The organism is Pseudomonas sp. PvP089 (assembly GCF_017875165.1).
Classification (GTDB): Bacteria; Pseudomonadota; Gammaproteobacteria; order Pseudomonadales; family Pseudomonadaceae; genus Aquipseudomonas; species Aquipseudomonas fortuita.
Map to the genome: position 1 here is coordinate 5988098 of NZ_JAGGME010000001.1, position 109413 is coordinate 6097510.

Genomic DNA, 109413 nt, shown 5'->3' on the forward strand with positions numbered 1-109413 from the left:
GGTCCTGGATGGCGTCCACGCTGGCAGCGGTACCCAGGCGCAGGTCCACTTTCAGGCGCGCCAGTTCCAGCTGGTACCAGCGGGTAATACCGGCGATCTGGTCACGCTGCGGTGCCTTGGCGGCAATGGTGATCTGCCCGCCGATCTGGTCTTTTTTCTCGAACAGGGTCACGTCGTGGCCACGTTCGGCGGCCACGCGGGCCGCTTCCATGCCGGCCGGGCCTGCGCCAACCACCACCACCTTGCGCTTGACGCCGGTGGTCTTCTCGATGATGTGCGGCACCCCCATGTATTCACGGGAGGTGGCGGCGTTCTGGATGCACAGTACATCCAGGCCCTGGTACTGGCGGTCGATGCAGTAGTTGGCGCCGACGCACTGTTTGATCTGGTCAATCTGGCCCATCTTGATCTTGGCGATCAGGTGCGGGTCAGCCATGTGAGCACGGGTCATGCCGACCATGTCCACGTAGCCGCCTTCAAGAATGCGCGTGGCCTGGTTCGGGTCCTTGATGTTCTGCGCGTGCAGTACCGGGACCTTGACCACTTCCTTGATGCCGGCCGCCAGGTGCAGGAACGGCTCTGGCGGGTAGCTCATGTTCGGGATGACGTTGGCCAGGGTGTTGTGGGTGTCGCAACCCGAGCCAACCACGCCAATGAAGTCGAGCATGCCGGTGCCGTCGTAATACGCGGCGATCTGTTTCATGTCCTCGTGGCTGAGGCCATCAGGGTGGAACTCGTCGCCACAGATACGCATGCCCACACAGAAGTCGTCACCCACTTCGGCGCGCACCGCTTTCAGTACTTCCAGGCCGAACTTCATGCGGCCTTCAAACGTGCCGCCCCATTCGTCGGTACGTTTGTTGACCCGCGGGCTCCAGAACTGGTCGATCATGTGCTGGTGCACGGCCGACAGTTCCACGCCGTCCAGGCCGCCCTCTTTGGCACGCCGCGCGGCCTGCGCGTAGTTGCCGATGACGCGCCAGATCTCTTCCACCTCGATGGTCTTGCAGGTGGCGCGGTGCACAGGTTCACGGATACCCGACGGCGACATCAGGGTCGGCCAGTTGAAGCCGTCCCAGCGCGAGCGACGGCCCATGTGGGTAATCTGGATCATGATCTTGGCGCCATGCTTGTGCATGGCGTCAGCCAGGTTCTGGAAGTGCGGGATGATACGGTCGGTGGACAGGTTGACCGACGCCCACCATTCCTGCGGGCTGTCGATGGCAACAACGGACGACCCGCCGCAGATCGCCAGGCCGATGCCGCCCTTGGCCTTCTCTTCGTAGTACTTCACATAGCGGTCGGTGGTCATGCCGCCGTCAGTGGCGTAAACCTCGGCGTGCGCGGTGCTGAGCACGCGGTTGCGGATGGTCAGTTTGCCGATCTGGATCGGCTGGAACATTGCTTCGAATGCCATGACGCTATCTCCGGCTTACAACGGCTTTGTAACGAACAGGCCATCTTCGCGGCCTTCTTCCGACCCGCCGTAGACCTGTTCGGCCACGGTGCGGATCGAGCTGCCGCGGGCAGCGAGAATCTGGTCCATTGCGCCGGCGAACCAGCCGGTGAACATGTAGTCGACCTTGCGGCCACACTTGCCGTACACGTACACGAACGCCGAGTGCTTGAGCTTGACGCTGCAGGTGCCTTTGTCCAGGTCGATGTCCTGGATCTCGAACAGGCCCCAGCCACGCTGGCTCAGGCGCTTCATGTAGTGCTCGAACACCGCTACGCCTTCAAGGCCATGGCACTCGGCTTCTTTTTCACACCAGTGCCAGGCGGACTTGTAGCCGGCCTTGTAGAGGATCTCGGCATAGGCGTCGGCGCCCAGCACTTCCTCGATGCCCATGTGGTTGTTGACGAAGAAGTGGCGCGGCACGTACAGCATCGGCAAGGCGTCGCTGGTCCAGACACCGGTTTCGCTGTCGACTTCGATTGGCAATTGCGGGGCGATCTTGGCCATGGAAACTCAACTCCATAAAATTTTTATGTGGGTGCCCCGGCGTTGCTGGCAGGGGCTTTCAGGCTTGGAGAGCGGCTTACTCGCCCCAGACGTCCTTGAGGACGTTGACCCAGTTCTCGCCCATGATCTTGCGCACCACACGCTCGGAATGGCCGCGCTTGAGCAAGGTTTCGGTGAGGTTGGGGAATTCGCCCACGGTGCGGATGCCCAGCGGGTTGATGATCTTGCCGAAGTTGGTGAGGCGGCGGGCGTAGCCCTTGTCGTGGGTCAGGTACTCGAAGAAGTCCTGGCCGTGGCCCTGGGTGAAGTCGGTACCGATACCGATGGCGTCTTCACCGACAATGTTCATGGTGTACTCAATGGCTTCGGCGTAGTCGTCGATGGTGGAGTCGATGCCTTTGGCCAGGAACGGCGCGAACATGGTCACGCCGACGAAGCCGCCGTGGTCGGCGATGAACTTCAGCTCTTCATCCGACTTGTTGCGCGGGTGCTCTTTCAGGCCCGATGGCAGGCAGTGCGAGTAGCACACCGGCTTTTTCGATTCGAGGATGACCTCTTCGGAAGTCTTGGAGCCGACGTGGGACAGGTCGCACATGATGCCGACGCGGTTCATTTCCGCGACGATCTCGCGGCCGAAGCCCGACAGCCCGCCGTCACGCTCGTAGCAGCCGGTGCCCACCAGGTTCTGGGTGTTGTAGCACATCTGCACGATGCCTACGCCCAGCTGCTTGAACACGTCAACGTAAGCGATCTGGTCTTCGAACGCATGGGCGTTCTGGAAGCCGAACAGGATGCCAGTCTTGCCCAGCTCCTTGGCCTTGCGGATGTCGGCGGTGGTGCGCACCGGCATTACCAGGTCGCTGTTGTCACGGATCAGCTTCTGGCTGGAGGCAATGTTGTCGACGGTAGCCTTGAATCCTTCCCAGACCGACACCGTGCAGTTGGCCGCAGTCAGCCCGCCTTTGCGCATGTCCTCGAACAGCTCGCGGTTCCATTTGGCAATGATCAGGCCGTCGATGACGATGCTGTCGGCGTGAAGTTCGGCTGGGCTCATCAGGCTGTCCCCTTTTATTGAATGGTTGGCGCCAAACCTTGTGCCGGCGCTTTGGGGCCAGCATATGCCTGTGCCCAAAGGCGCCCCGATGCAAAAACGACAGGGGGTTTGCCGAAAGCGTCAATGCGCGACAACACGCCCTCTGGCACGCCGTCTGGCGATGAGAGACAGTCTCGATAACGACCTTTCTGGCGGCTTTATGAACATTTGGACAGGTGGCTACCACAGCGCCGTCGTCTGAGCGAGAATCCTGCGATTCGTCAGCCTGTTGAGGAGAAAAGGGATGAAATCATTGGCATGGCTGGTATTGCTGGCCGTCGTATCGGGCGCCCACGCCGGGGAGGAAGAAAGCACCCCGTGCGACAACGTCGAGACCGACCAGCAGACCTACGCCTGCGCGGCGTTCAACAAGCAGACGGCAGAGCGGGAGCTGAAGTCGGCTTACGATGACTTGATCCAGCGCATTCGCGATCAATATGCCGACGAAGGCGACCAGGCCACTGCCCTGATCGGGCGCATGGACGCGGCAGAGAAGCTGTGGATGCAACTGCGCGATGCTGATTGCAAGGTCGAGACTTATGCCGAAAAGGCGGGGAGCAAGGCATTCCAGGCGGCCTGGGATACCTGCGTGGCCCAGCGCAGTGATGACCGGTCGGAGTATTTGCAGTCCATTGGCCAGCAGTAAACCTGCACCGGCCTCTTCGCGGGACAAGCCCGCTCCCACAGGATCACCTCAGCCACTGAGGACTGCCATGGTCCTGTGGCCCAGGACTCAACAGAGCCTGAGAGATGTGGGGTCCCTGTGGGAGCGGGCTTGTCCCGCGAAGAGGCCAGCACTGACAAACCTCAAACCGCCCTGGCCAACCTGTCCTCCCGCGGGCAACGATGATACCGGGCCCTATAACAGCGGGTAAAATACGAAGCCGACTCAAACCCACACGCCACGCCCACCTCCAGCACACTCATGTCGGTCTGGCGCAACAACTGCCTGGCCTTATCCAGCCGCAGTCGCAAATAGAAACCACTGGGCGTGTCGTCCAGGTGCACACGAAACAGCCGTTCCAGCTGCCGCCGGGTCACCTGCACCGCTTCTGCCAGCACCTGGGTATTGAGCGGCTGCTCGGTGTTGCGCTCCATTTCGCCAATCACCTTCACCAGCTTCTTGTTGCTGATGCCATAGCGGCTGGCGATCTGCATGCGCTGATGGTCTTGTCGCTGGCGGATACGCCCGAGCACGAATTGCTCCGACACCTGCACCGCCAACTCGCTGCCATGGGCCTGTGCAATAAGGTCGAGCATCAGGTCGATCGACGCCGTGCCGCCAGCGCAGGTGATGCGCCGTCGGTCGATCTCGAACAGCTCCTGGGTCGCCTGCAGGCCCGGGTAGTTCTCCTTGAACGCCTCGAGTGCCTCCCAGTGAACGGTGGCGCGGTGGCCATCGAGCAGGCCGGCCTCGGCCAGTACAACGGCGCCGGTATCGATACCGCCCAGGATCACGCCATCGTGGTCCAGGCGGCGTAGCGCCTGCTGCAGCGCCGGGCCATAACAGGCCAGGGGATCGAAACCGGCCACGATCAGCAGAATGCCCGCAGGCTCGCCCGCGGCCAACGCCGCATCGGCGTTCACCGACATGCCGTTGCTGGCCTGCACCGCCCCGCCATGCAGGCTCAGCACCTGCCAGCGGTACGACGGGCCCTTGAACCGGTTGGCTACCCGCAGCGGCTCCAGGGCACTGATGAAGCCCATGGCCGAGAACCCGGGCAACAGCAGAAAATGAATGGTTTGCAGCATTGCATGCTCCACGGCAAAGGTGGTCGCCTCCGTGCAAGTGTTGGTCGCCAGGGTGCGATTTTTCACCCTGCCAGCAGCGTAGCGTGTTCACACGGTCCAGAGAGACCGAACCCCATAACAATATGCACTGCCGATGGAGAGCCACCATGCACAGCTTGATCCGCCGCAGCCTGTTGACCCTTGCCCTGAGTAGCATCGCCACTTCCCCGCTTTACGCCGCAGAGCCTGCGGCCTGCAAGAACGTGCGCCTGGGCGTGGTCAACTGGACCGATGTCATCGCCACCAGCGCCATGGCCCAGGTGCTGCTCGATGGCCTGGGCTACCAGACCAAACAGACCAGCGCTTCGCAGCAGATCATTTTCGCCGGCATCCGCGACAAGCGCCTGGACATGTTCCTGGGTTACTGGAACCCGATCATGACCCAGACCATCACACCGTTCATCGATGCCCAGCAGGTAAAGGTGCTGGAAAAGCCCAGCCTGGAAGATGCGCGGGCGACCCTGGCAGTGCCGAAGTACCTGTATGACAAAGGCCTGAAGACCTTCGCCGACATTCACAAGTTCGAGAAAGAGCTGGGCGGCAAGATCTATGGCATCGAGCCAGGCTCGGGCGCCAACACCCAGATCAAGGCCATGATCACCAAGAACCAGTTCGGCCTTGGCAAGTTCCAGCTGGTCGAGTCCAGCGAGGCCGGCATGCTCGCTGCCGTCGACCGCGCCGTGCGCCGCAAGGAGGCCGTGGTGTTCTTCGGCTGGGCGCCGCACCCGATGAACGTGAACATCGACATGGCCTACCTGGGCGAGAGCCAGGATGCCTTGGGCCCTGACGAAGGCCGCGCCACGGTATGGACGGTAACTGCGCCGGACTACGCCGAACGCTGCCCCAACGCCCACCGCCTGCTGGCCAACCTGAACTTCAGCGCCGAGGACGAGAGCCGCATGATGCAGCCGCTGCTCGACCACAAGGATGCGCTGGAATCAGCCCGCCAGTGGCTCAACGACCACCCCGACGACAAGGCCCGCTGGCTCGAAGGGGTCACCACCTTTGACGGCAAGCCTGCGGCCGAGAACCTCAAGCTCACCGCCAACTGATCCGGCCTCTTCGCGGGGCAAGCCCGCTCCCACAGGTACAGCGTAAAACTCAGGATCTCGCTGATCCTGTGGGAGCGGGCTCGCCCCGCGAAAGGGCCATCACAGACACTACAAGGAACCGCCATGAACCACGACGTCATCATCACCTGCGCCCTCACCGGCGCCGGTGACACCGCCTCGAAAAGCCACTTGGTCCCGGTCACCCCCAAGCAGATCGCCGAATCCGCCGTCGAAGCCGCCAAAGCCGGCGCCACCGTGGTCCACTGCCATGTCCGCGACCCGCAAACCGGCCGTTTCAGCCGCGACGTAAACCTTTACCGCGAAGTCATGGAACGCATCCGCGAGGCCGATGTGGACATCATCGTCAACCTCACCGCCGGCATGGGTGGCGACCTGGAAATCGGCCCAGGCGAAACGCCCCTGGAGTTCGGCCCGGGCACCGACCTGATCGGCCCGCTGGAGCGCCTGGCCCATGTCGAGGCGCTGCTGCCGGAAATCTGCACCCTCGACTGCGGCACCCTCAACTTCGGTGACGGCAATTCGATCTACGTCTCCACCCCGGCGCAACTGCGCGCCGGCGCCAAACGCATCACCGAACTGGGCGTGAAAGCTGAACTGGAAATTTTCGACACCGGCCACCTGTGGTTCGCCAAGCAGATGATCAAGGAAGGGCTGCTCGAAGACCCGCTGTTCCAGCTGTGCCTGGGCATTCCCTGGGGCGCACCGGCCGACACCACCACCATGAAGGCGATGGTCGACAACCTGCCCGCCAATGTCACCTGGGCCGGCTTCGGCATCGGACGCATGCAGATGCCGATGGCCGCGCAAGCTGTGTTACTCGGCGGCAATGTGCGGGTAGGCCTGGAAGACAACCTGTACCTGGACCGCGGCGTGCTGGCCAGCAACGGCCAGTTGGTCGAGCGGGCGGTGGAGATCATTTCCCGCCTCGGTGCCCGCGTGCTGACCCCGGCCGAAGGCCGGGAAAAGATGAACCTCAAACGCCGCTGATCACTTCAGGAGACTGATATGCCCTTCATCACCGAGATCAAGACCTTCGCCGCGCTGGGTAGCGGCGTAATCGGCAGCGGCTGGGTTGCCCGCGCCCTTGCCCACGGCCTGGACGTGGTCGCCTGGGACCCGGCGCCCGGTGCCGAGCAAACACTGCGCAAGCGCATCGCCAACGCGTGGCCGGCGCTTGAAAAACAGGGCCTGGCCCAAGGTGCATCACAGGGTCGGCTGAAAGTCGTCAGCACCCTCGAAGAATGCGTACGCGACGCCGATTTCATCCAGGAAAGCGCACCCGAGCGGCTGGACCTCAAGCTCGACCTGCACGCAAAAATCAGCGCCGCCGCCAAGCCCGAGGCCATCATCGGTTCCAGCACTTCAGGCCTGCTGCCCAGCGAGTTCTACGAGTCGGCTACCCACCCCGAACGCTGCGTGGTCGGCCACCCGTTCAACCCGGTTTACCTGCTACCGTTGGTCGAAATCGTCGGCGGCAAGCGTACCGCGCCTGAAGCCATCGAGGCGGCAAAGACCATCTACACCGCGCTGGGCATGCGCCCGTTGCATGTACGCAAGGAAGTGCCCGGTTTCATTGCCGACCGCCTGCTCGAAGCGCTGTGGCGCGAGGCGCTGCACCTGGTCAACGATGGCGTGGCGACCACCGGTGAGATCGACGATGCCATCCGCTTTGGCGCAGGCCTGCGGTGGTCGTTCATGGGCACTTTCCTCACCTACACCCTGGCCGGTGGCGATGCCGGCATGCGCCACTTCATGTCGCAGTTCGGCCCGGCCCTCAAGCTGCCCTGGACGTACCTGCCGGCACCAGAGCTGACCGACAAGCTGATCGACGATGTGGTGGACGGCACCTCGGAGCAACTGGGCGAGCGCAGCATCGCCGCGCTGGAGCGCTATCGTGATGACACCCTGCTGGCGGTGCTGGAGGCTGTGAAGACCAGCAAGGCCACACACGGCATGGCCTTTGGCGATTGAGGAGTAAGCAATGCCCGCACTTGTGACCTACCGCACCCCAGTCCAGGAGGACTGGGTCGATTACAACGGGCATCTGCGCGATGCCTTCTACCTGCTGATTTTCAGCTACGCCACCGATGCGCTGATGGAGCGCATCGGCCTGGACGCCGACAGCCGTGGGCAAAGCGGAAATTCCCTGTTTACCCTGGAGGCGCACATCAACTACCTGCATGAGGTGAAGCTGGGGGCCGAGGTGTGGGTGCAGACGCAGATCATCGGGTTCGACCGCAAGCGCCTGCACGTCTACCACAGCCTGCACCGGGCCGGGTTCGACGAGGTGCTGGCTGCAAGTGAGCAGATGCTGTTGCATGTAGACCTGGCGGGGCCGAAGTCAGCACCTTTTAATGAACAGAGTGCGCAATTGCTGCAAAACCTGGCAGATAGCCAGCGCGACTTGCCTGCCGCGCAATTCATCGGCCGCGTCCTGCAATTACCCCACTGAGCGCTCAAAAAAATAACCCCGGAAAGCCGTGAGCATCCGGGGTCAAGAGCGAGCAACATCCACTGTGCATGAGTGAGGGTGACCAAACCCTCGTGGACCGTGAATGACTGCAGTCTGCTGGCTTCCCGGAAGCGGCAATTAGCCGGGAACGACCTGTTCTTAGCCAAACCAGCCATTGCGACATTCAGCCCTTGCGGGCCTGTCGCTGCAGACACAGAATCGGTCGTAAATCACAGCAGCACTCTCTTCGCGATAAAAGGGACAACAGCCATGATGCATGCGGATTTGATTGATCAGGACGACCTGGCAGGCCACCTGCGCGCGCGCGGTTTCGACATCCCCGCCGGGGCCACTGCCGAGCAGGCCTGCGAGGCGGTGGTATGCGGGCTGACCGAGCCCAATGCGCGGGCACTGAAAGGGATGGTCGAGCAGATGTATACCGGCAGCGCGACGATTTTGCCGGCAGTGCGCCAGGCGATCGACAAGCAGTTGTTGCCGGCATTGGCGGCGTTCAACAAACGCGCGTAACTCATTCATCCAGGACCGGCCCCTTCGCGGAACAAGCCCGCTCCCACAGGCTCAACGCCGGTTCACACTCAGCGGATGGCCTGTGGGAGCAGGCCACCGCTGGTTCAGCTTCAGCGGTCGACTCGTGGGGGCGGGCTTGCCCCGCATAAGAGTCGACTCGATATCAGAGCCTTACACTGGCAAAGGTCGACTCGTTGCGCGCCTGGCTCAGGGCCGCCATTGGCCCACTGTGCGGCGACAGGGTCATGGCCTGCGGAATCGGCATCATGGCCACCTGCTGCGCAGTGTTGGACCCCACGCGCTCGTCACGCGGCGGAATGCCGAAGTACTCGCGGTAGCACTTGGAGAAATGCGGTGTGGACACAAAGCCGCACACCGACGCCACTTCGATGATCGACATCGGCGTCTGCTTGAGCAACTGCCGCGCACGAATCAGGCGCAGTTTCAGGTAGTAACGCGATGGCGAGCAGTGCAGGTACTTCTGGAACAGCCGCTCAAGCTGGCGACGCGACACCGACACGTACACCGCCAGTTCGTCGAGGTCGATCGGCTCTTCGAGGTTGGCCTCCATCAGCGCCACGATTTCCTGCAGCTTTGGCTGGTTGGTACCCAGCATGTGCTTGAGCGGCACGCGCTGGTGGTCCTGCTCGTTGCGGATGCGCTCGTACACGAACATCTCGGAAATGGCCGCCGACAGCTCGCGGCCATGGTCGCGGCTGATCAGGTGCAACATCATGTCCAGCGGTGCAGTGCCGCCAGAGCTGGTGAAGCGATTGCGGTCGAGGGTGAACAGCCGGGTGCTCATGTTCACCCGCGGGTAGGCCTCCTGCATGGCCGCCAGACACTCCCAGTGCACACTGCAATCGAAACCGTCGAGCAGCCCGGCACAGGCCAGGGCCCAGCTGCCAGTGCACACCGCGCCCAGGCGGCGCGACTGGCGGGCCTGGGCTTGCAGCCAGGTGACATGCTCACGGGTAACGGTGCGCTGGATACCTACCCCACCGCAGACGATCACGGTATCGATGGGCGGCGCGCTGTGCATGGCGGCATCCGGGGTGATCTGCAGGCCGTCGCTGGCCCAGACCTGGCCGCCGTCGACCGTCAGGGTGTGCCAGCGATACAGCTCGCGGCCGGACAGCTGGTTGGCCATACGCAGCGGCTCGACAGCCGATGCCAGGGAAATCAGGGTGAAATTGTCCAGTAGAAGAAACCCGATGGACTGGGGTGCTGTGCGGTTCTGGGTTGGGGTCCCGGAGGTGTACGACGTCATCGCGATTTCTCCTCACACAAATGCAGGGTGTGCCTCAGGCGGACACTGATTTCTTGTTATGACCCCTCGGTCATTTTCCGGGGGCATGTTTGCCAATATCAACGCAAAGGCCGTGCCTGAAATTGAACGGCTATCCAAAAAAACCTGAAAACGACACCTTCATCAGGCAAATCAGGGGCTTCGGCCGAGTTGGCAGACAGTCGTAAAACAGGCGTGCTAGGCGCCGTGCGTGGAACGGCTGAGCAATTTGGTGACACGTGCACTGCAAGTTGCCCAGAAACGACACTCTTGAGTGTCACCGACAATGCCCACACTGATAGCGACACCCGACGATCGGTAGGCGCCGGGCGCACCATAAGGAGGCATTGGTGGTTATGTTGCACCTGCATCAACCTTCAAAGGCCGCTTCGCGGGTGAACCCGCTCCCACAGGTACTGCACAATTCCTGTGGAAGCGGGTTCACCCGCGAAGGGGCCAGCAAACCTGGTAGTGATCAGCACTCGATAACGCTGACCGCCAGGCCACCGCGCGAGGTCTCTTTGTACTTGTCGTGCATGTCGGCCCCGGTGTCACGCATGGTACGGATCACCTGATCGAGGGAGATGAAGTGTTCGCCGTCACCGCGCAGCGCCATTTGCACCGCGTTGATGGCTTTTACCGCAGCAATCGCGTTGCGCTCGATGCACGGCACCTGCACCAAACCGCCGACCGGGTCGCAAGTCAGGCCGAGGTTGTGTTCCAAGGCGATTTCGGCCGCGTTCTCCAACTGTGGCGGGGTAGCGCCCAGCACTTCGGCAAGCCCTGCCGCCGCCATGGCGCAGGCTGAGCCGACTTCACCCTGGCAGCCCACTTCGGCACCGGAAATCGACGCGTTCTTCTTGCACAGGATGCCAACGGCAGCCGCAGCCAGGAAGTAATCGACAACGCTGCACTCGTTCACCTCATCGCTAAAGCGCATGTAGTAGTGCAGCACTGCCGGGATGATGCCAGCCGCGCCATTGGTAGGCGCGGTAACCATGCGGCCACCGGCGGCGTTCTCTTCGTTGACTGCCAGGGCGAACAGGTTGACCCACTCCATGGCACTCATCGTCGAGCCGATCACGTTGGGCTTGCCGATCTCCTGCAGGCTGCGGTGCAGCTTGGCGGCACGGCGGCGCACGTTCAGCCCGCCGGGCAGCGTACCCTCGGCTTTAAGCCCATTGTTGACGCATTCCTGCATGGCTTCCCAGAGCTTGTGCAGGCCGGCGCGGATCTCTTCCTCGCTGCGCCAGACCTTCTCGTTGGCCATCATCAATTGCGACACGCTGAGGTCGTTTTGCTTGCAGAGGCGCAGCAGTTCGGCAGCGCTGTTGAAATCGTACGGCAACACCGTCTGGTCGGCATCCAGCACACCGCTGGCGGCCTGGGCGGCATCGACCACAAAGCCGCCCCCCACCGAGTAGTAAGTGTCGCGGTGCAACTCGCCCTGCTCGCCTTCGGCAACCAGGGTCATGGCGTTGGGGTGGTACGGCAGGTTTTCGTCCAGCAGCAGCATGTCGCGGGCCCAGATGAACTCGATGGGCAGGCGGCTATCCAGCTGCAGGGTGTTGGTTTCGCGCAGGTCGGCGATGCGCGGGACGATGCAGGTGGGATCAATGGCGTCAGGCCACTCGCCCATCAGGCCCATGATGGTGGCGTTGTCGGTGCCGTGACCGATGCCGGTGGCCGACAGCGAGCCATACAGGCGCACTTCGATCCGTTTTACACGGTCCAGCTCGCCGCGTTCGCGCAGGCCCTGAACGAACAGGGCGCCAGCACGCATGGGGCCGACGGTGTGGGAGCTGGAGGGCCCGACACCGATCTTGAACAGGTCGAACACGCTGATGGCCATTGTCGAATCACCTCTTGCTGGGCTTGTCTCTGCGCGCCATGCGCAGGGCGGGGCAGCTGCTAGGCTCAAACAGCGGGCCGCCTTGAATGCCAGCATCATCGGGCTTTTACCGCACCCCTCGCCGTCTGCAACCGACGTACTTTTGTCCAGCCGCGCCGCGCTGTTTTTGCTCAAGGAGCGGCCCTCACCACGCCGCTTTCCGGCGGCCAGGTGACGCAAAAATGCGGCCGAGGGGGTGGATAAACCTATAAGCGACATCGCCCTTACTGGATACGACCCGTTCCGTACTGGATACGACCCTACCAGTAGGCGATTGCCCGGCGCTGGAGGATTATCGAAAGCGACTCGTAAAGCACGGCCACGCATCCTGCCCTCTGCAGGCCTGGTCGACCGGACCCTCAGAAAGCCCGGCGACCCACGCGAACCCGAAGACAATATCTCAGGAGTCCATCCATGAAAGGTTCACCCTCGCTGTTGCTGGTTGCGTTGCTGTCCACGCCCTTGCTGGCCCAGGCCGCCGAACCCGAGCAGTGTCAGACGGTACGTTTCTCCGACGTCGGCTGGACCGACATCACAGTCACCACCGCGACCACCAGCGTTGTGCTCGAAGCCCTGGGTTACAAAACCCACACCACCATGATCTCGGTACCGGTGACCTACAAGTCGCTGGCCACCGGCAAGGACCTGGACGTGTTTCTCGGCAACTGGATGCCGACCATGGAGAACGACATCAAGCAGTACCGCGACGCCGGCACCGTGGAAACGGTGCGCGCCAACCTGGAAAACGCCAAGTACACCTTGGCCGTGCCCCAGGCGCTGTACGACAAGGGCCTGAAAGATTTCGCCGACATTCCCAAGTTCAAGAAGGAACTGGACAGCAAGATCTACGGCATCGAGCCCGGCAACGATGGCAACCGCACCATCCAGAGCATGATCGACAAGAACGCCTTCGGCCTGAAAGACGCCGGTTTCAAGATTGTGCAATCGAGCGAGGCCGGCATGCTGTCGCAGGTCGACCGCGCACAGAAACGCGGCGAGGCGCTGGTATTCCTGGGCTGGGAACCGCACCCGATGAACACCCGTTTCAAGATGCAGTACCTCACCGGCGGGGACGACTTCTTCGGCCCCGATTTCGGCAAGGCAACCGTATTGACCAATACCCGCAAAGGCTACACGCAGGAATGCAGCAACGTTGGCCAACTGCTCAAGAACCTGTCGTTCGAGCTCAAGGATGAAAGCACCATGATGGGCTATGTCCTGGACGACAAGATGAAACCCGAAGCAGCCGCCAAGAAGTGGCTTAAAGACAACCCCGGCAAGCTGGACACCTGGCTTGCCGGCGTTACCACTGTTGATGGCAAACCCGGCCTTGAGGCGGCCAAGGCCAAGCTCGCGCAATAACGAACCACGCAGTAGCGCTACCTCGGGGCAGGACCGTGCCTGCCCCGGGTTGATTTCAATCTATGCAGGTGGAAGCTCGCTATCATGCTTATCGATCAGAAAATACCCCTGGGCCAGTACATCGCGTCGTTCGTCGAGTGGCTGACCCAGAACGGCGCGAATTACTTCGACGCCATCGCGCAAGGCCTGGAATTCATGATCCATGGGGTCACCAGTGCCCTGACCTGGTTCAACCCGTTCGTCCTCATCGCCCTGTTCGCCGGCCTGGCGCACCTGATCCAGCGCAAGTGGGGGCTGACCGCATTCGTTGCCCTTTCATTCCTGCTGATCTTCAACCTGGGTTACTGGCAGGAAACCATGGAAACCCTGGCGCAGGTGACCTTCGCCACGGTGGTATGTGTGGTGATCGGCGTGCCGCTGGGCATCCTTGCCGCCCACAAACCGATGTTCTATACCGCCATGCGCCCGGTGCTCGACCTGATGCAGACGGTGCCCACCTTCGTCTACCTGATCCCTACCCTGACCCTGTTCGGCCTGGGTGTGGTACCGGGGCTGATCTCTACCGTGGTGTTCGCCATCGCAGCGCCAATCCGCCTCACCTACCTGGGCATCTGTGACGTCCCGCAGGAGCTGATGGACGCCGGCAAGGCGTTTGGCTGCTCGCGGCGCCAACTGCTCACCCGTATCGAACTGCCGCATGCGATGCCAAGCATCGCCGCCGGCGTCACCCAGTGCATCATGCTGTCGTTGTCGATGGTGGTGATCGCCGCCCTGGTGGGCGCCGACGGCCTGGGCAAACCTGTGGTCAACGCACTGAACACCGCTGATATCTCCCTGGGCTTCGAAGCGGGCCTGGCGATCGTGCTGCTGGCAATCATGCTCGACCGTATCTGCAAGCAACCGGAACTGCCGGTAAGGGGTGAGGCATGAGCATCATTCGTTTCGAAGACGTCGACGTCATTTTCTCCAACAAGCCGCGTGAAGCACTGTCGCTGCTGGACCAGGGCAAGACCCGCGAACAGATCCTCAAGCAGACCGGCCTGGTGGTCGGCGTTGAAAAGGCCAACCTTGATATCAACAAGGGCGAGATCTGCGTGCTGATGGGCTTGTCCGGCTCGGGCAAATCGAGCCTGCTGCGCTGCATCAACGGCCTCAACACCGTCAGCCGCGGCAAGCTGTTTGTCGAGCACGAAGGCAAGCACATCGACATTGCCCACTGCAGCCCGGCCGAGCTGAAAATGATGCGCACCAAGCGCATTGCCATGGTGTTCCAGAAGTTCGCCCTGATGCCCTGGCTGACGGTGCGCGAGAACATCAGCTTTGGCCTGGAAATGCAGGGCCGCCCTGAAAAGGAACGGCGCAAGCTGGTGGACGAGAAGCTTGAGCTGGTGGGCCTGACCCAGTGGCGCAACAAAAAGCCGGACGAGCTGTCTGGCGGCATGCAGCAACGCGTGGGCCTGGCCCGGGCGCTGGCGATGGATGCCGACATCCTGCTGATGGACGAACCGTTCTCGGCCCTCGACCCGCTGATCCGCCAGGGCCTGCAAGACGAACTGCTGGGCCTGCAGGCCAAGCTCAGCAAGACCATCGTGTTCGTCAGCCACGACCTGGACGAGGCACTGAAGCTGGGTACCCGCATTGCAATCATGAAGGACGGGCGGATCATCCAGTACAGCAAGCCAGAGGAGATCGTGCTCAACCCGGCCGACGAGTACGTGCGTACCTTCGTCGCCCACACCAACCCGCTGAACGTGCTGTGCGGCCGCAGCCTGATGCGTAGCCTGGACAACTGCAAGCGGGTCAATGGCTCGGTATGCCTGGACCCAGGTATCGATTCATGGCTGGACCTGGGCGAAGGTGGCGCGCTCAAGCGTGCACGCCAGGGCCAGAACGGGCTGGACATGCAGAACTGGGCACCGGGGCAGGATGTGGAGCTGCTGCAGCGCAGGCCGACCGTGGTGCACGCCGACATCGGCATGCGCGAGGCGCTGCAGATTCGTTATCAAACCGGCAACAAGCTGGTGCTGCAGGATAACGACAGGGTGGTGGGGATTCTTGGGGATACCGAGCTGTATCACGCGTTGCTCGGCAAGAACCACGGTTGAGGCAATTGGGGCCGCGTTGCGGCCCTTCGCGGGCACGCCCGCTCCCACAGGTTTGGAGAGATCCCTGTGGGAGCGGGCGTGCCCGCGAAGGGCTGCAAAGCAGCCCCAATCAATGGATCAGCGAACGACGATCCCGCGCGAAGCCATGTAGGCCTTGGCCTCCGGCACCGTGTACTCGCCAAAGTGGAAGATACTGGCCGCCAGAACCGCGCTGGCATGCCCTTCCAGAATGCCGTCAGCCAGGTGCTGCAGGTTACCCACACCACCCGAAGCAATGACCGGAATGCCCAGCGCATCACTGATGGCGCGGGTAACACCCAGGTCGAAGCCGTTCTTCATCCCGTCCTGGTCCATGCTGGTCAGCAGGATCTCGCCTGCACCCAGGCCTTCCATCTTCTTCGCCCATTCGACCGCATCCAGCCCGGTCGGCTTGCGCCCACCGTGGGTGAAGATTTCCCAGCGCGGCGTTTCACCTGGCCCGGACACCTTCTTGGCATCGATGGCGACAACGATGCACTGCGAACCGAAACGGTCCGCTGCCTCGCCCACAAACTCCGGGTTGAACACCGCAGCCGTGTTGATCGAAACCTTGTCGGCACCAGCATTGAGCAGGTTGCGGATGTCCTGCACGGTACGCACGCCACCGCCCACGGTCAGCGGGATGAACACCTGGCTGGCCATGCGCTCGACGGTATGCAAAGTGGTATCGCGGCCATCGACGCTGGCGGTGATGTCGAGGAAGGTGATTTCGTCGGCACCCTGCTCGTTGTAGCGACGGGCAATTTCCACCGGGTCGCCGGCATCACGGATGTTCTCGAACTTGACGCCCTTGACCACCCGGCCGTTGTCCACGTCCAGGCAAGGGATGATGCGCTTGGCCAGTGCCATGGTTCAGTCCTCAGCCTTGGTAGTTGTCGCAGAAGGCCTGGGCCTCGGCGACATCGAGGGTGCCTTCGTAGATGGCACGGCCGGTGATGGCGCCGATGATGCCGGGTGCCTTGGCGTCCAGCAGGGCCTTGATGTCGCCCAGGTTGTGGATGCCGCCCGAGGCGATCACCGGAATACGGGTGGCTTCAGCCAGTGCCTTGGTGAAAGGCACGTTGCAGCCCTGCATCATGCCGTCCTTGGCGATGTCGGTGTAGACGATCGCCGAGACGCCATCGGCCTCGAAACGCTTGGCCAGGTCGATGACCTGCACGGTGCTGACTTCGGCCCAGCCGTCGGTGGCGACGAAGCCGTCCTTGGCATCCAGGCCAACGATGACCTTGCCTGGGAAGGCCTTGCACGCTTCGGCCACGAACTCCGGCTGCTTCACCGCCTTGGTGCCGATGATCACGTAGCTGACGCCAGCCTTGACGTAGTGCTCGATGGTTTCCAGCGAGCGGATGCCACCGCCGATCTGGATCGGCAGGGTTGGGTAGCGCTTGGCGATGGCAGTCACCACTTCGCCGTTGACTGGCTGGCCTTCGAAGGCGCCATTGAGGTCGACCAGGTGCAGGCGGCGGCAGCCACCCTCGACCCACTTGGCGGCCATGCTCACCGGGTCGTCGGAAAAGACCGTGGAGTCTTCCATGCGGCCTTGGCGCAGGCGCACGCAGGCACCGTCCTTCAGATCGATAGCGGGGATAATCAGCATCTTGGGAACCTGTCTGTTCTTAGGGTTTCAGGGCTTTTCGAGCGCCCACAGATCGCTTTCGATGCTTTCGAACCGCTCCTTGAGGTGCAGTTGAACATCGGCAATCGCCCTGTTGTAGTAAAGGGGTGCAATTTCTTTGCTGAACAGCTCAAGCACCTCGGCCACCTCGAACGACCCCAGCTCCAGCTCGAAACGGTCTTCGAGAAAGCGCTTGAGCGTGTCGAGCGCATCGCGCTCCTGCTCGGGGGCCAACGTCATGACCGGGGCCTTGGCTTTCGACCTGCTCATTTACCAGCGCCCGTCCCAGGCGACGAAGTTCTGCAGCAACTGCAGGCCATGGGTATGGCTCTTCTCCGGGTGGAACTGCACGGCAAAGCGCGAGCCATCAGCCAGCGCAGCGGCGAAGTCGACACCGTAGTGGCCGCGGCCGACAACCTGACCCGGCTTGCCGGCATTGATGTAGTAGCTGTGTACGAAGTAGAAACGTGCGCGATCAGGGATGTCGTGCCACAGCGGGTGGTCGATGGTCTGGCTGACTTCGTTCCAGCCCATGTGCGGCACCTTCAGGTGCTCACCGTCTTCTTGCAGGTCTTTGCCGAAGAAGCGCACCTGGCCGGGGAACAGGCCAATGCAGTCGACGCCGGTGTTTTCCTCGCTGTGTTCGAGCAGCGCCTGCATGCCTACGCAGATGCCGAGGAACGGGCGGTCCTGGCTGACTTCGCGCACCAGGCTATCGAAGCCCAGGCGACGGATTTCGGCCATGCAGTCGCGAATCGCGCCCACACCCGGGAACACCACACGGTCGGCCTCGCGAATGACCGCGGCATCACTGGTGACCAGCACTTTACCGGCACCTACGTGCTCAAGCGCCTTGGCTACCGAGTGCAGGTTGCCCATGCCATAGTCGATTACGGCTACCGTCTGCATTTACAGGCACCCTTTGGTCGACGGCATCTGCCCGGCCATGCGCTCATCGAGGGTGACAGCCATGCGCAGCGCGCGGCCGAATGCCTTGAACACCGTTTCGATCTGGTGGTGGGTGTTGTGGCCACGCAGGTTGTCGATGTGCAGGGTTACCAGCGCGTGGTTGACGAAGCCTTGGAAGAACTCCTGGAACAGGTCGACATCAAAGCCGCCAACGCTGGCACGGGTATACGGCACATGCATCTGCAGGCCTGGGCGGCCGGAGAAGTCGATGACCACGCGCGACAGCGCTTCGTCCAGCGGCACGTAGGCGTGCCCGTAACGGAAGATACCCTTCTTGTCACCGATGGCCTGGGCAAATGCCATGCCCAGGGTAATACCGACGTCCTCGACGGTATGGTGATCGTCGATATGCAGGTCACCCTTGCACTCGATATCCAGATCGATCAGCCCATGGCGGGCGATCTGGTCCAGCATGTGTTCAAGGAAAGGCACACCGATATCGAATCGGGCCTTGCCGCTGCCATCGAGGTTGATCGAGCACTTGACCTGGGTTTCCAGGGTATTGCGCTCGACGGAAGCCTTACGTTCGACCATCACCAGCTCCGCAAAATCATTGGGCGAAAAGGGCTCCATTATAGGCCCAGAACGCGCCAGCTTGAAACGCGGATGACATATGGCAAAGCAAGCAATTACGGGGGCGGGATGCCGCTACAGGTCTATACAACCGGGTAATCGCGGCATGTGCTCTCTGTGGGAGCGGCCTTGTGCCGCGAATGGGGCGCAAAGCGCCCCTTGGGCCTGCCCAGCATTACATCAATGGAACAGCACCGCGGTCTTCTGCAAGGTAACCCACACCCCCCAGGCCAGCGGCACGACCACCACCGCCCAGGCCAGCAGCACCAGCGCCAGGCTCCCCGGCGCCGCCTTCCACTCCAGCGACCGCGCCCCATCGGCGCCCTTGTCATGGCTCAGCGCGCGTTCGGCCGCCAGTTCGGCGTCGCTCATAAAGTGCTTGTCGGCCACCGGGCGCACCAGCATGTTGCAGATAAAGCCCAGCACCAGCAGGCCAGCGAGTATGTACAAGGTCATGTCGTAAGCCGCTGCCCGCTCCACCCCCGCGGCCAACTGAGACTCGCGCAGGTAAGTGATCAACACCGGCCCCAGCACGCCCGCCGCAGCCCAGGCAGTCAGCAGGCGGCCATGAATGGCGCCGACCATCTGTGTGCCGAACAGGTCCGCCAGGTACGCGGGCACGGTCGCGAAACCGCCGCCATACATCGACAGGATGATGCAGAACGCGGCCACGAACAGCGCCACGTTACCCAGGTGCCCCATGTTCGGCACCAGGCTGTAAAGGCCAACACCCAAGGCAAAGAAGGCGAAGTAGGTGTTCTTGCGGCCGATGTAGTCGGAGAACGACGCCCAGAAGAACCGCCCGCCAATGTTGAACAGGCTCAGCAGGCCGGTGAAGCCGGCGGCGATCGCGGCAATTTGGGCCAGCTGGGCCGCATTCAGCTGGCTGAAGGTCAGTTCGTTGCCCAATAATTTGCCGGCGAATACTTCCTGCAACAGGGGCGACGCCATGCCCAGAATGCCGATGCCCGCCGACACGTTCAGGCACAGCACCAGCCAGATCAGTGCGAACTGCGGGGTTTTCCAGGCGACGCTGACGTGTACATGGCGGTCGGTCACCATGGTGTTACCGGCTTTTTTCGCCGGGGCGGTCCAGCCTTCGGGCTTCCAGCCGGTCGGCGGCACGCGGTAAGCCAGCGCGCCGGCAGTCATGAACACGAAGTAGATTGCCGCCATGGCGACGAAGCTCTGCCATACGCCCACTTCGTGCTCGTTGCCAAAATGCCCCATCAGCGCGGTGGCCAGCGGTGCACCCACCATGGCCCCGCCACCGAAGCCCATGATCGCCATGCCGGTGGCCATGCCGCGCTTGTCCGGGAACCACTTGATCAGCGTGGACACAGGGGAGATATAGCCCAGCCCCAGGCCGATACCGCCGATTACGCCGGAGCCCAGCCACATCAGCCACAGTTGGTGGGTTTTTACACCAATGGCCGAGATCAGCATGCCGCCGCACCAGCACAGTGCCGACACCAGGCCGGCCTTGCGCGGCCCGGCGTGCTCCAGCCAACCGCCCAATACTGCCGCCGAGCAACCGAGGAAGACAAAGAACAGGGTGTAGATCCAGCTCAGCATCGAGATCGGCCAGTCGCATTCGGCGCTGAACATCCGGGCCATGAAGCTCATGTCTGCCGCACAGGCAACGGGGGCGGTAATACCAAGGGCTTGCGACAAAGGCAGCCAGAACACCGAAAAGCCGTAGGCCATACCAATGCACAGGTGGATGGCCAGGGCAGCCGGGGGAACCAGCCAGCGGTTGAAGCCCGGGCGGGCGATGATGCGCTCCTTCGACAGGAAGCCTGGCACACTGGCCGAGGCCCCCGCCGCGACGGTACTGGTCATGGATCTGATCCTTCTTATGGTGGGTGCTCGCAAAGCGGCGCAAGATTAGCAGAGCCAAGTGGCGTGAAAGCAATCTGATATCGTGATTTTTTGCTCGGCTGAAACGGTCATGTCCGCTGCACCGGCCCTATCGCCGGCAAGCCAGCTCCCACAGGGATCTCACCGTCTTCCGGGCCGGTGCCGTACCTGTGGGAGCTGGCTTGCCGGCGATAGGGCCGGTACAGGCGATACATACGGAACTGACAAAATCCTGCCTGTCGAAAGCCGTACCATCTGCTGCAACCGTAGGAAATGGCCTGTATCTCTAGTCGTATAAGCAGGCACAACCACTGCGGCGTTATACTCTGCCGCCTGAATTCACTAACGGACTACAAGGACTCGCCCATGAAAGCGTTCGGCAAAATCCTGGGGCTGGGGCTTCTCGGGTTGCTGCTGATCATCGTGGCGCTGGGCTTCGCCCTGACCCACCTCTTTGATCCCAACGACTACAAAGACGAGATTCGCCAGCTGGCACGGGACAAGGCTCACGTCGAGCTGACCCTCAACGGCGACATCGGCTGGAGCCTGTTCCCGTGGCTGGGCTTGGAGTTGCACGACGCAAGCATCGCCACGCTGGCCAAACCCAAGGAGCCGTTCGCCGACCTGCAGATGCTCGGCCTTTCCGTGCGCGTGCTGCCGTTACTGCGCCGCGAAGTGCAGATGAGCGACGTGCGCGTCGAAGGCCTGAACCTGACCCTGGCGCGCGACGAGCAGGGCCATGGCAACTGGGAAGACATCGGCAAACCGCTGCCTGCGCAGAACGGTGCAAACGCCGAGGCACCTGCCCAGGCATCTGCCGAGCAGAAGCCTGCGACAGCCGACAGCAACGACCGCGCCGTCAAGCTGGACATCGACAGCCTGACCGTGAACAACGCCCGCGTGCAGTACACCGATGCCAAGACCGGCCAGAGCTACAGCGCCGAGAGCATCCAGTTGAGCACTGGCCCGGTTCATGAAGGTGCGAACATTCCACTCAAGGCCAGTGCCTTCCTCAGCGCCAGTCAGCCGAACATCAAGGCCCGCACCGAGCTGGCCGGCGAACTGCGCTTCGACCGCAAGCTCAAGCGCTACAACTTCGAAGACATGCGCCTGTCGGGCGAAACCTCGGGTGAGCCAACCGGCGGCAAGACCGTGACCTTCGCCGCCCAGGGCCAGCTGCTGGTCGACCTGGCCGCCAATGTCGCCTCGTGGAGCGGCCTGAAAGTCTCGGCCAACCAGCTGCGCGCCCTGGGCGAGCTGAACGTGCGTGACCTGGACAAGGCCCCACAGCTAAGCGGTGGCCTGTCCATCGCCCAGTTCAACCTGCGCACGTTCCTCGACAGCATTGGCCGCCCACTGCCGGCCACCAACGACCCGGCAGCCTTCGCCAAGCTGGAGCTGGTCACCCGCCTGCAAGGCACAGCAAACAGCCTGGCCCTGGAAGACCTGGCCGTGAAGCTGGACGACAGCACCTTCAGTGGGCGTGTGGCCGTGGAAGACTTCGCCAAGCAGGCCCTGCGCCTGCAGCTCAAGGGCGATACCTTCGACGCTGACCGCTACCTGCCAGCCAAGAGCGAGGAAGCCAAGGGCGCCACTGCCGCGCGCCAGGCCGAGGTCAAGCAGCAAGAAGCCAGCGCCGTGGCCGGTGCCGGCACCACACCGCTGCCCAACGCCCCGACTCAAGTAGCGTGGAGCGACGACAAGCTGCTGCCGGTCGACCGCCTGCGCGCCCTCGACCTGCAAGCCGACCTGGCCTTTGGCTCACTGACCCTGGACAAGCTGCCGATCAAAGACGCCCAGCTCAAGGCCATCGGCCAGGGCGGCCTGCTGACCCTGCAAACCCTGCGTGGCGAGCTGTACAACGGCACCTTCGAAGCCAAAGGCACAGTCGATGTGCGCCCTGCCGTACCGCAACTGGGTGTGAACACCAACATCCAGCGCGTGCCGGTTGAGCACTTCATCAAGGCCGAAGGCAAGGACCAGGTTCCACCGGTCAAAGGCCTGCTGACCCTGACCAGCGACCTGACCGCCACCGGCAACAGCCAGAAAGCCCTGGTCGACACCCTCAACGGCAGTGCCAACTTCACCATCAATGATGGTGTGCTGGTCAACGCCAACCTGGAACAGCAGCTGTGCCAGGCCATCGCCACGCTCAACCGCAAGACCCTGAGCGGCGAGCCACGCGGTAAAGACACCCCGTTCCAGGAACTGCGCGGCAGCCTGGTGGTGCGCAATGGCGTTGCCAGCAACCCGGACCTCAAGGCGCGAATTCCGGGCCTGACCGTCAACGGCCATGGCGACCTCGACCTGCGCGTGCTGGGCATGGACTACAACGTCGGTGTGATTGTCGAAGGCGATCAGCGCGCCATGCCGGACCCGGCCTGCCAGGTCAACGAACGCTACGTGGGCGTTGAAGTGCCCCTGCGCTGCCGTGGCCCGCTGGAGCTAGGCGCCAAGGCCTGCCGCCTGGACCAGGGCGGCATGGGCAAGGTTGCCGCCAAGCTGGCCGGCAACCGCCTCAAAGACAAAATTGATGAAAAGCTCGAAGAGAAACTTGGAGACAAAGTGAGCCCGGAATTAAAAGACGCACTCAAGGGGCTGTTCAAGCGATGAGCCCCGAGCAGTTCTCCAGCGCTGTGCTGGACTGGTACGACGAGCACGGCCGGCACGACCTGCCCTGGCAACAGGGCATCACCCCGTACCGGGTGTGGGTGTCGGAAATCATGCTGCAGCAGACCCAGGTCAGCACCGTGCTCAACTACTTCGACCGGTTCATGCAGGCCCTGCCGACCGTGCAGGCCCTGGCCGAAGCGCCGGAGGACGAAGTGCTGCACCTGTGGACGGGGCTGGGCTACTACACCCGCGCACGCAACCTGCAAAAAGCGGCAAAGATCGTGGTCGAGCAACATGGCGGCGAATTCCCGCGCAGTGTCGAGCAGCTCACCGAGCTGCCCGGCATCGGCCGCTCCACCGCCGGCGCCATCGCCAGCATCAGCATGGGCATTCGCGCGCCGATCCTGGACGGTAACGTCAAGCGTGTGCTGGCGCGCTACACCGCCCAGGCCGGCTACCCAGGCGAGCCCAAGGTAGCCAACCAGCTGTGGGCCACGGCCGAGCGTTTTACCCCGCTGCAACGCGCCAATCACTATACCCAGGCCATGATGGACATGGGCGCCACGCTGTGTACCCGCAGCAAGCCCAGTTGCCTGATCTGCCCATTGCAGCGCGGCTGCGAGGCACACCTGCATGGCGAAGAAACCCGCTACCCAGAGCCCAAACCGCGCAAGGCGCTGCCGCAACGGCGCACGCTGATGCCACTGCTGGCCAACCACGAAGGCGCCATCCTGCTTTATCGTCGCCCCTCCAGCGGGCTTTGGGGTGGTTTGTGGAGCCTGCCGGAGCTGGACGACCTCGCACAGCTCGACGACCTGGCCTATCAGCACGGCCTGCGCCTGGCAGGCAGCCAGGCCATGGAAGGCCTGACCCATACCTTCAGCCACTTCCAGCTGGCAATCGAGCCCTGGCTGGTGCACGTCGACTTGGTCGGCGAGCACGTGGCCGAGGCCGACTGGCTCTGGTATAACCTCGCCACCCCGCCGCGCCTGGGCCTTGCCGCCCCGGTGAAAAAACTGCTTGAACGCGCGGCCGACGAACTGATTGCAGGAGACGCCCGATGACCCGCACCGTGATGTGCCGCAAATACAAAGAAGAACTGCCAGGCCTGGAGCGCCCGCCCTACCCCGGTGCCAAGGGCCAGGACATCTTCGAACACATCTCGCAGCAAGCCTGGGCCGACTGGCAGAAGCACCAGACCATGCTGATCAACGAAAAACGCCTGAACATGATGAATGCCGAGGACCGCAAATTCCTCCAGGCAGAGATGGACAAGTTTTTCGCCGGCGAAGAATACGCACAGGCGGAAGGCTACGTTCCACCGGCCGAATGACCCTAAAAATCGTAAGCGACGGAATTAATTTAAAATTTTTTCAAAAAGTCGTTGACGAGCGGTCCGGAAATCTATTTAATTCACCTCGTCGCCCAGATAGCTCAGTCGGTAGAGCAGAGGATTGAAAATCCTCGTGTCGGCGGTTCGACTCCGTCTCTGGGCACCACCTTCAAGCTTCTGGTGGTTGCAAAGTTACCCGAAGCGACAACAAGAAACCCGCCTAGTGCGGGTTTTTTGTTGTCTGTAATATTTGCTCATTGACCAGCATCAAATAGCCATCACTCGCTCACCTTCATAATCGAAGACGGATACCCGTATCGACCAGCAAGGACCTCCATGAGCGAAGAATCCCCCCTCCTGCTCCCCGCCCCCAGCGAACCTGCCGTTACCCCAATCCGCACGCGCCGCCCACGCCAGCGCAAGCCGGAACCGGCGATCACCCGTATCAGCCAGCAACCCGCTGCACTGGAAGTTGCCACCGCCCCGAAGGGCAGCAACGAAGACAGCACCTCGGCCCACCTGCCGGCCAGCTACCCCTACCGCACACGCCTGCGACGCCAGGACTACGAAAAGGCCAAGCACGCGCTGCAGATCGAGCTGTTGAAGGTACAAAGCTGGGTGAAGGAAACCGGCCAGCGTGTGGTGATCCTGTTCGAGGGGCGCGATGCCGCAGGCAAGGGCGGCACCATCAAGCGCTTCATGGAGCACCTCAACCCACGTGGCGCACGCATCGTCGCACTGGAGAAGCCGTCCGAGCAGGAACAGGGCCAGTGGTATTTCCAGCGCTACATCCAGCACCTGCCCACAGCGGGTGAAATGGTGTTCTTCGACCGCTCCTGGTACAACCGCGCGGGCGTCGAGAAGGTGATGGAGTTCTGCACACCGCTGCAGTACCTGGAGTTCATGCGCCAGACACCGGACCTGGAGAGAATGCTGTGCAACAGCGGCATCCTGCTGTTCAAGTACTGGTTTTCGGTGAACCGCGAAGAGCAACTGCGACGCTTCATTTCACGCCGGGACGACCCGCTCAAACACTGGAAGCTGTCACCCATCGACATCAAGTCGCTGGACAAGTGGGAAGACTACACCGCGGCCAAGGAAGCGATGTTCTTCCACACCGACACCGCCGATGCGCCGTGGACGGTGATCAAGTCCGATGACAAGAAGCGCGCGCGGATCAACTGCATCCGCCACTTCCTGCATTCGCTGGACTACCCGGGCAAGGACCACAGCGTGGCCCACGCCCCGGATGCGCTGCTGGTCGGCAAGGCCGCTCGCGGCTTCGAAGAAGACGAGCTGGTCGCCCAACCAGCCTGAAGCGCCTAGAAGTTGGCCATGGCACTGCAATAATCAGCTTTGCGCCGGGCCACGTCCTCGGCCTTGTCCAGGCGCTTGAGCGTGCCGCCGCAAGCGCTGTAGCCGTGCACCACCAGCTCGTAGTCGGCGCCTTTTTGCGGCACGAACGAGAACATGCCCAGGCAGTTCTGCACCGTGTCATAGCCGGCCGAGCGCCCCCCATCGAGAAAGTGCAGGGTAAACGGCTTACCGGCAGGCACCAGCACTTCGCTGACTGCGTCACCCGCCCGGGCAGATGCACTGGCAGGCATGCCCAAGGTTTCGCCATTGCGGTCGGCGAAGCCTTTGGTGGGTACCGCAATTACTCCGGCACCGGGGCTGTACCAGTCCACACAGTCCTTTTCCGGTACCGCACGTACCATACCGTCGGCGATTACCCGCAGGCGTGCGGTGTCACCGCCACTGGGCGAGCCGTAGGGGGTATTGAAAGATTTGACTGCGGCAATGTTGCCGCAGCCGGCAAGAGCGGCGGCCAGCAGGCCGAGCATGACGGGTGCTTTCATCCGTGAATGTCCTTTGCGCGAATGCCGAATGTCCGGCAGCCTGAGTCAGACCCGCCAATGCCGCTTGGGTTTCACTGCCATCTGCGATTCAATACGCACTTTTCCAGCACCACCCAAGGACTCAAGCCCCCATGGCCACCCCTACCAAGCAACAGAAACGCGCCAAGCGCGCCGCCAGCAAGGCCAAGCAGAACCGCATGGTGCGTAGCGGCCAGGCGGTCAAGCCCAGTGCCGGCGACAGCGCCAGCGTCGAGCAGGTATACAACAAGGCGATGGAGTCGGGCAGCTACGACGCGATGTTCGAGAAGATGAAGGAAGCCCAGGAAGGCGGCCTGGTGCCGATGATCTCGGTGTTCCTGGTAGACCCACTGCTGGCCCTGGTGCTCAAGGGGCACAAGGAAGAGCACGCCACCGACTACATCGTGCTGGTGTTCAACGCCTACCGCAAATGGCTGGACGGCGCCGACGAAGAGGCCACCATGGCCTGGCTGGAAAGCGACGAGTTCCAGGCTGCCTACATCACCGCATCCGAACTGGTGGCCAAGCAGCAGCAACAGCAGAAGCAGTTTGGCTGACAGGGCCATTTAACCTGCAAGGGCCCTATCGCCGGCAGCCAGCTCCCACAGGGTCATGACAGGCCTGAGTGCAGCAGGATTCCTGTAGCAGCTGGCTTGCCGGCGATAGGCCCGGTACAGGCAACAAAAAAGGCCGCACCCTCTACAGGACGCGGCCTTTTCATTACAGCCAGCGCGGATCAGTTATCCAGCGCCACCCGCCCGGCAGCTTCGCGCTTGCGGTGTACCAGCAATCCAGCCGCTACCACACCAATACTCAGCAACGCAGTCGCGATGATCTCCGCACGGTGATCCTCACGCAGCGCCATGACCACCAGAATGGCGACGATGAAGGCAATGGTCGCCCAGGTCAGGCCCGGGAACAGCCACATCTTGAAGGTGATCTTCTCGCCACGGGCCTCACGCTGGCCGCGCATGCGCAGTTGCGACACGGCAATCACCAGGTATACCAGCAAGGCAATGGCGCCAGAGCTGGCCAGCAGGAATTCGAACACCTGGGCCGGGGCCACGAAGTTGGCGAACACGCAAAGGAAAGCCGCTGCAGTGGACAGCAAAACCGCCACATGCGGGGTTGCCGCCTTGGTGGTGCGCTGGGCGATCGCCGGGGCGTCGCCACGCTTGCTCAGCGAGAACAGCATGCGCGAAGAGGTATACAGCGCCGAGTTCAGGCAGCTGGTCACGGCGATCAGCACGACGATGTCGACGATCAGCTTGGCATTCGGCACGCCGATGCGGCTCAGCACAGTCTGGTAGGAACCGGTTTCGGCCAGGGCCGGGTCGTTCCACGGCACCAGGGCCACGACCAGGAAGATCGACACCAGGTAGAACAGGCAGATACGCCAGATGACCGAGTTGGTGGCGCGGCTGATCTGCTTGCCCGGGTCCTTCGACTCGGCAGCAGCAATGGTGACGATTTCGGTACCCATGAACGAGAACATGGTGGTCAGCATGGCTGCCAGCACTGCGCCCAGGCCGTTAGGCATAAAGCCTTGGGTATCGAACAGGTGGCTGGCACCGCTCACCTGGCTGCTCGGCACAAAGCCGAACATGGCCGCACAGCCCACGGCGATGAAACCGATGATCGCCAGCACCTTGAGCAGGGCGAACCAGAACTCGAACTCACCGTAGTTCTTCACACTGCACAGGTTGGTCAGGGTCAGCGCCAGGGTAATGATGAGGGAGAACGCCCACAGATCCACCGCAGGGAACCAGGCATGCAGAATGGCCGCGGCAGCGTTGGCCTCCAGCGGAATCACCAGCACCCAGAACCACCAGTACAGCCAGCCAATGGTAAAACCGGCCCAGCGCCCGATGGCGCGGTCGGCATAGGTAGAGAACGAACCGGTGTCAGGCGAGGCGACCGCCATTTCACCCAACATGCGCATCACCAGCACGACCAGCGTACCGGCGGCGGCGTAAGCCAGCAGCACGGCCGGGCCGGCAGCTGCGATGGCGTGGCCGGAGCCTACGAACAGGCCGGCACCGATGACACCAGCGATGGACAGCATGGTCACATGCCGTTGTTTGAGCCCCTGAGCGAGGTCATTGGAATTGTTACCGCTCATAAAACTACCTTTGTAAGGAGTGGACCACTCCGACTGCGGGTACGGAGCGCGCCAAGGGTTGACCTAGGCGTCGCTGCAATCGGCGGTTTCCTACTGGCAATAAGCGCGCCATCTGCTGAATGCATTCGTCAGAAAATTTCACGGGCCTTTTAGCACGCGGTTTGGAGGGCTTTCGGCCACGGCTTGACCGAAAGGACGCCAAATCATCGGATTACTGAAATACCCACTTACAAACGCACCAAAGGTGCTCCTCGGTAACACCCGTGCACCACCGCAATGCCAGAAAGTGCAACCTTGAGGTACAACCCTTTAGCCTGTGGCGCGTCCACAGATAAGGCTGCCCCCTGAGAACACCTTTGACCTAAAGGTCGGATTTACCCCTCGAATGGGCCAAAACCGCTTCCATGAGCGGGCTAAAGCTGGCACCATCGCGCCTTTTTTCATCAAGGCTCTGGTGCTGGGCGACACCTTCGCGGACATCTGCGCGACGTTACGCTGTAGCGATGCGACAAACTGCCCCACCAGTGCCCACAGTCCCTGGCAACCCTGTTGGCCGCCATAATGCCGCTATGCTAGCTTGGCGCACGCCAGGAAGGCCGCCAATAGCTGGGAACGCACCCGAACACATGAGGACCGCACATGGCTCAGGCCACGCCCGCGCTGGAAATCCGCAATCTGCACAAACGCTACGGCGAGCAGGAAATTCTCAAGGGCATTTCGCTGACCGCGCGCGACGGTGACGTGATCTCCATCCTGGGGTCGTCAGGCTCCGGCAAGTCCACCCTGCTGCGTTGCATCAACCTGCTCGAGAACCCGCACCAGGGCGAAATCCTGGTTGCTGGCGAAGCCCTCAAGCTCAAGGCAGCCAAAAACGGCGACCTGGTCGCTGCCGACAACCGCCAGATCAACCGCCTGCGCAGCGAAATCGGCTTTGTCTTCCAGAACTTCAACCTGTGGCCGCACATGTCGATCCTCGACAACATCATCGAGGCGCCACGCCGCGTGCTCGGCCAAAGCAAGGCCGAGGCCATCGAAGCCGCCGAAGCGCTGCTGAACAAGGTGGGCATCTACGACAAACGCCACAGCTACCCCGCCCAGCTTTCCGGTGGCCAGCAACAGCGTGCCGCCATTGCCCGTACCCTGGCCATGAAGCCTAAAGTGATCCTGTTCGACGAGCCCACTTCGGCCCTCGATCCGGAAATGGTCCAGGAAGTGCTTAACGTTATCCGCGCATTGGCCGAAGAAGGCCGTACCATGCTGTTGGTAACGCACGAGATGAGCTTTGCCCGCCATGTGTCCAGTGAAGTCGTCTTCCTGCACCAGGGCCTGGTCGAAGAGCAGGGATCGCCGCAGCAGGTCTTCGAGAACCCGAACTCGGCGCGTTGCAAGCAATTCATGTCAAGCCACCGCTAACGGAGCAATACATGCACACATACAAGAAGTTTCTCCTGGCAGCTGCTGCCACGCTGGTGATGTCGGCAAACGCCATGGCCGCAGAAAAACTGCGCATGGGCATCGAAGCCGCCTACCCACCGTTCAACAACAAGGATGCCAGCGGTAACGTGGTTGGTTTCGACAAAGACATCGGCGACGCCCTGTGCGCCAAGATGAAAGTCGAATGCTCGGTCGTCACCTCCGACTGGGACGGCATCATCCCGGCCCTGAACGCCAAGAAGTTCGACTTCCTGGTGTCGTCGCTGTCGATCACCGACGAGCGCAAGCAGGCGGTGGACTTCACCGAGCCGTACTACTCCAACAAGCTGCAGTTCATCGCGCCGAAAAACGTCGACTTCAAGACTGACAAAGAGTCGCTGAAGGGCAAGGTCATCGGCACCCAGCGTGCAACCCTGGCCGGCACTTACCTCGAAGACAACTTCAAGGGCGTGGACGTGAAGCTGTACGACACCCAGGAAAACGCCTACCTGGACCTGGTGTCCGGCCGCATCGACGGCATCCTGGCCGACAAGTACGTGCAGTACGAGTGGCTGAAAAGCAAAGACGGCTCCAACTTCGAGTTCAAGGGCGAGCCGGTGATGGACAGCGACAAGATCGGCATTGCCGTGCGCAAAGGTGACACCAAGCTGCGCGACGAGCTGAACAAAGCCCTGGCAGAAATCAAGGCCGACGGCACGTACAAGAAGATCAACGACAAGTACTTCCCGTTCAGCATTGAATGACCCGCCCTGACCGGCGCGCCCACGTGGCGCGCCAGTCCCTAAAATGACCTGCCCATGAATATCGACCTGCACGGATTCGGTCCGGCCATGATGGCCGGCACCTTGATGACCGTAAAACTGGCGCTTTGCGCCTTGCTGCTGGGGCTGGTGCTGGGCCTGCTCGGCGCCCTGGCCAAAACCTCACCGCTCAAGCCCCTGCAATGGCTTGGCGGCTTCTACTCGACCCTGGTTCGTGGCGTGCCCGAACTGCTGTGGGTACTGCTTATCTATTTCGGTACCGTCGGGCTGATGAACAGCCTCGGCGAAGCCCTGAACATGCCGGGCCTGGAGCTTAGCGCCTTCGCGGCGGGTGTAATCGCCCTGGGCCTGTGCTTTGGCGCCTACGCCACCGAAGTGTTCCGTGGCGCCATCCTGGCGATCCCCAAGGGCCACCGTGAAGCGGGCCTGGCGCTGGGCCTGTCCAAGGGCCGCATCTTGTCGCGGATCATCCTGCCGCAGATGTGGCGTATCGCCCTGCCCGGCCTTGGCAACCTGTTCATGATCCTGATGAAAGACACCGCGCTGGTGTCGGTAATCGGCCTGGAAGAAATCATGCGTCACTCGCAAATTGGCGTGACCGTGACCAAGGAGCCCTTCACCTTCTACATGGTCGCAGCCTGCATCTACCTGGGCCTGACCGTCATTGCCATGACCGGCATGTACTTCATGGAAAAACGCGCCGCTCGCGGCTTTGCGAGGGCTGAATAATGAATTGGGAAGTCATCTTCAAATGGCTGCCGCGCCTGGCCGAGGGTGCGGTCCTTACCCTGGAGCTGGTAGCCATTGCCGTGGTTGCCGGTTTGATCCTGGCCATCCCGCTGGGCATCGCCCGCTCCTCGCGCCACTGGTACGTGCGCGCCGTGCCGTTCAGCTACATCTTCTTCTTCCGCGGTACGCCGCTGCTGGTGCAGCTGTTTCTGGTCTACTACGGCCTGGCGCAGTTCGATGCAGTGCGCTCGAGCTCGCTGTGGCCGTACCTGCGCGATCCGTTCTGGTGCACGGTGCTGACCATGACCCTGCACACCGCCGCGTACATTGCCGAGATCCTGCGTGGCGCGCTGCAATCGATCCCCAAAGGTGAGATCGAAGCGGCGCGGGCGCTGGGCATGTCGCGGGGCAAGGCGCTGTTCTACATCATGCTGCCCCGTGCTGCGCGCATCGGCCTGCCGGCGTACAGCAACGAAGTGATCCTGATGCTCAAGGCCAGTGCCCTGGCCAGCACCGTGACCCTGCTGGAACTGACCGGCATGGCCCGTACCATCATTGCCCGTACCTACCTGCCGGTAGAAATCTTCTTTGCCGCAGGCGTGTTCTACCTGGTGATCTCGTTCTTGCTGGTGCAGGGCTTCAAGCTGCTGGAGCGCTGGCTGCGCGTGGATGCCTGCCAGGGTCGCTGAGACCTTACTGGCCATTTCGCGGGTGAACCCGCTCCCACAGGTACATCACAGGCCTTGAAACCTGTGCTAATCCTGTGGGAGCGGGTTCACCCGCGAAGAGGCCTTCAAACCCAACACACATCTACCCATGCCCAGCCACCTCCATAGCCACCACCTAAGCACCCGCTTCAAGGCCCTCGACCAGTTCCTGATCGAGCACCAACAGCTGTGGAAACCCCGCCCCTTCACCACCCTGCAACTGGCCTGGGAAACCACCCACCCCCAGCTTGCCGCCCACCTGCGCCAATGTTCCCTGGCAGACGCCGAAGCCGACAGCGCCGCTGACCGCTTGCCAGCCCCATTCCCGCAACTGTCCGAGCAGGCCCGACAGCTCGCCGCCCTCGGCAGCCTCCCGCAAACCGACTTGCCACCTGCCGCTCACCGCCTGGACGTCGCCGTCCCCGGCCGCAAATGGCAGCAGATCGAAGCCTTCGCCAGCCACCTGGCCTTCCGCGACCCACCCCACCACTGGCTGGACTGGTGCTCCGGCAAAGGCCACCTCGGCCGTCGCCTGCTACAACCCGGCCAGCAGTTGACCTGCCTGGAATACGACGCCGAACTGGTTGCCGCCGGCCAGGCACTGAGCGCCCACCATCACTTGCCAGCACAGCACGTACACCAGGATGTGATGGCCAGCGACAGCGCCCGCCACCTGGCCGGCGACAAAAGCGTGGTCGCCCTGCATGCCTGTGGCGACCTGCACGTCCGCCTGATGCAACTGGCCAGCCAGCAAGGCTGCCGGCAACTCGCCGTAGCCCCCTGCTGCTACAACCGCATCGCGGCGCCGCACTACCAGGCGTTATCCACAGCCGCGAAAGCATCGAGCCTGCAGCTGTCGCTGGACGACCTGGGCCTGCCCCTGAGCGAAACCGTCACTGCCGGCGCCCGCGTGCGGCGCCAGCGCGACACCTCGATGGCCCGCCGCCTGGGCTTCGACCTGCTGCAACGCCAGCAGCGCCAGACCGGCGAATACCTGCCAACGCCGTCGCTGCCGGTCGCCTGGCTGGAAAAGCCCTACGAGCAGTACTGCCGCGACCTGGCCGACCTCAAACAACTGCCCTTGAACGGCAACCCGGACTGGGCCGCCCTGGAAGCAGCCGGGTGGCAACGACTGGCCGAGGTACGCAACCTGGAGCGCGTACGTAACCTGTTCCGCCGGCCGCTGGAATTGTGGCTGGTGCTTGATCGCGCCCTGTTCCTCGAAGAACAAGGCTATGAGGTACGCCTGGGCCTGTTCTGCGATTACCCGCTGACCCCGCGCAACCTGCTGATACTCGCGGAACGTGACCTTTAGCCGCAGCACAACCTGTGGATAAGTCTGTGAACAAGCTTTTGATTACCTGTTGGATCCAAGCGCTATTTCAAGGGTTTGGCTTATTCCTGGTCGCAGCTGCAGGCCAGTAAAAACAGGCATTTGCGCAAAGACCAGCGGCGTAGCGATGCGGCATGCCTTTCGCGCAAGCCGCCAATGCCACTTGTGCATAAACATTTCTTATGGTTGGCGCAAGCGGCTTTTGTGGAAGCGGCCTTGTGCCGCGAAAGGGCTGCAAAGCAGCCCCTCTCAAAGTCTCAGTGCGCCTTACCTTTGGCGATCTCGATATCGTTCATCAGCGCCTTGGCCATGTCGCACAGGTAATCGGCAGCCCCCAGGAATTTATGGTCGTCCTCCATATCCCCCTCGCGCACTAGGTGCTTGATGTAGCCCATCAGGATCGAGACATGCTCGTAGGCAGCGTCCACCGGAACGCCGGGTTGAACGCGAAGCAGATTTAGGGATGGGTTACCGGCTGCAAGGAAGGTTTCCACGCCTGCGGTGGTGACTGGCTCATCTTGTTTCATGGCAAATCCTCATTCACGAAAAAGGAGGCTGCCAAAAATCTTTCTCACGGATTTGGGGCGGCAGCCGTACGCGGGGTGAGAAACCGAGTGAATAAGGAAGCCCGGCCAGACCGAGGTCTGCCCACGTACGGCCACCATGACAGGTAGCGCTTATTCAAAGTCGGGCTCTCACACCCGGTCGCCTGAGCGACCCGAAAACAGTATCTGTGAGCCACTTCCCCGACAACAGCGATCCTTCGGCAGCGCGCGTAGGATACTTCCGAACCCTCCAAACCCTGAAGCTTTTGGCCTCCTGGTTCAGAATTTTCATACAGCTTACGGCCTCTTCGCGGGCACGCCCGCTCCCACAATTACTGCACCACTTTCAAGGCAGTCACTAAACCTGTGGGAGCGGGCATGCCCGCGAAGAGGCCATGCCAGACAACACAAGGCTAATGCTCACCCGCCGTAACGGTGTATCATCCGCCCCCCAAATCATTAAAAAGTGACGTCGCGCGCTGCCCGCCAGCCCCGCGGCCGTCTGGCGTTGCGCCAGAACCGACAATGGACCAACGGACCCGACCATCGTGACCCGAGCCAAATCCTTCGCTTTGTTGACCCTTGCCCTGGCCATCACCGGCTGCGCCAACGGCCCCTCGCCTCACCACAACAGCAACCTTGGCTGGAACCACCCCGGCATGCAACTGGGCGGCGACAACGGCCTGCCCCTGCGCACCGAAAGCCCCTGCCGCAAGCGCGGCTGCGACAACGACAAGCTGTTCTTCAACCCGGGCAAAAGCGAGCCAAGCGTCAACACCATCCACCGCGGCTGGTAGGAAAATTCTCCTTTTGGGCCGGTGACTTAGGTCTTTTGCGAACATTCGCAAGGAAGTGGTTTACAGGCGCCAAACGATCGTTATAATGACGCCCCATTGCCGGTATAGCTCAGATGGTAGAGCAACTGACTTGTAATCAGTAGGTCCCGGGTTCGATTCCTGGTGCCGGCACCACCAAATCAAGCAGTTACGCGCGTTTCCTCATGTCGTTTAGACAGTACGCGTAACAACGCACGTAACAAGAGGCGTGTGCAGAAGCAGATCTGCGCGTCACCCTCGAGCAGCCTCCCCCTAGGGGCGACCACCGTTTGATGTTGACCCATCGGAAAAAGGTTAGGTCGGTTAGTTTTTTGGCGAACAGGCTGCATCCCTCTCCGTCTCTGGGCTCCAGAAGACCTGTAAAAGTTAGGTTTTGGTTAAGTAATAGTAATTTCCTTACCTTTTCCTATAGTCAGTTTCTGAAAAATAAAACCCTTTAAAATCAGGCACTTGAGAATCCCTAACCTCAAACCTAACCATTCCTAACCATCCAAAGTTAGCTGCCAACCCCAGCAAATCCGGGCACCTCAGCCTCCATCAAGCCCCCTCCACAAAAACTTACCTTTTTCCCATGGGCTCCCCCAGAACGAGACGCCCCAGCTCCCCTTTCGCCACCAGAAACCCCTCCGCTGCAGGGATTCGCAGAACTCGCACACAGCTCATCACCCCACCAAGCCCAGACACGGGGCGGTCTGACCCTGGCTGCAGGGGCGCAGAAATTCCGACACGTTTAGCCCGCAGGCGTGGCGGGGGGACGAGGGCGCGCGCCGGGTGTAGGACGACTTGTCGGCCGTTGCCAGGCTGGGCAAACTATTCAGATCAGAGCTCCACACTGGACGAGACACCGCAAGGAACGCGTCGATGACCATCCCCGTGCTTTTTGAGTTTGATGCGCTGCCGGTACGAGTGATGACAGGAGAAGATGGGGAGCATTGGTTCTGCGCGAAGGACATTTGCACAGTCCTTGGCTACAGCAATGCGAGCAAGACTGTGGGCGACCACTGCCGAGAGAAGGGTATAACGAAACGTTACACCCTCACCGAGAAAGGCCAGCAGGAACTCCAGTTCATCGATGAAGGCAACCTCTACCGCCTGATAATCAAAAGCAGGAAGGAGGAGGCCAGAAGCTTCGAGTCGTGGGTCTGCGATGAAGTACTGCCAGCTCTCCGAAAGACCGGCGGGTATCAGTTGGATAAACGCTCGACGGCAGCCACTCGTATTGCTAACCACCGACTTCGCCTAGCTTTAGGCAAAGAGCTCTATCGCACTCGAGACCCAGCGCTACGTACGTTAATCCACCAGCAACTAACTGACGTGTCTAATGCATTGGGCCTACCTACCCCAGAGATCGACAGCCTGGGTCGCACCGAACCCATCGCGCCGGATATCCTTAAGTCTTTCTGGGAGGCTTTGGCTTATCTCGACGGCAAAGGGGTGGACTATAACCACACCAGCCGCTCAAACGTTCTGGCGGTCAATTTGCCAGAGCTCTCCCGCTTGATCAGAGAACATGGGCAATCGCTTCGATTCGACACAGCCCTGCGTGAGGCCATGTGGAAAAGTCGCTCGCCTAGGTGTCTGCACAAAAACATCGCAGTTCACAGCCGATTAACCGGAGGCACTATCAAATGCTGGGTTTTCGAGCGATTGACAGAATGAGGATGGATGTAACGGTTCGGAACTTTAAGCCTGAGACGCTCGCTTTGATGGGGCGCGAGCTGATTCTTAGATCAAGCAAACACCGTAGTTACGCTCAGCTACCCCCAACCGCAAAGGCAACCTCCGCTCTCAAAAAGGAAAAAGAATGAAGCTTGATACAAATAAGGTTGAGTCTGTTCTAAACGACGCGCGTTCAGCAGTCCAAAAACATGACCTAGGCCTTGGGGCATTTCATGCTGCTGGCTACGCACGTGGGGCGATTGAAACATTAAGGAACCTAGGTCTCATAAGCTCAGTTGAATTCAATCGATTGGAGCGGGAAGTAATGATCAAGGAAGCTGATGCTGACATGGTAGATGCATTAGGTTGCGACGACGAAAACTAGAGGCTGCAATGGTCAAAAAACCAAACAACGCTGAAGAAACAATGATCATCGTCCGGGAGGCTATAAGATATATCCGGGGACACAAAGATACTGCTACATGGCATCATGCGAATGTCCATGGATTGATCAGTGCATTTTCGATCGTAGGCCTTTTAGAGAGAGCGCATATTAAGAGGCTGAACATTGAAGCGGATGATGCGTTGGAGAGGATCACCCTGGCCCATTTCCCCAAACCAGACATCTGATAGAACTCACATCCACCTCACACCTAGCTAAGTCCAGATACGGATCGGCCCGCGCCCTGCTGCAGGGGCACAGAAATTCCGATACGCTTAGCCAAGCGTGGCGAGGGCGCAAGCTGGCTGCGAAGTCAGTTGCTGACAACTATCCCAATGGATGGACATGAAAAATGCTATTAGCCAAAAGGTGCTATGCCAAAGACCATATTAAGTCGAGGAATACGCTGAAGCTAGGAACTCTATTTGAGTATCAGGCGACAGAGATCAAGGAAATCGCTGATGCCGACGAGGGCACCTACGTTTTCTCGCTTAACTTTAGAGGAACAGTCGCAGTTGAGCGTTCCTGGTTTCAGACTTTGATGCAGAATACAATTTGCCTATGGGGAGACGAAGATGGCGTCGAGCCCGTGCAATTCCCAGGGCGTACTGACGCATACTTTATTCATGTTAACCCGAGGGTCATCGACGGGAAGACTGTTGAACTTACTGACTCGACAGCAGTAATAAAGCGAGAAGCGCTGAACAGTTTTATCTTTTGCATGGCGCAGGTGCGGACCCCGGAGGAAGCAGCCGAAATTTTGCCTCACTACGACTCCCAGTGGCTGATGGATCGCCAACGCGCGAATCTTTTTGCCTATGGTTTAGGTCGTCTTCTGCTACGAGAGATATGGAGAAAGAGGAAAAAAGGCGAGCACGTTGTCCCTGAAAGTCTTGATCTCAACAAACTGGACCTGTCAGTCCAACATGGGCTGGTTACGTATGCCCCAAGGGCGCTAACATTCGGTGACGGTTGCGATCTGACACTAGATCGATTGAAGCCACTTTTATGGGGCATGGCTTTTCTAAAAACCCCAGATTACTCACCAGAGAAAGAGTATCGCTTTCAATACACTTTGGTTTACGAAGGCAAGATAATTGAACCGCTAAGTAAAAATCTGATAATTACAGATGTTGAAGCACTAGCAGCTCTTATTATCTAGACCTACCTCAGGCACCAAGCACCAAGCACCAAGCACCAAGATTTAAACTATACCCACCACCAAACCAGCCGCCTCTTTGGCGGCTTTTTTGTTTTTCGTAAATCAGTTTATGTTACCTGGCGGTATCTCATATGGGTTGAATCGGATTACTTCTTCACCCAACCATTCGTTGATCTGACTCAGCCTGGCCTGCTCAGGCTCCAGCTCGTTCATGGCCCAAACCTGAGTTGCGTCGCGGACCGAACCGAAGCCGCCCGCATTCTGTGGCACCACGCCCATCAGCTGGGGTGGTATGCGTAGCATGGCCAACTGGTCGTCGCGGCTGATGTTCTTGATCGCTCCGAAGTCGTCCTTTGCCGCAACCTCGCTGATCGGGATCAGCTGAATGCCGTCCTTCTTCCCGTTGGGCGCGTACATGAACAGGTTGCGGAAATTGCCCGGGCCCTTGCTGCTTTTCATCGCCGTACGCAGGTCGTCGACAAAGTCTTCGTTCTGGGCTGCGTCGGTCATGTACAAAATGAAGCCGGCATGGCTCCCGTTCTGGTAATACTTCCGGCGGAACAGCGTGGCAGACTCATTGAGCAACGCGGCCTGCAGCGCTGGCAGCCACTCCGGTAGGCCATACACCTCCTGGTTTATATCCGCCACACGCAGGTGGCAGATGCTGCCCGCCCTGAACTCATGCTCGTCTCGCCAGCCGCGCACCTGGTAATAGGTCTCCAGGTCCGCACCACGGCGCATGTACTTGGCCAGGCAAGGACGAAGCCCCATCGCCCGGCCAAGCATGTTGTCGCGCTTTTCCAGGTAAAGATTGCCCGACCATCCCAGATCCATGACGATCTGCTCGAACGCTTGGCGCGTCAGCAGCCTGTGGGGGATGAATGTCCGGGCCAAGGCGTTGCGCTTGAAGATCAGCCCAGACTGCAAGTAGACGCTGGCCTTCGACGACCGGGCCAGTCCATCCAGCGAAACCGGTGGCTCATACCATCGGCCGTTGCTGTAGCACTCCAGGTAATCCAGGATCTCGCGCCCGTCCAGGACCGGTACCGGATCGCCAAAGGTGAAAGCCTCGGCCCGGGCATTGGGGGTGGCGAGCAGCTCGCCGGCAGGACCCGGCGCGGCGCCGGCCAGATCGATGTTGCCCATCAGAAGATCTCCATGATGCGAGTATTGGTTGCGGTTTGGCCTTCAAGCGGCTCGTTGTGCAATGCGTGGAATAGCGCCCAGGCCAAGTCGGCGTGGCCAGTGGCTTCGTTTCGGCCCGCGGTGTATGTGAACTGGCGACCACCAGGTGTAATGGTTTTGCGTATGGCCATAAGGGACTGAGCGATGTCTGTTGCACCGGCATCGAACTCCAGTCGGCCTTTGCTGATGACGTCCCACGCCTTCATGACCAAGCGGGTTTTAACCTCGGGGCTGTAGGTGAAAGTGCGAAGCGCCGGGAAGAACTGGCGCACCAGCTGGGCCACGGCGCTGCCCATGCCCGTGGTGTCGATGCCGATATAGGCGACGTTGTAGCGCCTGGTGATCTGGCGGATCGTCTCGGCCTGGGAGTTGAAGTCCATCCCGCGGAACTGATGTTTCTCCAGCAGGAAGAACTTGCCGCCCGGTACCAGCGGTGGAGCGAGCACCACCAGGCCGGCCGAGTCACCGGTTTCTGCCGGGTCATATCCCACCCAGACAGGGCGTTCCCCGTAAGGTCGGGCGGAGAATGGGCTGTAGCCCGGCCAATCCCAGCTTTCCACCATGCAGGGCTGCAGCATACTGAGCGGGAAAATGCTCGCACCGTCGTCCACAAACTGACACATGAGCAAGTTTTGGAACGCTGCTGCGTCGTATTCCAATCGCAGCTCATCCAGATCGAACAGATCACAGCCCCGGGCTTCGGCATCCATGATCGTGACGATCTGCCGCCAGATCTTGTCCTCACACAGCCGGCCCTGCTGCAGCGCTTCGTGAGTAACGTCCAGTTGGATGTGCTGGGCGGTGGGCTTGCCCTTGTTGATACGCTCGCCGGTCCACCAGGTGTAGGCCGGATGGGCCATGCTGCTCGGAGTCGAGAAGTAGGTTTTGCGCCACTTCTTGTGCAAGGCCATGCCCGAGGCCACCTTGTTGATCTCGGCGAAACCATGAACCCAGAAAAATTCGTCGAAATAGAAGTTCCCGGAGCGACCCTGGGCAGTACGGAAGTTGGTACCGAGGAAGTGCAGCTCAGCATTGTTCCATAGCACGATGGGATCACCGGTCAGCTTGATGCCCAGGACCTCATTGAGGAAAGCCTGCATGTACGTCTTGAACTGGTGGGCCTGTGCCTTGCTGGCCGACAGGAAAATCTGGTTCCGGCCGGTGGTGATGGCGTCGATGAGCGCCTCCCGGGCAAAGTAGAAGGTGGCCCCGATCTGCCGGCTCTTGAGGATCATCCTGGTGCGCTGATTACCAGCGCGGTACCAGTCGAGCTGGTAGTCGAAGCAGCTATCTCGGAAGGCATCGACGAGTTTCTCGATCTGCTCTTCGTCCAGCTCGTTACGCTTGGGCTGCTTCTTCGGCCCCTCGTTGCGCTTGGCGATGTTGGGATTGAGGTCGGTTTCAGTGCCGCCGCTCTGGTAACGTTGAACTCGTGCCTGCCGCTCCAACTGCCGGTGCAGGAGATCAATTTCTTTGAAGTCGCCGCTGGTCTTCCCGTCCTTGAGGATCAGCTGAACCAAGCGCGCTTCGAGGGCGCCCCCGATCCGCTCAACATTGTCCGCACGGTCCCACTCGTCGCGGGCTTTCCAGCTATGGACGGTTTTCTCTTTCTCGCCCAGGTGATCGGCGATATCGGTGACGCGCCAACCCGTCCAATACATGAACTTGGCTTGGCGGCGGGGATCGGTCGTAGGTTGGGCGGTAGTATTCATGGCGCCGATGCTGCCGCTCGCGCGCGCGTTCACCCACTGGCGCCCCCTGTAGCCCGCAGGCCTACAAGTGCAGCGCGTTGCCGTATAACAGCCCGCTGCGGACCATGCCCCTCATCGCAAGGCACAACGCCACCGCACTGAGGACAGCCCGCATGGCAGCAAGCAAGAAATTCCGCAGCAAGTTCTTCCGCGTCGCCGTTGAAGGCGCAACCACTGACGGCCGCACCATCGAGCGCCAGTGGTTGGTGGATGCTGCCGAAACCTACAACCCGAATACCTACGGCGCTCGCGTCTGGCTGGAACACTTCCGCAGCGTTCTGCCGGACGGTCCGTTCAAGGCCTATGGCGATGTCGTTGCACTGAAAACCGAAGAAGTTGAGGTCGCCGGCAAGAAGAAGCTGGCCCTGTTCGCCCAGATCGAGCCTACCGCTGACCTGATCGCCCTGAACAAAGCCCGCCAGAAGATCTTCACCAGCATCGAGATCCGCCCAAAGTTCGCCGATACCGGCCGCGCCTACCTGGACGGCATTGCCGTAACCGACACCCCGGCCAGCCTGGGCACCGAGATGCTCACTTTCAGCGCCCAGCATCCCGACGCCAACCCTCTCAAGTCGCGAAAAAATGACCCGGACAACCTGTTCTCCGAGGCCATTGAAATCGCGCTCGAATTCGAGGAAGTCACCGACAACGAGAGCAAGGTCGCCGGCCTGTTCTCGCGGGTGATGGAAGCCCTCGGCAAGAGCAAGGACAAAGCCGTCAAGGATGACGCCCAGTTCTCCGAACTGACTGACGCCATCGAGGCTCTGGCCACGCACGCCAAGGAACAAGGCGAAGCGTTCACTGAAGAAGTGGCCGCCCGTACTGACCTGGTCGAAAAGGTCACCAAGCTGACTACCGACTTCAACGACCTGGTCAAGCGCCTCGGCGAGACCGAAGACCAAAGCCAAAAGCAGCGCCCACCTGCCACTGGTGGCGACGGCAAAGTGCTGACCCAGTTCTGATACCACCCAGCTCGAACACCCGGAGAACACCCAATGCGTAACGCAACCCGCATCGCCTTCACCGCCCTGGCCGCGCAAATTGCGCTGGTCAACGGGGTGGCCAGTGCCACCGAGAAATTCAACGTCGCGCCGACCGTGCAGCAGACCCTGGAAAAGGCCACTCAGGAGTCCTCGGCATTCCTGAAAGCGATCAACATCATCGGGGTCGATGAGCAGCAAGGCGAAGCCCTGCTCGCAGGCGTCAATGGCCCGGTGGCCGGCCGCACCAACACCAGCGCCGGCAACCGCCGCAACCCGGCCAACGTCGCCGAAATGTCCAAAGACAGCTACAACTGCGTGCAAACCAACTTCGACACGTCGTTCCCCTACGCGCTGCTCGATGCCTGGGCAAAATTCCCAGAGTTCCAGGTCCTGCTCACCAATGCCATCGTCGAGCGTCAGGCACTCGACCGCATCATGATTGGCTTCAACGGCAAATTGGTGGCAGTTACCACTGACCGCACCGCCAACCCACTGCTGCAGGACGTCAACAAAGGCTGGCTGCAGAAAATCCGCGAAGGTGCGGCCGATCGTGTTCTGGACGAGGGCGCCGTCGAAGGCAAGATCCGGGTTGGCGCTACTAAGATCGTCAAGGTGGCCGGCGTTGACACTGAGATCAGCGGTGATTACCAGACTCTGGACGGTGTGGTATTCGACGCCATCCAGATGCTGGACCCATGGCACCGCTCTCGCCCGGACCTGGTCGTGCTGGTTAGCCGTGACCTGATGCACGACAAGTTGCTCAAGGCCGTCGAGAAGGGAGCGGCCTCCAACCAGGAAGAGAACGCGGCGCAGGAGATTGTCAGCCGTGCCCGCCTGGGCGGTCTCCCCGTTGTCGATGCACCCTTCCTCCCAGCCGGCACCGTTCTGGTCACCTTCCTGAAGAACCTGTCGATTTACTGGCAGGAAGGCGCACGTCGCCGGCACGTCAAGGATGAACCCGAGTTCGACCGGATCGCCGACTACCAGTCCAGCAACGATGCCTACGTCATCGAAGACTTCGGCGCTGTGGCCCTGGTGGAAAACATCGAGGCCCTCACCTACCCGGCCCCGTCTGAGGCGTAACCCATGGCCCTGACCCTTTCGCAACAAACCCAGCTGCGTAAACGGGCCGCCAAAGAGGCGGCCAGCACTGCGCCGGCCGCCCTTATGGCTGGGCTCAATCAGTACGAGCTGATGCTCGCCAAGATGCAGCAAGATCAGCTGCGGCTGAAGCAAATACAGTCGATTCAGAGCAAATGCCTGCTCAAAGCCGAGCTGATCGGCGAATACAAGCCCTATATCGATGGCGTGTTGGCTGCGGGCCGTGGCGCTCAAGATGATGTGGTTACCACCATCATGCTGTGGCGCTTCGACGCCGGCGACTGGGATGCAGGCCTCGATGTTGCGGCATACGTCTTGGAACATGGTCTGAAAATGGCCAACCGCTTTGATCGCACCAGTGGCTGCTTGATTGCCGAGGAAGTCGCCGAGAACGCCCTCAAGGCGCAGAAAGCGGACAAGCCGTTCCCAATCGAGATCCTGCTGCGAACTACCGAGCTTACCAAGGACCAGGACATGCCGGATGAGGTCAGTGCCAAGCTGAAACTGGCGCTGGCCCGAGCGACCCTTCAAGGCCTGGACGCAAACAACCCGGGCGAGCCGGGCCAGCTGCAGCGCGGTATCGACCTGCTCAAAAGTGCGATCGAGCAGGACAACCACTGCGGCGGCAAGAAAGAACTGGAAAGCGCCGAGCGTCTCCTCAAGAAACTCGCTGGCCCTGCCAGCTAACCGAGCGTCCCACGCAACCCGGCGGCTCGGGGCGGATCAGCGGCCATTGGCTCAGCTGTGAAGCTCCGACCACCGCCGACCTATTCAGAGCACGACCATGAGCGGATTCATTGCAGGCGGCCTGGTACCGAGCGAGTCGGTGCCGGGCACCCACATCAACAGCGACCCCTTCTGGCCGTCCATCGATCTGGACAAGCTGCGGCAAACCCTGCGCATTGATTCCAGCGTCACCCCTGCCCGTCTCGAAACTGCCGTAGTCGCAGCGATCATCAGCGTCAACAGAGACCTGGCCAAGTGGCGGTTCCTCAAGCAGGCCGAGGGCTTTACTACCCTGGCCACCGTCCCAGGTGACGAGTTCCTCAGCAACTTGGAGCGCACACACCTGTACGTCCGCGCCGTCGAGTGTGCCGCCGGCGCCGAGGTCTGCGAGCGGTACCGCGGCTACGACACTACCGCCAGCGGTAGCAAGAACGCCGACGAATCGGCGCCGACCATCGATGACTACCGCCGCGATCAACGCTGGGCCACCCGCGACTTCCTGGGCAAATCGCGCACCACCGTGGAGCTGCTGTGATGGCCGAGCAGCAGCGCACCCAGCAAAACGACACCGTCGATGCACTGTGCTGGCGTCACTACGGTCGCACCGCTGGGGTAGCCGAAGCCGTCCTCAATGCAAATCCTGGCCTTGCCAGTCACGGCCCGGTGTTGCCCGCCGGCCTGCTGGTCACGCTTCCCGAAATCCAGACAACAGCGCCCGAGCGCCTGACGGTGAGCCTATGGGACTGATCGTTCGCCCCACTTCACCAAGGAAGGAAAAAAATGCCTGATCGCCCCGAAAGTTGGGCTTGGCTCGCTGCCTGGCTCGAACACAACTGGCCCGCCGTGTACGCCGGCGGCCTAGCCATCGTCATCGCCGCCCTACGGGTGATCTACGGCGGTGGCGGAATCCGTCGAGTGGCGGTCGAGGCGCCTCTGTGTGGCGCTCTGGCCCTGTCGGCCAGCCATGGCCTGTCCTTGATCGGCATACCGATCAGTGCAGCCCCGTTTTTCGGCGGCGTCATCGGCTTGCTGGGCGTCGAGTTCACCCGTGCCACCGCGAAGAAGTTCTTCACACGCAAAGAGGAAACCGCCACATGATTACACTTCGCTACGGCGATCGCTCTCAAGCAGTCCGCGACCTGCAGCGCAAGCTGAATACCAAGGGCGCCAAGCTTGCGACCGATGGCGACTACGGTGACGCTACCGAAGAGGCTGTACGCGCCTATCAGCTCAAGTCTGGCCTGGTATCGGATGGGGTGGCCGGGCCGAAAACTCAGGCCAGCCTGATGGGTCTGGACGTCCGGAAGCTGCTGAAACACTCGGACCTGGTCAAAGCCTCCCAGCGGCTTGGCGTCCCGGTAGCCGCGGTCTATGCCTTGAACGAGGTTGAATCCCAAGGTTGCGGCTTCTTCGACAACGGCAAGCCAGTCATCCTGTTTGAGCGCCACGTCATGTACGAACGGCTGCAGGTGGCACGGGATCCAGCAGATGACCAGGAGCAATTGAACCTGCGGGCTGCCGAACTGGCCAAGCAGGTGCCTAACCTGGTCAACCCGAAGGCCGGCGGCTACATCGGTGGTACTGCTGAGCATCAGCGCCTTGCCCAAGCGAGCCAGTTCGACGAACAAGCTGCGCTGGAGTCCGCCAGCTGGGGCGGCTTCCAGGTGATGGGCTACCACTGGAAAAGGCTCGGCTACTCCAGCGTGCAAGACTTTGTGACGGCCATGAAACGCAGCGAAGCGGATCAGCTGGACGCCTTCGTGCGATTCATCGAGACCGACCAGGTGCTGCACAAGGCGCTCAAAGCGTTGAAGTGGGCGACGGTGGCCAAGCTCTACAACGGCCCCAACTACCAGCGAAACCTGTACGACGTGAAGCTTCAGCGCTCCTTCGAGCGCCACCAGGACCGTGCACTCGTTCAGGGGGCCGCATGAACACTCCCCTGCTCAACAGCCTCGCTGTACACCGTATCTGCCCGAACGATGTCTTGGTTCTTCCGGAAGATTTTGACCCCGACCAGCTCGAAGAGCTGCGCAAGGCCCTGCTCCAGTTCAAGGCCTCGCCTTGCTTGATAGTTATCGGCGACGTGCAGAAGCTGACTGAATCCGACATGAATGCACTGGGCTGGTACCGCAAATGATTGACCTGCGCCCTGCCCCGCTCCTGCTCGCCGGCGCCATTGCGATACCGCTCATTCTGGGCCTGGCGGTCTGGGGTATCGACCAGTATCTCGATGCCAACAATGCGAAGACCAAGCTCCTCGAGGAGCAAATCGCCGCCGCGCAGACCACGGCAGAGCGCAATCTCGCCAACACCAACGAACTGATAGCCACGCTTACGACCATTCGTGACGGCCAAAAAAAGCTGCTGACGCTCCAGGGCGAGCTGCGCACAGGCCTGGCGAAGCGCGAGCAGCAGATCGAGGACCTCAAGCATGAAATCAAGGAACTACAGGAATGGGCTGACCGGCCTTTGCCTGATGCTGCTCGCCGGCTGCGGCAGCGCCCCGCCATCACCGGCGCCGACGCTTACCGTCAGTGGTTGTCCAGCGGTGGTGCCGTGCATCCTGCAAGCAACATCCCCGACCCGCAACGGCCAGTTGCTGACTGACCAAGAGCGCACCGAACTGGCCTGGGCCGAATGTGCCGCCCAGGTCGATCTTGTTTACCAGCACCAGGTGACCCATGGACAAGCCAGATAGCCTTCGCGAGCATCTGCTCGCCGCAGTACCAGGATTGAAGAACAACCCCGAACGACTGCTCATGTTCATCGATGCCGGCAAGGTCCGATGCACCGCCGCCGCAAGCCTGTCCTTCGAATATGGCTACACGCTGCAGATCATGCTCACCGACTTCGCCGGCGACCCAGACAGCGTCATGCTGCCGATCCTAGGCTGGGCGCGGGTAAACCAGTCCGAGCTGATGACGAACCTGGATAAGTCCGCCGAAGGGATCAAGTTCGAAGCCGACATCCTGGATGGGTCGAAAGTGGACATGAGCATCACCCTGGCGCTGACCGAGCGAGTGGTGGTGAAGCGCCAGGACGATGGGACGTTTCAGGTAACCCACGCTCCCGAGCTGCCGTATGAGCCTTTCGTAGAACACGGCCCAGTGAGCCTGTATGCGGGTGGCGAACTGGTGGCCGAGTGGCAACCACCTGCCCCGGCAGAGACCATGGCTCTTCCAGCAATGCACCCGCGGCGTCCAACTCATGGCTAACCTCAACGACCTGGAGGACTTCGCCGGCCCACTCCTACAGCGACTTGAGCCAGCTGGCCGCATCAAACTGGCCCGCACTCTTGCGCAGCAGCTGCGCCGGCAGCAACAGACGCGGATCGCAAGCCAGCGGAATCCCGACGGCACCCCGTTTGCCCCCCGTCGCCCCCACAAACTGCGTGAGAAGGTCGGCCGCGTAAAGGCCAAAGCCAAGATGTTCCAGAAGCTGCGCCGGGCCAACTATCTGAAGGCCAGCGGTGACGCTAAAGGCATCGGGGTCGGTTTCTCCGGCCGAGTCGGCCGCATTGCCCGCGTGCACCAGTACGGCTTGCGCGACCGAATCGCCCCGCGTGGGCCAACGGTCCAGTACGAAGAACGGCAATTGCTGGGCGTCAGCAGCGCGGATCTGGAAAACCTGAAGGACGCCATTCTCTCCCACCTCAGCCTGTAGGCCGCCGTGTTACAAGCGCAGCGTGCTGCGCTTGCGCGTGCGTGGCGCGACCATCGCGCCATGAACTCGATCGCCGAACTCAACCGCCTGCTCGAAAACCTGGTCCGCCTTGGCACGATCGCCGAGGTGCAACATGCGCCGCCGCGTGTCCAGGTTCGCACTGGCGGCATCCTGACCACCTGGTTGCCCTGGCTCGCCTTGCGAGCCGGTGCCGACCGAGAGTGGGACCCTCCTACAGTGGATGAGCAGGTGATCCTGCTGTCCCCCAGCGGACAACTGGCCAACGGCATCGCGATCACCGGCTTGTTCAGTGACCAGATCCCGGCAAACGGCGATCGCGCAGGCCTCAAACGCAGAACCTACGCCGATGGCGCTGTGGTCGAGTACGACAGCGTTGCGCATCACCTGCGAGCGATCCTGCCGTCCGGTGGCACATCCGAAGTAATCAGCGACGGCGGGATCCGCATCGTCGGCGACATCGTGCATGAAGGTAATTACACCCAGACCGGTAACCAGAAGGTCACCGGCAAGGTGGAGGTGTCGATCGACGTCATCGCCGCTGGCATCAGCCTGGTTGAGCACGTGCACGGGGGTGTAATGCCTGGACCAGGTAAGACCGGGAGCCCAGTGAAATGAACAGACACACCGGCGAGCCCATTTCTGAAGAGGCGCACATCGCCCAGTCCATCGTGGATATCCTGACCACTCGCATCGGCACGCGGGTGATGCGCCGGGACTATGGCAGCCTTGTCCCCGAGCTGATCGACCAGCCCTTAAACGCAGCAAACAGTCTGCGGCTGTACGCCGCCTCGGCCGTGGCCATCATGCAGTGGGAACCACGCATCACCTTGGCCGTCGTGCGCCTGGACGTCGATTCCCTATCCGGTGGCGCCACCCTTGAAATCGAGGCGAAGCAGAACGACACCAACGCCGCGCTGAACATCCGGACCCCAATACAGCTGGGGGCTGCGCAATGACAGCCACCCGCATGATCGATCTGAGCCTGTTGCCCCCGCCAGATGTTGTGGAAATGCTTGACTTCGAAGCGCTCCTGGTCACCCGCAAGGCCCAGTACCTCAGCAGCTACCCCGCGGGCGAGCAGCCAGCTATCGCAGCACGGCTTGCCTTGAAGTCGGATCCAGTCACCAAGCTCATCGAGGAGAGCACTTATCGCGAGCTAGTGCTCCGGCAGCGCGTGAATGATGCGGCCAAAGCCAGCCTTCTGGCGTATGCCACGGGCGCTGATCTGGAAAACCGCGCGGCGGACTACGGTGTGCAAAGGCTGACCCTGCGCCCGGCAGAGCCAGACGCTGTGCCGCCCCAGCCCGCGATTATGGAAAGCGACGAAGCCCTGCGGTATCGCACCAGGTTATCTCTGGAGGCGCTCTCCAGCGCCGGCAGTCGCGGGGCTTATGAGTTCCATGGCTTGAGTGCCTCCGCCAATATCGCCAGCGTATCAGTGGACTCTCCTCGATTCAGCGGCCTAGCGGTGTCCGATGAGCTGAAAGCCCTGCTCCCCGAAGGTGCCATTGTCCTGGTATGCGACTACACCGCTGGCCTGACCGATCCTTTGCCGGGGGACGTATCCCTGGCCGTACTGCCACGGGTTGATAGCCAAGAGACTCCCGAGAATCTGGTCGCCAAGGTTCAGGCTGGCCTTTCCGCCGAGAGCGTGCGGCCCGTGACCGATCGACCGCGGGCCCAGCTGGGTCAGCCGGTCAACTTCGAAGTGCTGGCTACCCTGGAACTGGAGCCCGGGCCAGAGCCTTCTGTAGTCCAGGCTGCGTCGCGGGCAAGCCTGGACAAGGCGGTAGCTGCAGCACGGGATCTGGAAGGCCAGCTGTCTCTGTCAGCGGTATATGCAGCCCTGCATGTGCAAGGCGTACGCCGGGTAGACCTCAAGAAGCCCACCACCGAAATCGTGTGCGACAAGCGTCACTACCCCCAGTGCGTGTCGATCTCTCTCAGCACGAAGGTGGTCGCATGAGCCTTCTCCCATCAAATTCCACGTTCCTGGAGCGGGTGTTAGAAGCTGCCCGGGATCATGACCTTGATCCAGACGTTATCCGTGGGGTCGCTGACTCGGCCCGCTGCCCGGCGAACTTCCTGCCCTGGCTGGGATGGGCACTGAAGGTTGAAGGCTGGGAAGCGGCGTACACCGACGACCAGCGCCGGGAGCTGATCAGCGAGGCAATACCGGTACATCGGACCAAAGGCACGGTCGGCGCGATCAAGCGGGTGCTCAGGGCTGTGCGGGTAAACGCGGATGTCAAAGAGTGGCACCAGATCCCCAACGCCGCTCCGTACACGTTCCAGGTCACGGCGTGGGCCAACGAAAACCGGCCGGGCGAAGGCTCGATCATCTCGCCGCAACTGGAGCAACGCCTGCGTGCCTTGGTCGACGCGGCCAAGAACGAGCGAAGCCACTACACCTTCCGGCTTGGCGCCCGGTTCGATGGCGGTTTGGTAGCCGCCGGGGCCAGTCAGGGCCAGCTTCTGCATCGCAAGACGGTGGAGCCTGCGCCCGTTCCGGTGGATCCATCGGCGCAGGCCTTGCAGTTCGCCAACGCCACCCAGGCGCGGGAGCTACACCGGCTGACGATGGAAACGCCGGTGGTACCGATTCCGCGTTCTGAGCAGGCGCTGCAGCTCGCCAGCGTTACCCATGCGCGTGCTGTGACTCGGGGTTATGCCGAGGCGCAGCCCGTTCCGATCCATTCCGAAGCAACCGTGCTGACCGCCAATGCGGTACAGGCCCGCATTGTCGTGCGCGGCACGATGGAGGCTGTTTTATGAGTACCCCTTTACAACCGGTGATAACCAAGAAAGGCCTGGCGGCGGTCTGGAATGCCACCAACACCGGCCTTTCTGCCCAGATCACCCACGTCGCGCTCGGTACGTCGGGTTACACCCCGACCAATGAGCAAACCAGCTTGCGCACCCAGGTGGCCAAGTACCCCATTGCCGGCGGTGAGCGGCTGAGTGACAGCCTGATTCACATCACCGCCCTCGCCGATGGCCCGGCCGCGTTCTGGGTGCGTGAAATCGGCTTTCTGCTGGCCGATGGCACGCTGTTGGCAGTGTGGTCGCACCCGTCAGATGCACTGACCTACAAGCCGGCCAATACCGATTTGCTGCTGGCATACGACCTGTCCTTGACGGCGCTGCCGGCGGATAGCGTGACCATCGTCAGCAGTCCGGCGGGCCTGAACCTGTCATTGGCGGCGCCATTGGCGGCCATGGCCAGCGCCCTGGTCGGTGAGCAGCTGCGCAGCCTGGAGCAGCAAGACCAAATCACCGATCTGGCCCGGCAGCAGCAAAGCACCGCCGCGCAGACGGCACGCCAGCTGGCCAGCCTCACCGAACGCTTGGGCACTGCCGAGTACCGGCACTCGCTCGACCATGAAGGGGCGCTGGCTGTTGGCGTTCGCGCGGTCGAGGCTGCGCTGAGCGAACAACTGCGCAGTCTGGACCTGCAAGACCAGATCACCTTGCTTACCAGACAGTTGCGGCTGGTGATCGAGCAAGCCGACTGGCGAGACGTGCGCCTTGCAACAGCTGAGCGCCGGCATGAAGTCGACCACGACGGCCTGCGCAGCATGGGCATTGCTGCTGCAGAAGCCACCATTTCCACCCAAACCCAACTGACCAAACTGATCCACGGAGCATAAGACCCTATGAGTCTCGAAACTGAAATCGCAGGACTGAGCAGCAAGGTCACCTCGCTGATCGACTACTTCACCACCGCCAAGACGGCGATTGCCAAGGCAATTGCAGATGCTGTCGCCGCCGCGCCGGCGATCTCGCGCACGTTCTACGTCAACCAGCTGATCGGTGACGACAATGCACTGGGCAACTCCGACAGTCCACTCAAAACCATTGGCCGAGCTGTTGTTGCTACGCCGAGCGGTGGGGTGGCCGACATCATCCTGGTCGAGGATTACACCCACACTGAGTTCGTGTCGGTAGGCAGCCGTCGGATCATGATTCGCGGCGAGACCGAAGGCTCCACTACCCGGAAACTCATTTTGAATGAGTACCTTGGGGCCAACGGTATGAAGCGGTTCGGTGGTTTCCAATTCAACCGTGCGAGTTCGGTCGACTTCGCAGACATGACCATCTCGCTACCGGATTCGGCCGGCGGCCTGCAAGCTGCACAGGACACTTACTACTCGATGATCTATGCCGGCGGCAGCAAGGCACCTGGTTTCATGCCGGTGAAGCTCTACAACGTAGCGTTCGCCTTGCGCGGCACTTTCACCGGCAAGATTGTTGGTGCGGGTTTCCCATGCGTGTCGTTGAGTGCGATCAACTGCACCATTCCCGCCGCACTGGAAGGTTCGCTGCTGAACGGGGTGGCGGCTGGTAAGGACCCCAACACTATCCCTTGGCTGACAACCAACATCGTCAAGCTCTAAACCATCCGAACCAGAGGTCACCATGCGTAAAGACAACCTAAACGTCACTTTCAACGGTAACAACTACAACGGCTTTGAGTTCGCGATCCTGCCGCTCGGTGCTGCACGACTGTGCGCCGCCCAGCAGATCGACGAAGCGGCCGACAATTCCCGCGTCGCAGTGGTTGGCAACTCGCTGCGCGTGATCGAATACCAGCTGGCCGAGCAAGAGGCCCAAGCCTTCCAGGCGGCTGGCTTCGAGGGCGAGGTGCCCCCCACGGTGCAGGCCTGGGTCGATGCTGCGGACCTGTCGCCGCAAGAAGCCGCCGAGAACATCCTGGCTGAGGCGGCCGCCTGGAAAGGCGCGCTGTACACCATCCGCGCTGCCCGCCTGAAGGGCAAGCAGCAGGCGCTAAAGGCGGCCAGCCATGACGAGGCCGAGGCCATTGCCGATGCCGCCATTGCCGCGATCAACGCCAGTGTGGTCGGCGTCGGCAACGCCTGATGATCCTGTAGAGTGACTCTCTACAAGCCCTGTTCATCGCTTCACCTCGTCGCGCGCGGCAGCCTGTGCAGTGTCATCCCACCACTGCACAGGCACCTACCATGGCCGGCGAATACCACCACGGCGTGCGTGTCCTCGAAATCAACGAGGGCACCAGGCCGATCCGCACCGTTTCCACCGCCGTTGTCGGCGTCGTCTGCACCGCAGAAGATGCTGACGCGGCGATGTTCCCCCTCAACACCCCCGTGCTGCTGACCAACGTCCAAAGCGCCATCGCGAAGGCCGGCACCAAGGGCACCCTGGCGCCCACCCTGCAAGCTATCGCGGACCAGACCAAGCCCCTCACCATCGTCGTCCGCGTTGCGACCGGCACAACCGACGCCGAGACCACCAGCAACATCATTGGCGGCACCAATGCCTCGGGCAAGTACACCGGCATGAAGGCGCTGCTGGCCGCCCAGTCTCAACTGAAGGTCAAGCCACGGATTCTGGGCGTACCTGGTCTGGATACCCTGCCGGTGGCCACCGCCCTGGTCTCGATCGCTCAGCAGCTGCGTGGCTTTGCCTACCTCAGCGCCAACGGGTGCAAGACCAAGGAAGAAGCCACTGCCTATCGCGAGAACTTCGGCGCCCGCGAAGCCATGGTGATCTGGCCAGACTTCCTGCAGTGGAGCACCAGCACCAACACCACCGTCACCGCACCGGCAGTGGCACGCGCCTTGGGCCTGCGGGCGAAGCTGGACCAAGAGGTCGGCTGGCACAAAACCCTCTCCAACATCCCGGTCGATGGCGTGACCGGCATCAGTGCCGACGTCTTCTGGGATCTGCAGAACCCCGCCACCGATGCGAACTACCTGAACGGCAATGAGGTGACCACCCTCATCAACGAGAGCGGTTTCCGTTTCTGGGGTAGCCGCACCTGCACCGACGACCCGCTGTTCGCCTTCGAAAACTACACCCGGACGGCTCAGGTCCTCGCTGACAGCATCGCCGACGCCCACCTGTGGGCGATGGACAAGCCCATGCACAGCTCCCTGGTGCGGGACATCCTGGAAGGCATCAACGCCAAGTTCCGCGAACTGGTCGCCGGCGGCTACATCCTGGGTGGCAGCGCCTGGTACGACGAGGAGGCCAACAGCGCCACCACGCTCAAGGAAGGCAAGCTCTTCATCGATTACGACTACACGCCTGTGCCGCCGTTGGAAGACCTGACGCTGCGCCAGCGCATCACTGACCGCTACCTGGCGAACTTCGCCAGCAGCATCAATAGCTGACGGAGACCGCTGCTATGGCAATGCCTCGCAAGCTCAAGAACATGAACCTTTTCAACGACGGCAACAGCTACCTGGGCGTATGCAAGTCCGTCACCCTGCCCACCCTGGCCCGGAAAATGGAGGCCTACCGCGGCGGCGGCATGAACGGTACCGCCAAGGCTGATCTGGGCCTGTCCGACGACGGCATGCAGCTGGAGTGGAAGCTTGGTGGCTTCGATCTCATTGCGATGCGCCAGTTTGGCGCCGTCAAAGCTGACGGCGTGCTGCTGCGCTTCACCGGGACCTACCAGCAGGACGATACCGGCGAATACGCCAATGTCGAAGTGGTGGTTCGTGGCCGTCACGAAACCATCGACATGGGCGAAGCCACGCCCGGTGAGGACACCGAGCACTCGATCACCTCTCCTCTCACCTACTACAAGCTCACCGTCAACGGGGAAGTCATCGTCGAGATCGACATCCTCAACTTCATCGAAATCGTCAATGGCGTCGACCTGCTCGCTGAGCAACGCCGCGCCCTCGGCATCTGAACCTCGTAACCGGAGTCATCATGGAAAAAGTCAACGAAGCAACCATCGAAGTCGAAGCCAAGGCCGCTGCCCTGGGCGAAAACACCGTCGAACTGGACACGCCGGTCAAGCGCGGCACCACCGTCATCGAGACCGTGACCCTGCGCAAGCCGAGTTCCGGCGAACTGCGCGGCCTGCACTTGGCCGAGCTGCTGAACTGGGATGTGGCCAGCCTCATCAAGCTGCTGCCACGGATCTGTGAGCTGAACGCGCAGGAAGTGGCCCAGCTGGACCCTGCTGACCTGGTTGCCCTGGGCGGCAAGGTCACCGGTTTTTTGCTGCAGAAGCAGACGAAGAAGGACGCATCCCTGGTTGCGTAGAAGACGCCATGGCCGACCTGGCCGTGGTTTTCCACTGGACGCCAGCCGACATGGACAGGCTGACCGTCCGAGATTTGATGGATTGGCGCGAGCGAGCGCGGGTTAGGAGCAGCAACGATGGCAAATGATCTACGGCTGAGATTGCTACTGGACACCGTGGACAAAGCCACCGCTCCGCTACGACAGATCAACAAGGGCGGACAGGAGACCGCCCGCGCGCTCAAAGCGACACGCGATCGCCTGAAAGAGCTGAATGCTCAGCAGAAGGATGTCGGCGCCTGGCGTCAGCAGAACGCCCAGGCACGCCAGACGGCCCAGGCCTTGGACGCCGCCCGGGCCAAGGTGAAGGAAATGGGCCGGGCGATGTCAGCCGTGAACGCCCCGACCAAGCAGATGACGGCCGAGTTTCAGGCCGCCATCCGCGCCACCAATGAGCTGAAACAGCAGCAGAAGGCCGTGCAGGAAACATTGCGAGGCCTCCAACGGCGGCTGGGTGAGGCCGGGATCGATACCCGTAAGCTGAACCAGCACAACGCCGCCCTTCGCCAACAGATGGCCCAAACCAACACCACCATTGAGCAGCAGGAAGCGCAGCTCAAGCGGCTGGCGGCTGCCCAGCGGAAAGCTGCAGAAGCCAAAGAGCGGCTTGAGAAAGCCCAGGGACGCGCCGGCAAGATGGCCGGTGCCGGTGCAGCAGGGATCGCTGCGGGTGTGGGCGCCGGCATGGCTGGTGCTGCGCTGATCGCGCCTCAGCTTGAGGTTAGGCACCAAGGATCAATGATTGCGGCGCAGTCGGGGGAGTCGCCTGATCGTGCGAATCAGTACACGCAAATTGTCCGCGACATCCGCACTGACGGCGTCAGCAGCAATATCGACGAAATTGGAGTGGCAGTCTCTGCGGCAAAAAGCACCTTGGGTGTATTGGGCGATGTCAGCGACAAAGAGCTAGATGGCGCAGCACGCAAAGCGCTCAACCTCGCTCAAGTGATGGGCACAGATGTCGCAGAAGCGATGCAGATGGTCGGCATCATGCTCCAGAACAAGCTAGCCAAGAGCAGCGATGAAGCTTTTGACCTCGTCACGGCTGGCATGCAGAAGATGTCTTCGCAAATGCGTGGCGAGCTTCCTGAGATCCTGCACGAATACTCCACATTCTTCCGCGGAATGGGGTACAGCGGTGAGGAGGCAATGAGCCTTCTGGTTAAACAGGCTGCTCAAGGTAAGTTCGCCCTGGATAAAACCGGCGACGCTATCAAGGAGTTTTCCCTACTCGGTTCGAACATGTCCAAGTCGAGCCAGGAAGCTTATGCGTCGATAGGTCTAAACGCGCAAAAAATGTCCTCAGCCGTTGCCAAAGGCGGCCCGGATGCCCGTCAAGCACTCATGAAAACCGCGGGCGCGCTTCTACGGATCAAAGATCCAGCTGAGCGAGCCAATGCCGCGATTGCTCTTTTTGGTACACCTCTCGAAGAGCTGGCGGTTGACCAGATTCCAAGCTTCCTAAAGGCCTTGTCCGAGGGAACAACAGCTCTCGGGGATGTAACCGGCGCAGCCGACAAAATGGGCAAAACCTTCCGTGACAACCTGAGCGGTGACTTGGATAGGCTCAGTGATACCTGGAGCGCGATGATCGGTTCGCTCATGGATGGGCAAAACGGCCCTCTGCGTGATCTTGTCCAGACCATCACCAGCATAGTGAGTGCGGCACGCGCGTGGATCGAGGCAAACCCCGAACTGGCCGCCAGCCTGGCCAAAGGCGCCGCGGCCGTGGCCGTCCTAGTCACTGGCATGGGCACGCTTACCGTAGCCATGGCGAGCCTCCTTGGCCCCTTCGCACTCGCCCGATATGGAATGGCTATGTTCGCTATCAAGGGCGGCGCCATACTGCCGGTGGTGGGTAAGTTGGTCGGCGTACTGTCTGGCGCATTGCTGACCGCCATCCGGGGCGTGTCCATTGCCCTATGGGGATTGGCAGCAAACCCAGTTGCCTTGGCAATTGCAGCCACCGTCGCCGCTCTGGCCGGCGCGGCCTACCTGCTGTATCAAAACTGGGATCAGGTGAAGGCCTACTTCGCAGGCGCCTGGACTGAGATCAAGGCCGGCTTCACCGGGGCGATCACCGGCATCATGAACGGCCTGGCCAACTTCAACCCTCTCGCTGCGATCTCGGCTGCCTTCGCGGGTGTGCTCAGCTATCTGGGGATTGACCTGCCGTCACGCTTCACCGAGTTCGGCGGCATGATCGTCAATGGTTTGGTCAACGGACTAACAGCCGGTCTGGGAGCGGTGAAGGATGCAGTCACCAGCATTGGCAGCTCGGCCATCGGCTGGTTCAAGGAAAAACTCGGGATACACAGCCCGTCTAGGGTATTTGCTGAACTTGGTGGGTTTACCACCGAGGGGCTCGCTCAGGGCCTGAATAACGGCGCTCAGGGGCCTATGGACGCAGTGGCGAAGATGGGCCAGCAGTTGAGTAAAGCTGGCTCGTTTAAGCTGAAGGCTGCTGCGCTCCAGGTGGACAACGCCGATCCAACCGACTCAGTTCACGAATCACTCAAGATCACCAAGGCAGCGCAAGCCCCGGCGATCGAAGCCCTGGCGCAAGTTCCGCGACCTTCCGTGCCCCTGCCGCTGAAAGTCGAAGTTCCACCCGTTACTCCTATAACGGGTGGCCCAGCAGCATCGGCCGATACTGCTCCTCTGGTTGCCGCACTGGCGGGCATGAACCAAACCCTTACTCGGGCGGATGACATTGGAGGTGAGCAACGGCCGCCAGTCACCCTGCCACTGGCTGTGACAGCGTCACCAATCGCACCTGGTGAGCATGTTTGTGAACCGGCCCCCGAGCAGAGTGAGTTGATCGCCGCTCTAGCCGGCATCAACCGCGTCCTGGCCAACGGTACCGAGAACACCCCTGCAGTACCCCAGCTCCCCGTAGTCCAGCCCGTGGCTGCAGGAGCCTTCCCGAGCGGGCCAAGCACCAATGGTCCAATCCAGGAGACCGAACCAAGCTGGGTCATCGCAGCACTGACCACGGTAGGCCGCATGCTCGTTCGAGGCTTGGACACTGCCCGGCCAGACGCATCACATCAGCTGGTCCCCGAGGGACATACAGGCGATGACTCACAAAACGCGCCTAAGCCCACTGTTTTCAAAGTGCCTACAAATGCCGATTCGCAGGACGTGAGCCTGACGGCCCTGAGCCGTATGTTGGACAAAACGCGAGGGGTCGAGGCCAAGCCGGTAGCGCAGCAGACACCAGTGGCGCAAGTGCAGGCTGCAAGCGAGGTCGGGGATGCTACCAATGCCGGTTCCAGCTTTACTGAAGGCCTGCGCGCGTTGACCGACGCCCTTGCGCCGCGGAATCTCTGGCCAGCCCCCGTCCAGGAAGTGCGTTCACTACCTGCTGATCAGAAAACGCAAGCGGTGCAGCCAATCTATCCCGATCCCACTGCGGGATTATCGGCCAACCTTGCCCTTGGCTTGACGGTGGGGACCAAGTCACTGGTCGGCGCGTTGACTGCCGTTACATTGCAACTGGCTCATGCCGGCGGCGTTGATGCGCGTCCAGTGGTACCGCCACCGCCGACAGTACAGGCTTCGAGCGCTGATCCGCAGTCAATCACCCCGGTTACGGTAACCGTGGACCGCCGGCCTCCAATCGCGGCGGCGCCGCCGATCACGTATGACAGCCACGACATCATTCACATTTCAATCCCGACCAGTCCTGGAATGGATCCTCAGGTCATTGCTCGAGCGGTGAGTGCCGAGCTGGATCGACGGGATAGAGTGAAATCCGCACGTCAGCGCAGCAGCCTGACCGACCTGGAGTAAAACCACATGATGCTTGCCCTGGGCATGTTCATTTTTAGCCTGCCCACACTTGCGTATCAGCAGCTGCAGCGCCAAACCGACTGGCGCCATGCCGCCAATTCACGCATCGGCGCACAGCCTGCGCGGCAGTATCTCGGCCGCGGGGAAGACGACATCACGCTCCCGGGCGTGCTGCTGCCCGAGCTGGCCGGCTCGATGATGAGCCTCGACGAGATCCGGGCCATGGCGAACACCGGCAAAGCCTGGGCACTGGTGGAAGGCACCGGCAGGGTCTACGGACTGTTTATTATCGAGAGCCTCAGTGAGACACGATCCGTTTTCTTCCAAGACGGTACCGCACGCCGCATCGAGTTCAGCCTGACGCTGAAGCGAGTCGATGACGGCCGTGTCGACCTGATGGGCGCTGTCGTTGCAACGTCCTCCAACATATTGAGGGCGCTGCTGTGACCGGAGCTGACCAACTGACAGGCTATCTCACCGATGCGGTGCAAGGGCTGCAGCGTGACAGCGCCTACGGCGTGCCTGCCTTCCGTTTGACCGTTGATGGCAAGGACATCGCCAAGGTCATCAGTCCTCGGTTGATGTCACTTGAGCTCACCGACAATCGTGGCCTGGAGGCTGATCAGCTGAGCATCACCCTGAGCGACCACGATGGCCTGCTGGACATCCCCCCGAAGGGCGCCGTGGTGAAGCTGTGGCTGGGCTGGAGCGACACAGGGCTTGTCGATAAAGGCTCCTACACCGTCGACGAAACCGAGCATAGTGGTGCACCCGACATCCTCAGCATCCGTGCCCGATCCGCCGATCTGCGTGGGTCGCTGAAAACCAAACGTGAGCGCAGTTGGAGCGAGGTCACTCTGGGCGCGGTCCTCACTGAAATTGCCAGCGCATACGGGCTCACACCGAAAATTGCGCCGGAGGTCGCAGCACGCGCGGTTAATCACCTCGACCAGGCCAATGAGTCGGATGCCAACATGCTCACACGCCTGGGCGAGCTGCACGACGCGGTGATCAGTGTGAAGGCTGGCTGCCTCATCTGCCTGCAGGCCGGCGGTGGAAAGACTGCCAGTGGCACCGCCTTGCCACACATCACGCTGACCAGGGCCGATGGTGATGGCCATCGCTTCCTGCAGGCCGATCGGGACAGTTACGACTCAGTGAAGGCCTATTACTACGATGTCGGCAGTACCAAGAAACAGGAGGCGATTGCCGGCGGCGGTGAGAAGGTCAAAGAGCTGCGTCACACCTTCAGTGATCGAGACTCAGCCCTGCGAGCAGCACGCTCCGAACTCAACCGCCTGCAACGGGGTAGCGCCACGCTCAGCTACAACCTGGCCAAAGGGCGCGCAGATCTGATACCAGAGCTGACCTACAGCCTACGGGGGGTCAAGACCGAGATCGACGGCATCGTCTGGTACGGGGGCAATGTCCGCCACAGTCTATCGGCCGATAACGGCTATACCACCAGCCTGGAGCTTGAGAGCAAATTGCCGGAAGACTCCGTAGATGGTCTGTACGAAGAGGAAAAAGGCGGGACATACACGGGAGTGGTGTCGTTCTATCGCGACAAGACCACCGGTAAAGAGGCATCAGTGACAGCCGGCGATGCGACTAGGCCCAAGCGAATCAAACGTGTATTTGATAACAAGGAATCTGCTCAGAAGGCAGCAGATCGGGAATGGGAAAAGCTGCAGGCCAGCTCACAATGAGAAAGCCCCGGGTTCGGAAGACCGGGGCCGTGATTACACTACTTGAGGTCCTGCTTTTCGAATGCTTCAAGAATCATCGCGATGTGCCGGCGCTGTTCTTCGCTTCTACGACAGAACAGCCATACAACACGAAATAGGTCCTTCAAACTTGGGCACTTGCGATCCAGCATAGAAACTCCATTTCAAGCGCTCGGCACCACCATGGCACCGTACTAAACGCTCGGGAGTCGCGTATTCTCAGCAGGATCCGGCGTGCCACTACCCGCAAGATGGCTGATTGCCATTATTTTTCGGCCGCGAACTTCTCCACGAAGCCGGCACGGGATTTTTTATTGTCATATCGCCCTGAAAACGATTCGCGCCAAACGTCCAGATTTCCTTCCATGTCAGCTAACTTGATGTCGTAATACTGCTCTACCTGAGAACGAGTCACGTCAACGGTCTGCGATCCTTGCTCCCTCGGCACAGTCACGATCAAACGCTGTAGGTTGGGAACATCCCGAAAAATTCGCACGGTATCGATGGCGAAAATTTTGTTCGCCTTGTCACCCGTTTCAAAGTACTCGGGATGACGATCGGGTACCTTGAATACGACCTTTCCGGTCGACCCTGACTCTTCAGCAGACCTAATAATCGTCGGGGAGAAGACACGTTCCACCCTATCGGTGAACTCACTGGCGCAGGCATTCCCTACCGACAGCGCAACCAGCAGCGCACCAGCGCCGCGCACTACAGCACGTCCGAAACCATTCATTCCCTGGATTCCATACCCTCGCAGCCGCCGGACTGCGAATGCCTTAAATTCTTGGGCCGGCGCCCGCGTATCCGGTCCAACTACTTGTTGAAAGAGGCCAGCGCCTCGCTGACTGAGTCGATGGTTACGCGTGCCTCTGCTGACATTCGGCGATATCGCGTAACCAACTGAGTTTCTTCAGCCGAGATATCGCCCGGTGCCTGTGGCTTGCGCTCACCAGTAAGCACATACAGCACATCAACACCTTTCTCCGCGAGCGCAGCCAGGTAGGCCGCATCGGGACTGCGGTCCCCTTTTTCATATTTCCCTTGGGTGTTGCGATTTACCCCGCCCAGTTGGCCGAGTTCTTCTTGATTCCACCCAAATCGCTCGCGCTCCTCGCGCAGGCGCTCACCAATTGCACACGATTGCACACAGATTCCTTTGACATGCTCGCTTTTGCGTGCATAATCGTCAGCATATGAACACGTTTGAACACAGATGAACACTATGCCCGCCCCCCTTACGCTGGATCAAGCACGAGAAAAGCTCGATCGAGCCGGCATCTCCATCGCCGAGTTCAGTCGCAAGCACAACCTCAACAAGAACCTGGTCAGCGATCTGCTCAACGGTCGCAAAAAAGGCCGGTTCGGAGAGGCACACCGCGCTGCTGTTTTGCTCGGTATCAAGATCGGCGAGATCGAAAAATAGCCATCCCTGGCCCAAGGAAGAAACCAGAACATGAAATCCCCCGTTCTAGAGACCCTGCGCCAGGTTGTCAGCGCCGTTGTGTGCGCTTACCCAGGCGGTCGCGAATGCGCCTCCCAACGTCTTGGTCTCCAGCTCAAGCAATTCGACAACCGCGTTTACGAGAACGCCGGCAGCCGCCCGCTGAGCTATGACCAGATTCACCAGCTGGAGCAGGACACCAATACCTCTCACTTGCCGGAATTCGTTGCCAGGCTGTATGGCGGCATGTTCGTGCCCCTGAGCAGACCGGAAGATCTGGACAACGTCGAGCTGTACCAGCGTTCTCTCAAAACCGACGCGAAGCTTGGGCACATTGATCAGCTCATTGCGGCGTCGATCGAGGATGGCGTCATCGAGCCTCACGAAGCGATGGCCATCATCCAGGCGCTCACCTGCTACATGGCTGCACGCACGGCAGAGGTGGCTGCGACCATCCAGCTGTACGGCAAGCAGAAGAAGCGGGGGCGCAACAAATGAGCAGCGCTTACAAACTCGTATGCCCCCACTGCACCAGCAAGATGCGCATTCGCACCAGTGAAGGCACCCACATTTTCCTGCGCATCGCCTACCTGCAGTGCGTGAACGAGGCGTGTGGCTGGTCCGTTCGCGCCGAGTTCGAAATGACCCACGAAATGAGCCCCAGCGGGATGCCGAACCCGTCAGTTCGACTGCCCGTTGCACCGGTGGCAATTCGGCGTCAGGCCATGAAATCCGCTTCACAGGATAACCAACCCGATCTGCTCGACCAGCTGGACATGGAGGAAGCAACCGCATGAACGCCATCGCCCTGATCAACGACCACGAAACCGACTACCGGGACGCTATGCAGCGCGCTGCAGTGGCTTACCTGTTCCGCCGTGAAGGGCTGCACCTTTCTGGTGATAACCAGGTGCTGCAGAGCTGCCGCGTATATCTGGGTCAGTCGCTGGAGGTCCCACCTCACTTGGTACAGCGCATTGCCGAACTTGCCGTTGCTGAGTTCGAGAGCAAGACCACCAAGCGTCTGCAGATGATTGGCGTCTCTCCATCCAGCGGGATCTACCGCCCTCAGCTCATCTTGTTGGACACCATCACCCAGCACCGCTACCAGGTGCCGGCACGCTACCTACCGCGCCGCATGCTTCAACACCGCGAAATCTGACGTAACCCCGAACAACCCCCTTCCCGGTGCCCCGTTCTGCGTGGGTAAGGGGAAACTGCATTCCACTGGTGGCAGAAATGAGCAAGATCAACCTTCAAATCGAGCTGGACGAGCAGCAGGCGAAGCACTACCTGCAATGGCTCGACAGCCAGTACACCCTGACGATGGCTGAAGTTTGGTATTCCGACCGGTACCGCAACGTGCCTGCAGGGGAGCGCGGCCCGAAGGTGCTCGCTGACGTACCTCACTTGCAGGGCATTTGCCGTACTCGCAAGGCGCTTGAACGAAAGCTGGGCTCGGCCGTGGAGCGTTCGCGGTGATTCGACAGCCCATGGAAGTCCAGCTGCGCGCAGACGTATTGCAGCGCCTGGAAAGCGACTTCGGCCTGCAACACATGGCGGGCACCGATTACATGCGCAAGGGCACCTGCCCGCAGTGCAGCCAGAAACGCCTGTTCTCCCGGCACGATAACCCGTGGTTCATTCGCTGTGGTCGTGAGGAAAAGTGCCGTTACATGGCACCCGTTAAAGAGATCTACCCGGATCTGTTCGACGACTGGAGTAAGCGCGCCCCTGCCACCGACAAAGAGCCGGCGGCAAGCGCTATCGCCTACCTCACATTTGCCCGTGGCTTCGACCTCAACCTGGTCAAGGGCTGGTATACCCAGGAGAACTACTTCGACCGCGAGCTGGGCATTGGCTCTGCAACAGTACGCTTCCCGCTCGAGCACGGTGGGTATTGGGAGCGCCTGATCGATCAGCCGGCACGGTTCGGCAAAAAGAAGGCGCGCTTCCAGCCAGGCAAGAGCTACAAAGGCCACTGGTGGTGCCCGCCCGGCGTCGACCTGCAGGAGGTGAAAGAGCTGTGGATCGTCGAGGGGATCTTCGACGCCATCGCTCTGCTGCATAACGGCATCGCTGCCGTGGCTGCGCTGTCATCCAACGCCTACCCCGAGGAGTCCCTCAAGGCCCTGATTGCCACCTGCGAGGGCAAGACGCCGAAGCTCATCTGGGCGCTCGACAACGAACCAGGTGCACACAAGTACACCAAGGTGTGGGTCAAGCAGGCCAGGGCGCTCGGGTTCACCTGCGAAGCGGCCCAGATCCCTCAACCGGACGCCCGCAAGGTCGACTGGAACGATCTGCATCAGCGCTGGGCGTTCCTGGACGACGACGAAGCCCGGGCAGACCGCATCAAGCACGACCTGGACGAGGCTAAGCACCACGGTGCGCTGCTGATCGCAGAGAGCGCGGTGGAGAAGGCACTGCTGCTGTACCAGTGGCGCGAGCGCGAGGAATTCCACTTTGGCTTCGACTCCCGCCTCTATTGGTGGCGCCTCGACATTTCCAAGTTCAACAGCGCCATGCAGGCACTGGATTCCAGCGAGAGCCAGGAAGACCAGCAACTCAACGACAAAGGGCGACGGGCCAAGGCTTTGCGCATGTCCGGCTGCGTGGTCGAGATCGCGAACTGCTATCCGAAGGCCCTGTATTACCAGCGGAACGAAATCACCGACGAGTCCTGGTACTTCTTCCGCGTCGACTTCCCGCACGACGGCGCGGCCGTGAAGAACACCTTCACCGGCAGCCAGGTGGCCACCGCAAGCGAATTCAAGAAAAGACTTCTCGGCATGGGTGCCGGAGCCGTGTTCACCGGTAGTGGACAGCAATTGGACAAGATCATGAAAGACCAGCTTTTCGGCATCAAAACCGTCCAGACCATCGATTACATCGGCTACAGCCGCGAATACGGCTGCTACGTGTTCAACGAAGTGGCCGTCCGTGATGGCCAGATCGTGGGCGTAAACGAAGAGGAATTCTTCGAGATGGGCAAGCTCAAGCTCAAGAGCTTGCAGAAGGGCGTGAAGATGGCGCTGCAGCGGGACGACAAGCGCTATAGCCCGGAATGGCTGGACCTGCTGTGGACCTGCTTCGGTGCCCAGGGCATCGTCGCTCTCAACTTCTGGTTTGGCTCACTGTTCGCCGAGCAGATCCGCCACCGGTACCAGTCTTTCCCCTTCCTGGAGGCCACCGGCGAGGCCGGCGCCGGCAAGACCACCTTGCTCACCCTGCTGTGGAAGCTGTTCGGCCGCGAAGGCTACGAGGGTTTCGACCCTGCCAAGTCGACCAAGGCAGGCCGCAGCCGCTTGATGGGGCAGGTATCCGGCATGCCGGTCGTTCTGCTCGAATCCGATCGCAGCGGCGATGACAAGAGCCACGCCAAGACCTTCGAGTGGGACGAGTTGAAGGACTATTTCGGCGGCGGCACGCTGGCGACCAAGGGCGTCAAGACCGCCGGCAACGAAACCTACGAGCCGCCCTTCCGCGGCACCATCGCGATCAGCCAGAACGCTCCAGTTGTGGCGTCCGAGGCGATCATGACCCGTATCGTCAAACTGCACTTCGTTCGCCCCCAGGTGACGGTTGAAAGCCGCGCCGCGGCCGATCGCCTGAATGGACTGGACGGCGCGCTGCTCAGTAACTTCCTGCTGCGGGCAGTACGGAAAGAGGCTGAGGTCCTGGAGCTGTTCGCGGATCGCCTGCCGGTCTATGAGGCCAAGCTGCGTGCACTGCATTCGCACTGCTTCGCCTGCGGTAACCAGTTCCAAGGCGAGGAAAACCACTGTAACCACTGCGGCAACAAGCTCAGCGGTTACATCCGCGTAGAGCGGATCATCTACAACCACGCGCAAATGATGGCCCTGCTCGACTGCCTGCGCCTGGTGCTGCCCCTCAGCGATGACCAGGTGAACCACACCCGCGCCCAACTCGTGAGGATGGCGATCGAGCGCCAAGCCTCGATCAGCTCTGATCACCCTGTCGTAGCCGAATTCTGGGAGGTGTACGAGTACCTGCAAGGCCTGGACGCTGACGGCCCAGTGGTTAACCACAGCAAAAAAGACCACCTCATCGCCATCAACCTCAACGACTTCGTCAAGTGTGCGGCCGAGCACCGGCAGAAGTTGGCCGACATCAACGAGCTGCGCGATCGGCTCAAGGATTCCCGCTCCCACAAGCTCATCGAGGTCAACAAGGCCGTCGATAGTGCTGTACGCGCGCACCAGGCCAAGACCGGCAACTACACCATTTCCAAACAACCCATCGTCAAGTGCTGGATGTTCCAGGCCTGAGCAAGGAGTCGTTATGCAAATTCGCGTGCTGATCGGAAACGCCAGTGCCTGCGGTCGCAGCCAGCTGCAGCAGGAGCAAGACCGCCTGGTACAGGCCGGCCACAACTACCCCGTCATCAACGCCGGCGCCTACGCCGAGGACGGCTTGCTGACGATCCTGGAAGTCCGGGTAAACGGTGGCCAGCGCGAGATCCTGGTCGACGATTGCACCAGGGCCCAGATCCACAACGTGCTGGCCTGGCAATCCTCCGTCGAGGACGACGCCCAGTTCGATGACCTGGTCGTGCACCTGGCCCGCCGGAACTGATTTGAAAACGAAGTGGTGCCAAGGAGTTGCCGCTCCCGGGCACCAGCCAATCCCAAGGAGAACCACATGCAAGTAGAAACCCCAGAAGTCGGCGCCGAGCAGGCTACCACACCGCGGTACGACACCATCGTCATACGTGGCGCCCATGGCACAACGATCCCGCGAGAGTTCGACGGTGGCGAGATTGTTGCCTGGAGTCGGGGTCACGAGCTGGCGGCCATGGCGGCTCTGGAAGAGTTCGTCGAGGATCTGGCAGCCGGCAATTGCCACCAACCCCCGCACCTGACCCAAGGTGCTGGTAGTGCACTCAACCTCATGCATCGGCGCCGGGCCATTGGGTGGGCAGCAGATGAACCAGTAGAGCATCCACCCGCAGACTGGCGAACCGCTGTTGCCCGCGCTGTGGCAACAGCCAGAAAGGTGTTCGACGAAGATCCTGACGAAGTCATGGACGCGATCCGGTACATGGAGGCTCTGCTACTGGCGAACGAACCGTCACGACAGCAGAAGCCGTTCATGTTCGTTCAACTGCGAGATGGCAACGTAGAGGATTGGACACAGGACGCGCACCTGGCGGAGCACTGGGAACAAGAGGGCTTGACGGTAGCCAAGCTCCATACCGCTGCTCAGGGGGTTACAGCATGAAGGCCTGTACCCTGGGCAAACGCCACAGCTGGAAATTCGTGCGCAATGTCGTGACCAGCCACCTTAAAGGCCGTGTGGGCCGCATCACCAAGGTTGGGCTCTACCGCTGCAAATGCGGCGCTGCGAAGTACGGAAACCCAGGTCTGGCGGACCATGGCGGTGCCGAATGAACAGCACCCAAAGAACAGACGACCTGGTGATCACCGTTCGCTTGAGCGCCGGCACGTATACAGCCCGGGCTCGAGGCGAGAAGTTAACCGCCAGTAGCACCATCAGCGCCGATGCAGCTGCTCGGGCTTTGGCCAACAAGCTTGGCGCACAGATGGCACAGCCGGATCTGTTCGCAGCCAACCGCTGCAGCACCGACTCACACGTCCAGTTCACCGCACAGCGCTGATAGAAAGCCAAAATGACCAACACGGCAATCATCAAAGTAGCGCTGCTCACGGGGTTCAGCGCAGGCCTCGCGTTTGAGCTGGCTCAACGCGTGACATGGTGGGTCACGGGGTTGATGGGATTCTGTTATGGCTGACTCAGTAGCTCCTAGAAACTCTGCTTACCACTTCTAATAATCACCCTGCCGGCATTAAACGATAATGCCGGCAGGCGCTTTTGCGAGACATAGTATGGGGAATGGAATCAGCGACGTTCTCAGCTTTGAGGACCTCCAACGCATCACCGGTTATCAGCGTCGATCGGACGTTGAGCGAACCCTGGTCCAGCAGGGCATCCGCATGTTCCGGGGCAAGTCCGGGCCCTGGACTACCATTGACCTTATCAATCGTGCCGGCGGCGTTGGCCCTGGCCAATCGGAGCGATACGACGCCGACATCCTATGAAGAAGGCCCGCAAGCGGAAGCACAATCCGCATATCCCAAGTCACATCGACCAAGCCGTGCTCCCCGCGGCTATTTACTTTGACCACCGGGGCTCCGGGGTCTGGTACACCTCCCACCGCGACGAACATGGCAAACAGTGCCGGCGCAACGTTGCGCCGGCGGACGCCACAATGGTCGAACTGCATCGCATCATGGACGAAGTCAGCAACGCTGACCGCGAAACCCTGCGCTACCTGTGCGACCAGTTCCACCTGAGCCCACAGTTCAAAGATGATCTGACGCCCCGTACCAAGGCCGATTACGTCTACTGCCGCGAAGTCCTGGTGAACCAACCAACCAGGATGGGCAAACCTCTTGGCGATCTGGCGGTGCGGCGTTTCTCTCCCGCTCTGGTGCAGCGCCTGGTCGACAAGATCTCAGGCGAGGGCACCCCCTCAAAAGCTGCCCATGTGCTGCGATACCTGCGCCGCGTCATGATGTGGGGCCGCAATCGCGGCTACCTGGACAGCAACCCCGCCCAGGGCATTGAGGCGCCCAAAGAGCGCCGACAGCGCCGTCTGCCATCTATATCGGTAATGGAAGAAATGATCGATCGGGCCAAGGCGCTCGGCCGCCTGCATCGCAACGAGCCCAGCAGTTGCCCGGTGTACCTGAGTATCGCAATGGAACTGGCCTACCTGTGCCGGCTGCGCGGCATCGAGGTCGTCACGCTGACCGACGCCAACGAGCTCGAGGAAGGGGTTCAGACCAACCGCCGGAAAGGCAGCCGGGACAACATAGTGCGCTGGACCCCGCGTCTGCGGGCCGTATGGGACGAGGCCAAGGCCTACCGGCTGAAGATCTGGACTGCTCGCAAGTTCCCCACGCCCCTGCGCCCGGAGCGGCGGCCGCTGATCGTTGGCAGCCAAGGCACGGCCCTGAGCAAGTCAGGGCTGGACACGGCATGGCAGCGGTTCATGACGAAGGCCGTCGCGGCCGGTGTAATCCTCGAGGAGGAGCGGTATGGCCTGCACGACCTCAAGCGCCGCGGCATCACCGATACACCAGGTACTCGAGCAGACAAACAGGAGGCCAGCGGCCACCGTGACGAAGCCATGCTCGACATCTACGACCTCAGCCTTCCCCTGGTAGACCCTTCCGATACAAAGCCCCCCCGCCCCCTTGCGTAACAAGCCCTTGCAACCCCCTGAAAACACTGGGTTTTCGGGTGTTGGCACGTAACAAGAAAATGGCATAAGTCATTGATTTAATTGTTGTGTGCAGGTGACTTGTAATCAGTAGGTCCCGGGTTCGATTCCTGGTGCCGGCACCATTCAAGGTTCCATAGAGAGCTTTCAAAATCTCTGGAACCCCCGAAAAACCCGCCTTTTGGCGGGTTTTTTCGTTTTGGCGTTCCGTCGGATTCCGAGGGTAGCCAGCGCTAATAAGGGTACTTTTAAGGATACCTACCAATTCGACATTGGAAAGTACCCTTATGGCTCGCACAACGGCTCCCCTTACCGACAACGCCTGCCGCACTGCAAAGGCTCGCGAACGTGAGTACAAGCTTTTTGACGGCGATGGCCTTTACCTGCTCGTGAAGCCCAACGGTCGCAAAGGCTGGCGGCTCAGGTACGTGAAGCCCGATGGTCGCGAGGGCCTCACCTCACTCGGCAATTACCCGGTGGTCGGGCTGGCTGACGCTCGCCACAAGCGCTTCGAGCTTAAACAGCAGCTCGCCAACGGCATTGACCCCATCCAATCCAAGCAGCAGGCCAAGGTGCAAGCCGTAATCAATGGCCGTACCTTCGAAAGCGTTGCGCTCGATTGGTATGCCGGGATGGTGCCCAAGTGGGCGCCGGGCCACGCCAAGACTGTACTCAGCCGGTTGAAGACTCATGTATTCCCTTTGCTCGGTGCCAGGGCAATCGTTGAGTTGGACACCCACGACCTCATGCAGCCACTGGAAGCGGTGACGAAGCGCGGCACCATCGACGTGGCGCTCAGGATCAAGAACTACCTGCAAAGCATCATGCGCGAAGCCAAACGGCTGCGGCTGATCACCGCGAACCCGGCTCACGACCTCGACGGCTCGATCAGAGCACCACGGGTTACACATCGACCCGCACTACCCTTATCGCGGCTGCCAGAGCTGCAAGCACGCATCGACGACTACAAAGGTCGTCCACTCACACGCCTTACCGTGATGCTGTCGCTGCACGTGTTCGTACGCTCCAGTGAGCTGCGCTTCGCCCGCTGGAACGAGTTCGACCTCAATCGCGGCATCTGGGAGATCCCCGACACTCGCCCGGCGCTCGACGGCGTACCGTTTTCCACAAGGGGTACGAAAATGGCCGGAGACATTCACGTTGTACCCTTATCGCCGCAAGCAGTGGGCTTGCTTGAGCAGATCCACGCGATCACCGGCAAGTTCGAGCTGGTGTTCGCGGGAGATGCCAAACCGTGGAAACCGATGTCTGAGAACACGGTGAATGCCGCGCTAAGGACGATGGGCTATGACACCAAAGTGGATATCTGCGGCCACGGGTTCCGAGCCATGGCGTGCAGTGCGCTGGTCGAATCCGGACTTTGGTCAGAGACGGCCATCGAACGGCAGATGAGCCACAAAGAACGCAACAACGTGCGCGCCGCTTATACCCACAAGGCCGAGTTCCTCGAAGAGCGCCGGATGATCATGACCTGGTGGAGCCGGTTTCTGGAGGCGAACCGCGAGGACCATGTGACGCCGCATGAGTTTGCCAAGCAAACGGGCGAGAACGTCACGCGTCTTCGCAGTGCCAAGATGAGCGAGTAACCCGCCGCGCCACCACCTCAACTTGCGGTGAATTTACCCACAGCACCGCATGAAGCTCCTCCGCGCGGGTCCTTTCAAACGGGGCTGCAAAGCCGCCCCGTTTGAAAGGAGCATACCTAAGAAAAAAACTGCTGGCACAGCTTACGTCTGTGGAAAACCACTGATGTCCACCGGGGGATAGTTTTATCCACAGGCGCTAAATCCCTGATATCGCGATGCTTGACGAATATTGTCCACAAGCGTAGACCGGGAGTCGCAAGAGCTGTCGATGACAGCACCCCAGGTGACCCGAACCTTAAAGGTCACGCCGCTCCCGCGGTGGTTCACCCGCAAGTACGATTCGCGTCCGGCAGCTCGTACGGTCACTACCCATGTGATGGATGCCAACTCAATATCGTTGCCCCTGCGGCAACCACCCTACCCATCTGCTCAGCAGCAACCTATCCGCTTGGCCATTTCGCGTGCGCCAACCTGCGCCCGTCTCTTTCTCCTGGAAAGAGACGGGCGCGTCTAACACTGCTGCAGCCCTCATCGCATTTGGCTTTGCGGCAACTTCACTCGTGACAATCGGCGTGACAAACGCCGATGTCACCAGCAACAGCGATGTAGATGATGGTGCCGCAGACCAAGGAATGGACTGCACCTGACTGACAGTCAGGCATGCCCCGGTCATCGCATTGCTGCGCTCACCCGGCTCAGGATCTCGCGGCACTGGTCTCGTCAGCCAATGCAGCCTCCACCCGCCCACCGGTAACGGTGCTCAGGAGGCCAGATCATGAGATGCCCTTGCTCCCGGTCGTAAGGAGCCGCCAGTCCCGCGTTAGAGGACATCCCCACAGGTCGCAGGGGCCTTGATCCCTGATAACACTCAACATTCTTGGCGGGATGACGTGGGGCGAGGATCGGAGATCGGAAGATGAGGTGACTGGCATGGCATTGGTGGGTAGACGCGATGGCCGCAATTTCGGTTACGGCAGACAATTGAGCTACGCAGGGCCGCAGGCGCTTAAGGACATGTTCGGCGGCGGCCACTACGGCACGGTCAAGGCGCACTGTGATCGGTGGCAGGCATTCGTGAAGTGGTGCCGCTCCGAACAGGGACCGGGTATCAACGATGCGCGGCAGATTGATCGGAAGGTATTGGCGGACTATGCAGCGTATCTGCGCGATGTGGTTGGGCGCGGTGACCTCGCCGTCAGCACGGCACAAAACCGGCTATCCAGCGTTAACAGGACCATGGCTGCGCTTCGCGGTGATCAGTGCGTGAAATTGCCAAGTCCGAGCAAGGCGTTGGGCATGCAGCGTGTCGGGGTCCGATATTCAGTGCCACAGGGCCAAGACCGCGAACAGGTTAAGCAGATCGTCGACGCGCTTTACCGCGATCATCAGCAACGAGCCGCCGCGATTGTTCTATTGGCGCGAGCCACAGGCATGCGCTTACGTGAGGCCATCTTAGCTGATCTGCCACGGCTGAGCCGTGAGGCTGAAGACCTAGGCAGAATCAACATTCAGGACGGCACCAAAGGCGGCCGCGCGGGAGCCTCGGCACCCCGCTGGATTTCGGTCGATGATCAAGTTCGAGGTGCACTTGGGGTTGCAAGGCAGGTGTCGCCTGCCGGTAGCCACAACATGATTGCGCCATACGAAAGCTACCTGAGTCTCCTACAAGAAATCATCCGCCCTGCGCGCGACATCCTGCATGCACACAACCTCAAAGGCTTCCATGAGCTACGAGCGGCCTATGCATGTGAGCGCTATGAGCAAATTACTCAACACCACGCGCCCATCAACGGCGGCCATTGTTGCCAGGTAGATAGGAACCTTGATCGTGAGGCCCGGAGGCAACTCAGCTATGAGCTGGGGCACGGTCGGATCGACGTGGTCGCGGCTTACATTGGGGGGCGAGTATGAGTAAGCCATTCGACATGGAGCTGTTCTTGGCTGGAGTGCTGACCGGCTCACACGCAACCCGGCGACGCCATGTACGGCAGGCGAAAATCATCCAGGCTGAGATTGCAGAGCGGTGGCAGTTGAAAACACCTTGGGCTTGGCAGCGAAAGCATGTCGTTTGGTTCCTGGAGCATCGCCTACGCAAACGCAGCGACGCAACGCGGTATTATTACGTGCTGACAGTACGACTGCTCACTCAACGTCTAGGAACGACATGGGTTTTCAATCTGTAAGCGAGACTTTGATCTGAAGATCACGACTGACAGCAGTCGGCCAAGCCGAGGCGGCCCAGGGTAAAGGGTCGGCCTCATTCGCCGGTAAATTGTTATGTGATAATGGCTGCCGGTTGCCAAGCTTTCGCGCCCCGAGTGGCCAGTGGCCGAGGAACTGCTGCAATGCTTGCATGTCCCTTGCTCAAGGCTAGAAATGTCGATTTGCACTGCCTGCGCTGGGGCGGTTTCTTGATGTCGATGATATAATGAAGCCCGCTCGGCCTGACCTATTAAGCATCAGTGATGAGGCATCGGCAAATCAGATAGCGTGCATTTAGTTAAAATCAATATCAGTACAGCTTAGACAAATGCCACATGCAAGATGAAAACTATACTAATTTTATTTCAATACAATTTATTTAACTATGTTGCGAGCATATAACTAAGATGTTAAATGACTCATTAATTCGTCTTGCGCTGCTGGCTAGGTTAAGAAATGCTCACCCTCAGCCTAAAGCTCTCATTGAAGAACTACGAGTTCACAACGGCAATGCTATTGCGGATGTTGTTGCAGTTCATAAAGAGGCCCATTGTTACGAAATTAAGGGGGATGGTGATAAAGTCGAAAGAATTGCTCAGCAAGGTATATATTATGACCTCGCTTTCAGAAAGGTCACTTTAGTAACCACGTCTAAGCACATAGCAAAAGCAATTAAAATTGCACCTATCCATTGGGGAGTGCTTGAAGCGAAAGAAAACTCTACGGGTAAAATTATTTTCAGACCAGTTCGCCAAGCTCAGAAAAGCGTTGCATTTGACAAGCAGATAGCGCTTTTGACTCTCTGGCGAAATGAATTATTTGAAATCGCAAGCAGCATAGAGGATAAAATTCAGAACAAAATAAACAGAGACTCTCTATCTTTTCTCATCTCCCAGGCCTTCGGCGCCCAAGAGCTTAGCCTGACGATAGGCAAAGCCCTTGTGCTTAGGACACTTACAAAAGATCAAGCATAAATGAGATGTGGGAGTTAATTGTAGGCTTTAAGACACTACCGGGCATGACCGTCGATCCAAGCCCTGCAGCTTTTTCAACCAGATACAAATCGCCTTCCGAATTTCCGTGCCGGAAGAAGCTCTTTGCGACTATAGTTGCGGCTATATCGTTGTATTGCTTAAACCCTCGTGCATGTGTCTTAATCCCCCCGCCACGTACTATATAGTGCTTATCCTCATAAGAGTAGACAACCTTAGGTGCGGTAACGTTTAGCATATTGCGCGGATCAATATCAGAGTCCGAGTAGTCAGGACTCACAATAGTATAGTCCCCAAAAATCACATTATGACCGGTGAGTCCAGAGATAGCGCTGCTGTAGATAGCAATTTCGTTGCGATCCAGATGCTTTTCGCTATTAGTTGAAAGTATGTCGCCTGCTACTGGCGAAAGTGTAGAACCTGTAATAACAATAGCTTCGTATGCATGATCCGCAACTGCTGCTGCACAAAACGCTTTTATCTGCGCGCCACGAGCAATCGCGTCAACTCCCTTGCAAACCCTGTTGTCTATAACGAGCACCCATCGATCATATATACCCTTCCCCATGGCTATGAGATCCAAAATATCTGTTCTAATAAGGCTATAACTGACCAGATCATCGCTGGAAACACGCAAAGCGATTCGCCTGTTATTCACAGCTCTAGTAATCGCAGGTGTAAACACACAAGAATTTCGATCAGCGGTACGATCTACCCCAACCACTGGATTGAAATTTAGGTCTTGAGCAAGCATGCATGCTGCGAGATATTCGTAGCTGGGACGGCCGCCGATTAGGATAGAATCTGGAATATCGTAGTCATCTACGAAATATTCGGGAACGCCCTTCATATTCAGACAAAATTTCCGAGCAGCAGTCTCTATAGTCTTCTTTAATACTTTAGCATCCATATCTTTCTTCAAAGGTAGATCGAAGAAAGGAGCGACAAGTTTTTTTCTTTCCTTGCTAAGAGACTTGATCGCGCCAAATTCATTAGCTTTGGCTTTCAGGAATGGAATGTACTTAGGCATCTGAGCTGATCATCCTTTTGACGCTTATCTCATGGATAACGCTGTTGAAAAGAGTATAGTTTCCTAAATCATGCCTTACAAAACCGGCAAGAACTGCAGGATGCATCGAAAATTTCTGCGCATCTTTAAGCAACTCATCTTCATTACGATGTCTCCGTACTGAAGCAGATCGCCAATCGCTGCGACTAATAAAGGACTCTTTGGCTAGCTGATTTGCCTCTAGCTCAATAATGTCTTCACCAAGATCATCAAGACAGTCGAAGTGAGGTTCATTAAAACGATCATAATGAATTGAAACATGAGACAGCTCATGCATCAATGTAAACCAAAAATAGTCATATCTATCATATCGCAACGTCATACCAACAACAGGAGTTCCACACTGGAGTTTGAAGAATACTCCATCAGTCTTCATGCCGGAACTTTGAGGCAAGAAAACCAGCACAACTCCATGCTGCCAGAGATAGCTGGATACTTGCTTCAAATTCTCAGGATTTAAGGACAGCCCGGATAAATCTTTTAATACTTCCTTGGGCAACCCTTTAAATCCTTTAACCTTTCCAGTTGAAACTACTATTTCAGCGTAGCGTTGTACTTGAGAAAGCCAGAGGAAGGTTTCGGTTTCCTTAGCAGTACCGCTGCGCCTAAATAGCGCACTGCCAGCTGCTCCCGACAGTAGGTCTTTAAAAACAAGGGGGTCGTCAGATCCTAGCTTTTTAGAAATTTCAGAGTAAGACTTCAACGCACTCAGAAGTCTTTCGGGAGTGCAATCAGAAGTAGAGACGAAAAAATCTTCGAACTCATTCTTATCATCCATTGGCTGCAGCTCCGAATACTTGAGCGGCTTCCCTAGCCATCTCGTAATAATCAAGGCTCTCTTTATTTCTCTCGGGGAAGCAAGTCATGCCAATCTTATTGTAGTACGCAGCAGCTTTGGGTAACGAATGCAATGAAAAACCAGGGCGCAGACCTAAGGTGTCAGTCGCGTACTTTGATGCATACCTAATTAAATCAGAGCCTATGCCTTTAAATCGTGCGACACTCAATGGATTAGGTCTATTCCATGGTGCCACTGCGATATACTCTATGTAAAAAATCCCTTGACCATCTATAATACTATCTTTCGGATGATATATAAGACAAGCAGCCTGGATGGCATCCTCAGCCTTATAAAAAAACCAGTCATAATCTTCTGCAATATGATGAATAGCTTTAGCACTCCATCGCCAGTGAGCGTCCTCCATATGCAGATCAGATATTTTTTTTAGTAATTCTTCTTCACTTGCCACTGAGCTTTGCACGCAGCGAAGTATTTCGATATTTTTTGCGGTCCATTCAGTATCACACTTATGGGCTAGCGCGATGTCCCATCCGTGAAGTAGCTGAAACGACACGTTTTGCCCAACAGTGTTTGTTTTAACCCCAGAAATAAGGGCTGATGCCGGGGGAGAGGACGCAATAAGAGACTTGATGCTTTTTATATCCATATAACACCGCAATTCAGTAAGAATTATATTTTGTTACAAAATTTCGTGGCATTTTCCCTAGCAAAGGCGCTCCGAGCCAGACATCGCATTTCTTTCAGCTTGGCGAGATCTCTGCCAATTCGGGGAGATCAAATCAGGCATCAGCGTAGTAAAATTTGGACCCAGCGTGATAGGTACGAGATCCATTTCTTCGCCCTCAGAACTCCCAATTAGCCAAATCTTAGCAAAACTCGCGAGCGTAATGGCACTATAGTATTGCGGCCTTGTAGGGACTGTCTACGCTCCCAGCGTAAATTGCCGCCGCATCGCTTTTGCGTTTCAACCAAAAAACTTCCCGCTATGAGAGCTACGCAGAGGAAAGTACAAGGTTTCTACAGACCTCCCCATGGCGGCGGCCAGCCTTGGCGCTGCTGGGTTCTGTGTGTGTTCATCGTTCAATGTTGTCTGAATTTAGAAAGGGTCGAACGGGTGCCAAAGGATATTTTTAGAGATATTAAACCGCACAAGAATAATAAAAATCTTTATAAATCAATTTGATAGGTATTTTTTCGACTCCTGGTGCCGCACCATACGCAGTATCAAAAAAGGCTCACCGAAAGGTGGGCCTTTTTTGTTTTCAGTGTCGTTATGCCCCCTCACCCTCACCCCTCTCAAACCCTCCGCAACCCTCGCCGCACCTCTTTATCGGCATACATCAACTGATCCGCCGCTTTAAGCGCGGCCTGCAGCGAAGTCGCAGCGGGATCAACACTCGTAATACCAAAACTCGCACCCGCATAATCGAACCGGCAGTCGTCAAACTCGTAGCTACCAATCAGCAGCGGCACCAGCCGTCTGCGCATCGCTGCTGCAGTTTTGGCCATTTCGTCCGGGTGGACAGAAGCGGTCAAGCCGATCACAACGAACTCGTCGCCGCCCCAGCGCCCAAGTTCATCCGACGCCCGCAATCCACCCTGCAGGCGCCGGCTGCTTTCGATCAGGAACTTGTCCCCCACCTCGTGCCCGTACGTGTCGTTGATCGCCTTGAATTCATCGAGGTCGATAAACGCCACCAGCACCCCCTGCCCCGTTCGCTTCGCCAACGCGAAATGCCGATGCAAGGCAGCCAGGATTGCACGCCGATTCTTCAACCCGGTCAGCGCGTCATAGTTTGCCGCATAGCGTTCTTCCTGGCGGCGCAACAGCATCTGCCCGGCCACACGGCTGGAGAGCAAGATCAAGATCAACCCGAGCGCTGCTACAGAGGCACCGGTCCAGTAATACTGCTGACGCATCGGCTGCAGGTGATCAAGCTTTGCCAGCGTCAGCAGCTGATATTGCGCGTCGTTCAGAGGCTGGCGATGCACCAGATAAGGGTGCCCGTCAATGAGCCATTGATTGGCCTGACCCGCGTCTGCCACAGCGCGGATATCCATGGGCTCGCCCAGCTCTTCGTCGCTATCCAGAGGCCGGCGAATATCGGGCGGCAGCAGTGCCGCCACGTTACGCAGCATGAAAGGATCGCTGGACGCGGTGGTCACGCGCCCCTGACGGTTCACTATCAAGGCTATGTGACGCCCTGTCAGGTACAGGGCTATGTCCGGGGCATCGAACTTGACCGTGACAGAGCCAAGTGGCTTGCCGTCGGCATCGTCGATGCGGCTGGCTACGAAATAGGAGGGGGTTTTGTTCAGGCGGGCGATGCCGAACATTTCACCACTGCCGGTGCGCAATGCATCGAGCAGGTAGGCCCTGCCCGTATAGATCTGGCCAACGATGCTGAATGACTCCGCCCAGTTGCTGGCCGTCACCGTATCGTCTGAGAGGTTGTTCATGTAGATACGGCCATAGTGGAGATCGCTGGCCAATCTATCCATGAAATCACCCACGCTTCGCACCAGCGGGTCACGGGTGAAATTCGCAGCGCGCTCCTCACGCGTGAGTGCCGCGAAGCCGGGTGGATCATGGCGATATCGGGCGGCGAGTTGGATCACCTCGCTTTGACGGGCCACCATGTTGGCCACGCTGGCCATCTCGGTGAACAGGCGGTCTACCACACGCCCCGTGATCTGGGCCTCGTATTCGGCGCCTGCCGACAGGTTGTCGAGCTCTTCTGCTGTAAGGCGCTGCGCTATCCACCCGCCCAGGCTTGCCACAAGTGCCAACCAGACGACCACAACGCCCAGCGTCACCCGGCGCATGATGGAAGGGATGTGCGTGCGTTGCCGCCGCTGCGGCGGATCGTAGCTCACGCCGCGCTTGCCACTTGAATGGTGCTCCAAAGCAACTCCCTTTGCGATACAGCAAAGCGCATCATCGACTCTGCGATAGCCCACCACGGCGGGGCTCGCAAGATTGTAAAACATTCACCTCAGTGTATTGGCAGAACGTCTACTCACCAGCGACTGACTTTTTTCTTGAAGCAATCAGCTTCTTCTGCCGACACCCCACATGCGCCCATTTCAGATACCGAATGATGCCAGCCAAACCTTCAGGCCTGGCATGCGGTTGCGTGAGCTCCCAACGCTATACGATTGTGACCGGCGCTTGTTGCTGCTGATCATTGATGCCATCGTACGGATTGAGGTCGCTGCGCGTGCCACCATCAGCAAGCACATGGGGCCATTGCATGGGGCGAGATTGATGCCGATCAAGCCATAAGCTTGGCCAGGGGTTTACGTTCAAACCAGGTAGCCCTGAGGGAGGATGAGCATGGCCAAGAGATTCCCCACAAACCCTCGCCACCCCGAGCGTATCTGCTGGGGTTGCGACCTGTACTGCCCTGCCAAGGCGCTAGCCTGTGGCAATGGCGCAGACCGGACCATGCATCCGGTGGAGCTGTTTGGCGAAGATTGGGATAGCTTCGAGGGCCATTTGGAGAAGCCGGTTGATACAGGGCACGCGGCAAAGCCCAGCTGAGAGAGGGCCGGTTGGGAGCGGGCTTACCCCCAAACCGACACCGTGGTGGATGGCACGGGCTTCGCCCGTGTTCGCGCAAGCCCGCTCCCACAGGGACCGCGCGCAGACCTGTGGGAACGGTTGGTCAGAACGCGGTGCTTACCGTCACCGACAAGTTACGCGGGTCGCCGTAGATGGCCCCGGCATAGAACCCGTACTGGGTGTAGTAGTGCTTGTCGAACAGGTTGTTGGCGTTGAGGCTGACGCTGGTCTCATCGGTCAGCTGGTACTTGGCCATGGCATTCCAGATGGCATAACCGGACCAGTTCACGTCAGTGGCCCCATTGCTCACACCGTTCGTGGGCTGGCCAGCCGGGCTAGAAATGGCGCGGATGTTGGTTTGCGCGGTCACGCCAGCGCCCAGGGTCAGGCGGTCGAGCGGGCCGCTCAGGCGGTAGGTGGTCGAGGCCTTGAACAGGTGCGACGGGTCGCTGCGGCCGTCGCTGTCGACGCGGCGGAAGTGCAGGTAGGTGTAGCCGGCGTAAACATTCCAGTTGGGGCTCAGGGCGCCCGCAACTTCCAGGTCGATACCGTCGGTTTCCTGGCCGGAACCGGCCTTGTACGCGTTGCCGCCAGTCGGGGTGGTCAGGTCGCCGTCGAGCACGGCTTTGTTTTCCTGCTTGGTGCGGAAGTACGCCGCCGAGGCGTTCAGGCGACCATCGAACCACTCACCCTTGATACCGGTCTCGTAGCTTTGCCCACGAATCGGCTCGACCTTGCTGCCACTGCTGGTTTCAGATGATTGCGGGGTGAAGATGTCGGTGTAGCTGGCATATACCGAGTAGTTGTCATTGAGGTCGTACACGGCGCCCAGGTAGGGGGTGACGATGCCGTTTTCTTCCTGGCTGCTGCGCTCGCCGGCCACGCTGCGGGTCACAGAAGAATAGTTGCTGGTGCGCAAGCCAACGATCACCGACAGCGGGTCGGTGATGCTCAGGCGGGTGGCGGCGTACATGCCCTGCAGGCGGGTGGTGGTCTTGCTGTGAAGGCCGGTGCCCGAGGCGATGAGGTCGTAGTCGTCATCCACGCCATTGTGCCAGTCCGTGACCGGGAAGCCGTTATTGGCGCGGAACTGGCAACCCAGTGCAGGTGCGCTGGCCATGCCATCGCCGACCATGGTGCAGGTGTACTGGGGCGACCAGCCGACGGTGCGGCTGTCGTTGTAGCCGACCATGGCCTGGTGGGTGCGGCCGAACAGCTGGAACGGGCCCGACAGGTCGATCTGCGCCGACTGCTGGGTGGTGTCGCTGGAGCTGTGCAAACCGTTCAGCACCGCGCCGCTGCCGTCCTGGTCCCAATAGCCGCCGTAGCTGCCGCGCCCAGCCGAGTTCACCTTGGCAAGGCCGCGGTGGTTCAAGGCTTCGGTAGTCGCCTGGGCGGCTTTCAGGTCCAAGGTCCAGTCGTTGTCGAAGCGGTGCTCAAGCGAGCCGAACGCCGTACGGGTGGTGTACTCGCCAAAGCTCCAGCTGGGCACCACGTTGGTGCTGCGCGGCAAGTCGGTCTTGCTGCCGTCGCGGTACCAGATCGGGATGTTCGCGCCCCAGCCGCCGCCCACCACCTTGTTGTATTCATACTGGTAACCGGCGCCCAGTGTGGTGGCGTCGTCCAGGTCGAACGCGAAATTGGCCAACGCGGCGCGAGAGCGCTCGGACTGGTTGTCGCGGAAGGAGTTGGCGTCCTGCTGGGTCATCACGAAGCGCGAGCGCAGGCGGCCATCCTCGGAAAGGGGCAGATTCAGGTCAGCACCCAGGCGACGTTTGTCCCAGCTGCCGTAAGTGGCGTAGGCGCTGCCGCCGAACGTCTTGGTCGGTGCCTTGCGGATCAGGTTGACGGTGGCGGAGGGGTCGCCGGTGCCGCCCAGCAGGCCGTTGGCGCCGCGCACGATGTCGATGCCTTCGTACAGGTCCATGTTCAATGCATTGCCGCTGCCACTGAAATCGGACCCGCCCTGGGTCTGCAGGCCGTCGACCTTCCAGTTGCTGATCGAGTAACCACGGGCACGGTAGTCGGTACGCCCACCCACCTCGGATTTGTTGGCCGTTACCCCCGGCGTGGTTTCCAGCGCCTGCTCGATGGTGTGGATGTCGCGGTCATCCATCTGCTGGCGGGTAATGGTGGTGACCGATTGCGGCGTCTGGCGTGGCGTCAGCGCCAGGCCTGTGGAGCTGCGGGTGCTCTCGACCGTATAGCCTAGCTGGCCAGCATCGTCGGCCGGCAGCAGAGCGCTGTCTTCGATCTGCGTGGCGTCCAGCTCCAGGGGTTTGCCGTCGGCAGCTGCGGCCCCGCCACTGATGGCGACGGCCACGAAGAACGCCAGCGGCTTGAGGCGACTGCCACTTTGGCTGATGGGGGTGAACACTTTCGGGATGCGCTTGGGATTCATTTGGGAAGGCTTCGTATTTGCAGATGATTTTTTGTTAGGATTCTAGGGATCGGCCCTCCCGGCTCCAGACCCGACATGTACGGGGATGTAATTGAACGTAACGAGCGCCACCGGCCCTCACCGAACAGGTGTTTTTCCGCATGAGCACGACCTTGCTGGTTGTCGACGATGACGACGAGATCCGCGAACTTCTTTGTGATTACCTGACCGATGCCGGCTACAACGTGCTAGCGGCAGCCGAGGGTGAACAGATGCGCGAACAGCTGGCCCGGCACAAGGTGGACCTGGTGGTGCTCGACCTGATGCTGCCGGGTGAAGATGGCCTTAGCCTGTGCCGCCAGTTGCAAGCGACGCGTGGTCTGGCCGTAATCATGCTGTCGGCCAAGGGCAGCACGCTGGACCGCATCATCGGCCTGGAAGTGGGTGCCGACGACTACCTGGCCAAGCCTTTCGAGCCACGCGAGCTGATCGCCCGGATCAAGGCCGTGCTGCGTCGCCCGCAACGCCTGGATCCCCCCGCCGACGAGCCCGCCGTGGTGGATGCCCAGCAGTTCGCAGGCTTTCGCCTTGAACACGTCAAGCGTCTGCTCACCCGCCCGGATGGCGAAACCCTTACCCTGCCGCGCTCCGACTACCGCGTGCTGCGCGAACTGCTGGACGCCAACAACCGGGTAGTGTCCCGCGACCAGCTGACCCGCAGCGCGTTTGGCCGCGACCACCTGCCCGACGACCGTTCGGTGGACATGTGCATCAGCCGCCTGCGCCAGCAACTGCGCCGCGCGCCGGCGGGGGCCGCGCAAATTCTCACCATCCGCAATGAAGGCTATTTGCTGAGTATCGCCAACCTCGCGGCCGATGCCTGACATGCGCTGGCTTCGCCGGCTGTGGCCGCGCACCTTGTTTGGCCAGTTGCTGCTGATCATGGTCAGCGGCACGCTGTTGATCCAGTTGATGTCGAGCAGCATCTGGTTTGATGTGCGCTTTGCCCAGGTGCTCGAAGCCCCGGTGAGGCTGATCGCTGCACGCAGTGCACCGCTGATTGCCCAGGCCGACTGCCACGGTGGCACGTTGCAGGCGCCAGCCCATTACCAGCTGCGCTGCGCCGAGCACCTGCCCACGGCGGAGCATGACGAGCGTCGCGGGCGCAGGCGCATCGAGCTGTTGCTGCAACAGGCCCTCAAGTACGAGCTGGGGCATGCCCAGGACGTGCGCCTGATGCAGGTGCGACTGACCGATGAGCTGGGTCAGCCGATTGTCTGGCGCAGCCTGTTCGGCCTGCGCACGGCCCAGGCGCATATCCAGTTTGCAGTGCCGTTGGCCGATGGCCACTGGCTGACCATTGAGGGCCAGGAACTGCAGGGCTGGAGTGGCGAATCGGCCTGGGTGCTGATCAGCGACTACCTGTTGCGGGTGTATGCGCTGCGGATTGTCGCGGTATTGCTGGTGTGCCTGATTACCGTGCGCCTGTGCCTGCGCCCGTTGCGACGCCTGGCCGACGCAGCGCGCGGCCTGGGCGGCAACCTCGAGCAGCCTCCCCTGGCGCTGGATGGCCCGGAAGAAGTGCGCCAGGCGGCGCAGGCGTTCAACGCCATGCAGCAGCGGCTGATTGCCATGGTCAATGACAAGGCCTACTTCCTGGCCGCCGTGTCTCATGACCTGCGCACCCCGCTGACCCGCATGCGCCTGCGCCTGGAGCGGCTGCCAGACGACGAACACCGCCAGCGCCTGCGGCAGAACATCACGCAGATGGACGACATGATCGGCCAGGTTCTGGACTACCTGCGTGCGGGGGAGCAGCAGAATTTGCAGCAGGTGGACCTGGACCGCTTGGTTGCGCGCCAGTGTGCAGACCTGGCCACTGCCGAAGAACCCCTTCCGGTGCACGGCCAGGTGGGTAGTTTGCGGGTAGATGCCTTGCTGTTGCAGCGCTGCCTGCAAAACTTGCTGGTGAATGCGTTGCGCTACGCCAAGCATGTTTCGGTCACGCTGGAACGGGCGGTAAGTGGAGTGTTCATCCATATCGACGACCGCGGGCCTGGGGTCGCGCCGGAGCTGCTGGCAACCATTACCGATCCGTTCGTGCGTGGTGAAGGGTCGCGCAACCAGGCATCCGGCGGGTATGGGCTGGGGTTGAGCATTGCCCAGCGGATTGCCGCCAGCCATGGTGGTGAGCTGAGGGTGTCGAACCGCGAGGGCGGTGGGTTGCGGGTCAGCATACTGCTGCCTGGCTAACGCTATTTTTCTGTGGGAGCGGCCTTGTGTCGCGATGGGCTGCGCAGCAGCCCCGGCGGTTTGTGCCGTGACACCAATACCTGGGGCTGCTGCGCAGCCCATCGCGACACAAGGCCGCTCCCACAACATGGGACTGCGCAATCAGGTAACAGTCTTTTACCGTTTACCCAGGTTTTCCCTCCCCCGCCTTTGCCTATCCTATGCCCGGTCATCCTGCCTGCGATGGACCCATGAATCACTCTCTGCCCAGCCGCTACGCCTGCCTCGTCATCTGCCTGTTGCTCACCTTCGCCAGCCTGCCGCTGCTGCCCCAACATGCCTGGCTCTGGCCAATCACACTGATTACTGCCCTGCTCAGCCTGGTCGGGCTCAACGACCTGCGCCAGAGCCACCATGCGGTGCGCCGCAACTACCCGATCCTCGGCAATATCCGCTACCTGATCGAAACCATCCGCCCGGAAATCCGCCAGTACCTGATCGAGGGTGACGACGACAAGCTGCCGTTCTCCCGTTCGCAGCGCTCGCTGGTCTATGCCCGCGCCAAGAACGAAAGCGCCGAGAAAGCCTTCGGCACGCTCAACGATGCCTACAAGCCCGGGTTCGAATTCATTAGCCATTCGATGCTGCCAGTGGCCACGCCTGACCCGGCATCGTTTCGCATCGCCATTGGCGGGCCACAATGCCGCCAACCCTACTCGGCCTCGATCTTCAATATATCGGCCATGAGCTTTGGCGCGCTCAGCGCCAACGCTATCGCGGCCCTCAACCGCGGCGCGCGCATGGGCCGGTTTGCCCACGACACGGGCGAAGGCAGCATCAGCCCGTACCACCGTGAGCACGGCGGCGACCTGATCTGGGAAATCGGCAGCGGCTACTTCGGCTGCCGTACGGCGGACGGTCGTTTCGACCCGCACCGTTTTGCCGAACAGGCCCGCTCGCCACAGGTGAAGATGATCGAGATCAAACTCAGCCAGGGCGCCAAGCCGGGCCACGGCGGCATCTTGCCGGGGCACAAGGTCAGCCCTGAAATCGCCGAAACCCGTGGCGTGCGCGTAGGTGAGGACTGCATCTCACCGGCGGCGCACAGCGCCTTCCGCACACCGGTCGAGTTACTGCAGTTTGTGGCCAGCCTGCGCGAGCTGTCGGGCGGCAAGCCTGTGGGTTTCAAGTTCTGCCTGGGCCACCCGTGGGAGTTCATGGGCATTGCCAAAGCCATGCTGGCCACCGGCATCACGCCGGACTTCATCGTTGTGGATGGCAAGGAAGGCGGTACCGGCGCGGCACCACGCGAATTCAGCGACAACATGGGCGTGCCCATGCGCGAAGGCCTGATGTTCGTGCATAACACGTTGGTTGGCCTGAACCTGCGCTCCAGCATTCGCATTGGCGCTGCGGGCAAGATCGTCAGTGCTTTCGACATTGCCAGCGTGCTGGCCATCGGCGCTGACTGGGTCAACTCGGCACGCGGGTTCATGTTTGCCATTGGCTGCATCCAGTCGCAAAGCTGCCACACCAACAAATGCCCGACCGGCGTGGCCACGCAAGACCCACTGCGCCAGCGCGCCCTGGTGGTGCCAGACAAAGCCGAACGGGTGGCCAGCTTCCATCGCAACACGCTGCACGCACTGGCCGAAATGCTGGCGGCGGCAGGCCTGGAGCACCCTTCGGAGCTTAAGCCCAAGCACCTGGCCCGGCGCGTCAGCCCCAGCGAAATCGGGTTGTTTTCGGACCTGCACACGTTCCTCAAGCCAGGCGAATTGCTCAGTGGCTCGATTGAAAGCGAGTTTTATGCGCGGATGTGGCAGATGGCACGTAGCGACAGTTTTGCGCCGGAGACAGGAGAACTGATGCCCGTTGCAGCAAAAACCGTGCGCCGAAAAGAAACAGCCCCGGCATAAGCCAGGGCTGTTCGATGCTTCAGATCAGGATCAGAAGATGCTGATCGGGTACTCGACGAATACGCGGACTTCGTTGCCGTCGTCGTTGTAACCGTTCTGCTGCACGGCATTGTTGGTACGCAGGAACGAGCTACGCAGTTTGATGGACAGGTCCTTGGCCGGGCCGTCCTGCACCACGTAACGGATCTGGTTGAAGATCTCGCGCTCTTTACCTTCGCCAAAGCCCTGTGGGTTGGCGACGTTACGGGTGTTGATGTTGTCACCCACCACGTAGGCCAGCTTGTAGGTCAGGCCCGGAATGCCGTAGGCACCGAAGTCCAGGCCGTAGCCCAGCTGCCAGGAGCGCTCGTCTTCGGCATTGAAGTCGGACCAGTACGAGTTGGCCAGGTAGATGGTCGAACCACCGTCACCCACGCCACCGGCGTTCTGGTAGAAGCCGTAGTTGTAGCCAGTGCTGCCGGTGCTGCGCTGGTGGGCGATGGTGAACGAGTGTGCACCGTACGCGTAAGTGGCTGCCAGGCTCCAGATGGTGTTGGAGTCGCCGTTCAGGCCAGCGGCTTGTACGTACTTGTTGTCGATGTCCGACTTGTAGCCGTTGAAGTCCAGGGTCAGGGACTGGTCGCTGGCGATCGGGAAGACGTAGTTCAAGCCCAGGTAGTGCTTTTTCATCACGTCTTCGTTGTCGGCGGTGTACAGCGAAGCGGTGAAATTGTCGGTGAACTTGTAGCTGCCACCGAAGACGTTGATCGACTTCAGGCCACCACCGTCGCGGCGCTCGGCGCTTTTGCGCGCTTCCTGGGTGAAGCGGCCGGCGTTCAGTTCCAGGCCCTCGATCTCTTTCGAGGTGATCAGGGTACCGGTGAAGCTTTCTGGCAGCAGACGCGCGTCGTCGTACTGCAGCACTGGCAGTGCTGGCATCTGGTCACCGTACTTCAGCACGGTGTTGGAGATGCGGAATTTCACAGCAGCGCCACCACGGGCCAGGTTGTGCGGCGAGCTGGCGTTGCCTTCGGCATTGGTGGTTTCGTGCGGCTTGAAGAAGTCGACGCCGCCGCCACCGTTGTGGCCTTTGCCGCCATCAAGGCGCACGGCGTACAGGCCGAATGCGTCGACGCCAACGCCGACGGTGCCTTGGGTGAAGCCGGAGGAGAAGTTGGCGATGAACGCCTGGCCCCATTCAATCTGGTCGTCGGTGCCGTGCTTCTTGTCACGGTTGATGTAGGCGTTGCGCAGAAGGACGTTGGCGTGGCTGTCCTCGATGAAGCCCTTGCTGTCGGCCTGGTCATTGGCCTGTGCCTGGGTCGCGGCGATCATCGCCAAGGCGACCAGGCTGATCCTGGTTTTCAACATGTTGTTTTCCTTATTTCTTAATCAAAAACGCTCTGCACTATGACGCCAGGAACCAACGCCCCTTCGTAGGTTCGACGCTATGCGGATCCAGCCTGGTGGGCCAGCCGGTAAGTGCACGGCAGCCCTCGGCAGCAGCATGGCCAAGATCATGGCCAGCAGGCGTTGGCCGAATCCTAGCCGTGTGCGATTACAAATGTCAAAAAGTCGTGAAATGCAGGTTGATATAACCAAAATTATCGGCAGCTCTAGTGCATTTCCATGCAGTGTTGGGCTATCAGCGGGCAATTTATCTTGTGTAGGAAATTGCCTTTGATCGAACGGACAGGTTCCCCTGAGCAGCCAAACACGCGGCCGCAGAGGTTGTTACAAACAGACACATATGTAAAGACAAGCCTTTACAAATACCCAAGCAAAGGCAAATAGCAAGCATTACCATTCGCGCCTTATTTTTCACCTGCCCGGTCCGGATGTGCCCATGCTTGTACCCTGCCGCCTTTCCCCCTTTACGCTTGGCCTGTCGCTCTTGTTCAGCGCCAGCCTGGCCACTGCTGCCACCACCACGCTGCCAGAATCGTCGGTTACCGCCGACAGCGAGCGCGAAAAGGACAACCCGCGCGTCAAGGAGGTGAGCACCGCCACCCGCACCTCGACGCCGGTGCGTTATGTGCCGCAGGCCATCGACACGGTAAAAACCGCCAATGTGCTGGACTACGGCAGCAACACCTTGGGCAAGGCGCTGGAGGGAATCCCCAACGTCAGCAGCGGCGCCGACACCCGCTTCGACAGCGTGCGCATCCGCGGCTTCGAGGCCAGCAACGACTTCTACCTGGACGGCATTCGCGACGACAGCCAGTACATCCGCGACCTGCACAATATCGAGCGGGTCGAGGTGCTGAAGGGGCCGGCGGCGGTGCTGTATGGCCGCGGTAGCCAGGGCGGCATTGTCAACAGGGTCAGCAAGGCACCGGAGCCTGGCCGCCGCTCCACCCTCGAAGCGCAGGCCGGCAGCGAAGACCTGCGCAGCCTGTATGCCGACCTCAGTGCCGACCCCAGCGACACAGTCAGCCTGCGCCTGAACATGGGCAACCAGGACAACAACAGCTTGCGCGATGGCATCGACGGCAGCCGCCAGCTGTTCGCGCCGTCGATCAGCTGGCAGATCACCCCCGACCTCAACTGGCTGGTGCAGTACGAATACAGCCGCTACAACCGCACGCCTGACCGGGGTATCCCCGGGGTGAATGGCCGCCCGGCCGACGTCAGCCGCAGCACCACCTACGGCGACCAGCGCGACTACATCGATGATCGCGCGCAGTCCCTGCGCTCGCGCCTGAACTACCAACTGAACGAAACCTGGCAACTGCGCCATACCCTGGGCCTGATCAAGCTCGACAGCGCGTTCGACAACACCTATGTCACGGGCTACAACGCCGGCACAAATACCTTGACCCGCCAGCGCTGGCAGCAGGACCTGAACACCCGCAACCTGTTCAACAACCTGGAGGCCGAGGGCGACTTCGACACCTTGGGCCTGGAGCACAAGCTGCTGCTGGGCCTGGAGATTGGCAACCAGAAGCGTGACCCCGTGCTGTATACCGCTGGTAGCCAGACGCTGCCGGGCTTGGGCCAACCCAACCGTAGCCAGCAGCACAACGGCCGCCTGGTGCTGTCGAGTGACAACCACACGGTGGTCGATAGCCGCGGCATTTATCTGCAGGACCAGATCCGCCTGAACGATCAATGGCAGATCCTTGCCGGGGTGCGCTTCGACCAGTTCGAGGTTGAAACCACCAACATGCGCAACCTGTCCGAGTCGCAGGACAGCAACAGCACCAGCCCACGCCTGGGCGTGGTGTACACACCGTGGCGTGACCATTCGTTCTACGCCTCGTGGAGCAAGACCTTCTCGCCGGTGGGCGGCGGCCTCATCGGCATTACTCCGGGTTCGCAGGGCAACACCAACGACACCAAGCCGGAGGAAACGCGCCAGAAGGAAATCGGGGTGAAGAGCGACTGGCTGGACCAGCGCCTGAGCACCACGGTGGCCATCTACGAGCTGGAGTTGTACAACCGCCGTACCCGCGACCCGCTCATCCCGGAAAACATCTTGCTCAGTGGCTTGCAGCGTTCGCGTGGCATCGAACTGACCGCCACTGGCAACATCGTCGGCAACTGGTATGTACGCGGCGGCATCGGCCTGCAGGATGCGATCATCGTCAAGGACAACAATGGCCAGGAAGGCAACCGCATCAATGATGTGGCCAAGCGCAACGCCAGCCTGTTCGTGACCTGGAAACCAGAGCTGGGCTGGTACGCCGAAACCGGCCTGACGCTGGTGGGCGAGCGTTATGCGGACAACCAGAACACCACGGTATTGCCAGGGTATGGCCGTTGGGATGCACTGGCGGGGTATCGCACCCATGACTGGGATGTGCGGGCGGCGTTGAGCAACATTGCCGACAAGACCTACTACAGCTCGGCGACCAGTGCGGCGCAGATTCAGGTGGGGGACCCGCGTAGCCTGGTGGTTACGGGTAGCTACAGCTTCTGATCGTTGTTGACTGTACTGGCCTCTTCGCGGGCGCGCCCGCTCCCACAGGTGTTTCACAGGTTTCGAGCCATGTGGTGACTCTGTGGGAGCGGGCATGCCCGCGAAGAGGCCGGTACAAGTAATACCGATCCGATCAGTGCCACACCGCCATCAGCGCCTGCATCTCTGCTTCGCTGATCAGCCCTTGAGGGTACCGCCCGGCAAGCAGACGTCGTGGGTCGGTCGTCCTGACCCTGATGCTTCCATGGTGTTTCAACCACTTCGCCAACACCTTGAGCGACTGGTGATTCACTGCCGATGGGCGCAAAGCCGACTCACTTGCTGCATTCATGTCTACACGTACTCCCTGGCCCGTGAGCGGCTAATTTACGTAAGTAATGTTACAGATCCGAGAGCGCGGCCCGGCCGAGCTATCTAATTGAAAAACAATACAAAACGTATGCCAGCCTGGGCGCCGGGTGTCGCCCGAAAAAAAGGCCCGTCAAATGACGGGCCTTTTTAATTCAAGCTGCGTTCAACGCTTGACCGGCGCCGGCTGCTGCTGAGTCAGGCAGTGGATGTTGCCGCCACCCAGCAACAACTCGCGGCCAGGGATCATCACTACTTCGTGGTCAGGGAAGATCTTTGCCAGAATCGCTCTGGCTTCAGCATCTGCCGGGTCGTCAAAGCTCGGCGCAATGATGCCACCGTTGACGATCAGGAAGTTCACGTACGAACCGGCCAGGCGTACCGACGGGTCACGCGCCTGGCTGCCGGCAACCTGATCGACACCGGCGCACTCTTCAGCGGTGGCAAACAGCGGCCCAGGAATCGGCATCTTGTGCACGATGAACTCACGGCCCTTGGCATCGCGGGTGTTTTTCAATACCTCCATGGCGGCGTGGCAGCGCGCATAATTGGGGTCGTTGGAATCATCGGTCCAGGCCAGTAACACTTCACCGGGGCGCACGTAACAGCAGAAGTTGTCGACGTGGCCGTCGGTTTCGTCGTTGTACAGGCCGTCCGGCAGCCACACCACGGTGTCGACCGCAAGCTGATCGCGCAGCACTGCTTCGATCTGCTCGCGGCTCAAGTGCGGGTTGCGGTTACGGTTGAGCAGGCATTCCTCGGTGGTGATCACGGTGCCTTCACCGTCCACGTGGATCGAACCACCCTCAAGCACAAAGCCTTCGGTCTGGTAGCGCTGGCAGCGCTCCATTTCCAGCACCTTGGCGGCCAGTTCCTCGTCGCGGTTCCAGGGTGCGTACAGGCCCCCATCGAAGCCGCCCCAGGCATTGAAGCCCCAATCCACACCGCGTACTTCACCCTGGTCATTGATGACGAAGGTCGGGCCGGTATCACGCACCCAAGCGTCATCGTTGCTGATTTCGACCACACGAATATTTGGCTGGTCGAGCTGGCGACGGGCATTTTCGTACTGGCCAGCGGAGGCGGCGACGGTGACGGGTTCGAAGCGGGCAATGGCCTTGGCCAGGGTGACATGCGCGGCCTGCGCCGGCTTGCCGCCCAGGCGCCAGTTGTCCGGGCGCTCCGGCCACACCATCCACACCTGGGTTTGTGGGGCCCACTCGGCGGGCATGTGGAAACCATCGGCACGGGGCGTGGAGTTGAGGGTTTTCATGGGTGACCTCTGTGATGGCCCTGAGCCGGAGTGTGCTGGGGCGTTTGGCAATTTATAACCGATACATATCGATATTTGAAGCCCAATACATGCATAAAATCCCACCATTCGGCGCTTTCAAATCGATAACAATCGGTAAATAAGTGGAATGGTGTGGGTAATGGAACGGGCTGCCGTCTACCAAAGCCACACCTTATGCATCCTTTTACAGGTACGCGCGGAAATTTCCGACAAGGCCGACTAGGGTCATTACGTGAGCAACGGGCCAGCGAGCCGCTATGAACATCATCCCTACCGCAATCCCTGAAGTACTGATCATCGAGCCGAAGGTTCACGGTGACAGCCGTGGTTTTTTCTTCGAGGCATTCAACGCACGTGAGTTCGCACGGCAAACCGGCGTGCGCACCGAGTTCGTGCAGGACAACCACTCGCGCTCCAACAAGGGCGTGCTGCGCGGCCTGCACTATCAGGTAGAAAACACCCAAGGCAAGCTGGTAAGGGTGGTGCACGGGGAAATCCGCGATGTCGCCGTGGATGTGCGCAAAAGCTCGCCAACCTTCGGCCAATGGGTCGCCGTGCATCTGTCGGCCGACAACCACCGCCAACTCTGGATTCCACCCGGCTTCGCCCATGGTTTTGCGGTGGTGAGCGAGTCGGTCGAGTTCCTCTACAAGACCACCGACTACTACAACCCCGGCGCTGACCGCTGCATCCGTTGGGACGACCCGCAACTGGCCATCGACTGGGGACTGCAGCAGCCACCGGTGCTGTCGGACAAGGACAAAGTCGGCCTGCCACTGGCAGAGGCGGAACTGCTGCCATAACTAGCGCATAATTGCGCCAGACTTTTCTGGCGCATTTACGTGATGATTGCAAAACCCACGCCCCCACGCCGTCCGCGCTGGCGCAGCCTGGCCTTGCTGGCCCTGTGCCTGGCCCCGTTGCTGTGGCCCCTGCATCACTTGGCCGAACGCTATTACCAGGAAGAGCTGGCCTCGCAGAACCGCCAGACCCTCGACCTGTACGTCGCCAACCTGCTCGGCACCCTGCACCGCTACGAAACCTTGCCGCAAATCCTCGGCGACCTGCCGGCGCTGCGTGGCGTGCTGGCCGACCCGTTCCGCCTGGAAGCGGTGACCAACGCCAACCGCCTGCTCAAGGACATCGTGCAGCAGACCGGTGCCGAGGTGATGTACCTGATGGACGTCAGCGGCAACACCTTGGCCGCGTCCAACTGGGACAAACGCGACAGCTTCGTCGGCCGCAACTTCGCCTTCCGCCCGTACTTCAACGAAGCCATGGCCGGCCACCTGGGCCGCTTCTTCGGCCAGGGCACCACCTCGGCCAAACGCGGCTACTTCTTTGCAGCAGCCGTGCGAGACCGCGAGCGAATCGTTGGCGTGCTGGTGGTCAAGGTCGACCTCGACCACACCGAGACCCTTTGGGGCCGCACCCCCGAGCAGCTGTTGCTGACCGATCACAATGGCGTGGTCATCCTGACGTCGCGACCCGACTGGCGCTTCCGTGCCACCCGCACGCTGACCGAGGCCGAGCGCCAGGCCATCATCGCCATCCAGCCCTACCCCACCCAGGCCCCACAACCGCTGATGCTCAACCCGGACGCCTGGATCACCCAGACCCGCGACATCAAGGAAACCGGCTGGCAGGTCAGCATCCTCGCCCCGCGCATGCTGGTCGATCGCTCGGTGCAAACGGTGATGGCCATCGGTGCCGGCACCCTGCTGGTACTGATGCTGCTGGCCGGCCTGGTCATGCAACGGCGGCGCCACTACATCGACCGCATCGACTTCGAAGCCCGTGGCCGTCAGGAGCTGGAAAAGCGCGTGGCCGAACGTACCGCCGACCTTGAAGGCCTGAACACCCGGCTGAAAAATGCCGTGCTGGAACGCGAGAACGCCCAGCAGGAGGCGGTGCGCGCCCAGGATGAACTGGTGCAGGCCGGCAAGCTATCGGTATTGGGCACCATGTCGGCCAGCATCAGCCACGAGCTCAACCAGCCGCTGGCCGCCATCCGCAGTTACGCGGAAAACGCCGAGATCCTGCTGGACCACCAACGCACCGATGACGCCCGCGGCAACCTCAAGCTGATCGGCGAGCTGACCGGGCGCATGGCCTCGATCATCGCCCACCTGCGCGCCTTCGCCCGCCGCGACCGGCATGCTCCGGAAAGCGTGGCCCTGCAGCCCGCCCTGGACGATGCGCTGGCACTGCTTGCCAAACGCCGCCGTGCAATGGCCGTGGAGCTGATCCGCGACCTGCCGGAGGCGACCTTGTGGGTACAGGCCGGTGAAACCCGCCTGCGCCAGGTGCTCGGCAACCTGCTGGCCAATGCCCTCGACGCCCTGACCGAAAAGGCCAACCCACGCCGCTTGTGGCTAAGTGCCGAGCAGCGCGATGACTGCGTCTACCTGTACATCCGCGACAACGGCCCAGGTTTCAGCCGCCAGGCCCTGGAGCACGCCAAGGAGCCGTTCTTTACCACCAAGACCCGCACCCAGGGCCTGGGCCTGGGCCTGGCTATCTGTGAAAGCCTGATGCGCGCCTTGGGCGGTGAGCTGCTGCTGGCCAACCATCCGGAAGGTGGCGCACTGCTGACCCTGCAGCTGCGTGTGGCCGCGCCTGGCGCTACTTTGCCCAATTCGGAGGACCCCTCGGCATGACCACCGAGACATTGATCGACAGCCAAGCCCAGGTCATCCTGGTCGACGATGACCCGCACCTGCGCCAGGCCCTGAGCCAGACCCTGGACCTGGCAGGGCTCAAGGTGGTCGCCCTGGCCGATGCCCAAGGCCTGGCTGACCGTATCGAGGCCGACTGGCCCGGTGTGGTGGTCAGCGACATCCGCATGCCCGGCATCGATGGCCTGCAACTGCTGGAGCAACTGCACGGCCGCGACAGCGAGCTGCCGGTGCTGCTGATCACCGGCCATGGCGATGTGCCGCTGGCGGTGCAGGCGATGCGCGCCGGGGCTTATGATTTTCTGGAAAAACCCTTCGCCACCGACGCGCTGCTCGACAGCGTGCGCCGCGCCCTGGCCCTGCGCCGCCTGGTGCTGGACAACCGCAGCCTGCGCCTGGCACTGAGCGACCGCCAGCAACTGGCCACCCGCCTGGTCGGCCATGCGCCATCCATGCTGCGCCTGCGCGAGCAGATTGGCGCCCTGGCCGGCACCCGCGCCGATGTGCTGATCCTGGGTGAAACCGGCGCTGGCAAAGAGGTGGTGGCGCGCGCCCTGCACGACCTGTCCAGCCGCCGCGACGGTCCGTTCGTGGCGATCAACGCCGGTGCGCTGGCCGAGTCGGTGGTCGAGAGCGAGCTGTTCGGCCATGAGCCCGGCGCGTTTACCGGCGCGCAGAAGCGCCGCATCGGCAAATTCGAGTTCGCCAATGGCGGCACGCTGTTCCTCGACGAGATCGAGAGCATGAGCCTGGATGTACAGGTAAAACTGCTACGCATGTTGCAGGAGCGGGTGGTCGAGCGACTCGGCGGCAACCAGCTGATCCCACTGGATATCCGCATCATTGCCGCAACCAAGGAAGACCTGCGCCAGTCCGCCGAGCAGGGGCGCTTTCGTGCCGACCTGTATTACCGGCTTAACGTGGCGCCGTTGCGTATCCCACCGCTGCGCGAGCGCGGCGATGACATCCTGGTGCTGTTCCAGCACTTCGCCGACGCCGCCAGCCAGCGCCATGGCCTGCCGCCACACACCCTGCAGCCACACCAGCGCGCCGTGCTGCTACGTCACGCCTGGCCAGGCAATGTGCGCGAGTTGCAGAACGCCGCCGAGCGTTTCGCCCTTGGCCTGGAACTGGCCCTGGACGGCCAGACGCCGCCGGCGACGGCACTTGCAGCGCCAATGCCGAGTGGCAACCTCAGCGAACAGGTCGAGCACTTCGAACGCTCGCTGATCGCTGCCGAACTGGCCCAGCCACATGGCTCCATGCGCAGCCTGGCCGAGGCCCTGGGCATCCCCCGCAAGACCCTGCACGACAAGCTACGCAAGCACGGTTTGAGCTTTGACGGCGCCGGCGGCGGGCACGACGATCAAGAGGATCACCGTTGATGAACACCGATAGCCAGTACCTGCAATCCGTACTGCACAGCGATATCCCCCTGACCCGGGAAATGGGCCTGGAAGTAGTCGATTGGCAACAGCACACCCTGCGCCTGCAACTGCCGCTGGCGGCCAACGTCAACCACAAGAGCACCATGTTCGGCGGCAGCCTGTACTGCGCGGCCGTGCTGGTGGGCTGGGGCTGGCTGCACCTGCGACTGCGTGAGCTGGGGATCGATGACGGGCATATCGTCATCCAGGAAGGGCAGATCAGTTATCCGTTGCCGGTTACCGGAGCGGCGGTGGCGCGTTGTGCAGCGCCCGACGAAAAAACCTGGGAACGATTCATAGCCATGTACCAGCGCCGTGGGCGGGCGCGGTTGACGTTGGAAACCACCGTGAGCAATGCCGGGCGTGACGAGCCTGCCGTGAAATTCAGCGGCCAGTACGTTCTGCACCGCTAGCCCGACAGCCGCTTGAAGCAACTGCCTGGCACACAACCCAAAGACTGGCGCAATCCCTGTGGGAGCGGTGAAATCCGTCAGATCAGGTTCAGGAAGGCCTGGCGCCATGCAGCATTGGCCGGCAATGCCAAAAAATACGGGTTAAGCAGCGACTCGCGCGGCGGATACCGGAACGGCAAGCCATCCAGCCCGATCACCTCGCCGCCGGCCCCTTCCACCACACCCTGCGCCGCTGCAGTGTCCCACTGCGAAGTCGGCGCCAGGCGCGGATAACAATCGGCACTGCCCTCAGCCAACAGGCAGAACTTCAACGAGCTGCCAATATTGGCCAGCTCCAGCTCTCCCACAGCGGCCCCAAGGCCGGCCAACAACGCTTCCTGCTCCGGGCTGGAGTGTCGACGGCTGGCCGCCACGGTAAAACGCTCGCCCTGTGCAGGTGCGTTGCGTACCTGAATCAGCTGGGCTGCCTCACCGGCATCTGCACGCCAGGCCCCCATGCCGCGCCCACCAAAATAGCAGCGCCCATTGGTGGGCATCGACACCACGCCAAACACCACCTCGCCGTTTTCGACCAGGGCGATGTTGACCGTGAACTCTTCGCTGCCGGCAATGAACTCCTTGGTGCCGTCCAGCGGGTCGACCAGCCACCAGCGGCTCCAACCCTGACGCTCGGCCAGCGCAATGTTGCAGTCCTCCTCGGACAGCACCGGAATATGCGGCGCCAGCGCCAGCAGGCCATCGGCAATCACCCGGTGCGCCGCCAGGTCGGCGGCGGTAACCGGCGAGTCGTCGGCCTTGTTGGTCACGGCCACATCGGCACGCCAGAACGGCAGGATCGCCTCACCCGCCGACAACGCCAGCTTGACCACTTCGTGCATCAGTTGCAGGTCGTTCATAGCTCCAGCAGCCCCCGCTGAATCAGCAAGTCACGTGTCAGGTAAAGCGCCGCCAGGGCACGTCCCTCGGTGAACTGCGGATGCATGGCCAATGCCGACAGCTCGCGCAGGTTGACCTTGTCGACCCGCATCGGTTCTGGCTCATCGCCTTCCAGGCGCTCTTCGTACAAGTCGGTAGCCAGTACCACCTGGATCTTCTGGCTCATGTAGCCCGGCGACAGCGACAGCTCGGTCAGGTGCTCCAGCTGGCGTGCGCCAAAACCGGCTTCTTCCTTGAGCTCCCGGTCGGCTGCCGCCAGCACGTCTTCGCCCGGCTCGATCAGGCCCTTGGGCAACGACAGCTCGTATTCGTCGGTGCCACCACAGTATTCCTCCACCAGCACGGCGTGCTCGGCGTCGAGGATGGCCACGATCATCACTGCGCCGTAGCCGTTACCCCGGCCCACCAGGCGCTCGTAGGTACGCTCAGTGCCATTGCTGAAGCGCAATTGCACGGCTTCGACGCGAAACAGACGGCTGCTGGCGACGATTTCGCGGCTGAGGACGGTGGGTTTCTGGCGCATGGGGCGGCTCCTTGGCGTGAACGGGTTACTATACCGTGGCTTGCCGACTGATCGAGAGTTTCCCATGCCTGTTATTCCTTGGTCTGCCATCGATACCGTCCTGCTGGACATGGACGGCACCCTGCTCGACCTGCATTACGACAACCGCTTCTGGCTGGAGCACCTGCCCCAGCGCTATGCCGAGCTGCACGGGGTGAGCCGGGCCATGGCGCAAATGGAGCTGCAGCCGCTGTTTGAGCGCAATGCCGGCACCCTGAACTGGTATTGCCTGGACTTCTGGAGCCGCGAGTTGCGCCTGCCGATCCGTGAGCTGAAGCAGGAAATCGCCGACCTGATCGCCCTGCGACCAGACGCCGATACCTTCCTGGCGGCAATCCGCAAGGCGGGCAAACGCGTGGTGATGATCACCAATGCCCACCGTGACTCGCTGTCGCTGAAGCTGGAGCGGGTGGAACTGGCACCGTATTTCGAACGGCTGATCAGCTCGCACGATTACGGCTACCCGAAGGAAAGCCCGCAGTTCTGGGATGCATTACAGGCAGACATCGGCTTTGATCCGCAACGCAGCCTGTTCATCGATGACACACTGGCGATTCTGCGCAGTGCGCGGCAGTTTGGCGTGGGGCACCTGCTGGCGGTGCGCCAGCCGGATAGCAAGGCAGGGCCGCGGGATACCGAAGAGTTTGCGGCCGTCGAGGATTACCGGGAGTTACTGGTAGGCCTATGAGGCCCCATTCGCGGGACAAGCCCGCTCCCAAAGTTGGCCGCTGGGTTCAGGTTCAGCGGTAAAGCTGTGGGAGCGGGCTTGTCCCGGAAGTGGCCGGTACAGGCTGCGAAGATCAGTCAGGAATACGTAGCACCTGCCCCGGATAAATCTTGTCCGGGTGCGACAGCATCGGCTTGTTGGCCTCGAAAATCTTGTTGTACTGGTTGGCGTTGCCGTACACCACGACTGAAATGGCCGATAGCGTGTCGCCCTTTTTCACCGTAATGAACCTGGCCGCCTTCACCACTGGCCCTGTCACTGTAATCTGGTCATCCACGCTGGCCACACCATTGATGTTACCGGCTGCAAGAATGATCTTTTCCTTCTCCTCCTGGCTGGCCACCTCACCCTTGAGGATGATCTTGTCTCCCTCTACAGTGGCTTTGATGTTCGGGTTTCCCAGGCCGACACTTTCCACGTGCTTCTTGAGCTGCTCCTCGGCATTGGCATTGCCGGGGGTCAGCAGGTCGATCAACTTCTCGCCGGCTTCCTTCACGAAACTGAACAGGCTCATTGCGCTCTCCTTGTTGACGAAACCTTGGACTCACGAGTCTAGGCCAGCTTTTCCACTCCCGCCCCCTGTGCGACCAATCGACGCGGTCTATCAAGGCATAGACCCTAGCGATTAGACGCCGCCGGCCCGCAAGCCTAGGCTTGTGCTATCAGAAAGCCGCCGGTATTCAACGCCCCGATGAACAGCAAACCTCCGGTCTGCGCGGCCTCATCGCCTTTGTCCATGCCCGCCGCCAGCAACACCTACGATTACGTCCAGTTAACCGACGCCAGACGCGACAGCACACCGCTGGCCGAAGAAGTGGCCCTGGCCATTGTCTACAACGGCCTCAATCAGGCGGTGATGCTGGTAAGCCCCACCGACCTGGAGGACTTCGCCGTCGGTTTCAGTGTTGGCAGCGGCATTGTCGAAGGGACAGCAGACATCTACGACCTGAAGCTCTCCGGCAGCGGTTCGGCAATGTATGCCGACCTGGAAATTTCCAGCCGGGCGTTCTGGAACCTGAAAAACCAGCGCCGCCAACTGGCCGGCACCAGTGGTTGCGGCCTGTGTGGTGTCGAAGCCCTGGAGCAGGCGCTGCCGGACCTGGCCGTGCTGCCGGGTGCGCCCCTGCCCCCGGCCCAGTGGCTGGTGGGCCTGCGTGAACGCATCGATGCCTTCCAACCGCTGGGCCAGCATTGCGGGGCTGTGCATGCAGCCCTGTTCATGGACCGCCATGGCGAGCTTTTGCTCGGCCGCGAAGACATCGGCCGGCACAACGCCCTCGACAAACTGATCGGCGCCCTGCTGCGCCAAGGCATCGACAGCCAGGGCGGCTTGGCCATCGTCACCAGCCGCTGCAGCCTGGAGCTGATCCAGAAAGTACTGCGTGCCGGCCTCCAGACCCTGGTCAGCCTATCGGCGCCCACCGGCCTTGCCCTGCAATGGGCACGCAAGCACAACCTCAACCTCATCCATTTGCCCAAGCACAGCGCACCGCGGGTCTTCAGCCCGGCGGCGGAGTCGTAACAGCAGTGACCTCTTACCAGCACCTCCCGGACAACGCACCAGCCTCCACCCCTCGCTACAAGCCCTACCACGGCCCAGCCGGTGGCTGGGGCGCGCTGCGCAGCGTGGCCAAGGCATGGGTCGGCAGCGACAACGCACTAAAGAACATTCGCGCCCTGCTCAAGACCAACCAGAACGGCGGCTTCGACTGCCCGGGCTGCGCCTGGGGCGATTCGCCGGAAAGCGGCATGGTCAAGTTCTGCGAGAACGGCGCCAAGGCCGTGAACTGGGAGGCGACCAAGCGGTGCGTCGATGCGGCCTTCTTCGCCCGTTACAGCGTTACCTCGCTGCTGCAGCAAAGCGATTACTGGCTGGAGTACCAAGGGCGCCTGACCGAACCGATGGTCTACGACGGGCCCAGCGACCGTTACCTGCCCATCAGCTGGGATGCCGCCTTCGCCCTGATCGCTCGCGAGCTGAACAAGCTCGCCAACCCTGACCAGGCTGAGTTCTATACCTCGGGGCGCGCCAGCAACGAAGCGGCGTACCTGTATCAGTTGTTTGTGCGCGCCTATGGTACCAACAACTTTCCTGACTGCTCGAACATGTGCCACGAAGCCAGTGGCGTGGCCTTGGGGCAAAGCGTCGGGGTCGGCAAGGGCACCGTCACCTTCGACGACTTCGAGCATGCCGACGCTATTTTTGTCTGGGGGCAGAACCCCGGCACCAACCACCCACGCATGCTCGACCCGCTGCGTGATGCGGTGAAACGTGGCGCCCAGGTGGTGTGCGTAAACCCGCTCAAGGAGCGTGGCCTGGAGCGCTTCCAGCACCCGCAGAACCCGCTGGAGATGCTGACCAACAGTGACCGGCCGACCAACACCGCGTTCTTCCGCCCGGCGCTGGGCGGCGACATGGCGATGCTGCGCGGCATGGCCAAGTTCGTCCTGCAATGGGAACGCGAAGCCCAGGCCAAAGGCGAACCGGCCGTGTTCGACCATGCCTTCATTGCCGAACATGGTCATGGCGTCGACGACTACCTGGCAGTGGTCGATGCCACGCCGTGGGAACACATCCAGGCGCAGTCCGGGCTGACGCTGGCCGACATCGAGCTGGCCGCGCGCATGTACTGCCGTGGCAAGCGGGTGATCATGTGCTGGGCGATGGGCATCACCCAGCACCGCCATTCGGTGCCGACCATCCAGGAAATTGTCAACCTGCAAATGTTGCGCGGCAACATCGGCGCACCCGGCGCCGGTCTGTGCCCGGTGCGCGGCCACAGCAACGTGCAGGGCGACCGCACCATGGGCATCAATGAACGCCCGCCAGTGGCGCTGCTGGACGCCCTCGAAAAGCGTTTTGGCTTCCCCGTGCCCCGGCACAACGGCCACAACACCGTCGAAGCCATCCACGCCATGCTCGACGGCCGCGCCAAAGTATTCATCGGCCTGGGCGGCAATTTCGCCCAGGCCACGCCAGACACCGAGCGTACTGCCCAAGCACTGCGCAACTGCGAGCTGACCGTGCATATCAGCACAAAGCTCAACCGCAGCCACCTGGTGCACGGCAAGCAGGCGCTGATCCTGCCGTGCCTGGGCCGCACCGACATCGACCTGCAGGCCGACGGGCCGCAGGCGGTGACGGTGGAAGACTCGTTCAGCATGGTGCACGCCTCCAACGGCCAGCTGAAGCCGCTGTCGACGCAAATGCGCTCGGAACCTGCAGTGATTGCCGGCATCGCCGCTGCCACCCTGGGCAAGCAACCGGTGGACTGGCACTGGCTGGTGGCCGACTACGACCGCATCCGCGACCTGATCGGCGATACCATCGCGGGCTTCAGCGGTTTCAACCAGCGCTTGCAGCGTCCAGGCGGTTTTTACCTGGGTAACAGCGCTGCCAGTCGCGAATGGAAGACCAGCAGCGGCCGGGCCAACTTCAAGGCCAACCTGCTGCCGGATTCGTTGCTCGATGAGCGCGTGCGCGCCAGTGGCCAACTGCCCGACCTGATCATGCAGTCGATGCGCTCGCACGATCAGTACAACACCACCATCTACGGCCTGGACGACCGTTACCGGGGCGTGCGCGGCCAGCGCGAAGTGCTGTTCGCCAACGAAGCCGACATCATCCGCCTGGGCTTCCAGCCGGGGCAAAAGGTCGACATCGTGTCGCTGTGGGGTGATCAGCATGTGCGCCGGGTGCAGGGCTTCACCCTGCTGGCCTTCGACATCCCGGCCGGGCAGGCAGCGGCGTATTACCCCGAGGTGAACCCGCTGGTGCCACTGGAAAGCATTGGCGATGGCAGCCATACGCCGACCTCGAAGTTCATTGCCATCAAACTGGAGCGCGCACGGGACGACGGGCGTATTCTGTAGAAACGAAAAAAGCCCTGTTCCATGGCGGTTCAGGGCTTTGTCATAAAGGTCTCAGACAGCCGAAAAACGATAAAGTTTCACAGCAAATACAGTAACTTAGAGAATTGTGTACAACTCGTGTTACTCGTCGGATTTCCGTTGCCAGCCACGCCGCTTAGCCTCAAATTCGCCTCGTCATCCCTATGAGGCTCTCTTGATGAAGAAGTACTCCTCGATTTTGTTGTTGTCTTTCAGCTTGCTCAGCGGCGTTGCCATGGCAGGCGGCAATACCGAGGCCGGCATTGGCGGCGCATTGGGTGGGGTACTCGGCTCCGTAGTGGGTAACTCCATCGGCGGTAGCACCGGCGGCGCCATTGGTGCCGGTCTGGGCGGCGCAGCCGGCGGTGCCCTGGGTGCCGACAAGCGCCAGCGTGGCGAGGCCGCTATCGGCGGCGCACTGGGCGCTGCAGGCGGTAACGTGGTCGGTCGCTCGGTGGGCGGCACCACCGGTAGCTACATTGGCGCAGCAGCCGGCGGTGGTGCCGGTGGCGCGCTGGGTAACTACATGGGCAACAAAGCCGACGAAGACGAGCGTCATGATGATCGCCGCTACCGTCGCGGCTACGACGACCGTCGCCACTACGACCGTGGTCGCCACTACGGCCACCGCAAGCACAAGCGCCACTGGCGCGACTGATGCCGCGGGCCCTGCCCCGGCAGCAAAAGCCCCGCCCCTGCCGGCGGGGCTTTTTTATGCCTGCTGTTCCAGTACCAGGCCAGACAGGACCACTTGCAGCGGTTCAGGCAGCACCGCAGGACGACCACTGGCACGCTCGATGAACACCTGCACTACCGTGCCTGCAGCACACGCCTCCGGTTCCCCCGGGCGGAACAGCGCCAGGCGGTACTCCACCGTACTACCCGCCAGGCGCGTCACTCCCAAGCCCACTTCGAGCACGTCGGGAAAGCCTGGCAGCGCATAGAAATCCGCAGCCGAACTGACCACGAATGCCGCCAGTTCACCGTCACGCAGGTCCACCTCGGCCTGTTCGGCGAGGAAGGCCTGGATCGCCGTTTCGAAAAAGCCATGCACGGTAGCACCGGCGATATGGCCATTGACGTCGTTGTCCGAAGGGCGGGTGAGGATGGGGTGGAAGTGGTAGAAGGCAGTGCGCTGAGGGGATTCGGTCATCTGTCTGGCTCTTGTCTTCGCAAATGTTGCTGACAGTGAAACAGAAATTCCAGATTTCCGCTGCCTGAGCCGGCCTCTTCGCGGGTAAACCCGCTCCCACAGAAATCGCCGTATCTGTGGGAGCGGGTTTACCCGCGAAGAGGCCGGCTCAGGATATCGTTCAAAAAAAAAGCCGCCCCAAAGGGCGGCCTTCTTGTAGCGCTGGGCTCAGCTTACAGCTGTGGGCCAGCAGCCTTGATGGCGTCGGAAACTTCGAACTTCTTGAAGTTTTCGATGAACAGCTTGGCCAGGCCTTTGGCGGCCTCGTCGTAGGCAGCTTTGTCAGCCCAGTTGGTGCGTGGGTTGAGCAGCTCGGTTTCAACACCTGGGACGACTTTTGGTACGTCCAGGTTGATGATGTCCAGGTGCTCGGTTTCGGCACCGACCAGCGCGCCGCTCTGGATTGCAGCGATCACCGCGCGGGTAGTCGGGATGCTGAAGCGCTTGCCAACACCGTAGCCACCGCCGGTCCAGCCGGTGTTGACCAGGTAAACCTTGGAGTTGAAGCCGTTGATACGCTTGATCAGCAGCTCGGCGTACTCGCCAGCCGGGCGCGGGAAGAACGGTGCGCCGAAGCAGGTGGAGAAGGTCGACTTGATGCCGCCGCCCGAACCCATTTCGGTAGAACCGACCAGCGCGGTGTAACCGGACAGGAAGTGGTAGGCCGCCTGCTCGTTGTTCAGGATCGAAACCGGAGGCAGAACACCGGTCAGGTCGCAGGTCAGGAAGATGACCGCATTAGGCTCGCCGCCCAGGTTCGCTTCGGAACGCTTGGCAACGTGCTCCAGCGGGTAGGCAGCACGGCTGTTCTGGGTCAGGCTGACGTCGGTGTAGTCGGCGTGCTTGTTGGCGTCGAGAACGACGTTTTCCAGCACTGCGCCGTGCTTGATGGCTTTCCAGATGACCGGCTCGTTCTTCTCGGACAGGTCGATGCACTTGGCGTAGCAGCCGCCTTCCATGTTGAAGACAACGCCTTCGCCCCAGCCGTGCTCGTCGTCGCCGATCAGGTAACGGCTTTCGTCGGCCGACAGGGTGGTCTTGCCAGTGCCGGACAGGCCGAAGAACAGGGTCACATCGCCTTCTTCGCCGATGTTGGCCGCGCAGTGCATTGGCAGTACGTCGGCAGCCGGCAGCAGGAAGTTCTGCACCGAGAACATGGCTTTCTTCATTTCGCCGGCATAGCGCATGCCTGCGATCAGCACCTTCTTGGCGGCGAAGTTGATGATGACGCAGCCGTCGGAGTTGGTGCCATCACGCTCAGGCTCGCACACGAAGTTGGCAACGTTGAGCACCTGCCACTGGTCGCGGCCAGCCGGGTTGTACTGCTCCGGGTTGATGAACAGGCAACGGCCGAACAGGTTCTGCCAGGCGGTCTGGGTGGTCATCTTCACCGGCAGGTAGTGGTCGACGGCTGCCCCTACGTGAACGTAGGAAACGAAGTGATCCTGGGCGTTGTTGAACGCCTCGACGCGGTCCCACAGGGCGTCGAACTTGTCGGCCGGGAACTTGCGGTTGATCGGGCCCCAGGAAATAGCGTCCTGAGTGGAAGGTTCTTCGACGATGAAACGGTCAGCCGGCGAACGGCCAGTACGGTGACCAGTCTCCACGACCAGTGCGCCAGTATCGGCTAGTACGCCTTCACCGCGTTGCAGCGCTTCTTTTACCAGCTCATCGACGCTCAGGTCGGTGTACACGGTGTTGTTGGCTTGCGTCATGAGATACCCCATCCGGCCCGAGGCCGAGTGCTCCAAACGTTTTGTAGTTGTCTTGAAAAAACTACTACAGCGAAAAAAGTGGCCGGATTATGCCAGAAACGCCCAAAAAAAGTAGGCCCCTCCTGTCAGAACTGCGCTTTTGCGCAATTCGACAGGAGATTGTCCTGTGATTAAACGTTTCAGTGGCGAGTTTCTGAGGCCACGTCTGTGCCGCCACCGGCAAACAGTTGCGCCACATCGCTGGCATCGAAGAAATAGCGCTCGTTGCAGAACTGGCAATCGATCTCCACCTGGCCGCCGCACTCTTCCACCAATGCCTTGGCGTCCTGTTCGCCAAGGCTGACCAGCGCATTGCCGGAACGCTCTCGCGAACAGCTGCAATTGAAGCGCAACGGCTGGATGTCGAACAGGCGCACGGCATCTTCATGGTACAGGCGATGCAGCAACGTTTCGTTGTTTTCAGCCCACTCTTCAGGCTTGAGGGTCTTGGCCAGGGCCACCACGTGCTGCCAGCTGTCCTCACGCTCTTCATCATCCGGCTGGCGATCACGCGGCAGCTGCTGCAGCAGCAGACCGCGGGCCTTGCCGTTTTCGGCGTTGAGCCAGAAGCGCGTGTTCAGCTGCTGGGACTGGACGAAGTAGTTGGTGAAACATTCCGACAGGTTGGCGCCATCAAGGTCGACAGTACCCTGGTAGCGCTGGCCCTTGATCGGGTCGATGGTCAGGGTCAGGTGGCCGTCGGGCATCAGCTGCGACAGTGTGGCATCCGCCGGGATCTGGTCCGCTTCGTAGCGGGCCATGCCGCGGATTTCCCGGTCGCCGGAACATTCCACCATCAGCAGCGGAATCGGCCCAGCCGAGCGCGCCTGCAAAATCAGCAAGCCATCAAACTTCATCGCGCCCACCAGCAACGCGGTGGCGGCCATCAGCTCGCCGAGCAGCGCCTTGACCGGCTGAGGGTACTCGTGACGCGCCAACACTGCGGCATAGCTGTCATCGAGAGACACCCACTCGCCGCGCACATCGCGCTCGTCGAAGATGAAACGTTGGGTGAAATCGGTATCAGGCAAATCGCTCATAGGTTTCGGCTATCTAAAAAATGATGACAAAATGGTTACAAGGGTTGTCGAGAACCTGCGAGAACCCGTTACAGAGCGCTCACAAGGCGCTCCGATTTCCTGTTTGCAATAGAGGCATTTTATGGACAATCGACCACTGTTCCAAGCAAGGTGGTCCTGGGGGCCATTGGCAGCCTGTACGCTGCTTTCCGTCGCTCTACTGTGTTTCTGGTTATGGCCTTTTGGCCAGATCCTGTGCCTGACTTTCGACGAGTGGCTGTTCCGCAGCCTGAATGCGCCCTTGGCCGACAGCACTACCTGGCGCTACATCTGGACCGTCGGCAGCCTGCGCCCGTTCGACATCGTCGTCGGCCTGATCCTGCTGGCAGTGCTCATCCGTGGTGACTGGGTGTTCAAGGCAGCTCAGGTTCGCCAAGCGTTTTTCGGCTTTCTGGTCACGCTACTCCTCTTAGTGGTGATTCGCGCGCTGTTTTCCAAGTGGGTGGATGCAGCTGGCTGGCAGCACAAGAGCCCGTCGATGATGTTCGACGAGGTGGTGCACCTGAGTGACTACTACCCGAACCTGGAAGCCGCCTGGGAGCTCAAGGACCGTTCCAGCAAGAGTTTCCCGGGGGATCACGCCTCGGTACTGCTGATCTGGGCGCTGTTCATGAGCGTGTTCAGCCGCCGCCTGGTGCAGTACCTGGTGATCTGGGGGCTGGCGGTGCTGTTCATGCTGCCGCGCCTGGTAGCCGGCGCCCACTGGGGGCAGGATGACTACATCGGCGGGTTGCTGATGGCAGTGCTGGCGTTGGGCTGGAGCTATTACACGCCGCTGGCGGCCAAGGGCAGTGAGGCGTTGATGCGCTGGACTGCACCGTTGTTCAACCTGCTGGCCAGGTTACCGCTTGTCGGGCGGATGGCCGTGCTCCGCTAGACCCTTGGGGCTGCTACGCAGCCCTTTCCGACCGGTCCGGCGCCCCGGCATGGCCGCTCCCACAAAGCGCTGTGGGCGCTGGCTTGCCGGCGATGGGCCGCTAAGCGGCCCCGGCTATTCATAGCTCCCATGCAACTGGTGAATCTGCCGCCGCTGCTTCTTGGTTGGCCGCCCATCGGTAGTCACCCCCATGGCGCCCGCCTTGCGCATTTCGGCCGCCTGCTCACGGCGGCGCAGGCTTTCTTCGGTTTCCTCGTACAGCGTCTGCGCTTCTGGCGCCCCACGCCGCACCACCGACAACGCCTTCACCACCACGGTGCGCTCATCGAACCCGGTGCGCAGCACAAATTCGTCGCCCACTCGCGGCTCCTTGCCTGGCTTGCAACGCTCGCCCCGGCAATGCACCTTGCCGCTCTCGATCGCTGCCTTGGCCAGCGCCCGCGTCTTGTAGAAACGCGCCGCCCATAGCCACTTGTCCAGGCGAACCTTGTCGTCGTCTTCGGCTTTTTGTGCCATCCCGTTACCTCGGATTCTGTCTTTCATCGAACTGTACTACCTTCACATACGGATGCAAAAAGTCCCCGCCATGCTTACAGTTCACCACCTCATTCGCAGGGTGCGCTTCGTGAAGACATTTGACCATTTGAAAGTGATCGGCCTGCGTGAATGGATAGCCCTGCCCGACCTTGGCGTGGCAGGGCTGCGCGCCAAGATCGACACTGGTGCCAGCACCTCCAGCCTGCACGCTACCGAAGTGGAACCGTTCGAGCGCGACGGCCAGCCCTGGGTCCGCTTCACGGCGCACCTGGGCTCTGTGGTGCAGTTGCGCCACCGCCGCTGCGAGGCGCCACTGGTGACCATGAAGACCATCAAGAGCTCCAACGGGCACGCCCAGACCCGCTACGTCATTCGCACGTCACTGGCGCTGGGCGATGGTGTGTGGGAGGTGGAGTTCACACTCGCCTGCCGCAAGAACATGCGTTACCGCCTGCTGCTCGGTTCCAAGGCCCTGATCCACGGCCAGCTGGTGGTCAACCCTGGCCTGAAGTACGTACAAGACAAACCGGCCTTCCCGGCCACCCTTTCCCCTGTCACAGGTGCTGCATGAAGATCGCTGTGCTGTCGCGCAATCCGCGTCTGTATTCCACCCGCCGCCTGGTCGAAGCCGGTACCCAGCGTGGCCACGAAATGGTGGTGATCGATACCCTGCGGGCCTACATGAACATTGCCAGCCACAAGCCGCAGATCCATTACCGCGGCAAGCCGCTGGAGGGCTTCGATGCCGTGATCCCGCGCATCGGCGCTTCCGTCACCTTTTACGGCTGCGCAGTGCTGCGCCAGTTCGAAATGATGGGCGTGTACCCGCTCAACGAATCGGTAGCCATTGCCCGTTCGCGCGACAAACTGCGCTCGCTGCAATTGCTGTCGCGTCGCGGAATCGGCCTGCCCATTACCGGCTTCGCCCATTCACCCGACGACATTCCCGACCTGATCCAGATGGTTAATGGCGCGCCGTTGGTAATCAAGGTGCTGGAGGGCACCCAGGGCATTGGCGTGGTGCTGTGCGAAACCACCCAGGCTGCCGAGTCGGTGATCGAGGCGTTCATGGGGCTCAAGCAGAACATCATGGTTCAGGAGTACATCAAGGAGGCTGGCGGGGCCGACATTCGCTGCTTCGTGGTGGGAGACAAGGTGATTGCCTCGATGAAGCGTCAGGCCAAGCCGGGCGAGTTCCGCTCCAACCTGCATCGGGGGGGCGTCGCCAGCCTGATAAAAATCACCCCTGAAGAGCGGATTACCGCGATCCGGGCGGCCAAGGTGATGGGTTTGAGCGTGGCGGGGGTGGATATCTTGCGGTCCAACCATGGGCCATTGGTGATGGAGGTGAACTCGTCGCCGGGGCTGGAGGGGATCGAGGTGACCACCGGCAAAAACGTGGCCGGGATGATCATCGAGCACCTGGAGAAGAACGGCGGGCCAAATCAGACCCGGACCAAAGGCAAGGGCTGATTCAAGCCTGTACCGGCCCTATCGCCGGCAAGCCAGCTCCCACAGGATTACCACAACCTCCAGGCTTGTAGATTACCTGTGGGAGCTGGCTTGCCGACGATAGGGCCGGTGCGGTCAACCAGATTCATACAGCATTACGCGGCAGCAATAGCCCCAGCGGCAACCGCACCCGCGCTTCGATCCCCCCGCCAGACCGATTACGCAGCTCCACATTCCCGCCATGCTGGGCGGCGATCCGCTTGACGATCGCCAGCCCCAGCCCGGTGCCCTTGCCGCCCCGTGCCCGATCCCCACGAATGAACGGATTGAAGATGGTCTCCAGCTCCGACTCGTCGATCCCGGTGCCACGGTCCAGCACGCTCAGCACCACGTACGGTGCGCTCTCGTCACCCGACACATAGGCCGCCACTTCGACCCCCTTGCCAGCATGGTGCAGGGCGTTGCCGATGAGGTTGCCCAACATGCGCTTGAGCGAAACGCGACGCAGCGGGAATGGAGGAATTGGCTCCAGGCACAGGCGCACACGTTCTTTCGGCTGGTTGTACGGCGCCACGACTTCACGCACCAGGTCAGCCAGGTCGACCTCTTCCACCGGCTCGTCACGGCCATCGCGGATGAAGGCCAGGAACTGATCGAGGATCGCATCCAT

The 109413-nt window shown here is 60.8% G+C and carries 117 protein-coding genes, 2 tRNA genes and 1 pseudogene (2 of these 120 only partly in view); 85 read left to right on the plus strand and 35 right to left on the minus strand.

The window, feature by feature from the left end; all coding sequences use genetic code 11:
* From dgcA to J3A71_RS27340, 3 genes are all read right to left on the minus strand, one after another.
* Positions 1 to 1417: the 5' portion of a dimethylglycine demethylation protein DgcA gene (dgcA, locus tag J3A71_RS27330; protein ID WP_016484521.1), read on the minus strand. 644 nt of this gene lie to the left of the window's left edge; only the first 1417 of its 2061 coding nucleotides appear in the window; the start codon lies at positions 1415 to 1417; the stop codon falls past the left edge of the window.
* Between the two features lie 15 nt (positions 1418 to 1432).
* The gene (locus tag J3A71_RS27335) at positions 1433 to 1963 is read right to left on the minus strand and encodes a DUF5943 domain-containing protein (protein WP_095116628.1); all 531 of its coding nucleotides are present in this window, start codon (positions 1961 to 1963) and stop codon (positions 1433 to 1435) included.
* Positions 1964 to 2039: 76 nt separating this feature from the next.
* Positions 2040 to 3017 (minus strand): dipeptidase, encoded by a 978-nt coding sequence (locus tag J3A71_RS27340; protein WP_003255700.1) that lies wholly within the window; start codon positions 3015 to 3017, stop codon positions 2040 to 2042.
* Between the two features lie 283 nt (positions 3018 to 3300).
* Between J3A71_RS27340 and J3A71_RS27345 the strand changes: the two genes are divergently transcribed.
* Positions 3301 to 3702, plus strand: a complete 402-nt coding sequence (locus J3A71_RS27345) for a lysozyme inhibitor LprI family protein (protein WP_060518030.1) — start codon at positions 3301 to 3303, stop codon at positions 3700 to 3702.
* Positions 3703 to 3863: 161 nt separating this feature from the next.
* Here J3A71_RS27345 and J3A71_RS27350 read toward each other — a convergent pair whose 3' ends face one another.
* Complete coding sequence (locus tag J3A71_RS27350; protein WP_060518032.1) at positions 3864 to 4808, minus strand: GlxA family transcriptional regulator; 945 nt, start codon at positions 4806 to 4808, stop codon at positions 3864 to 3866.
* Between the two features lie 146 nt (positions 4809 to 4954).
* On the opposite strand from J3A71_RS27350, the gene choX reads away from it, so the two are divergent.
* From choX to J3A71_RS27375, 5 genes are all read left to right on the plus strand, one after another.
* Positions 4955 to 5899 (plus strand): choline ABC transporter substrate-binding protein, encoded by a 945-nt coding sequence (gene choX, locus J3A71_RS27355; protein WP_096425472.1) that lies wholly within the window; start codon positions 4955 to 4957, stop codon positions 5897 to 5899.
* A gap of 123 nt (positions 5900 to 6022) precedes the next feature.
* Positions 6023 to 6907 (plus strand): 3-keto-5-aminohexanoate cleavage protein, encoded by an 885-nt coding sequence (locus tag J3A71_RS27360; protein ID WP_016484517.1) that lies wholly within the window; start codon positions 6023 to 6025, stop codon positions 6905 to 6907.
* A gap of 18 nt (positions 6908 to 6925) precedes the next feature.
* The gene (locus tag J3A71_RS27365; RefSeq protein ID WP_096425471.1) at positions 6926 to 7891 is read left to right on the plus strand and encodes an L-carnitine dehydrogenase; all 966 of its coding nucleotides are present in this window, start codon (positions 6926 to 6928) and stop codon (positions 7889 to 7891) included.
* Between the two features lie 10 nt (positions 7892 to 7901).
* Positions 7902 to 8372, plus strand: coding sequence for a thioesterase family protein (locus J3A71_RS27370; protein WP_096425470.1), 471 nt, complete (start codon positions 7902 to 7904; stop codon positions 8370 to 8372).
* Between the two features lie 270 nt (positions 8373 to 8642).
* The gene (locus J3A71_RS27375; protein ID WP_016484514.1) at positions 8643 to 8900 is read left to right on the plus strand and encodes a hypothetical protein; all 258 of its coding nucleotides are present in this window, start codon (positions 8643 to 8645) and stop codon (positions 8898 to 8900) included.
* Between the two features lie 163 nt (positions 8901 to 9063).
* On the opposite strand, the gene J3A71_RS27380 is transcribed toward J3A71_RS27375, so the two are convergent.
* Both J3A71_RS27380 and J3A71_RS27385 read right to left on the minus strand, forming a co-directional pair.
* Positions 9064 to 10170: a GlxA family transcriptional regulator gene (locus tag J3A71_RS27380; RefSeq protein ID WP_016484513.1), complete on the minus strand. Its 1107-nt coding sequence runs from the start codon at positions 10168 to 10170 to the stop codon at positions 9064 to 9066.
* A 493-nt stretch (positions 10171 to 10663) separates the two neighbouring features.
* A complete protein-coding gene (locus tag J3A71_RS27385; protein ID WP_016484512.1) occupies positions 10664 to 12040 on the minus strand; it encodes an L-serine ammonia-lyase in 1377 nt (458 codons plus the stop codon).
* A 453-nt stretch (positions 12041 to 12493) separates the two neighbouring features.
* Between J3A71_RS27385 and J3A71_RS27390 the strand changes: the two genes are divergently transcribed.
* The 3 genes from J3A71_RS27390 (at position 12494) to choV (ending at position 15546) form a co-directional block, all read left to right on the plus strand.
* Positions 12494 to 13441 (plus strand): choline ABC transporter substrate-binding protein, encoded by a 948-nt coding sequence (locus tag J3A71_RS27390; RefSeq protein ID WP_016484511.1) that lies wholly within the window; start codon positions 12494 to 12496, stop codon positions 13439 to 13441.
* An 81-nt stretch (positions 13442 to 13522) separates the two neighbouring features.
* The gene (choW, locus tag J3A71_RS27395; RefSeq protein WP_169725175.1) at positions 13523 to 14371 is read left to right on the plus strand and encodes a choline ABC transporter permease subunit; all 849 of its coding nucleotides are present in this window, start codon (positions 13523 to 13525) and stop codon (positions 14369 to 14371) included.
* A complete protein-coding gene (choV, locus tag J3A71_RS27400) occupies positions 14368 to 15546 on the plus strand; it encodes a choline ABC transporter ATP-binding protein (RefSeq protein WP_016484509.1) in 1179 nt (392 codons plus the stop codon). Before choW ends, choV begins: the two co-directional genes overlap by 4 nt.
* 117 nt (positions 15547 to 15663) lie before the next feature.
* On the opposite strand, the gene hisF is transcribed toward choV, so the two are convergent.
* From hisF to J3A71_RS27430, 6 genes are all read right to left on the minus strand, one after another.
* Positions 15664 to 16434, minus strand: coding sequence for an imidazole glycerol phosphate synthase subunit HisF (hisF, locus tag J3A71_RS27405; RefSeq protein ID WP_008091498.1), 771 nt, complete (start codon positions 16432 to 16434; stop codon positions 15664 to 15666).
* A 10-nt stretch (positions 16435 to 16444) separates the two neighbouring features.
* The gene (hisA, locus tag J3A71_RS27410) at positions 16445 to 17182 is read right to left on the minus strand and encodes a 1-(5-phosphoribosyl)-5-[(5-phosphoribosylamino)methylideneamino]imidazole-4-carboxamide isomerase (RefSeq protein ID WP_016484508.1); all 738 of its coding nucleotides are present in this window, start codon (positions 17180 to 17182) and stop codon (positions 16445 to 16447) included.
* A 27-nt stretch (positions 17183 to 17209) separates the two neighbouring features.
* Entirely contained in the window at positions 17210 to 17470 is a 261-nt protein-coding gene (locus J3A71_RS27415; RefSeq protein WP_016484507.1) for a DUF2164 domain-containing protein, read from the minus strand.
* On the minus strand, positions 17471 to 18109 hold the full coding sequence (gene hisH / locus J3A71_RS27420) for an imidazole glycerol phosphate synthase subunit HisH (RefSeq protein ID WP_016484506.1): 639 nt from the start codon (positions 18107 to 18109) through the stop codon (positions 17471 to 17473).
* Positions 18110 to 18703 (minus strand): imidazoleglycerol-phosphate dehydratase HisB, encoded by a 594-nt coding sequence (gene hisB / locus J3A71_RS27425; RefSeq protein WP_023532883.1) that lies wholly within the window; start codon positions 18701 to 18703, stop codon positions 18110 to 18112. It abuts the gene before it with no gap.
* Between the two features lie 219 nt (positions 18704 to 18922).
* Entirely contained in the window at positions 18923 to 20584 is a 1662-nt protein-coding gene (locus J3A71_RS27430; protein WP_016484504.1) for an OFA family MFS transporter, read from the minus strand.
* A 384-nt stretch (positions 20585 to 20968) separates the two neighbouring features.
* On the opposite strand from J3A71_RS27430, the gene J3A71_RS27435 reads away from it, so the two are divergent.
* From J3A71_RS27435 to ppk2, 5 genes are all read left to right on the plus strand, one after another.
* Positions 20969 to 23215, plus strand: a complete 2247-nt coding sequence (locus tag J3A71_RS27435; RefSeq protein ID WP_070086619.1) for an AsmA family protein — start codon at positions 20969 to 20971, stop codon at positions 23213 to 23215.
* Complete coding sequence (mutY, locus tag J3A71_RS27440; protein WP_016484502.1) at positions 23212 to 24279, plus strand: A/G-specific adenine glycosylase; 1068 nt, start codon at positions 23212 to 23214, stop codon at positions 24277 to 24279. The genes J3A71_RS27435 and mutY overlap by 4 nt, the downstream gene beginning before the upstream one ends.
* A complete protein-coding gene (locus J3A71_RS27445) occupies positions 24276 to 24548 on the plus strand; it encodes an oxidative damage protection protein (protein ID WP_016484501.1) in 273 nt (90 codons plus the stop codon). Before mutY ends, J3A71_RS27445 begins: the two co-directional genes overlap by 4 nt.
* Positions 24549 to 24638: 90 nt before the next feature.
* A tRNA-Phe gene (locus tag J3A71_RS27450) sits at positions 24639 to 24714 on the plus strand.
* Positions 24715 to 24884: 170 nt separating this feature from the next.
* Complete coding sequence (ppk2, locus tag J3A71_RS27455) at positions 24885 to 25865, plus strand: polyphosphate kinase 2 (protein WP_016484500.1); 981 nt, start codon at positions 24885 to 24887, stop codon at positions 25863 to 25865.
* Between the two features lie 5 nt (positions 25866 to 25870).
* Here the strand turns inward: ppk2 and J3A71_RS27460 are convergent, their stop codons facing one another.
* Positions 25871 to 26407, minus strand: a complete 537-nt coding sequence (locus J3A71_RS27460) for a hypothetical protein (RefSeq protein WP_016484499.1) — start codon at positions 26405 to 26407, stop codon at positions 25871 to 25873.
* A 131-nt stretch (positions 26408 to 26538) separates the two neighbouring features.
* Here J3A71_RS27460 and J3A71_RS27465 point away from each other — a divergent pair, with 131 nt between their 5' ends.
* Positions 26539 to 26982, plus strand: coding sequence for a hypothetical protein (locus J3A71_RS27465; protein WP_016484498.1), 444 nt, complete (start codon positions 26539 to 26541; stop codon positions 26980 to 26982).
* A gap of 179 nt (positions 26983 to 27161) precedes the next feature.
* On the opposite strand, the gene gabP is transcribed toward J3A71_RS27465, so the two are convergent.
* Positions 27162 to 28547 carry a GABA permease gene (gene gabP, locus J3A71_RS27470; RefSeq protein WP_016484497.1) on the minus strand — a complete coding sequence of 462 codons (1386 nt, stop codon included), beginning with the start codon at positions 28545 to 28547 and terminating at the stop codon, positions 27162 to 27164.
* 639 nt (positions 28548 to 29186) lie between these two features.
* Here gabP and J3A71_RS27475 point away from each other — a divergent pair.
* The 5 genes from J3A71_RS27475 (at position 29187) to J3A71_RS27495 (ending at position 33493) form a co-directional block, all read left to right on the plus strand.
* Positions 29187 to 29960 carry an ABC transporter ATP-binding protein gene (locus J3A71_RS27475; protein ID WP_016484496.1) on the plus strand — a complete coding sequence of 258 codons (774 nt, stop codon included), beginning with the start codon at positions 29187 to 29189 and terminating at the stop codon, positions 29958 to 29960.
* Between the two features lie 11 nt (positions 29961 to 29971).
* Positions 29972 to 30724: an ABC transporter substrate-binding protein gene (locus J3A71_RS27480; RefSeq protein ID WP_016484495.1), complete on the plus strand. Its 753-nt coding sequence runs from the start codon at positions 29972 to 29974 to the stop codon at positions 30722 to 30724.
* A gap of 54 nt (positions 30725 to 30778) precedes the next feature.
* Positions 30779 to 31471, plus strand: a complete 693-nt coding sequence (locus tag J3A71_RS27485) for an ABC transporter permease (protein ID WP_016497593.1) — start codon at positions 30779 to 30781, stop codon at positions 31469 to 31471.
* Entirely contained in the window at positions 31471 to 32160 is a 690-nt protein-coding gene (locus tag J3A71_RS27490) for an ABC transporter permease (protein ID WP_016497592.1), read from the plus strand. Before J3A71_RS27485 ends, J3A71_RS27490 begins: the two co-directional genes overlap by 1 nt.
* A gap of 127 nt (positions 32161 to 32287) precedes the next feature.
* Positions 32288 to 33493: a methyltransferase gene (locus J3A71_RS27495; RefSeq protein WP_096425469.1), complete on the plus strand. Its 1206-nt coding sequence runs from the start codon at positions 32288 to 32290 to the stop codon at positions 33491 to 33493.
* 275 nt (positions 33494 to 33768) lie between these two features.
* On the opposite strand, the gene J3A71_RS27500 is transcribed toward J3A71_RS27495, so the two are convergent.
* A complete protein-coding gene (locus J3A71_RS27500) occupies positions 33769 to 34038 on the minus strand; it encodes a DUF3077 domain-containing protein (RefSeq protein WP_016484491.1) in 270 nt (89 codons plus the stop codon).
* Between the two features lie 566 nt (positions 34039 to 34604).
* Here J3A71_RS27500 and J3A71_RS27505 point away from each other — a divergent pair.
* From J3A71_RS27505 to J3A71_RS27530, 6 genes are all read left to right on the plus strand, one after another.
* Positions 34605 to 34853 (plus strand): hypothetical protein, encoded by a 249-nt coding sequence (locus J3A71_RS27505; RefSeq protein ID WP_060518051.1) that lies wholly within the window; start codon positions 34605 to 34607, stop codon positions 34851 to 34853.
* Between the two features lie 98 nt (positions 34854 to 34951).
* A tRNA-Thr gene (locus J3A71_RS27510) sits at positions 34952 to 35027 on the plus strand.
* Positions 35028 to 35753: 726 nt separating this feature from the next.
* Entirely contained in the window at positions 35754 to 36551 is a 798-nt protein-coding gene (locus tag J3A71_RS27515; protein WP_033744332.1) for a BRO family protein, read from the plus strand.
* A gap of 145 nt (positions 36552 to 36696) precedes the next feature.
* Entirely contained in the window at positions 36697 to 36936 is a 240-nt protein-coding gene (locus J3A71_RS27520; RefSeq protein WP_096425468.1) for a hypothetical protein, read from the plus strand.
* Between the two features lie 8 nt (positions 36937 to 36944).
* The gene (locus J3A71_RS27525) at positions 36945 to 37181 is read left to right on the plus strand and encodes a hypothetical protein (RefSeq protein WP_029885298.1); all 237 of its coding nucleotides are present in this window, start codon (positions 36945 to 36947) and stop codon (positions 37179 to 37181) included.
* A gap of 164 nt (positions 37182 to 37345) precedes the next feature.
* On the plus strand, positions 37346 to 38155 hold the full coding sequence (locus J3A71_RS27530; protein ID WP_029885299.1) for a hypothetical protein: 810 nt from the start codon (positions 37346 to 37348) through the stop codon (positions 38153 to 38155).
* 102 nt (positions 38156 to 38257) lie between these two features.
* On the opposite strand, the gene J3A71_RS27535 is transcribed toward J3A71_RS27530, so the two are convergent.
* Positions 38258 to 39301, minus strand: a complete 1044-nt coding sequence (locus J3A71_RS27535; protein WP_050492177.1) for a phage portal protein — start codon at positions 39299 to 39301, stop codon at positions 38258 to 38260.
* Positions 39301 to 41052 carry a terminase ATPase subunit family protein gene (locus J3A71_RS27540; RefSeq protein WP_029885301.1) on the minus strand — a complete coding sequence of 584 codons (1752 nt, stop codon included), beginning with the start codon at positions 41050 to 41052 and terminating at the stop codon, positions 39301 to 39303. The genes J3A71_RS27535 and J3A71_RS27540 overlap by 1 nt, the downstream gene beginning before the upstream one ends.
* 152 nt (positions 41053 to 41204) lie before the next feature.
* Here J3A71_RS27540 and J3A71_RS27545 point away from each other — a divergent pair, with 152 nt between their 5' ends.
* The 26 genes and pseudogenes from J3A71_RS27545 to J3A71_RS27665 all read left to right on the plus strand — a co-directional run bounded on the left by J3A71_RS27545 (position 41205) and on the right by J3A71_RS27665 (position 60175).
* Positions 41205 to 42053 (plus strand): GPO family capsid scaffolding protein, encoded by an 849-nt coding sequence (locus J3A71_RS27545; protein WP_029885302.1) that lies wholly within the window; start codon positions 41205 to 41207, stop codon positions 42051 to 42053.
* Between the two features lie 33 nt (positions 42054 to 42086).
* Positions 42087 to 43157 carry a phage major capsid protein, P2 family gene (locus J3A71_RS27550; protein WP_029885303.1) on the plus strand — a complete coding sequence of 357 codons (1071 nt, stop codon included), beginning with the start codon at positions 42087 to 42089 and terminating at the stop codon, positions 43155 to 43157.
* A gap of 3 nt (positions 43158 to 43160) precedes the next feature.
* Entirely contained in the window at positions 43161 to 43862 is a 702-nt protein-coding gene (gpM, locus tag J3A71_RS27555; RefSeq protein ID WP_029885304.1) for a phage terminase small subunit, read from the plus strand.
* Between the two features lie 97 nt (positions 43863 to 43959).
* Positions 43960 to 44436, plus strand: coding sequence for a head completion/stabilization protein (locus J3A71_RS27560; RefSeq protein WP_029885305.1), 477 nt, complete (start codon positions 43960 to 43962; stop codon positions 44434 to 44436).
* A complete protein-coding gene (locus tag J3A71_RS27565; protein WP_029885306.1) occupies positions 44436 to 44648 on the plus strand; it encodes a tail protein X in 213 nt (70 codons plus the stop codon). Before J3A71_RS27560 ends, J3A71_RS27565 begins: the two co-directional genes overlap by 1 nt.
* 33 nt (positions 44649 to 44681) lie before the next feature.
* A complete protein-coding gene (locus J3A71_RS27570) occupies positions 44682 to 44999 on the plus strand; it encodes a phage holin, lambda family (protein WP_016484478.1) in 318 nt (105 codons plus the stop codon).
* Entirely contained in the window at positions 44996 to 45835 is an 840-nt protein-coding gene (locus tag J3A71_RS27575) for an N-acetylmuramidase family protein (protein WP_029885307.1), read from the plus strand. The genes J3A71_RS27570 and J3A71_RS27575 overlap by 4 nt, the downstream gene beginning before the upstream one ends.
* Positions 45832 to 46041 carry a hypothetical protein gene (locus J3A71_RS27580; protein WP_029885308.1) on the plus strand — a complete coding sequence of 70 codons (210 nt, stop codon included), beginning with the start codon at positions 45832 to 45834 and terminating at the stop codon, positions 46039 to 46041. The genes J3A71_RS27575 and J3A71_RS27580 overlap by 4 nt, the downstream gene beginning before the upstream one ends.
* Positions 46038 to 46412, plus strand: a pseudogene (locus J3A71_RS27585) (hypothetical protein); the annotation flags it as partial. The gene J3A71_RS27580 and the pseudogene J3A71_RS27585, both read left to right, overlap by 4 nt.
* Complete coding sequence (gene lysC, locus J3A71_RS31555) at positions 46336 to 46602, plus strand: Rz1-like lysis system protein LysC (RefSeq protein ID WP_218277031.1); 267 nt, start codon at positions 46336 to 46338, stop codon at positions 46600 to 46602. The pseudogene J3A71_RS27585 and the gene lysC, both read left to right, overlap by 77 nt.
* Positions 46586 to 47119: a phage tail protein gene (locus tag J3A71_RS27590; RefSeq protein ID WP_029885310.1), complete on the plus strand. Its 534-nt coding sequence runs from the start codon at positions 46586 to 46588 to the stop codon at positions 47117 to 47119. Before lysC ends, J3A71_RS27590 begins: the two co-directional genes overlap by 17 nt.
* Positions 47112 to 47567, plus strand: a complete 456-nt coding sequence (locus J3A71_RS27595) for a phage virion morphogenesis protein (RefSeq protein WP_029885311.1) — start codon at positions 47112 to 47114, stop codon at positions 47565 to 47567. The genes J3A71_RS27590 and J3A71_RS27595 overlap by 8 nt, the downstream gene beginning before the upstream one ends.
* Positions 47568 to 47627: 60 nt before the next feature.
* Complete coding sequence (locus J3A71_RS27600) at positions 47628 to 48203, plus strand: phage baseplate assembly protein V (protein WP_029885312.1); 576 nt, start codon at positions 47628 to 47630, stop codon at positions 48201 to 48203.
* Positions 48200 to 48544 (plus strand): GPW/gp25 family protein, encoded by a 345-nt coding sequence (locus tag J3A71_RS27605; protein WP_029885313.1) that lies wholly within the window; start codon positions 48200 to 48202, stop codon positions 48542 to 48544. Before J3A71_RS27600 ends, J3A71_RS27605 begins: the two co-directional genes overlap by 4 nt.
* A gap of 11 nt (positions 48545 to 48555) precedes the next feature.
* Entirely contained in the window at positions 48556 to 49554 is a 999-nt protein-coding gene (locus tag J3A71_RS27610) for a baseplate J/gp47 family protein (protein WP_029885314.1), read from the plus strand.
* Entirely contained in the window at positions 49551 to 50363 is an 813-nt protein-coding gene (locus J3A71_RS27615; protein ID WP_029885315.1) for a phage tail protein I, read from the plus strand. The genes J3A71_RS27610 and J3A71_RS27615 overlap by 4 nt, the downstream gene beginning before the upstream one ends.
* Positions 50360 to 51238 (plus strand): phage tail protein, encoded by an 879-nt coding sequence (locus tag J3A71_RS27620; protein ID WP_029885316.1) that lies wholly within the window; start codon positions 50360 to 50362, stop codon positions 51236 to 51238. The genes J3A71_RS27615 and J3A71_RS27620 overlap by 4 nt, the downstream gene beginning before the upstream one ends.
* 6 nt (positions 51239 to 51244) lie before the next feature.
* Positions 51245 to 51985 (plus strand): hypothetical protein, encoded by a 741-nt coding sequence (locus J3A71_RS27625; protein ID WP_029885317.1) that lies wholly within the window; start codon positions 51245 to 51247, stop codon positions 51983 to 51985.
* Between the two features lie 22 nt (positions 51986 to 52007).
* Positions 52008 to 52469 carry a hypothetical protein gene (locus tag J3A71_RS27630; protein WP_029885318.1) on the plus strand — a complete coding sequence of 154 codons (462 nt, stop codon included), beginning with the start codon at positions 52008 to 52010 and terminating at the stop codon, positions 52467 to 52469.
* Between the two features lie 101 nt (positions 52470 to 52570).
* Entirely contained in the window at positions 52571 to 53743 is a 1173-nt protein-coding gene (locus tag J3A71_RS27635) for a phage tail sheath protein (protein ID WP_029885319.1), read from the plus strand.
* A 14-nt stretch (positions 53744 to 53757) separates the two neighbouring features.
* Entirely contained in the window at positions 53758 to 54273 is a 516-nt protein-coding gene (locus J3A71_RS27640) for a phage major tail tube protein (RefSeq protein WP_029885320.1), read from the plus strand.
* Between the two features lie 20 nt (positions 54274 to 54293).
* Positions 54294 to 54632: a phage tail assembly protein gene (locus J3A71_RS27645; RefSeq protein ID WP_029885321.1), complete on the plus strand. Its 339-nt coding sequence runs from the start codon at positions 54294 to 54296 to the stop codon at positions 54630 to 54632.
* 8 nt (positions 54633 to 54640) lie between these two features.
* On the plus strand, positions 54641 to 54760 hold the full coding sequence (locus J3A71_RS27650) for a GpE family phage tail protein (protein WP_016484463.1): 120 nt from the start codon (positions 54641 to 54643) through the stop codon (positions 54758 to 54760).
* Entirely contained in the window at positions 54750 to 58466 is a 3717-nt protein-coding gene (locus J3A71_RS27655; protein ID WP_209953522.1) for a phage tail tape measure protein, read from the plus strand. Before J3A71_RS27650 ends, J3A71_RS27655 begins: the two co-directional genes overlap by 11 nt.
* 6 nt (positions 58467 to 58472) lie before the next feature.
* Positions 58473 to 58913 carry a phage tail protein gene (locus J3A71_RS27660; RefSeq protein ID WP_029885323.1) on the plus strand — a complete coding sequence of 147 codons (441 nt, stop codon included), beginning with the start codon at positions 58473 to 58475 and terminating at the stop codon, positions 58911 to 58913.
* The gene (locus J3A71_RS27665) at positions 58910 to 60175 is read left to right on the plus strand and encodes a phage late control D family protein (RefSeq protein WP_029885324.1); all 1266 of its coding nucleotides are present in this window, start codon (positions 58910 to 58912) and stop codon (positions 60173 to 60175) included. Before J3A71_RS27660 ends, J3A71_RS27665 begins: the two co-directional genes overlap by 4 nt.
* Positions 60176 to 60458: 283 nt before the next feature.
* On the opposite strand, the gene J3A71_RS27670 is transcribed toward J3A71_RS27665, so the two are convergent.
* Together J3A71_RS27670 and J3A71_RS27675 are read right to left on the minus strand one after the other, a co-directional pair.
* Positions 60459 to 60929 (minus strand): hypothetical protein, encoded by a 471-nt coding sequence (locus J3A71_RS27670; protein WP_029885325.1) that lies wholly within the window; start codon positions 60927 to 60929, stop codon positions 60459 to 60461.
* Positions 60930 to 61009: 80 nt separating this feature from the next.
* The gene (locus tag J3A71_RS27675; RefSeq protein ID WP_029885326.1) at positions 61010 to 61342 is read right to left on the minus strand and encodes a helix-turn-helix transcriptional regulator; all 333 of its coding nucleotides are present in this window, start codon (positions 61340 to 61342) and stop codon (positions 61010 to 61012) included.
* A gap of 76 nt (positions 61343 to 61418) precedes the next feature.
* On the opposite strand from J3A71_RS27675, the gene J3A71_RS27680 reads away from it, so the two are divergent.
* From J3A71_RS27680 to J3A71_RS27745, 16 genes are all read left to right on the plus strand, one after another.
* Positions 61419 to 61619 carry a DNA-binding protein gene (locus tag J3A71_RS27680; RefSeq protein WP_029885327.1) on the plus strand — a complete coding sequence of 67 codons (201 nt, stop codon included), beginning with the start codon at positions 61419 to 61421 and terminating at the stop codon, positions 61617 to 61619.
* Between the two features lie 30 nt (positions 61620 to 61649).
* Positions 61650 to 62135 carry a YmfL family putative regulatory protein gene (locus J3A71_RS27685; protein ID WP_029885328.1) on the plus strand — a complete coding sequence of 162 codons (486 nt, stop codon included), beginning with the start codon at positions 61650 to 61652 and terminating at the stop codon, positions 62133 to 62135.
* On the plus strand, positions 62132 to 62434 hold the full coding sequence (locus J3A71_RS27690) for an ogr/Delta-like zinc finger family protein (protein WP_029885329.1): 303 nt from the start codon (positions 62132 to 62134) through the stop codon (positions 62432 to 62434). The genes J3A71_RS27685 and J3A71_RS27690 overlap by 4 nt, the downstream gene beginning before the upstream one ends.
* Entirely contained in the window at positions 62431 to 62799 is a 369-nt protein-coding gene (locus J3A71_RS27695; RefSeq protein WP_029885330.1) for a hypothetical protein, read from the plus strand. Before J3A71_RS27690 ends, J3A71_RS27695 begins: the two co-directional genes overlap by 4 nt.
* Before the next feature lie 77 nt (positions 62800 to 62876).
* Entirely contained in the window at positions 62877 to 63119 is a 243-nt protein-coding gene (locus J3A71_RS27700) for a hypothetical protein (protein ID WP_029885331.1), read from the plus strand.
* An 11-nt stretch (positions 63120 to 63130) separates the two neighbouring features.
* Entirely contained in the window at positions 63131 to 65929 is a 2799-nt protein-coding gene (locus J3A71_RS27705) for a toprim domain-containing protein (RefSeq protein ID WP_029885332.1), read from the plus strand.
* Between the two features lie 13 nt (positions 65930 to 65942).
* Positions 65943 to 66236 carry a hypothetical protein gene (locus J3A71_RS27710; RefSeq protein ID WP_029885333.1) on the plus strand — a complete coding sequence of 98 codons (294 nt, stop codon included), beginning with the start codon at positions 65943 to 65945 and terminating at the stop codon, positions 66234 to 66236.
* 66 nt (positions 66237 to 66302) lie between these two features.
* Complete coding sequence (locus J3A71_RS27715; RefSeq protein ID WP_230584435.1) at positions 66303 to 66881, plus strand: hypothetical protein; 579 nt, start codon at positions 66303 to 66305, stop codon at positions 66879 to 66881.
* Complete coding sequence (locus J3A71_RS27720; protein ID WP_172901721.1) at positions 66878 to 67051, plus strand: hypothetical protein; 174 nt, start codon at positions 66878 to 66880, stop codon at positions 67049 to 67051. Before J3A71_RS27715 ends, J3A71_RS27720 begins: the two co-directional genes overlap by 4 nt.
* Positions 67048 to 67278 (plus strand): hypothetical protein, encoded by a 231-nt coding sequence (locus J3A71_RS27725; protein WP_029885335.1) that lies wholly within the window; start codon positions 67048 to 67050, stop codon positions 67276 to 67278. Before J3A71_RS27720 ends, J3A71_RS27725 begins: the two co-directional genes overlap by 4 nt.
* Positions 67279 to 67507: 229 nt before the next feature.
* Positions 67508 to 67720 carry a DUF4224 domain-containing protein gene (locus J3A71_RS31560; protein WP_029885336.1) on the plus strand — a complete coding sequence of 71 codons (213 nt, stop codon included), beginning with the start codon at positions 67508 to 67510 and terminating at the stop codon, positions 67718 to 67720.
* Positions 67717 to 68889, plus strand: a complete 1173-nt coding sequence (locus tag J3A71_RS27730) for an integrase (protein ID WP_029885337.1) — start codon at positions 67717 to 67719, stop codon at positions 68887 to 68889. Before J3A71_RS31560 ends, J3A71_RS27730 begins: the two co-directional genes overlap by 4 nt.
* Before the next feature lie 305 nt (positions 68890 to 69194).
* On the plus strand, positions 69195 to 70514 hold the full coding sequence (locus J3A71_RS27735; RefSeq protein WP_054888399.1) for an integrase arm-type DNA-binding domain-containing protein: 1320 nt from the start codon (positions 69195 to 69197) through the stop codon (positions 70512 to 70514).
* 930 nt (positions 70515 to 71444) lie between these two features.
* On the plus strand, positions 71445 to 72425 hold the full coding sequence (locus tag J3A71_RS27740; RefSeq protein WP_054888398.1) for an integrase domain-containing protein: 981 nt from the start codon (positions 71445 to 71447) through the stop codon (positions 72423 to 72425).
* Positions 72422 to 72697, plus strand: a complete 276-nt coding sequence (locus tag J3A71_RS31565; RefSeq protein ID WP_082423648.1) for a hypothetical protein — start codon at positions 72422 to 72424, stop codon at positions 72695 to 72697. The genes J3A71_RS27740 and J3A71_RS31565 overlap by 4 nt, the downstream gene beginning before the upstream one ends.
* A gap of 426 nt (positions 72698 to 73123) precedes the next feature.
* Positions 73124 to 73690, plus strand: coding sequence for a sce7726 family protein (locus tag J3A71_RS27745; RefSeq protein WP_139137841.1), 567 nt, complete (start codon positions 73124 to 73126; stop codon positions 73688 to 73690).
* On the opposite strand, the gene J3A71_RS27750 is transcribed toward J3A71_RS27745, so the two are convergent.
* The 4 genes from J3A71_RS27750 to J3A71_RS27765 all read right to left on the minus strand — a co-directional run bounded on the left by J3A71_RS27750 (position 73671) and on the right by J3A71_RS27765 (position 78486).
* On the minus strand, positions 73671 to 74738 hold the full coding sequence (locus tag J3A71_RS27750; RefSeq protein ID WP_054888396.1) for a beta family protein: 1068 nt from the start codon (positions 74736 to 74738) through the stop codon (positions 73671 to 73673). The genes J3A71_RS27745 and J3A71_RS27750 overlap by 20 nt on opposite strands.
* Positions 74731 to 75555, minus strand: a complete 825-nt coding sequence (locus J3A71_RS27755) for an ImmA/IrrE family metallo-endopeptidase (RefSeq protein WP_139137840.1) — start codon at positions 75553 to 75555, stop codon at positions 74731 to 74733. Before J3A71_RS27755 ends, J3A71_RS27750 begins: the two co-directional genes overlap by 8 nt.
* Positions 75548 to 76225, minus strand: coding sequence for an N-acetyltransferase (locus tag J3A71_RS27760; RefSeq protein WP_139137839.1), 678 nt, complete (start codon positions 76223 to 76225; stop codon positions 75548 to 75550). Before J3A71_RS27760 ends, J3A71_RS27755 begins: the two co-directional genes overlap by 8 nt.
* 650 nt (positions 76226 to 76875) lie before the next feature.
* The gene (locus J3A71_RS27765; protein WP_209953656.1) at positions 76876 to 78486 is read right to left on the minus strand and encodes a sensor domain-containing diguanylate cyclase; all 1611 of its coding nucleotides are present in this window, start codon (positions 78484 to 78486) and stop codon (positions 76876 to 76878) included.
* Between the two features lie 220 nt (positions 78487 to 78706).
* Here J3A71_RS27765 and J3A71_RS27770 point away from each other — a divergent pair, with 220 nt between their 5' ends.
* Together J3A71_RS27770 and J3A71_RS27775 are read left to right on the plus strand one after the other, a co-directional pair.
* Positions 78707 to 78865, plus strand: a complete 159-nt coding sequence (locus J3A71_RS27770) for an Abi family protein (RefSeq protein ID WP_231995332.1) — start codon at positions 78707 to 78709, stop codon at positions 78863 to 78865.
* Between the two features lie 51 nt (positions 78866 to 78916).
* Positions 78917 to 79123, plus strand: coding sequence for a DUF3079 domain-containing protein (locus J3A71_RS27775; protein ID WP_024717587.1), 207 nt, complete (start codon positions 78917 to 78919; stop codon positions 79121 to 79123).
* A 124-nt stretch (positions 79124 to 79247) separates the two neighbouring features.
* Here J3A71_RS27775 and J3A71_RS27780 read toward each other — a convergent pair whose 3' ends face one another.
* A complete protein-coding gene (locus J3A71_RS27780; RefSeq protein WP_096425466.1) occupies positions 79248 to 81545 on the minus strand; it encodes a TonB-dependent siderophore receptor in 2298 nt (765 codons plus the stop codon).
* 140 nt (positions 81546 to 81685) lie between these two features.
* Here J3A71_RS27780 and J3A71_RS27785 point away from each other — a divergent pair, with 140 nt between their 5' ends.
* The 3 genes from J3A71_RS27785 (at position 81686) to J3A71_RS27795 (ending at position 85675) form a co-directional block, all read left to right on the plus strand.
* Positions 81686 to 82408: a response regulator gene (locus J3A71_RS27785; protein WP_096425465.1), complete on the plus strand. Its 723-nt coding sequence runs from the start codon at positions 81686 to 81688 to the stop codon at positions 82406 to 82408.
* Position 82409: 1 nt separating this feature from the next.
* Complete coding sequence (locus J3A71_RS27790) at positions 82410 to 83777, plus strand: ATP-binding protein (protein ID WP_096426925.1); 1368 nt, start codon at positions 82410 to 82412, stop codon at positions 83775 to 83777.
* 230 nt (positions 83778 to 84007) lie between these two features.
* Positions 84008 to 85675, plus strand: coding sequence for an FMN-binding glutamate synthase family protein (locus J3A71_RS27795; protein WP_016484430.1), 1668 nt, complete (start codon positions 84008 to 84010; stop codon positions 85673 to 85675).
* Between the two features lie 30 nt (positions 85676 to 85705).
* Here J3A71_RS27795 and J3A71_RS27800 read toward each other — a convergent pair whose 3' ends face one another.
* Positions 85706 to 87025 carry an OprD family porin gene (locus J3A71_RS27800; protein ID WP_016484429.1) on the minus strand — a complete coding sequence of 440 codons (1320 nt, stop codon included), beginning with the start codon at positions 87023 to 87025 and terminating at the stop codon, positions 85706 to 85708.
* 475 nt (positions 87026 to 87500) lie between these two features.
* Between J3A71_RS27800 and J3A71_RS27805 the strand changes: the two genes are divergently transcribed.
* A complete protein-coding gene (locus J3A71_RS27805; protein ID WP_016484428.1) occupies positions 87501 to 89576 on the plus strand; it encodes a TonB-dependent siderophore receptor in 2076 nt (691 codons plus the stop codon).
* 133 nt (positions 89577 to 89709) lie between these two features.
* Here the strand turns inward: J3A71_RS27805 and J3A71_RS27810 are convergent, their stop codons facing one another.
* Positions 89710 to 89907, minus strand: coding sequence for a hypothetical protein (locus J3A71_RS27810; RefSeq protein ID WP_016484427.1), 198 nt, complete (start codon positions 89905 to 89907; stop codon positions 89710 to 89712).
* Between the two features lie 183 nt (positions 89908 to 90090).
* Positions 90091 to 91197, minus strand: coding sequence for an agmatine deiminase (gene aguA / locus J3A71_RS27815; protein WP_095116614.1), 1107 nt, complete (start codon positions 91195 to 91197; stop codon positions 90091 to 90093).
* 278 nt (positions 91198 to 91475) lie between these two features.
* Between aguA and rfbC the strand changes: the two genes are divergently transcribed.
* From rfbC to J3A71_RS27835, 4 genes are read left to right on the plus strand one after another with little or no spacing between them, the layout of a single operon-like run.
* On the plus strand, positions 91476 to 92021 hold the full coding sequence (gene rfbC, locus J3A71_RS27820) for a dTDP-4-dehydrorhamnose 3,5-epimerase (RefSeq protein ID WP_016484425.1): 546 nt from the start codon (positions 91476 to 91478) through the stop codon (positions 92019 to 92021).
* 42 nt (positions 92022 to 92063) lie between these two features.
* Positions 92064 to 93878 carry an ATP-binding protein gene (locus J3A71_RS27825; RefSeq protein ID WP_016484424.1) on the plus strand — a complete coding sequence of 605 codons (1815 nt, stop codon included), beginning with the start codon at positions 92064 to 92066 and terminating at the stop codon, positions 93876 to 93878.
* Positions 93875 to 95281, plus strand: coding sequence for a sigma-54 dependent transcriptional regulator (locus J3A71_RS27830; RefSeq protein ID WP_096425464.1), 1407 nt, complete (start codon positions 93875 to 93877; stop codon positions 95279 to 95281). Before J3A71_RS27825 ends, J3A71_RS27830 begins: the two co-directional genes overlap by 4 nt.
* Positions 95281 to 95736: a YiiD C-terminal domain-containing protein gene (locus J3A71_RS27835; protein WP_016484422.1), complete on the plus strand. Its 456-nt coding sequence runs from the start codon at positions 95281 to 95283 to the stop codon at positions 95734 to 95736. The genes J3A71_RS27830 and J3A71_RS27835 overlap by 1 nt, the downstream gene beginning before the upstream one ends.
* A 77-nt stretch (positions 95737 to 95813) precedes the next feature.
* Here J3A71_RS27835 and cysQ read toward each other — a convergent pair whose 3' ends face one another.
* Together cysQ and nudE are read right to left on the minus strand one after the other, a co-directional pair.
* The gene (cysQ, locus tag J3A71_RS27840) at positions 95814 to 96632 is read right to left on the minus strand and encodes a 3'(2'),5'-bisphosphate nucleotidase CysQ (protein ID WP_096425463.1); all 819 of its coding nucleotides are present in this window, start codon (positions 96630 to 96632) and stop codon (positions 95814 to 95816) included.
* A complete protein-coding gene (gene nudE, locus J3A71_RS27845) occupies positions 96629 to 97195 on the minus strand; it encodes an ADP compounds hydrolase NudE (protein WP_209953524.1) in 567 nt (188 codons plus the stop codon). Before nudE ends, cysQ begins: the two co-directional genes overlap by 4 nt.
* A 64-nt stretch (positions 97196 to 97259) precedes the next feature.
* On the opposite strand from nudE, the gene yrfG reads away from it, so the two are divergent.
* Positions 97260 to 97922, plus strand: coding sequence for a GMP/IMP nucleotidase (yrfG, locus tag J3A71_RS27850; protein ID WP_095116612.1), 663 nt, complete (start codon positions 97260 to 97262; stop codon positions 97920 to 97922).
* Between the two features lie 112 nt (positions 97923 to 98034).
* Here the strand turns inward: yrfG and lysM are convergent, their stop codons facing one another.
* On the minus strand, positions 98035 to 98475 hold the full coding sequence (gene lysM / locus J3A71_RS27855; RefSeq protein ID WP_016484418.1) for a peptidoglycan-binding protein LysM: 441 nt from the start codon (positions 98473 to 98475) through the stop codon (positions 98035 to 98037).
* Between the two features lie 177 nt (positions 98476 to 98652).
* Here lysM and fdhD point away from each other — a divergent pair, with 177 nt between their 5' ends.
* From fdhD to J3A71_RS27870, 3 genes are all read left to right on the plus strand, one after another.
* Positions 98653 to 99483 (plus strand): formate dehydrogenase accessory sulfurtransferase FdhD, encoded by an 831-nt coding sequence (gene fdhD / locus J3A71_RS27860; RefSeq protein ID WP_070086869.1) that lies wholly within the window; start codon positions 98653 to 98655, stop codon positions 99481 to 99483.
* 5 nt (positions 99484 to 99488) lie between these two features.
* Positions 99489 to 101834, plus strand: coding sequence for an FdhF/YdeP family oxidoreductase (locus J3A71_RS27865; RefSeq protein WP_096425462.1), 2346 nt, complete (start codon positions 99489 to 99491; stop codon positions 101832 to 101834).
* 196 nt (positions 101835 to 102030) lie between these two features.
* A complete protein-coding gene (locus tag J3A71_RS27870) occupies positions 102031 to 102510 on the plus strand; it encodes a glycine zipper domain-containing protein (RefSeq protein ID WP_016484415.1) in 480 nt (159 codons plus the stop codon).
* Between the two features lie 54 nt (positions 102511 to 102564).
* Here J3A71_RS27870 and J3A71_RS27875 read toward each other — a convergent pair whose 3' ends face one another.
* The 3 genes from J3A71_RS27875 to hslO all read right to left on the minus strand — a co-directional run bounded on the left by J3A71_RS27875 (position 102565) and on the right by hslO (position 105838).
* Positions 102565 to 103005 carry a thioesterase family protein gene (locus tag J3A71_RS27875; protein WP_016484414.1) on the minus strand — a complete coding sequence of 147 codons (441 nt, stop codon included), beginning with the start codon at positions 103003 to 103005 and terminating at the stop codon, positions 102565 to 102567.
* Between the two features lie 212 nt (positions 103006 to 103217).
* Entirely contained in the window at positions 103218 to 104759 is a 1542-nt protein-coding gene (locus J3A71_RS27880; RefSeq protein WP_060518076.1) for a phosphoenolpyruvate carboxykinase, read from the minus strand.
* A gap of 179 nt (positions 104760 to 104938) precedes the next feature.
* Positions 104939 to 105838: an Hsp33 family molecular chaperone HslO gene (hslO, locus tag J3A71_RS27885; protein WP_095116611.1), complete on the minus strand. Its 900-nt coding sequence runs from the start codon at positions 105836 to 105838 to the stop codon at positions 104939 to 104941.
* Between the two features lie 121 nt (positions 105839 to 105959).
* Here hslO and J3A71_RS27890 point away from each other — a divergent pair, with 121 nt between their 5' ends.
* Entirely contained in the window at positions 105960 to 106754 is a 795-nt protein-coding gene (locus J3A71_RS27890) for a phosphatase PAP2 family protein (RefSeq protein ID WP_016484411.1), read from the plus strand.
* Positions 106755 to 106868: 114 nt separating this feature from the next.
* Here the strand turns inward: J3A71_RS27890 and J3A71_RS27895 are convergent, their stop codons facing one another.
* Positions 106869 to 107270 carry a S4 domain-containing protein gene (locus J3A71_RS27895; RefSeq protein WP_016484410.1) on the minus strand — a complete coding sequence of 134 codons (402 nt, stop codon included), beginning with the start codon at positions 107268 to 107270 and terminating at the stop codon, positions 106869 to 106871.
* Between the two features lie 109 nt (positions 107271 to 107379).
* Between J3A71_RS27895 and J3A71_RS27900 the strand changes: the two genes are divergently transcribed.
* Positions 107380 to 107862: an ATP-dependent zinc protease gene (locus J3A71_RS27900; protein WP_024717584.1), complete on the plus strand. Its 483-nt coding sequence runs from the start codon at positions 107380 to 107382 to the stop codon at positions 107860 to 107862.
* A complete protein-coding gene (rimK, locus tag J3A71_RS27905) occupies positions 107859 to 108764 on the plus strand; it encodes a 30S ribosomal protein S6--L-glutamate ligase (protein ID WP_012316721.1) in 906 nt (301 codons plus the stop codon). Before J3A71_RS27900 ends, rimK begins: the two co-directional genes overlap by 4 nt.
* A gap of 124 nt (positions 108765 to 108888) precedes the next feature.
* On the opposite strand, the gene J3A71_RS27910 is transcribed toward rimK, so the two are convergent.
* Positions 108889 to 109413, minus strand: the final stretch of a protein-coding gene (locus tag J3A71_RS27910) for an ATP-binding protein (RefSeq protein ID WP_016484408.1). The gene runs 789 nt beyond the window's last position; only the last 525 of its 1314 coding nucleotides appear in the window; its start codon lies off the right edge, out of view; it ends in the stop codon at positions 108889 to 108891.

What these genes read in the sequence shown, in the direction of transcription:
- J3A71_RS27335 (WP_095116628.1), bottom strand. Translation starts at nt 1,963, where the DNA reads ATGGCCAAGATCGCCCCGCAATTGCCAATCGAAGTCGACAGCGAAACC.
- J3A71_RS27340 (WP_003255700.1), bottom strand. Translation starts at nt 3,017, where the DNA reads ATGAGCCCAGCCGAACTTCACGCCGACAGCATCGTCATCGACGGCCTG.
- J3A71_RS27345 (WP_060518030.1), top strand. Translation starts at nt 3,301, where the DNA reads ATGAAATCATTGGCATGGCTGGTATTGCTGGCCGTCGTATCGGGCGCC.
- J3A71_RS27350 (WP_060518032.1), bottom strand. Translation starts at nt 4,808, where the DNA reads ATGCTGCAAACCATTCATTTTCTGCTGTTGCCCGGGTTCTCGGCCATG.
- choX (WP_096425472.1), top strand. Translation starts at nt 4,955, where the DNA reads ATGCACAGCTTGATCCGCCGCAGCCTGTTGACCCTTGCCCTGAGTAGC.
- J3A71_RS27360 (WP_016484517.1), top strand. Translation starts at nt 6,023, where the DNA reads ATGAACCACGACGTCATCATCACCTGCGCCCTCACCGGCGCCGGTGAC.
- J3A71_RS27365 (WP_096425471.1), top strand. Translation starts at nt 6,926, where the DNA reads ATGCCCTTCATCACCGAGATCAAGACCTTCGCCGCGCTGGGTAGCGGC.
- J3A71_RS27370 (WP_096425470.1), top strand. Translation starts at nt 7,902, where the DNA reads ATGCCCGCACTTGTGACCTACCGCACCCCAGTCCAGGAGGACTGGGTC.
- J3A71_RS27375 (WP_016484514.1), top strand. Translation starts at nt 8,643, where the DNA reads ATGATGCATGCGGATTTGATTGATCAGGACGACCTGGCAGGCCACCTG.
- J3A71_RS27380 (WP_016484513.1), bottom strand. Translation starts at nt 10,170, where the DNA reads ATGACGTCGTACACCTCCGGGACCCCAACCCAGAACCGCACAGCACCC.
- J3A71_RS27385 (WP_016484512.1), bottom strand. Translation starts at nt 12,040, where the DNA reads ATGGCCATCAGCGTGTTCGACCTGTTCAAGATCGGTGTCGGGCCCTCC.
- J3A71_RS27390 (WP_016484511.1), top strand. Translation starts at nt 12,494, where the DNA reads ATGAAAGGTTCACCCTCGCTGTTGCTGGTTGCGTTGCTGTCCACGCCC.
- choV (WP_016484509.1), top strand. Translation starts at nt 14,368, where the DNA reads ATGAGCATCATTCGTTTCGAAGACGTCGACGTCATTTTCTCCAACAAG.
- hisF (WP_008091498.1), bottom strand. Translation starts at nt 16,434, where the DNA reads ATGGCACTGGCCAAGCGCATCATCCCTTGCCTGGACGTGGACAACGGC.
- hisA (WP_016484508.1), bottom strand. Translation starts at nt 17,182, where the DNA reads ATGCTGATTATCCCCGCTATCGATCTGAAGGACGGTGCCTGCGTGCGC.
- J3A71_RS27415 (WP_016484507.1), bottom strand. Translation starts at nt 17,470, where the DNA reads ATGAGCAGGTCGAAAGCCAAGGCCCCGGTCATGACGTTGGCCCCCGAG.
- hisH (WP_016484506.1), bottom strand. Translation starts at nt 18,109, where the DNA reads ATGCAGACGGTAGCCGTAATCGACTATGGCATGGGCAACCTGCACTCG.
- hisB (WP_023532883.1), bottom strand. Translation starts at nt 18,703, where the DNA reads ATGGTCGAACGTAAGGCTTCCGTCGAGCGCAATACCCTGGAAACCCAG.
- J3A71_RS27430 (WP_016484504.1), bottom strand. Translation starts at nt 20,584, where the DNA reads ATGACCAGTACCGTCGCGGCGGGGGCCTCGGCCAGTGTGCCAGGCTTC.
- J3A71_RS27435 (WP_070086619.1), top strand. Translation starts at nt 20,969, where the DNA reads ATGAAAGCGTTCGGCAAAATCCTGGGGCTGGGGCTTCTCGGGTTGCTG.
- mutY (WP_016484502.1), top strand. Translation starts at nt 23,212, where the DNA reads ATGAGCCCCGAGCAGTTCTCCAGCGCTGTGCTGGACTGGTACGACGAG.
- J3A71_RS27445 (WP_016484501.1), top strand. Translation starts at nt 24,276, where the DNA reads ATGACCCGCACCGTGATGTGCCGCAAATACAAAGAAGAACTGCCAGGC.
- ppk2 (WP_016484500.1), top strand. Translation starts at nt 24,885, where the DNA reads ATGAGCGAAGAATCCCCCCTCCTGCTCCCCGCCCCCAGCGAACCTGCC.
- J3A71_RS27460 (WP_016484499.1), bottom strand. Translation starts at nt 26,407, where the DNA reads ATGAAAGCACCCGTCATGCTCGGCCTGCTGGCCGCCGCTCTTGCCGGC.
- J3A71_RS27465 (WP_016484498.1), top strand. Translation starts at nt 26,539, where the DNA reads ATGGCCACCCCTACCAAGCAACAGAAACGCGCCAAGCGCGCCGCCAGC.
- gabP (WP_016484497.1), bottom strand. Translation starts at nt 28,547, where the DNA reads ATGAGCGGTAACAATTCCAATGACCTCGCTCAGGGGCTCAAACAACGG.
- J3A71_RS27475 (WP_016484496.1), top strand. Translation starts at nt 29,187, where the DNA reads ATGGCTCAGGCCACGCCCGCGCTGGAAATCCGCAATCTGCACAAACGC.
- J3A71_RS27480 (WP_016484495.1), top strand. Translation starts at nt 29,972, where the DNA reads ATGCACACATACAAGAAGTTTCTCCTGGCAGCTGCTGCCACGCTGGTG.
- J3A71_RS27485 (WP_016497593.1), top strand. Translation starts at nt 30,779, where the DNA reads ATGAATATCGACCTGCACGGATTCGGTCCGGCCATGATGGCCGGCACC.
- J3A71_RS27490 (WP_016497592.1), top strand. Translation starts at nt 31,471, where the DNA reads ATGAATTGGGAAGTCATCTTCAAATGGCTGCCGCGCCTGGCCGAGGGT.
- J3A71_RS27495 (WP_096425469.1), top strand. Translation starts at nt 32,288, where the DNA reads ATGCCCAGCCACCTCCATAGCCACCACCTAAGCACCCGCTTCAAGGCC.
- J3A71_RS27500 (WP_016484491.1), bottom strand. Translation starts at nt 34,038, where the DNA reads ATGAAACAAGATGAGCCAGTCACCACCGCAGGCGTGGAAACCTTCCTT.
- J3A71_RS27515 (WP_033744332.1), top strand. Translation starts at nt 35,754, where the DNA reads ATGACCATCCCCGTGCTTTTTGAGTTTGATGCGCTGCCGGTACGAGTG.
- J3A71_RS27520 (WP_096425468.1), top strand. Translation starts at nt 36,697, where the DNA reads ATGAAGCTTGATACAAATAAGGTTGAGTCTGTTCTAAACGACGCGCGT.
- J3A71_RS27525 (WP_029885298.1), top strand. Translation starts at nt 36,945, where the DNA reads ATGGTCAAAAAACCAAACAACGCTGAAGAAACAATGATCATCGTCCGG.
- J3A71_RS27530 (WP_029885299.1), top strand. Translation starts at nt 37,346, where the DNA reads ATGCTATTAGCCAAAAGGTGCTATGCCAAAGACCATATTAAGTCGAGG.
- J3A71_RS27535 (WP_050492177.1), bottom strand. Translation starts at nt 39,301, where the DNA reads ATGGGCAACATCGATCTGGCCGGCGCCGCGCCGGGTCCTGCCGGCGAG.
- J3A71_RS27540 (WP_029885301.1), bottom strand. Translation starts at nt 41,052, where the DNA reads ATGAATACTACCGCCCAACCTACGACCGATCCCCGCCGCCAAGCCAAG.
- J3A71_RS27545 (WP_029885302.1), top strand. Translation starts at nt 41,205, where the DNA reads ATGGCAGCAAGCAAGAAATTCCGCAGCAAGTTCTTCCGCGTCGCCGTT.
- J3A71_RS27550 (WP_029885303.1), top strand. Translation starts at nt 42,087, where the DNA reads ATGCGTAACGCAACCCGCATCGCCTTCACCGCCCTGGCCGCGCAAATT.
- gpM (WP_029885304.1), top strand. Translation starts at nt 43,161, where the DNA reads ATGGCCCTGACCCTTTCGCAACAAACCCAGCTGCGTAAACGGGCCGCC.
- J3A71_RS27560 (WP_029885305.1), top strand. Translation starts at nt 43,960, where the DNA reads ATGAGCGGATTCATTGCAGGCGGCCTGGTACCGAGCGAGTCGGTGCCG.
- J3A71_RS27565 (WP_029885306.1), top strand. Translation starts at nt 44,436, where the DNA reads ATGGCCGAGCAGCAGCGCACCCAGCAAAACGACACCGTCGATGCACTG.
- J3A71_RS27570 (WP_016484478.1), top strand. Translation starts at nt 44,682, where the DNA reads ATGCCTGATCGCCCCGAAAGTTGGGCTTGGCTCGCTGCCTGGCTCGAA.
- J3A71_RS27575 (WP_029885307.1), top strand. Translation starts at nt 44,996, where the DNA reads ATGATTACACTTCGCTACGGCGATCGCTCTCAAGCAGTCCGCGACCTG.
- J3A71_RS27580 (WP_029885308.1), top strand. Translation starts at nt 45,832, where the DNA reads ATGAACACTCCCCTGCTCAACAGCCTCGCTGTACACCGTATCTGCCCG.
- lysC (WP_218277031.1), top strand. Translation starts at nt 46,336, where the DNA reads ATGAAATCAAGGAACTACAGGAATGGGCTGACCGGCCTTTGCCTGATG.
- J3A71_RS27590 (WP_029885310.1), top strand. Translation starts at nt 46,586, where the DNA reads ATGGACAAGCCAGATAGCCTTCGCGAGCATCTGCTCGCCGCAGTACCA.
- J3A71_RS27595 (WP_029885311.1), top strand. Translation starts at nt 47,112, where the DNA reads ATGGCTAACCTCAACGACCTGGAGGACTTCGCCGGCCCACTCCTACAG.
- J3A71_RS27600 (WP_029885312.1), top strand. Translation starts at nt 47,628, where the DNA reads ATGAACTCGATCGCCGAACTCAACCGCCTGCTCGAAAACCTGGTCCGC.
- J3A71_RS27605 (WP_029885313.1), top strand. Translation starts at nt 48,200, where the DNA reads ATGAACAGACACACCGGCGAGCCCATTTCTGAAGAGGCGCACATCGCC.
- J3A71_RS27610 (WP_029885314.1), top strand. Translation starts at nt 48,556, where the DNA reads ATGATCGATCTGAGCCTGTTGCCCCCGCCAGATGTTGTGGAAATGCTT.
- J3A71_RS27615 (WP_029885315.1), top strand. Translation starts at nt 49,551, where the DNA reads ATGAGCCTTCTCCCATCAAATTCCACGTTCCTGGAGCGGGTGTTAGAA.
- J3A71_RS27620 (WP_029885316.1), top strand. Translation starts at nt 50,360, where the DNA reads ATGAGTACCCCTTTACAACCGGTGATAACCAAGAAAGGCCTGGCGGCG.
- J3A71_RS27625 (WP_029885317.1), top strand. Translation starts at nt 51,245, where the DNA reads ATGAGTCTCGAAACTGAAATCGCAGGACTGAGCAGCAAGGTCACCTCG.
- J3A71_RS27630 (WP_029885318.1), top strand. Translation starts at nt 52,008, where the DNA reads ATGCGTAAAGACAACCTAAACGTCACTTTCAACGGTAACAACTACAAC.
- J3A71_RS27635 (WP_029885319.1), top strand. Translation starts at nt 52,571, where the DNA reads ATGGCCGGCGAATACCACCACGGCGTGCGTGTCCTCGAAATCAACGAG.
- J3A71_RS27640 (WP_029885320.1), top strand. Translation starts at nt 53,758, where the DNA reads ATGGCAATGCCTCGCAAGCTCAAGAACATGAACCTTTTCAACGACGGC.
- J3A71_RS27645 (WP_029885321.1), top strand. Translation starts at nt 54,294, where the DNA reads ATGGAAAAAGTCAACGAAGCAACCATCGAAGTCGAAGCCAAGGCCGCT.
- J3A71_RS27650 (WP_016484463.1), top strand. Translation starts at nt 54,641, where the DNA reads ATGGCCGACCTGGCCGTGGTTTTCCACTGGACGCCAGCCGACATGGAC.
- J3A71_RS27655 (WP_209953522.1), top strand. Translation starts at nt 54,750, where the DNA reads ATGGCAAATGATCTACGGCTGAGATTGCTACTGGACACCGTGGACAAA.
- J3A71_RS27660 (WP_029885323.1), top strand. Translation starts at nt 58,473, where the DNA reads ATGATGCTTGCCCTGGGCATGTTCATTTTTAGCCTGCCCACACTTGCG.
- J3A71_RS27670 (WP_029885325.1), bottom strand. Translation starts at nt 60,929, where the DNA reads ATGAATGGTTTCGGACGTGCTGTAGTGCGCGGCGCTGGTGCGCTGCTG.
- J3A71_RS27680 (WP_029885327.1), top strand. Translation starts at nt 61,419, where the DNA reads ATGCCCGCCCCCCTTACGCTGGATCAAGCACGAGAAAAGCTCGATCGA.
- J3A71_RS27685 (WP_029885328.1), top strand. Translation starts at nt 61,650, where the DNA reads ATGAAATCCCCCGTTCTAGAGACCCTGCGCCAGGTTGTCAGCGCCGTT.
- J3A71_RS27690 (WP_029885329.1), top strand. Translation starts at nt 62,132, where the DNA reads ATGAGCAGCGCTTACAAACTCGTATGCCCCCACTGCACCAGCAAGATG.
- J3A71_RS27695 (WP_029885330.1), top strand. Translation starts at nt 62,431, where the DNA reads ATGAACGCCATCGCCCTGATCAACGACCACGAAACCGACTACCGGGAC.
- J3A71_RS27700 (WP_029885331.1), top strand. Translation starts at nt 62,877, where the DNA reads ATGAGCAAGATCAACCTTCAAATCGAGCTGGACGAGCAGCAGGCGAAG.
- J3A71_RS27705 (WP_029885332.1), top strand. Translation starts at nt 63,131, where the DNA reads ATGGAAGTCCAGCTGCGCGCAGACGTATTGCAGCGCCTGGAAAGCGAC.
- J3A71_RS27710 (WP_029885333.1), top strand. Translation starts at nt 65,943, where the DNA reads ATGCAAATTCGCGTGCTGATCGGAAACGCCAGTGCCTGCGGTCGCAGC.
- J3A71_RS27715 (WP_230584435.1), top strand. Translation starts at nt 66,303, where the DNA reads ATGCAAGTAGAAACCCCAGAAGTCGGCGCCGAGCAGGCTACCACACCG.
- J3A71_RS27720 (WP_172901721.1), top strand. Translation starts at nt 66,878, where the DNA reads ATGAAGGCCTGTACCCTGGGCAAACGCCACAGCTGGAAATTCGTGCGC.
- J3A71_RS27725 (WP_029885335.1), top strand. Translation starts at nt 67,048, where the DNA reads ATGAACAGCACCCAAAGAACAGACGACCTGGTGATCACCGTTCGCTTG.
- J3A71_RS31560 (WP_029885336.1), top strand. Translation starts at nt 67,508, where the DNA reads ATGGGGAATGGAATCAGCGACGTTCTCAGCTTTGAGGACCTCCAACGC.
- J3A71_RS27730 (WP_029885337.1), top strand. Translation starts at nt 67,717, where the DNA reads ATGAAGAAGGCCCGCAAGCGGAAGCACAATCCGCATATCCCAAGTCAC.
- J3A71_RS27735 (WP_054888399.1), top strand. Translation starts at nt 69,195, where the DNA reads ATGGCTCGCACAACGGCTCCCCTTACCGACAACGCCTGCCGCACTGCA.
- J3A71_RS27740 (WP_054888398.1), top strand. Translation starts at nt 71,445, where the DNA reads ATGGCATTGGTGGGTAGACGCGATGGCCGCAATTTCGGTTACGGCAGA.
- J3A71_RS31565 (WP_082423648.1), top strand. Translation starts at nt 72,422, where the DNA reads ATGAGTAAGCCATTCGACATGGAGCTGTTCTTGGCTGGAGTGCTGACC.
- J3A71_RS27745 (WP_139137841.1), top strand. Translation starts at nt 73,124, where the DNA reads ATGTTAAATGACTCATTAATTCGTCTTGCGCTGCTGGCTAGGTTAAGA.
- J3A71_RS27750 (WP_054888396.1), bottom strand. Translation starts at nt 74,738, where the DNA reads ATGCCTAAGTACATTCCATTCCTGAAAGCCAAAGCTAATGAATTTGGC.
- J3A71_RS27755 (WP_139137840.1), bottom strand. Translation starts at nt 75,555, where the DNA reads ATGGATGATAAGAATGAGTTCGAAGATTTTTTCGTCTCTACTTCTGAT.
- J3A71_RS27760 (WP_139137839.1), bottom strand. Translation starts at nt 76,225, where the DNA reads ATGGATATAAAAAGCATCAAGTCTCTTATTGCGTCCTCTCCCCCGGCA.
- J3A71_RS27770 (WP_231995332.1), top strand. Translation starts at nt 78,707, where the DNA reads ATGCGGTTGCGTGAGCTCCCAACGCTATACGATTGTGACCGGCGCTTG.
- J3A71_RS27775 (WP_024717587.1), top strand. Translation starts at nt 78,917, where the DNA reads ATGGCCAAGAGATTCCCCACAAACCCTCGCCACCCCGAGCGTATCTGC.
- J3A71_RS27780 (WP_096425466.1), bottom strand. Translation starts at nt 81,545, where the DNA reads ATGAATCCCAAGCGCATCCCGAAAGTGTTCACCCCCATCAGCCAAAGT.
- J3A71_RS27785 (WP_096425465.1), top strand. Translation starts at nt 81,686, where the DNA reads ATGAGCACGACCTTGCTGGTTGTCGACGATGACGACGAGATCCGCGAA.
- J3A71_RS27790 (WP_096426925.1), top strand. Translation starts at nt 82,410, where the DNA reads ATGCGCTGGCTTCGCCGGCTGTGGCCGCGCACCTTGTTTGGCCAGTTG.
- J3A71_RS27795 (WP_016484430.1), top strand. Translation starts at nt 84,008, where the DNA reads ATGAATCACTCTCTGCCCAGCCGCTACGCCTGCCTCGTCATCTGCCTG.
- J3A71_RS27800 (WP_016484429.1), bottom strand. Translation starts at nt 87,025, where the DNA reads ATGTTGAAAACCAGGATCAGCCTGGTCGCCTTGGCGATGATCGCCGCG.
- J3A71_RS27805 (WP_016484428.1), top strand. Translation starts at nt 87,501, where the DNA reads ATGCTTGTACCCTGCCGCCTTTCCCCCTTTACGCTTGGCCTGTCGCTC.
- J3A71_RS27810 (WP_016484427.1), bottom strand. Translation starts at nt 89,907, where the DNA reads ATGAATGCAGCAAGTGAGTCGGCTTTGCGCCCATCGGCAGTGAATCAC.
- aguA (WP_095116614.1), bottom strand. Translation starts at nt 91,197, where the DNA reads ATGAAAACCCTCAACTCCACGCCCCGTGCCGATGGTTTCCACATGCCC.
- rfbC (WP_016484425.1), top strand. Translation starts at nt 91,476, where the DNA reads ATGAACATCATCCCTACCGCAATCCCTGAAGTACTGATCATCGAGCCG.
- J3A71_RS27825 (WP_016484424.1), top strand. Translation starts at nt 92,064, where the DNA reads ATGATTGCAAAACCCACGCCCCCACGCCGTCCGCGCTGGCGCAGCCTG.
- J3A71_RS27830 (WP_096425464.1), top strand. Translation starts at nt 93,875, where the DNA reads ATGACCACCGAGACATTGATCGACAGCCAAGCCCAGGTCATCCTGGTC.
- J3A71_RS27835 (WP_016484422.1), top strand. Translation starts at nt 95,281, where the DNA reads ATGAACACCGATAGCCAGTACCTGCAATCCGTACTGCACAGCGATATC.
- cysQ (WP_096425463.1), bottom strand. Translation starts at nt 96,632, where the DNA reads ATGAACGACCTGCAACTGATGCACGAAGTGGTCAAGCTGGCGTTGTCG.
- nudE (WP_209953524.1), bottom strand. Translation starts at nt 97,195, where the DNA reads ATGCGCCAGAAACCCACCGTCCTCAGCCGCGAAATCGTCGCCAGCAGC.
- yrfG (WP_095116612.1), top strand. Translation starts at nt 97,260, where the DNA reads ATGCCTGTTATTCCTTGGTCTGCCATCGATACCGTCCTGCTGGACATG.
- lysM (WP_016484418.1), bottom strand. Translation starts at nt 98,475, where the DNA reads ATGAGCCTGTTCAGTTTCGTGAAGGAAGCCGGCGAGAAGTTGATCGAC.
- fdhD (WP_070086869.1), top strand. Translation starts at nt 98,653, where the DNA reads ATGAACAGCAAACCTCCGGTCTGCGCGGCCTCATCGCCTTTGTCCATG.
- J3A71_RS27870 (WP_016484415.1), top strand. Translation starts at nt 102,031, where the DNA reads ATGAAGAAGTACTCCTCGATTTTGTTGTTGTCTTTCAGCTTGCTCAGC.
- J3A71_RS27875 (WP_016484414.1), bottom strand. Translation starts at nt 103,005, where the DNA reads ATGACCGAATCCCCTCAGCGCACTGCCTTCTACCACTTCCACCCCATC.
- J3A71_RS27880 (WP_060518076.1), bottom strand. Translation starts at nt 104,759, where the DNA reads ATGACGCAAGCCAACAACACCGTGTACACCGACCTGAGCGTCGATGAG.
- hslO (WP_095116611.1), bottom strand. Translation starts at nt 105,838, where the DNA reads ATGAGCGATTTGCCTGATACCGATTTCACCCAACGTTTCATCTTCGAC.
- J3A71_RS27890 (WP_016484411.1), top strand. Translation starts at nt 105,960, where the DNA reads ATGGACAATCGACCACTGTTCCAAGCAAGGTGGTCCTGGGGGCCATTG.
- J3A71_RS27895 (WP_016484410.1), bottom strand. Translation starts at nt 107,270, where the DNA reads ATGGCACAAAAAGCCGAAGACGACGACAAGGTTCGCCTGGACAAGTGG.
- rimK (WP_012316721.1), top strand. Translation starts at nt 107,859, where the DNA reads ATGAAGATCGCTGTGCTGTCGCGCAATCCGCGTCTGTATTCCACCCGC.